Below are 109,281 nucleotides of genomic sequence, written 5' to 3'. Positions count from 1 at the left end.
GCAGGTGGGCCAGCCGCTCCGGCGCGTCGTCCGGCTGCGACGGGTCGAAGGGGCGGATCGCCACGAACGCGGTCAACGGCAGGTCCAGCGCCTCGAACGACACCCGCGCGGCGTACCCCTTGATCACCCCGCGCTGCTCCAGCCGGCGGACCCGCTGGTGCACGGCCGACACCGACAGCCCCACCCGCTCGGCGAGGTCGGTGTACGACAGCCGACCGTCACCGGTCAGCGCGGCGACGATGGCCCGGTCGATCTCCTCCACGCGCTGCAACCTACCGGAGCGCGGCCCGGTGCGCCGCACCCGGCCCGCGGGCCGGGACGGCCACACCGGCCGCGCCGGCCGCCTCCAGGCGGGCAGGGCCGGGACCGGCCACACCGGCCCCCTCAGGGCCGGCGGCCGGCCTCACGTCTCGGGCTCGGCGCGCCGCCGGTCGCCGTGATGCTCGACGAGGCGGGTCAGCAGGTCGACCAGTCTCCGCCGGTCGGCGGCGGGCAGCGGGGCGAGGAACTCCTCTTGGGCGTCGGCGACCAGCCGGTCGAGGTCGGTGAGCCGGCTGCGGCCCGCCGCCGTGATGCTGACGATGTTGCGTCGCCGGTCCGCCGGATCGGGGGCGCGCTCGAGCAGCCGCCGGTCGGCGAGTTCGTTGACGGTCGCCACCATGTCGCTGCGGTCGATGCCGGTGCGCCGGCCCAGCGCGGCCTGGCTGGCCGGCCCGAACTCCGCCAAGGCGGCGAGCAGCGCGTAGTGGTAGCGCCGGACGCCGGCCGCGGCGAGGGTGCGGTCCACGATCCGGTTGGCGCTCAGCGCGGCCTGGTTGGTCAGCCTGCTCGGCAGCGCCCGCAACCGCCGCGGCGTCCCCTCTGCGGTCTCCACGGCAGTCAATCTAGCAACTCGTTGGCCCCGCCCACGATCATCGACGCCGGCGGCCCGCTCACCCCCTGCCGAGCGCCCGGGAGATGACCAGCCGCTGGATCTGGTTGGTGCCCTCCACGATCTGCAGCACCTTCGCCTCCCGCATGTACCGCTCGACCGGGTGGTCGGCGACGTAGCCGGCGCCGCCGAGCACCTGCACCGCGTCGGTGGTCACCCGCATCGCCATGTCGGTGGCGAACAGCTTCGCCTTCGCCGCCTCGATCGAGTACGGCCGGCCGGCGTCGCGCAGCCGCGCGGCGGCCAGGGTCAGCGCGCGGGCCGCGGAGATCTGGGTGGCGTGGTCGGCGAGGTTGAAGCCGAGCCCCTGGAACTCGATGATCGCCCGGCCGAACTGCTGCCGCTGCCCGGCGTAGTCGACGGCGTAGTCGAGGGCGGCCTGGGCCAGGCCGACCGCGCAGGCGGCGATGCCGAGCCGGCCGGAGTCCAGCGCGGACATGGCGATCCGGAAACCGGCCCCGTCCCCGCCGATCAGCCGCTCGGCGGGCACCCGGGCGTCGTCGAAGGCGATCTGCGCGATCGGGGAGGCGCGCAGCCCCATGGTCCGCTCGGCGGCCTGCGGGACGATGCCGGGCGTGTTCCGGTCGGCGAGCAGGCAGGAGATGCCCTTCGGGCCGGGGCCGCCGGTACGGCAGAAGATGTTGTAGAAGTCGGCGACCCGGGCGTGCGTGATCCACGCCTTGGTGCCGGTCACCACGTAGTCCTCGCCGTCGCGAACCGCCTTCGTGGTCAGCGCCGCCGCGTCGGAGCCGCCCTGCGGCTCGGAGAGGCAGTACGCCCCGAGCAGCTCGCCGCCGATCATGTCGGGCAGCAGCTTGCGCTGCTCGTCGGTGCCGAACCGGGCGACCGGGTGGCAGGACAGGGTGTGCACGCTGACCGCCTCGGCGACGGCGAGCCAGCGGCTGGCGAGGATCTCCAGCACCTGCAGGTAGACCTCGTACGGCTGGGCGGCCCCGCCGTACTCCTCGGGGTAGGGCAGCCCGAGCAGGCCGGAGCGGCCCAGGGTGCGCAGCACCTCGCGGGGGAACTCGCCGCGCTCCTCGAAGTCGGCGGCCCGCGGGGCCAGCTCGCGGTCGGCGAGCTCGGTGGCGAGGTCCAGCAGGTCGCGGGCCTCGTCGGTGGGCAGGATCCGGTCGACGTTCATAGCGCGATGAGCTCCGTGGGGGTGGTGTTGAGCCGTTGCCCGCCGTCCGTCGTGCAGACGACGATGTCCTCGATCCGGGCGCCGTGCCGCCCGGCGAGATAGATCCCGGGTTCGACCGAGAAGGCCATGCCGGCCTCCAGGGGTCGGCGGTTGCCGGCCACCACGTACGGCTCCTCGTGGGTGTCGAGGCCGATGCCGTGGCCGGTGCGGTGCAGGAAGGCGTCGCCGTAGCCGGCGGCGGTGATCACCTGGCGGGCGGCCGCGTCGACCGCCTCGGCGGTGATCCCGGGCCGGACCGCGGCCACCGCCGCGCGCTGGGCCTCGTACAGCACCGCGTAGTAGTCGGTGAACTCGGCCGGCGCCGGCCGACCGGCGACATAGGTGCGGGTGCAGTCGGAGCGGTAGCCGGACGGCATGGTGCCGCCGATGTCGACGACGACCGGCTCCCCGGCCCGGATCGGCCGGTCGGAGGTGCCGTGGTGCGGGCTGGCGCCGTGGGGGCCCGCGGCGACGATGACGAAGTCCACGGTGACGTGGCCGGCCGCCCGGATCGCGGCGGCGACGTCGGCGGCCACCTGCGCCTCGGTGCGGCCCGGGCGTAGCCACCGCCCCATCGCGGCGTGCACGGCGTCGATCGCGGCGCCGGCCTCGGCCAGCGCGGCCACCTCGGCCGGGGACTTGCGCATCCGCAGCTCGCGCAGCACCTCGGAGGCGAGGCGCTGGGTGGCCTCGGGCAGCGCGGCGCGCAGCGCGAGGACCTGCGCGGCCCACATCCGGTCGGCGAGCCCGACCGCGGCCACCGGCCCGGGCAGCGCGGCCCGGACCAGCGGGTACGGGTCGGTGCCGTCGGCGTGGTCGACCAGGCGCACCGCCGCGACGCCCGGGGCGGCCTCGGCGGCCGGCCGCTCCAGGGTCGGCACGATCAGGGTGGGTTCGCCCTCGGCGGGGAGCACGAGGCAGGTCAGCCGCTCCCCCGCGTGGGCGTCGTAGCCGGTCAGGTAGCGCAGGTCGGAACCGGGGCTGAGCAGCAGCGCGTCCAGGCCCGCCGCGGCGGTGGCGCGCTGCGCGGCGGTCAGCCGCGCGGTCGGGTACAGCTCGTCGAGTCCCACCCCCAGAGCTTAACGGTCGTTTGGGTCGGTACGGGAGCCGGTAAGCCGACTGGCGCGACCTCGTGACGGCGCGGAGGGCCGGCCCTGCCGCTTCGGAACCCGCCAGGGCCCGCCGGCAGCCCGGCGCGACGGCCGGCCCCGCGCCCGAGCCCGGCGGGGTCGGCCGGCAGGCCGGCGCGACGGCCGCCCCCTGTGCCCAGCCCGCCGCCGCTAGGCTCGGCCTGACACGGTTCTGGCGGAGGGAGCGGAATGGACGGCACCGGGCGGATCGGCCGGTTGATGACCATGCGGGCCCAGCCCGGGCGCGGGAGCGAACTCGCCGACGCGCTGCTGCGGGTGGCCGAAGGGCTGCGCGGCTTTCCCGGCTGCGAGCTCTATCTGGTCAGCCAGGACCGGTCGGCGTCCGACACGGTGCGGGTGACCGAGGTGTGGGCCGACGAGGCCGCCGCACAGGCGGCGCTGGCCGCGCCCGCCGCCGACCCGACCGGCCCGAGCGTCGCCGACGTGCTGGCGATGCTGGCCGGGCCGCCCGAGCGGGTGGACGTCGTCCCCCTCGGCGGGGTCGGCGCGGCCGACACCGGGCGATGACGGCGGAGCCGCCCGAGCTGATCGTCCCCGACGCGCAGGCATGGCGGGACTGGCTCGCCGCCCACCACACCGATCCGGTCGGGGTCTGGCTGGTGCTGGCCAAGCGGGGCACCACCAGCCCCACCCGGCTCGGCTACGACGAGGCGCTCGACGAGGCACTCTGCCACGGCTGGATCGACGGCCAGGTCCGCCGCCGCGACGAGGCCACCTACCGGCAGCGGTTCACCCCGCGCCGCCCGCGCAGCCCCTGGTCGGCGCGGAACGTCGGCATCGTGGCGCGGCTGACCGCGCAGGACCGGATGCACCCGGCCGGCCTGGCCGAGGTGGAGCGGGCCCGGGCCGACGGTCGCTGGGACGCCGCGTACGCCGGGCAGGCCAGCTCAGAACCCCCGGCGGACCTGCTGGCCGCGCTGGCCGCCGAGCCCCGGGCCCAACGGATGTACGACCTGCTCACCTCCCGGAACCGCTTCGCGGTGATCTACCGGATCGACAGCGCCAAACGGGCCGACACCCGTCGCCGGCGGATCGCCGAGTTCGTCGCCATGCTGGCTCGCGGTGAAACCCCGTACCCGCAGCGGCGCACCCTGGACGGCGACGCCGGGGAGTCCTAGGCGACGGGCGACCGCGCCGGACGTGGCCGTGCCCGCGCCCGCCGCCGGCCACCGCGCACGGCAGGCCACCGGCTGCGGCGGGCCACCGGCCGCGGCGGGCCGCCGGCCGCGACGGGCCACGGCCGGCGGTCAGCAGCCGGTCAACCGGTCCGCCTCGGGCTTGCTCAGCCCGGACGCCTGGAGCAGCTCGTTCACCACGATGAAGAGCTGCGAGGCGACGATCAGGCCGGAGAAACCGAGCCCCCGGGCCCGGGCCCGGCGTGCCTCGTCGGCCGCGTGCAGCGCCCGGGTCCGGGCGATCGCCGGATCCCGGCCGGCCAGGAAGTCCCGGTGCAGCAGGCGCAGCGACTGCCCGAAGGTCTCGATCGCGGCCGGCAGCTCGGGCGGGACCGGTTCCCGGGTGTCGAGCAGCGCGACCGCCCGGCGGACCATGTTGCGGCTGTTGGTGAAGGCCAGCTCCAGGTGGCCGGCGGCGTGCTGGTAGCGGCGCAGCTGGGAGCGGCTGCGCCGCCGCCAGGGGGACAGCGACGCCACCTCCGCCGCCGCCGCGACGATCTCGGTGGTCTGTCTTCGCTCCGCCTCGGCGGCCCGGAGGCGTTCCAGCGCCGCGTCGGCCTGCCCGCCGTCGCCAGCGGCGAGGGCCTGCGCGGTGCGGGTCAGCTGGTCGGCGAAGAGGTCGAGGGTGGGGCCGGCCGCGCGGTGCACCACCCGCACCGGGTTCAGCGGCAGCAGCAGCAGCGCCACCACCACGGCCACCCCGCCGCCGACCAGCGCGTTCGCGGTACGCGGCACGGCGAGGTCCGGCGCGTTCGGCTCGACCGTGCCGAGCAGGACGGCCGTGCTGCCGGCCTGCACCATCACCGCCCCGCTGCCCCGGAACGCCACCGCCGCCGAGATGGCCAGCGCGACGACCAGCCCGGTCTGCACCGGCCCGTTGCCGATCACCTGGATGATCAGGTCACCGATGAGCACGCCGACGATCACCCCGGCGAGCAGCTCGGCGGTGCGGCGGACCCGGTTGCCGATGGCCGCGGCGATGGTGCCGACCGCGGCGGCGGGCGCGAACAGCGGCTGCGGGTTGTGCAGCAGGGTGTTGGCGACATACCAGGACAGCCCGGCCGCCACCCCGGCCTGGAGGGCCACGATGAAGTACCGGCGCAGCCGCTCGTACGCCTCCCGCAGCTGCCGCTCGGCGGCGGCCGCGGCACGGCTCACGGCACCACCGGGTGGTCCGGGCGGCACCGGCGCGGCGGCTCGGGCGCGGTCACGCCCACCTCTACCCACCCACCGGACGGGTAGTCCCGTCTCCGCCCGTCGGCCGCGGCCGGTGCCGGATCCGCGCCGGCACCGGCACCGGCGCCGGCACCGGCACCGGCCGGAGGGTCAGGCGGCGGCCTCGGCGCGCAGGTCGTCCTCGGACGCGCCGCGCCGCCAGTAGCCGGCGAAGGTGACCCGGCGGCGGTCCAGGCCGCGCTCGCCGACCAGGTGCCGGCGCGCGGCGCGCACCATGCCGGCCTCCCCGGCCAGCCAGGCGTACGGGGTGGCGCCGGGCAGCCGGGTGGCGCGCAGCGGGTCGGGCAGCAGCGTCCCGGCGGGGGCGGTGGTGCCGCGGACCAGCCAGGTCACCTCGGCGCGCGCCGCGGTGGGCAGCGGCTGGATGTCGCCGGGAGCGGGCACCTCGACGAGCGCGCGGACCGGGGTGCCGGCGGGCAGCCAGTCCAGGATGCCGCCGACCGCCGGCAGCGCCGTCTCGTCGGCGACCAGGAGCACCCCGTCGGTGCCGGCCGGCGGCTGGAAGCGGACGCTGCGCTCGTCCGGCACGGCCGGGCCGAGGATCAGCACCGGGTCGCCCGCGCCGGCCCGTCCGGCCCAGCGGGTGGCCGGGCCGGTGTCGCCGTGCCGGACGAAGTCGATGTCCAGCTCGCCGCGCTCGGGCCGCTGCGCCCGGATGGTGTACGAGCGCATCACCGCCCGCACCCGCGGGTCCAGGGCACGCCAGGCCCGGTGCCAGTCGTCCCCGGCCTCGACCGGCACGACCGGGGCGGCCTGCCCGGGGTGCGGCAGGAACAGCGAGACGCTCTGGTCCCGGCCGCCGCCGGCGAAGTCGACCAGGTCCTCGCCGCCGAAGGTGACCCGGACCAGCGACGCGCCGACCGGGCGGGCGGCGCGTACCCGGGCGGCGTAGAACCGGTACCGCAGCGCGACGGCCGTGCTCACGAGCTGACCTTCTTCGCCCCGCGGATGGCGGCGGCCAGGTTCTCCAGCAGCGGAACGGCGCCGGCGTACGAGAAGCGGGGCACCGCGTCCCACGGGGTGACCTGGTTGGCCTTGACCGCCGGCAGTTGCGCCCAGGTCGGCTTCGCGGCCAGGTCCTTGGGCTGCAGCGCGGTGGGGCGGTTGTCGAGCAGGATCAGGTCGGCCGGGAACTTGCCGGTGTTCTCCCAGCTCAGCGCCTCGAAGTAGTCCCCCTGCTCGAGCTTGGTGGGCAGCACCAGGTCGACGCCGAGTTCGGCGAAGTACATCAGGTCGGTGCTGACCTTCGGGTTGGAGACGTAGAACAGGTCGGGGCTGCCGGAGGCGGCCATCACCTTGATCCCGGGGTTGGCCTTGACGGCCGCCCGGACGGCGTCGGCGGCCGCGGTGAAGCGCGCCTTCGCGTCGGTGACCTTCTTGGCGGACAGGTCGGCGCCGAGCGAGCGGGCGAGTTCGGCGTACCGCTCGATCGGTCGGGTCATCGGCACCCGGGCGGTGGTGATGGCGACGCTCGGCGCGAGCGGCAGGATCTTGGTCTTGCTCTCGTCCGGCACGTACCAGAGCGCACCCGGGTCGTACATGTGGGTGACCAGCAGGTCGGGGCGCAGCCCGGCGTACTTCTCCAGGTTGAACTCGCCCCAGGCGTTGCCGAGGATCTCGACGCTCTCCACGTCGAGGTCGCCGGCCTGCGGCTCCTTGCCGCCGTCGGCCTTCCTGGTCTCGCCGAAGACGCCGACGATCTGCTTGTCCACCCCGAAGTCGACCAGCGCGGCGGCCACCCCGGTGAAGGCGACGATCCGCGACGGCCGGCTGGCGGCCTCGACCTTTTCCGGGCGGTCGTCGGTGAAGGACCAGGGGCCGCCGGTGGCGGCGGTGCCGGTGGCGGTGTCGCCGTCGCCACCGCAGCCGGCGAGCAGGGCGGCGAGGCCGGCGGCGCCGCCGGCGGCGAGCAGGCCACGGCGGGTGAGGCGGCGGCCGGACAGGGTCTCGGGCATGGTGTCGTCTTTCGGTACGGGTCGGATGACCATGGACAGCGGGCTTAGGTTAACCTAACCTAACTTTCTGTCAAGCCTGTTCACCGCCCCGGAGCCCACCCTGTCCGTCATCGCACCCACCCCACCCGCCGCCGTCGCCGGCCCGGCGTCCCGGCGTCGCCGCCGGCGCGGCGCCGGCCTGCTGCTGGGCCTGCTCCTGCTCGGCGCGGTCGCGGTGCTCAGCGTCGCCGTCGGCGCGAAACCGCTCAGCCTCACCGAGGTGTGGCAGGGCCTCACCGACCCGACCGCCGTCGACTACGCCGTGGTGCACCGGATGCGGCTGCCCCGCACCCTGCTCGGCCTCGCCGCCGGGGCCGCCCTCGGCGTGGCCGGCGCCGCCATGCAGGTGCTCACCCGCAATCCGCTGGCCGACCCGGGCCTGCTCGGCATCAACGCCGGCGCCTCCGCCGCGGTGGCCACCGCCACCGTCCTGTTCGGCGTCACCGCCCTGGACCACCAGGTGTGGTACGCGCTGCTCGGCTCCGCCCTGGTCACCGTCGCCGTGCAGGCCGTCGGCGGCGGGCGGCAGGCCACCCCGGCCCGGATGGCCCTCGCCGGCGCGGCGCTCAACGCCGCCCTCTACTCCTACGTCAGCGCCGTGATGCTGCTGGACAGCACCTCGCTGGAACGGCTGCGGTTCTGGACCGTCGGCTCGCTGGCCGGCGCGCGCACCGACACCGTGCCGGCCCTGCTCCCCTTCATCCTGGCCGGCCTGCTGCTCGCCCTGGCCACCGCCCGCCCGCTGGGCGCCCTCGCCCTCGGCGACGACCCGGCCCGGGCCCTCGGCGCCCGCCCCGGCCTGGTCCGGGCCGCGGTCGTCGCGGCGGTCACCCTGCTCTGCGGGGCGGCCACCGCCGCCTGCGGCCCGATCGTCTTCGTCGGGTTGCTCGCCCCGCACCTGGTACGCGCGTTCACCGGCCCGGACCCGCGCCGGCTGCTGCCCTGGTGCGCGATCTTCGCCCCGGTGCTGCTGCTCACCGCCGACGTGGCCGGGCGGCTGCTGGGCCGCCCGGGCGAACTCCAGGTCGGCCTGGTCACCGCGGTGCTCGGCGGGCCGCTCTTCCTGTACCTGGTGCGGCGCGGACGGGTGGCCCGCCCGTGATCGTGCTGCGCCTGCCCGGCGGGCTGTCGCTGCGCCTGCACCCCCGGGCGCTCGCCGTCGGCACCGCCGGCGCCCTGCTCGCCCTGGCCCTCGGCGTGCTCGCCGTCGGCGCCGGCGACCACCCGATCGCCCCGGGCGACGTGCTGCGGGTGCTGGCCGGCGGCGGCAGCCCGGCCGACCGGTTCATCGTCACCGAACTGCGGCTGCCCCGGCTGGTCACCGCCCTCGCCGCCGGCGCCGCGCTCGGCCTGGCCGGCGCGGTCTTCCAGTCGCTGACCCGCAACCCGCTGGGCAGCCCGGACGTGCTCGGGGTCACCTCCGGCGCGGCCACCGGCGCGCTGGTCGTGGTGGTGCTCGGCGGCAGCAGCGCCGCCCTGGCCGGCGCGGCGGCGGCCGGCGGCGTGGCCACCGGGGCGCTGCTGTACGCCCTGGCCGGGCGCTCCGGGGTGGGCGGTCACCGGCTGGTCCTGGTGGGCATCGGGGTGACCGCCATCCTCACCGGCGTCAACGGCTGGCTGCTCACCCGCGCCCCGCTGATGGACGCGGCGCGGGCCACCCTCTGGATCACCGGCAGCCTGGACGGCCGCGGCTGGGCCAACGCCCTGCCGGTGCTCGGCGCGCTGGCCGTGCTGGTGCCGGTCGTGCTGCTGGCCCGGGCACCGGCGCTGCGGCTGCTGGAGATGGGCGACGACAGCGCCGCGGCGCTGGGCGTGCCGGTCCGCCGGGTCCGCGCCGCCGCCCTCGGCGCCGCGGTGCTGCTGGTCTCGCTGGCCGCGGCGGCCGCCGGCCCGGTGTCGTTCCTCGCGCTGACCGCCCCGCACCTGGCCCGCCGGCTCACCCGCGCCCCGGGCCCCAACCTGCTGCCGGCGGCCGCGCTCGGCGCCGCGCTGCTGGTCGCCGCCGACCAGGTCGCCCAGCACGCGGTCGCCGGACACCAACTGCCCGTCGGTGTGGTCACCGGGGTGCTCGGCGGCGGCTACCTGGCCTGGCTGCTCGCCGGCGAACGCGGAGGCCGGCGATGACCGGCCCGGATCGGAAGGACATCCCCCGGATGGGACCGGACAGCCGGCTGGTCGGCACGGCGCTGACCCTCGCGTACGACCGGCGCATCGTCGCCGAGGACCTCACCGTGGCCGTGCCGGACGGCTCGTTCACCGTGATCATCGGCCCGAACGCGTGCGGCAAGTCGACGCTGCTGCGGGCGCTGGCCCGGCTGCTGCGGCCCACCCGCGGCACGGTGCTGCTCGACGGCGCCGACATCCACCGCCGGCCGGCCCGCCAGGTCGCCCGTACCCTCGGGCTCCTGCCCCAGTCGGCGGTCGCGCCGGACGGCCTCACCGTGGCCGAGCTGGTTGCCCGCGGCCGCTACCCGCACCAGGGCCTGCTGCGCCAGTGGTCCCGCGAGGACGAGCGGGTGGTCGCCGGGGCGATGGCCGACACCGGCGTCGCCGAGCTGGCCGACCGCCCGGTCGACGAACTCTCCGGCGGGCAACGGCAGCGGGTCTGGATCGCCATGGCGCTGGCCCAGCAGACCCCGCTGCTGCTGCTCGACGAGCCCACCACCTACCTGGACATCGCCCACCAGGTGGAGGTGCTGGACCTGTGCGCCCGGCTGCACGAGGAGCAGGGCCGCACCCTGGTCGCCGTGCTGCACGACCTGCACCAGGCGGCCCGCTACGCCACCCATCTGGTGGCGATGCGCGACGGGCGGGTGGTCGCCGCCGGCGATCCGCGCCGGATCGTCACCGCCGAGCTGGTGCGGGAGGTCTTCGGGCTGCCCTGCCGGGTCATCGAGGACCCGGAGACCGGCGCCCCGCTGGTGGTGCCGGCCGCCCGCCGGGCCACGCCCGCGGCCGGCTGAGGCCGGTCAGAACCGGGTACGGGGCAGCCAGCCCAGGAACCGCTCGCGGGCCTGGGCCAGCGACAGCGCCGGCAGGTCCTGCACCGCGGCGACCAGGCACGCGCCGAGGTAGACCGCCAGGCCGGCGCTCGCCCCGCCGAACTCCACCAGCAACTGGCTCTGCTTGGTCGGGCAGGGCCAGGCGGCGCCGCACCCGGTGCAGAACCATCCCGGCGGGGTGGGCAGGTGCTCGGGGGGACGGGGGGCCGTGTACCGGCGGGCGGCGGCGTTGCCCGCCGGCCGGCCGGTCGTCACCCGGCGCCCGTTGCGGGCCGGGCCGGCCGGGTGCAGCCGTCCTCGCACGGTGCCGAGCAGCGCGCCGACCCGGATCAACGCGTCCGCGCCCACCCGGTGCGGCAGCAACGCGCTGAGCAGGTGATGGCCGAGCGCGTCGAAGGCGTCCCGGCTGAGCTGGCTCTGCCGGCAGAGCAGCAGCAGTCGTTCGGGCACCGGTGCCACGTCGGCCACGAGTGCCTCGGCGAGCAGCTCGCGCAGGCACGACTCCCACGCCGGTGTTCGCTCCGCCACCCGGCCGCGCAGCCGGTCGTCCCGTGTCGCCCGCCGCACGGCCTCGCTCGCCGCCGCGCTCCCGATCTGCCGGGCGGTCCTGGTGTCCACCGCGGTCCCCCTCCCCACGCCGTCGACCCGTTGCCGTCCGGCGACCGGACTCGGCAACCCGTTCCCGCATGATTCACCGCGCCGCCGACGCGATCTAGTACCTGACACGCGGACCATTAGTCCAAATGCGAACCAACTCCGGAACTGGCTGTGTAATCAGTCAGTCACGAATACAATCCACGTCGACGCTATTCCCAGCAATGGGATTCGCTCGCCACCACCAACCGTCCCAGCGCCCTCAAGACACCGGCACCCGGAGGCGGAGTGAGGACCCTGGCACCGGCCACCCACCAGTTCGACAGCCGAGACCCCGACGACATCCACCAGCATCTCGCCACCACGTACGGCACCCGGCTACGCCTGCGCGCCCGCGACGGCGACTACCGGCTCACCCACCGGCGCACCGACCTCGGCCCGGTCCGCCTCGACGACCTCAGCCAGTCCACCGACCTGGCGGTGGGCATCGACGGCCTCGACACCCTGGTCGTCTGCGAACCGCTCACCGGCGAGGTCAACCGGACCTGCGACGGCGAGGCGGTCCGCTACCTGCCCGGCGACGTGCACGTGGTGACCCGGCCGCACCAGCCGTGCACAGTGGACTGGCAGCCCGGCCGGGTGGCCCTCTGCGTCCTCGACCTCGCCCTGCTCGCCGAGGTCAGCGGCGAGGACGGAACCGCCGACGCGCTGCGCACCGCCGGCCTCGGCGCGGTCCCGCCGGACCTGGCCCGGCACTGGCGGACCACCACCGCCTACGTCCGCCGGGCCCTGCTGTCCGAACCGGACGCCCTGGGCAGCCCGCTGGTGATCGGCGCCACCGCCCGGCTGCTGGCCGCCTCGGCACTGGCCCTCTGCGGCGCCATCCCGCCCTCGACCACCCGGCGGGACACCGCCGACGCCGGCGGCGCCACCCTCCGCCGCGCCATCGGCTACCTGGAGGAGCACGCCCACCTGGACGTCAGCGTCGCCCAGGTGGCCGCGGCGGCCCGGGTCTCACCGCGCGCCCTGCAACTGGCCTTCCGTCGGCACCTGGACACCACCCCGATGGCCTACCTGCGGGACATCCGGCTGCGGCGCGCCCACCGGGAGCTGCAGGTCGCCGACCCCGGCCGGGAGACCGTGGCCGGCATCGCCCTCCGCTGGGGCTTCCTCAGCCACAGCCGGTTCACCGCCCGCTACCGGGCCACCTTCGGCGTCGCCCCGCGCCGCACCCTCTACGGCTGACCGGGCCGGGCTAGCCCCGACCGAGCGCGAACTCGTGCCGGGTGTGCCAGGAGTCGGGTGCCGCCGTGCCGGAGATGAGCCGGACCGCCTCGACGGTGGCGCGGATCGGCAGCCGGCCGGCGACCGCCTCGGCGGCCTCGGCCAGGACCGGCTTCGGGGCGTCGTGGCCGATGGTCAGGTGCGGCACGACCTCGGCATGGGCGCCGCCATAGGGCGCCGCCTCCGGGAACCGCCGCCACACGGCCGCGGTGAGCTGACGAAACGCGTCGTCCGGGTCCGGCGCGAGCCAGACGACCGTGTCACCGAACCACTTCACCTCCGCGAAGGACACCGCGAACCGCGGGGTGGCCGCGCAGATCCGGCCCAGATCGGCGATCACCTCGTCGGTGATCCGATCCGGGGGCAGGAACGGGTAGAGCACGGTCACGTGCGCGGGCACTCCCCAGCCGGCCGCCGTGTCGAGGGCGGACCGGAAGCGGCCCACCGCCGGCTCGGCCTCGGGGACGGTGACGATCAGGGCGGTCTCGGTGGGTTCCATGGCCACAGCTTCCGATCATCGTCGGGGACCGTCCAGCGGGTTTCGTGACCGGCCACCCCACCCGTACGGCATCCTAGGAGGCTGGACCACCAGGGTGGAGCCGATTGGACGCGAATCAGACTCGTGGTCGGGCCGGGGCGACTAGCGTCGGAACGGTGGGCGATCAGCACGGGGTGATCGAGGCCCTCAAGACGGATCCGGCCCTCGCGGACCTGCGCGGCTCGCTGGAGCGGTACTACGGCGACCCGGCCCGCGACGCCGCGCTGGACGCCTTCTACGCCCCCCTCATCCGCCCCGGCGACCTGGTCTTCGACGTCGGCGCGCACGTCGGCGACCGGCTCGGCAGCTTCCGCCGGCTCGGCGCCCGGGTGGTGGCCGTCGAACCGCAGCCGCTCTGCGCCCGGGCGCTGCGCGCCCTCTACGGCGCCGACGCGGCGGTCACCGTGGTCGAGGCCGCCTGCGGGGCCCGCCCGGAGCGGCTCCGGCTGCACCTCAACTCCGCCAATCCCACGGTCTCCACGGCGTCGGCCCGGTTCGTCCGGGCCGCGGCCGCAGCGCCCGGCTGGGAGCGCGAGACCTGGGACGACCAGATCGAGGTCGCCGCCACCACGCTGGACGAGCTGATCACCGCGCACGGCGTGCCGGCCTTCGTGAAGATCGACGTGGAGGGCTTCGAGGACGCCGTGCTGGCCGGGCTGAGCCGCCCGCTGCCGGCGCTGTCGTTCGAGTTCACCACCATCGCCCGGGAGCTGGCCGGGCGGTGCCTGGACCGGCTCACCGCGCTCGGCTTCACCCGGTTCAACCTCGCCCTCGGTGACGAGATGCGGCTCGCCCTGCCGGGCTGGCGGCCGGCGCCCGAGGTGGCCGCACATCTGGCCGCCCTGCCGCACGAGGCGAACTCGGGCGACGTCTACTGCCGCACCGCGTCCCGGTGACCCCGTTCGGTCGCCGGGAGCGTCGTTCCAGGTCAGCGCCGCCGCCGACGGAGCCACCGTCCACAGGGGTCGCGAGGTCGATCATGGGCCTTTTTTAGCGTTTTGAATTTAGCCGTGTTTCGTTACCGGCTCGTTATTGACGTGACCGCACCCACTTGGGTTGACTGCGTGGAACCGGTTCCGCAACCGGTTACGAGAGCGCTCTCACTTGCCGCCCCTGCGACCCGGGAAGGTCACCGTGCCGATCACCATCGCCGATGTCGCCACCCGGGCGGGGGTGAGCAAGACGACCGTCTCGCGGGTGCTCAACGGCAAGGGCGAGGTGCACGTCCGCACCGCCGACCGGGTCCGGGCCGTGATCAGCGACCTCGGGTACGTGCCGAGCGCCCGCGCCGTCGGCCTGGCCCGGGGCCGCACCCGGGTGGTCGGCATGCTGGTGCCCGCGCTCACCTGGCCCTGGATGGGCGAGGTGCTGCAGGGCGCCGCCGACGTGGTCGAGTCCGAGGGGTACGGGCTGCTGCTGTTCACCTGCACCCACGGCGACGAGTCGATGCGCCGGTTCGCCTCCCAGGTCTCCGCGAAGTCCTTCGACGGGCTGCTGGTCGTCGAGCCGGAGGGCACCCTCGACTACATCACCGAGCTGCACGAACGCGGCCTGCCGGTGATCCTCATCGACGACCGCGGCCACCAGCCGGGCTTCCCCTCGGTGCGGACCACCAACACCGCCGGCGCCCGGGCCGCGGCGAACCACCTGCTGGCGCTGGGCCGGCGCCGGCCGCTCGTGGTGACCGGGCTGCGCCGCTTCGGCTGCACCCGGGAACGGCTGGCCGGCTTCGCGGAGGGCTACGCCGACGCCGGCCTGCCCATCGACCCCGACCTGGTCGTGGAGGGCGACTTCACCTTCGAGTGCGGCCGGGCGGCGGTGGAACGGCTGCTGGCCGGCGGCGTGCCGTTCGACGCCGTGTTCGCCCACAACGACCTCTCCGCCGCCGGCGCGCTCCAGGCGCTGCGCGACGCCGGCCGGCGCGTCCCCGACGACGTGGCCGTCGTCGGCTTCGACGACCTGCCGCTGGCCGGGCACACGCACCCGCCGTTGAGCTCGGTGCGCCAGCCGTTGCGGGAGATGGGAGCCGTCGCCGCCCGTACCCTCATCGCCCACCTCGCCGGCCGGCCGCTGCCCCACGCGCCGACCGTCATCCCCACCAGCTTCACCGTCCGCGCCTCGACCGGCATCACCTGACCCCACACCGATCGCTCCACCACCCACACCGGCGGGCAACACCGCCGCCGGTGGTAACACCGCACACCCTCCATCCACCACATCCCGCTCGAGGACACGCGGGACCACCGAGGGAGACCTCCATGAGAAGAAGGCAGTTCCTCGCCGTGGCGCTGGCCGGCGCCCTGGCCACCGGGGTCGTCGCCTGCGGCGACAGCCCGAACGCCACCAACAAGAAGAGCGGCCCGGCGGCCACGGTGCTCAACATCGGCATGCCGAACGGCCCGCAGGCGGAGAACAACAACCCGTTCCTCACCACCTCGGCCGCCGCCTCGCTGGGCTACCGCTGGCAGATCTTCGAGCCGCTGATGATGTGGAACCCGGTCAAGCCGGCCGAGCCGTTCAAGCCGTGGCTGGCCACCAAGGCCGAGTGGTCGGCCGACTACACCTCGGTGAAGGTCACCATCCGCGACAACGCCACCTGGTCCGACGGCCAGAAGCTCACCGCCGAGGACGTCGCGTTCACCTACAACCTGGTCAAGAAGTACCCCGCCCTCAACGACCAGGGCGTGCCCTACACCGACGCGACCGCCAGCGGCAACGAGGTCACCATCAAGATGGCCAGCCCGCAGTTCGTCAACCAGCAGAAGGTGCTGTGGCGGGTGCCGATCGTGCCCAAGCACATCTGGGAGAAGATCAGCGACCCGACCACCGACGCCGTCAAGGCGCCGGTCGGCAGCGGCCCGTACACGCTGAAGTCGTTCACCCCGGCCAGCATGACCCTGGCCGTGCGGGACAGCGGCTACTGGCAGGAGCTGCCGAAGGTCAAGGAGCTGCGCTACACCTCCTACACCGACAACAGCGCGCAGACCACGGCGCTGGCCAACGGCGAGTCGGAGTGGAGCTTCGTCTTCATCCCCAACTACCAGGCCGTCTTCGTCGCCAAGGACCAGCAGCACCACAAGGTCTGGGCGCCGGCCATCCTGGGCATCCACGGCCTCTACCTGAACACCACGAAGAAGCCGTTCGACGACCCGACCCTGCGGCGCGCCATGAACATGGTCATCGACCGCGAGGACATCTTCACCACCGCCGAGGCCGGCTACTTCCACCCGCTGGTCAAGAGCGTGACCGGCCTGCCCAGCCCGGCCGGTGACTCGTTCGTCGCGCCCGAGTTCAAGGGCCAGGAGCACAAGGTCGACGTGGACGGCGCCAAGGCGCTGCTCACCGGCGCCGGCTACAAGCTCGACGGCAACACCCTCAAGGACAAGACCGGCAAGGCCGTGACGATCAAGCTGACCGACCCGGCCGGCTGGTCCGACTACCAGACCAGCCTGGAGATCGTGAAGGACGGCCTGTCGAAGATCGGCATCGCCGCGACCGTCGACAAGGCCAACCAGGACGCCTGGTTCCGCAACGTCGAGCAGGGCAACTTCGAGGCGACCTTCCGGTGGACCGAGGGCGGCGCCACGCCGTACGACATCTACCGGACCATCATGGACGGCCGGCAGCTCAAGCCGATCGGCACCGCCTCCCCCGCCGGCAACTTCGGCCGCTTCAACAACAAGCAGGCGACCGACGCCCTCGTCGCGTACGCCAACGCCACCGACGACGCCGCGCGTACCGCCGCGATGAACACCCTGCAGAAGGTCTTCGTCGAGCAGATGCCGATGATCCCGGTCGGCGCGGACAACATCGGCGGCGCGTACAGCACGAAGAACTGGACCGGCTGGCCGGACGACGCGAACCCGTACGGCGCGATGCAGCCCACCCAGCCCAACGCGCTGGACGTGGTCCTGCACCTCAAGCCCGCCAACGGCTGACCAGTGACCGCCTCCCCGGCCGGCTCCGACCGGCCGGGGAGGCGCCTCCCGTTCGTGACACGGCAACCCCCAGACAGGAACTCGGCATGACGTTGAGCGAGAGCGCGGCGGCACCGGCCGGCGAGGTGGTGCTCGAGGCCGTCGGCCTGACCAAGCACTTCCCCGTCCGCAGACGGCTGCGTGACCTCTTGTCCCGGACGCCGGCGGTCGTCCACGCCGTCGACGACGTCTCGTTCGCGCTGCGGCGCGGCCAGGTGACGGCGCTGGTCGGGGAATCCGGCTCCGGCAAGTCCACGGTGGCCCGGCTGCTGGCCCAGATCTACCCGCGCACCGCCGGCGAGCTCCGCCTGCACGGCGCGCCGACCCGGGTGCGCGGCGGTCGCCGCTTCCGGGCGTACGTGCGGCAGGTCCAGTTGATCCTGCAGGACCCGTTCGCCTCGTTGAACCCGGTGCACACCGTCCGCTACCACCTCACCCGGTCGCTGCGGATCCACGGCAACGCCGGTCGCGGCGCCGAGGACCTGGAGAAGGCCCTCGCCGACCTGCTGGCCCGGGTCAGTCTCACCCCGGCCGAGCGCTACCTGGACGCCTTCCCGCACGAGCTCTCCGGTGGCCAGCGGCAGCGTGTCGCGATCGCCCGGGCGCTCGGCGCCGACCCCGAGGTGCTGCTCGCCGACGAGCCGGTCTCCATGCTCGACGTCTCGATCCGCCTCGGCGTGCTCAACCTGCTGCAGGATCTCAAGGACCGGCTCAACCTGGCGATCCTCTACATCACCCACGACATCGCCTCGGCCCGCTACTTCGCCGACGAGACGATCGTGATGTACGCCGGCCGGATGGTCGAGGGCGGCGACAGCGAGACCGTCACCCAGCACCCGGCCCACCCGTACACCCGGCTGCTCACCGAGTCGGCGCCGGATCCGGAGCGGCTCACCGGCGACAATGCCGGCGCCGACCGGGCCGCGCGGGCCGACCGCGGCCGGGGCGAGCCACCCAGCCTGATCACCCCGCCCGCCGGCTGCCGGTTCCACCCGCGCTGCCCGCACGCCATGCGGCGCTGCACCACCGACCTGCCGCCCCGGCTGACCATCGACGACCGGCCCGGGCACTGGGCGGCGTGCTGGCTCTACGACCCGGCCACCGTCGCCGCCGACGTCCCCGGCTCCGCCGCCCCCGACGCCGACCCGGCCGTGCCGCCGCCACCGGCGCTGGCCGATCGGGCCGACGACACCGCGCCCCTGGAGGAGGCACGATGAGGTTCCTCCTGCAGCGCACCGTCTTCTACCTGTTCACCGCCTGGGCGGCGATCACGCTCAACTTCTTCATCCCGCGGCTGGTCCCGGGCGACCCGGTGCAGTCCCTCATCACCCGCAACCAGGGCCGGATCAGCGCCGACGCCATCGAGTCCCTGCGGGTGCTGTTCGGGCTGGACCGCAACGACAGCATGTGGGAGCAGTACCTCGACTACTGGCGGCAGCTCCTGCACGGTGACCTCGGGCTGTCGTTCACCTTCTTCCCGGCGCCGGTGTCGACGGTGATCGGCGACAGCCTGCCGTGGACGGTCGGCCTGGTCGGCATCACCACCATCGTCAGCTTCCTGCTCGGCACCGCCCTCGGTGTCGGCGCCGGCTGGCGGCGCGGCTCGTGGATCGACGGGCTGCTGCCGGCCACCACGTTCCTCTCCTCGATCCCCTACTTCTGGCTGGGCCTGGTCGCCATCGCCGTGTTCGCCGGGCCGGGCAGCTTCTTCCCGTCCTCCGGCGGCTACGAGCCGGGCCTGGTGCCGGCGTTCGACCAGTACTTCATCCCGAGCGCGATCCAGCACAGCATCCTGCCCGCCGCCACCATCCTGGTCTCCTCGATGAGCGGCTGGATCCTGAGCATGCGCAACATGATGGTCACCGTCTCCTCCGAGGACTACATCACCGTCGCCCACGCCAAGGGCCTGTCGGAGCGCCGGGTGGCGCTCAGCTACGCGGCCCGCAACGCGCTGCTGCCGAACGTCTCGGGCTTCGCCCTGTCCCTCGGGTTCATCGTCGGCGGCACCCTGCTCGTGGAGATCGTCTTCTCCTACCCGGGCCTCGGCTACCAGCTCTTCCAGGCGGTCGGGTCCAAGGACTACCCGCTGATGCAGGGGATCTTCCTGATCATCACGATCTCGGTGCTGGTGGCGAACCTGCTCGCCGACGTGGCGTACCTGCTCCTCGACCCGCGGACCCGAAAGAGCTGAGCGATGACAATCTCCCCCTCGAGCATCGAGCAGGTCATCCCCGGCCAGGGGGCGATGGCCCAGCCCTCGGCCGCGCCGGGCCGGACGAGGCGTCGCCGGCTGCGGTTCGTGGCCAACGCCAAGGCCGCCACCGGGCTGGCCATCCTCGGCCTCTACTGCCTCTTCGCGGTCATCGGCCCCTGGGTGGCGCCGTACGACCCGGACGCGCGCAGCGCCGACGTGCTCCAGCCGCCGTCGGGGCGGCACTGGTTCGGCACCACCCACCTGGGGCAGGACATCTTCAGCCAGATCCTGGTCGGCACGCGCAGCGTCATGGTGGTCGGGCTGATCGCCGGCGTGCTGGCCACCGTCCTGTCCATCCTGATCGGCGTGACCGCCGGCTACCTCGGCGGGGTGACCGACGAGGGCCTGTCGGCCATGTCGAACGTCTTCCTGGTCATCCCGGCGCTGCCGCTGATCATCATCGTGACGTCGATTGTGGAGCAGGCCAGCGACACGCTGGTCGCGCTCATCATCGGGTTCACCTCGTGGGCGTGGGGCGCCCGGGTGCTGCGCGCCCAGACGCTGTCGCTGCGCCGCCGCGACTACGTCGAGGCGGCCCGGGCCACCGGCGAGCGGACCTGGCGGATCATCCTGTTCGAGATCCTGCCGAACCTCACCGCGATCATCGCCTCCGGCTTCGTCGGCACCGTCATCTTCGCGGTGATGTCGGAGATCACCCTGGCCTTCATCGGCATCTCGTCGATCTCCTCGTGGAACTGGGGCACCATCCTGTTCTGGGCGCAGGGCCAGCAGGCCCTGGCCCAGGGCGCCTGGTGGTGGTTCGTGCCGGCCGGGTTGGCCATCGCGGTGCTCGGCACCGCCCTCGCGCTGATCAACTTCGGCATCGACGAGTTCGTCAGCCCCCGGCTGCGCACCGGCGGCCGTACCCGGATCCGCACCGCCGACGGGCGCACCGTCCGGATGCGGGTCGGCTTCACCCCGGTCCTGGCCCCGAAGCCGGCCGTCCCGGCGCCCCGCGAGGCGGCGCCTCGGGTGGACGGCGCCCGGTGAGCGCGCGTACTGCGGCGGAGCGGAGCCCCGCCGTCCGGAACGAAGGAAGGTACCGATGACGGATCCGGTCCTGGAGATCCGCGGCCTCCGCGTCGACTACGGCCTCGGCGACCAGGCGGTACGGGCGGTCCGCGACGTCGACCTGACCCTGCACCGGGGCGAGGTGCTGGGGCTGGCCGGCGAGAGCGGCAGCGGCAAGTCGACCCTGGCGTACGGCCTGACCCGGCTGCTGCCGCCGCCCGGCGTGGTCAGCGGCGGCCAGGTGATCTATCACCCGGTCGACGGCCCCCCGGTCGACGTGCTGTCGCTCACCCCGGCGCAGCTGCGCCGGTTCCGCTGGGCGGAGACGTCCATCGTGTTCCAAGGGGCGATGAACTCGCTGAACCCGGTGCACAAGGTCGCCACCCAGCTGCTGGACGTGATCAGGGCGCACGAGCCGAAGAGCACGGCGGCCGCCCGGCTGGCCCGGGCCAAGGAGCTGCTGCGGCTGGTCGGCATCGCCACCGACCGGCTGGACAGCTACCCGCACCAGCTCTCCGGCGGCATGCGGCAACGCGTGATGATCGCCATGGCGCTGGCGTTGGAGCCGCAGGTCGTCATCATGGACGAGCCGACCACCGCGCTGGACGTGGTGATGCAGCGGCAGATCCTCGGGCAGCTCGCCGAGCTGCGCGAGCGGCTCGGCTTCGCGGTGCTGTTCATCACCCACGACCTGTCGCTGCTGGTCGAGTTCTCCGACCGGATCGCCATCATGTACGGCGGCCGGATCATCGAACAGGCGCCCGCCGGGCAGCTCTACCGGGACGCGCTGCACCCGTACACCGAGGGTCTGCTGCACAGCTTCCCGGCGCTGCACGGGCCGCGCCGCGAGCTGACCGGCATCCCGGGCTCGCCGCCGGACCTGCGCGCGATGCCGTCCGGGTGCGCGTTCCACCCGCGCTGCCCGAAGGCGTTCGAGCCGTGCGACGAGACGGTGCCGCCGCTCGGGCCGCCCGGCGACGGCCGGCCGGACCGGGCGGTCGCCTGCTGGCTGCATCCGGTCGCCACCCCCCGCTGACCACCACCACCTCACCGAACACCCGCGACCCGCGAGGAGAACCATGGACACCGACCTCACCCGACCCACCAGCACCGGGCAGGCCGACCCGATCGACACCCTGCCGCCGACCTTCCGGTGGGGGGTGGCGACCTCGTCGTACCAGATCGAGGGCGCGGTGGCCGAGGACGGCCGCACCCCGTCCATCTGGGACACCTTCTGCCGGGTGCCGGGTGCGGTGGTCAACGGCGACAACGGTGACGTGGCCTGCGACCACTACCACCGGATGCCGCAGGACGTCGCCCTCATCGCCGACCTGGGCCTGGACACCTACCGCTTCTCGGTGGCCTGGCCGCGGGTGCAGCCGGGTGGGCGGGGTCCCGCCAACCCGGCCGGCTTGGCCTTCTACGACCGGCTGGTGGACGAGCTGCTGGGCCGGGGCGTCGACCCGTGGGTCACGCTCTACCACTGGGACCTGCCGCAGGAGCTGGAGGACGCGGGCGGCTGGCCGAACCGGGACACCGCGTACCGCTTCGCCGACTACGCCGAGCTGGTCTTCGCCGCGCTCGGCGACCGGGTGAAGACCTGGACCACGCTGAACGAGCCATGGTGCTCGGCGATGCTCGGGTACGCGTACGGCCTGCACGCGCCCGGCCGGCGTGACCTCGGCGCCGGCATCGCCGCCGCGCACCACCTGCTGCTCGGGCACGGGCTGGCGGCGCAGCGGCTGCGCGCGGCGGCGACCGCCCCGATCGAGCTGGGGTTGACGCTGAACCTGACCACGGCCGACCCGGCGACCGACAGCGCGGCCGACCGGGACGCCGCCCGGGCCGCCGACGGGCTGGGCAACCGGCTCTACCTCGACCCGGTGTTGCGTGGCTCCTACCCGCAGGACGTGGTGGCCGACCTCGCCGCCGAGGGGGTGCGGATCCCGGTCGAGGAGGGCGACCTGGCGGTCATCTCGGCCCCGATCGACGTGCTCGGGGTGAACTACTACTTCGGCCAGATCCACTCCGGGGTGGACGAGCAGGGCCGGGAGCGGGACGACGACGGCCGGCCGGTGCGCCGGGTGGTCCGCCGGGACCTGCCGCGGACCGCGATGGACTGGGAGATCGTGCCGGAGTCCTTCACCGAGCTGCTGGTCCGGCTGCACCGGGACTACCCGGGCGTGCCGCTGGTGATCACCGAGAACGGCGCGGCGTTCGACGACCAGCCGGACGCCGACGGTTTCGTGGCCGACGACGACCGGGTGGGGTACCTGACCGAGCACCTGCGGGCGGTGGCCCGGGCCCGGCAGGCCGGCGCCGACGTACGCGGCTACTTCGCCTGGTCGCTGCTGGACAACTTCGAGTGGGCGTACGGCTACGACAAGCGGTTCGGCATCGTCCGGGTCGACTACGACACGCAGCGGCGCACCCTCAAGCGCAGCGCGCACTGGTACCGCGACACGGTGCGGCGGGTGCGCGGGGAGCGCTGATCCGCCGCCGCGCGCGGCCGCCCGGGGCGTGACCCGGGCGGCCGCGCCGGCCTGCCCTCGGGAGCCTCCCGAGGGCTTTTTTCATGCCTTGACATAAGCAGGTGGGGACGGTTTTCTCAGTGAAGAACATCGATCGAAGGGAGCACCGGTGTCCCCCACCACCGAGGACCACCCCGGATCGGCGCCACCCCGCCACCCGGCCCGGCCGACCGCACGCCGCGCCGGCCCCGTCGCCCTGGCGCTCTGCCTCGCCGCCGGCGCCGCCGCCCTCGCCCCGCCCTCGGCCGCCCGGGCCGCCGGGGAGACCGTCAACGTCTGGCTCACCACCACCTCCGACGCCGGCGGCCGCACCGTCACCCGCGGCCTGCAACCGCAGAGCCCGCTGAGCTTCGCGCCGTCCAGCGCCGCCGCCACGCACACCCTCACCGTCGACGAGAACACCCGCTACCAGCAGTTCGAGGGCGCCGGCGCGTCTATCACCGACACCACCGCCCACCTGCTGCGCGGCGGACCGGTCAGCGCCGCCACCCAGGACGAGGTGATGCGCAAGCTGTTCAGCCCCACCGACGGCATCGGGCTGTCCTTCCTCCGCAACCCGATCGGCGCGTCCGACCTGTCCCGGCCCGGCAACGTCTCGCTGGACGACACCTGCTGCGACCTCACCGACTTCGGCGCCAACGGCTACGACACCGACGTCGAGCTGCTCACCGCGCAGGCCCGGCAGCTCAACCCCGGGCTGCGGGTGATGGTGGTGCCGTGGAGCGCGCCCGGCTGGATGAAGGACAACGGCCGGATGGACCAGATGGGTTGGCTGAAGTACGAGTACTACGCCAGCTACGCGCAGTACTTCGTCAAGACCATCCAGGCGTACGCGGCGCGCGGGGTGAAGGTCGACTACCTGTCGGTGCAGAACGAGCCGAACTGCTGCCAGGCCGGCAACCCCACCGCCATGGACTACCCCGGGATGAGCTGGAACTCCTCCGGCCTGGTCGAGCTGACCAAGAACTTCGTCTACCCGGCGTTCCGCGCCGCCGGCATCACCACCAAGGTGCTGGTGCACGACTGGAACTACGGCGACTACGCCGCCATCGGCCAGGGGCTGCTCGCCGACGCCGCCGTCCGTACCGACCCGCTCTTCGGCGGCATCGCCTGGCACGGCTACTGGGGCGACCCGGCCGTCGGCAGCCAGGTCCACGACCAGTACCCGGCCGTGCCGCAGTTCAGCACCGAGCACTCCGGTGGCACCTGGATCGGCAACCAGCACAACGAGGACATGACCGACATCGTGACCTACGCCCGGAACTGGAGCCGGAGCGTGGTGAAGTGGAGCCTGGCGGTCAACCAGTTCATGGGCCCGCACAACGGCGGCTGCGGCACCTGCACCGGCCTGATCACCGTGCAGGAGGGCGGCGCCCGCGCCGGCCAGGTCGACTACACCGTCGAGTACTACACCACCGGGCACCTGACCAGGTTCGTCCGGCCCGGGGCGTACCGGATCGCCTCCACCGCCAACGGCACGGTGCAGAACGTGGCGTACCGCAACCCGGACGGATCCAAGGCGCTGCTCGCGCACAACGGCGGCAGCGCCGCGCAGTCGGTGCGGGTGCTCTGGGGCGGCCAGTCGTTCACCTACTCGCTGCCGGCCCGCACCACCGCGACCTTCACCTGGTCCGGCACCCAGTCCGGCGGCGGCTCGCCGACCGGACCGACCGGCCTCGTCACCGGCATCGGCGGCAAGTGCCTGGACGTCACCGACAACGCCACCGCCGACGGCACGCCGGCGCAGATCTGGACCTGCTTCGGCGGCGCCAACCAGCAGTGGACCCGGGCCACCGACGGCACGCTGCGGGCGCTGGGCAAGTGCCTCGACGTCTCCGGCGGCGGCACCGCCGACGGGACGCGGGTGCAGCTGTGGACCTGCAACGGCACCGCCGCCCAGCAGTGGACCTGGACGGCCGGCCGGGACCTGGTCAACCCCCAGGCGAACCGGTGCCTCGACGTCACCGGCAACACCTCCACCGACGGCGCGAAGACGCAGATCTGGACCTGCACCGGCGGCGCCAACCAGAAGTGGACGCTGCCGTCCTGAACCCGGCCGGGCCGGCGGCGCCGACCGCCGGCCCGGCCACCCCGGCCGGCCCGCCCTCCCGGCGCTCAGCGTGGGCTGGCGCCAGGCTGCGGCGGCCGGCCGGCTCGGCGCTCGCCAGCCCTCGGGCTCGGGCAGCAAACCCGCGCAGCGCTCGGGCAGCAAGCCGGCTCAGCGCTCGGCCAGCAGGCCGGCGCAGCGCTCGGGCAGCAGGCAGCCTCAGCGCTCGCGGGCCAGAGGGCCGGCGGCCCGCTGGCCGACGGGCCGGCGGGCCGGCCGCACCACCGCCGGGGTGAGCCGCGCGGCCGGCTCGCGCGGCACGCCGCCGTCGCGCAGCAGCCGGGCCATCGGCAGGGTGGCCGCGCCCATCGCGACCGCGTCCGGTCCGAGCCGGCACAGCTCGATCGAGGTCTGGGCGTACGGCTGGCGCAACGCGTGCCGCCCGGTGGCCGCGCGGATCTGCGTCAGGTAGCGCTCGCCCAGGGCCAGCCCGGCCCAGCCGCCGAGCACCACCCGCTCCGGGTTGAAGAGGTTGACCAGGTTCGCCACCCCGGCGCCGAGGTAGCCGACGGTCTCGTCGAGCACCCGGGCGGCCGTGCGGCTGCCGGAGCGGAACAGTCCGGCGAAGGCGGTCTCCTCGTCGCCGCCGGGCGCCGGGCGGCCCCGGTTGGCCTGGCGGAACCGGTCCAGCACCCCCTCCGCCCCGACGTACGCCTCCAGGCAGCCCTGGTTGCCGCAGCGGCAGCGGCGGCCGCCGTACACCAGGGTGGTGTGCCCCCACTCGCCGGCGCTGCTGTGCGCGCCCCGGTAGCCGACGCCGTCGGCGACCACGCAGGCGCCCACGCCGGAGCCGACCAGGGCGATCACCGCGTGCCGGACGCCCCGGCCGGCGCCGAACCACATCTCGGCCTGGCCGAGGGTCTTCGCGCCGTTGTCGATGTGCACGGGGATGTCGGTGCCGGCGCGCAGCATCGCGCCGAGCGGCACCCCCTCCCAGCCGAGGGTCTGTGCGTGCACCACCGCGTCGGCGGTCCGCTCGACCGTGCCGGCGACGGCGACGCCAAAGCCGAGCACCGCGGCCGGCGCGACGCCGGCCTGCTCGATGACCGCGTCGAGGCCGCGCAGCAGGTGCCGCGCCACGTCCTGCGGGTCGGGCTCGGCGGCGGCGATCGGGTACTCGGCCTTGGCCAGCGCGGTCATCGCCAGGTCGAAGAGCTCGACCTGGACCCGGGTCTCACCGACGTCGGCGCCGACCAGGTAGCCGTAGGCGGGGGCGACCCGCAGCAGCACCCGGGGACGGCCGCCGTCGGACTCGACCGAGCCGGCCTCCTCGACCAGCCCTTCGGTGATCATCTCGCCGACCAGGTTGCTCACGCTGGCCAGGCTCAGCGCCGTGCTCTGCCCCAGCTCGTGGCGGCTGAGCGGCCCGTCCAGCCAGATCCGGGTCAGCAGCACCGACCGGTTGGCCCGACGCATGTCCCGCACGGTGGTGCGCCTGGCGTCCATCTCCGCCCACCCTTCCCCTGTCACCACCCGCGCGGCTCACCCGGGATGCGTCATCCCAGATTAATGCCGTGAACAAAGGGTCGAAGAAGCTGGTCGGCGGGGTCGGCCGCGGGTCACACATTTACATTTAACAAAGTTAACTGATAGCCTCCGGCGCATCGACGAGGAGGTATGTCATGCGACTTCGACGCGGGATGACCGCACTGCTCGGCGGCGCCGCGCTGCTCGCCGCCACCGCCGCCCTGCCCGCCGCCGCCGGCAGCGCGGCGACCGCCGGCACGACCGCCCTGGTCTCCTGCACCGGCGTGCCGGCCTGGGCCGAGGGGGTGACCTGGACCGCCGGCAGCAAGGCCAGCTACGCCGGCCGGCTCTACCAGGCGCTGGTGACGCACACCCCACCGGCGGGCGCCGGCTGGACCCCGCCGGCCACCCCGGCGCTCTGGACCGACCTCGGGGCCTGCGGCGCCGGCACCCCGTCGCCGAGCCCCACCACGAAGCCGCCGTCACCGACCCCGACGCCCACGCCGACGTCCTCCCCGTCCCCCACCGCGACGCCCACACCCACGCCGACCGGCACCCCGCCCCCGGGCGGGAGCACCTGCGCGCTCCGGTCCCGGCCCACCGGCAAGGTGCTGCAGGGCTACTGGGAGAACTGGGACGGCGCGGCCAACGGCGTACACCCGGGGATGGGCTGGATCCCGATCACCGACAGCCGGATCCGGACCCACGGCTACAACGTGGTCACCGCCGCCTTCCCGGTGATCCGCGCCGACGGCACCGTGCTGTGGGAGGACGGCATGGACGCCGGCGTCCGGGTGCCCACCCCGACCGAGGTGTGCCAGGCCAAGGCCGCCGGGCTGACCGTCCTGCTGTCGATCGGCGGCGCGACCGCCGGCATCGACCTCGGCTCCAGCGCGGTCGCCGACCGGTTCGTCGCCACCGTGGTGCCCATCCTCAAGCGGTACAACTTCGACGGCATCGACATCGACATCGAGACCGGGCTCACCGGCAGCGGCAACATCAACCAGCTCTCCACCTCCCAGGCCAACCTGGTGCGGATCATCGACGGGGTGCTGGCCCAGATGCCCGCCGGCTTCGGGCTCACCATGGCCCCGGAGACCGCGTACGTCACCGGCGGCAGCGTCACCTACGGCTCGATCTGGGGCGCCTACCTGCCGATCATCAAGCGGTACGCCGACAACGGCCGGCTCTGGTGGCTGAACATGCAGTACTACAACGGCAGCATGTACGGCTGCGCCGGCGACTCCTACCCGGCCGGCACCGTGCAGGGCTTCGTGGCGCAGACCAGCTGCCTCAACGCCGGCCTGATCGTGCAGGGCGTCACCATCCGCGTCCCGTACGACAAGCAGGTCCCCGGCCTGCCCGCGCAGAGCGGCGCCGGTGGCGGGTACATGGGCCCCGCGCTGGTCGCGCAGGCGTGGAACACCTACCAGGGCGGCCTCAAGGGGCTGATGACCTGGTCGGTCAACTGGGACGGGTCCAAGGGCTGGACCTTCGGCGACAACGTGCGGTCCCTGCAGGGCCGGTGACGGCCGGGCGGGGCTCCGCAGGCGCGCGGAGCCCCGCCTCCCCGGCCCGCGCCCGGTGGCGACCGCGCGGGTGCGGCCCCGACCCGGGCACCGGGCGCGACCGGTCCGCGCTACCGTCGTCGGCGGAACCGATGTCCGGGTGGGAGAGGGACGCGATGTCGAGACCTGCGGCCGTGAGCCGGACCGCGGTGCTGGTGTGCCAGGGCCGCGCCGCCGCCGACGGACGGATCGCGCCGGGCCGCTTCGCCGACCCGACCGCCATGGTCCTGCTGCGGCCCGCCGAGCGCGAGGCCGTCGAGTGGGTACGCGACGGCGCGGTGCCCGACACGTGGCGGCACCGGGTCGACTACGAGACGGTACGGGCCACCACGGAGCTGATGGCGCCGCGGACCATCGCCATCGACGACGCCGTCCGCGCCCACCCGTGCCCGCAACTGGTGATCCTGGGCGCCGGGCTGGACGGCCGGGCGTGGCGGATGCCGGAGCTGGCCGGGGTCACGGTCTTCGAGGTCGACCAGCCGGCGACCCAGCAGGACAAGCGGGACCGGGCCGCCGGGCTCTCCGGCACCCCGCCCACGTTCGTCCCGGTGGACTTCGGCCGCGACCGGCTGCCCGAGGCGCTGGCGGCCCACGGGCACCGCACCCACCTGCCCACCACCTGGATCTGGGAGGGCGTGGTGCCCTACCTGACCCGGGCCGAGGTGGCCGCCACCGTGGCCGGGCTCGCCGCCGGCTCGGCAACCGGCAGCCGCCTGATCGTCAACTACCAGAGCCCGTCCCGCTCCGCGCGCGCGGGCCGCGTCCTGGCCCGGCTGCTGACCGCCTCCACCGGCCGGCGCAGCGTCTGGGCCAACGAGCCGTGGCGCTCGACCTGGACCCCCGCCGCGCTGGCCGCCCTGCTCGCCCGGCACGGCTACCGGGTCACCGAGGACGAGAGCCTGCTCGACACCGCGCGTCGGCTGGACCTGCCGGTCGCGCACGCCAGGTCGCTGGGGCACAGCCGGGTGCTGGTGGCCGACCGCGACTGACCGGATGCGGTGGCCGGGCGCACCGCAGCGCGGCCGTAGGGTTCTGGCTGTGACCGCTCAGCGAATGCCCGCCGCCGAGGTGCCGGTCTCGGTCGAACTGGTGCGCCGGCTGCTCCAACAGCAGCACCCCGATCTGGCGGACCTGCCGGTCGAGGTCCTGGCCAACGGCTGGGACAACCTCGTCTGCCGGCTTGGCGAGGAGTTCCTCGTCCGGTTGCCGCGGCGCACCGTGGCCGCCGCACTCGTCGCGCACGAGCAGCGGTGGCTGCCGGAGTTGGCCGGCCGGCTGCCGTTGCCGGTGCCGGCCCCGGTACGGGTCGGGTGCCCGACGACCCAGTTCCCGTGGTCCTGGAGTGTCGTGCCGTTCTTTCCCGGCCGGATCGCGGCGCGGTCGGAGCCCGACGACCTCCGCTCGGCCGCGGCGACACTCGGCGGTTTTCTCCGCGCGCTGCACGCCCCGGCCCCTCCGGCGGCGCCCGTGAACCCGTCTCGGGGGATCCCGCTGGCCGGACGCGCCGAGGGAGTCCGGACCGCGCTGGCGCACCTCGAGCCGGCCGACCGCGCGGTCGCGCGGCGGATCTGGGCGGCTGCCGCCGCCGCACCCGCCTGGGACGGTCCGCCGCTGTGGCTGCACGGGGACCTGCACCCGGCCAACATCCTGGTCGACCGCGGCCGGATCAGCGCCGTGATCGACTTCGGTGACCTCACCTCCGGCGACCCCGCCACCGACCTGTCGGTGGCCTGGATGCTGTTTCCGGCGGAACAGCGGGCCGCCTTTCGGCACGCGTATGGCGGCGCGGACGACGCGACCTGGGAACGGGCCCGGGGATGGGCGCTCGTGCTGTCCCTGGTCTTCCTGACCCACTCGGCGGACAACCCGCTGATGCGCGGCATCGGCGAGCGGACCTTCCGTGCGGTGCTGACCTGACAGCTGAGCAGTGCCGTGGCGGACCCGGCTCGCGCGTCACCGCGCGTCGCCGCGACCCCGGGAACGCCTGCGCTGGCTGGGCGTGCGCTCGGCCGCGTCGCGGCGGCTAGCGGTCCGGCGTGGCGTCCAACCGGACGCAGCAGGCGCCGGGCCGGGGCGCGAGCCGGGGCAGCAGGTCGGTGCGGCCGGCGCCGTCGACCAGCCCGCCGAGGAAGGCGTGGTTGAGCCCGCAGACCAGCGCGGTCTGCCGGGCCGCCAGGGCGTGGAACGGGCAGTTGCGCAGCAGCACCTGGTCGCCGAGCGACTCCGGTTCGAAGCCGAGGCCGCCGAGCACGCCCACCAGGTCCTCGTCGGCCTCGCGGATGCGTACGCCGAGGTCCCGGCCGCGCCGCCGGGCGTGCCGCCGCGCCGCCTCGGGGGCGTCGTGCGGGTCCTCGGCGACCGCGTCGGCGAGGATCTCGGCGATCAGCTCGTAGCGCCGCTCGGGGACGGTGATGGCCAGCCCGTCGCCGGCCGCCTCGTAGACCTTCGGCGTGCGGCCCCGCCCCCGGGGCTGGTCGGCCGGCGTCTCGTAGTGGGCCCGCAGCAGTCCCGACTCGACGAGCTTGTCGAGGTGGAACGCGGTGAGGTTGCGGGACATCCCGTGCGCCGCGGCCGCCTCCTCGCGGGTGACCGGATGGTCGGCCCGGCACACGTAGTCGTAGAGCGCCCGTCGGGACCGGTCGACGAGCGCGGCCATCGCGCTCCAGCGCTCTCCGCCGCTCACGCCACGAGGTTATCACCAACGATGGCTATTGAAATTCCGGACGCGCTGGGGCAGCATGACCGCTATCACCAATGAGCGTTGGTGAAAATCCCCTGGGGGTTCCCCGTGCGACCCATGGATCAGGCCAAGCACCCGGTGACCACACTGGCCGGCCGCTACGGCCACCCGCTGCATCCCGCGCTGGTCGCGGTGCCGATCGGCGCCTGGGTGGCCAGCTTCGCCTTCGACCTCGCCACCCGCTTCGTACCCGGGTCACCGGACCTCGCCGACGGCGCGCGGTGGCTCATCGGCCTCGGCGTCGTCGGTGCGCTCGCCGCCGCGCTGGTCGGCTTCCTCGACCTGTTCGCCATCCCCACCGGCACCCGCGCCTTCCGCACCGCGCTCGCGCACATGGCGATCAACCTCGCGGTCACCGGCGGGTACGCGGTCAACTTCGCGCTCCGGGACGCCGGCCCGCCCGGCGCGGGACCGCTGGCGCTCTCCGCGGTCGGCCTCGCCGGGCTCGCCGTCGGCGGGTACCTCGGCGGCGAGCTGGCCTACCGCTACGGCGTCCGGGTCGCCGACGAGCGCACCCAGGCGCACGGCTACCACCACGCAGACAAGGAGAACGACTGATGGGCATCGCCGCACTCGTCACCTGGCTGATCACGGCCGCCGGTGGCTTCGTCATGCTCGGCACCTGGATCAGCCGGGGCGGCCACCGACCGGACAGCGGCAGCCGCCTGGCGCCGGGCCTGGTGTTCGGTCACTTCGCGCTGGCCGCGATCGGGCTGGTGCTGTGGATCGTCCACCTGGTCCTCGACGACCGCGTGCTCGCCTGGGTCGCGTTCGCCGCGCTGCTGCCGGTGGCCCTGCTCGGGTTCACCATGCTGGCCCGCTGGATCCCCGCCCGCCGGTCCGGCACCGCCGAATCCCGCTTCCCCGTCCCGGTGGTCGTCGGCCACGGCCTGTTCGCCGTCGCCACGCTGGTGCTGACCGCGCTCGCGGCCCTCGGCGTGGGCGGTCGCTGAGGTGACCGTCACCGCGCTGCGGGTGCAGCACCAGCGTCCCCGCCCCGACCCGGCCGCCGCCGAACGGGCCGCGGCGCAGTTCCTCGCCGCCCTCGGGGTGGACCTCTCCGCCGACGGGCTCGCCGACACCCCGGGCCGGATGGCCCGCGCCTACGCCGAACTGCTCACCCCGCGCGAGTTCCAGCTCACCACCTTCGCCAACGACGAGGGCTACGACGAGCTGGTGCTGGCCCGGGCCATCCCGATCCGGTCGGTCTGCGAACACCACCTGCTGCCGTTCGTCGGCGTCGCGCACGTGGGCTACCTGCCCGGCGCCCGCATCCTCGGACTGTCCAAACTGGCCCGGGTGGTCGAGCTGTTCGCCCACGGCCCCCAGGTCCAGGAGCGCCTCACCAAGCAGATCGCCGACTGGCTGACCGCGAACCTGCGCCCGCGCGGCGTCGGCGTGGTCATCGAGGCCGAACACCTGTGCATGACCCTGCGCGGCGTGCAGGCCGTCGGCAGCAGCACCATCACCTCCACCCTGCTCGGCACCCTGCGCGACGACCACCGCTCCCGCGCCGAGTTCTTCACCCTCACCGGCGTCGGCCCCCGCTGACCGGCGTACCGCCAGAAAGGAGCTGGACCGATGTCGACAACCGACCGGTTCGTCATCGTGGGCGCCGGGCTCGCCGGTGCGCGGGCCGCCCAGACGCTGCGGGAGGAGGGCTTCGCCGGCGGCGTCGTCGTGCTCGGCGACGAACCCGAGCGGCCGTACGAGCGGCCACCGCTGTCCAAGGGGCTGCTGACCGGCGCGGCCGAACCCGACAGCGTGTTCGTGCACGACGCCGGGTGGTACGCCGCGCACGACGTCGACCTGCGCACCGCCACCCGGGCGGTCGCCGTCGACCGCGCCGCCCGGACCGTCCGGCTCGCCGACGGCGAGCAGCTGCGCTACGACAAGCTGCTGCTGGCCACCGGCGCCACAGCCCGTGACCTCGCGGCGCCCGGCGTGCACCTGGCCGGGGTGCTGCGGCTGCGTACCCTCGCCGACAGCCGCCGGATCGGCGCCGCGCTGGTCGACGGCGCGCGCGTGGTGATCGTCGGCGCGGGGTGGATCGGCCTGGAGGTGGCCGCCGCCGCCCGGCGACGCGGCGCCACCGTCGACGTCGTCGAGACGGCCGCGCTGCCGTTGCGCCGGGTGCTCGGCGACGAGATCGCCCGGGTCTTCGCCGACCTGCACCGGGACCACGGCGTCACCTTCCACTTCGGCGCGGAGGTGCACGAGATCCACGGCACCGATCGGGTCTGCTCGGTCCGGCTGGCCGACGGCACCGAGTTGCCGGCCGACGCCGTGGTGGTCGCCGTGGGCGTGCGGCCGAACACCGAGCTGGCGACCGCGGCCGGCCTCGCCGTCGAGAACGGCATCCACGTCGACGCGTCCCTGCGCACCGCCGACCCGGACGTGCACGCCGCCGGTGACGTGGCCAACGCCTACCATCCGGTGCTGCGCCGGCGGCTGCGCGTCGAGCACTGGGCCAACGCGCTGCACGGCGGCCCCGCCGCGGCCCGGGCCATGCTCGGCCAGCCGGTCAGCTACGACGACCTGCCCTACTTCTACACCGACCAGTACGAGCTGGGCATGGAGTACATCGGGCACGCCCCGCCCGGGGCGGCCGACCGGGTGGTCGTCCGGGGCGACCTCGCCAAGCGCGAGTTCATCGCGTTCTGGACCGCCGGCGGGCGGGTGCTCGCCGGGATGAACGTCAACGTGTGGGACGTCGTCCCGGCGATCCGGCGGCTCGTCACGGCGGCCCACCCGGTCGACCTCGACCGGCTGGCCGACCCGGACGTGCCCCTCGCCGACCTGCTGCCGCCGGACCCGCCCGCCGCACGGCAGGCCGGGTAGCCGGCGTCACCGCCGCGCGGACCGGCCCGTGCCGGCCGACTCCGCCGGGCGGACCGGCCGGCGCTCACGGGTGCCGGCCGGCTCCGCCGGGCGGGAGGGCCGGCGCGGTGGCGGCGGGCCGGCGCGCCGTCCTCGCCCGGGTGCGCCGGGGGCGAGGTCGTCAGCCGGTGGGCTCCCGTTGCTGGCGCGGCCGGGCCGGTGCGTCCTCCCGGTCGATCCGCAACTCCCGCTCGAGCGCGGCGATGACGGCGCGCAGGTCGTCCAGCCGCTGGGTGAGCGCGATCCGGTCCAACTCGTCGGGCAGCCCGTCGCCGTCCTCGTCGTAGTCCGGGGCCAGCCGCTCGGTCATCTCCAACCGGCGAGCCTCCTCCATGGAGTTGACGATGACCGCGATCAGGATGTTGAGCAGCAGGTTCACGGTGATCAGGACGAAGCTGACGTAGTAGACCAGGGTCCACGGCGACACCGCCATGCCCTGCTCGAGCAGATCCGGCAGGGTCTCCAGCGACAGCAGCACGAACAGGGTCAGCAGCGAGCGGCCGATGTCGCCGTACTGCTCCGGGTAGCGCTGCCCGAAGATCAGCCAGCCGGCCATGCCGTACATGTAGAGGGTCACCGCGGCCAGCGCCAGGAAACCCGCGACCCCGGGCAGGCTGCGCCACAGCGCCGCCACGATGGTGCGCAGCCCGGGTGAGAAGCGCACCAGGCGCAGCACCCGGGCGACCCGCAGGAAGCGCAGCACCCCCGAGTCGCCGTGCAGGCCCGGAATGAAGATGGTGGCGGTGACCAGGAAGTCGAAGACGTTCCAGCCGTGCCGGAAGAAGTCCTGTGGCCGGCGGCCGTAGGCCAGCACCCGGATCGCGATCTCGACGACGAAGACGAGCCGGAAGAACCATTCGAACCACCGCAGGGCCGGGTGCGCCGCCCCGAGGTCCCGGTAGGTCTCGAAGCCGAGCACCGCCCCGTTCAGCATGATCACCACGACGATCACCACGTCGAAGGCGCGCGAGTCGGCGATCAGCGCGCAGCGGTCCGCCAGCTTCGACCGCGGCGCGGTCGGCGCGCCCCGTTGCACCGGCACGGTGGGCCCGGTCACCGCCCCGACCCGCCCGCGCTTACGGCGGGACCGTCGGACGGGGCGGGTACGCGGTGCCGGGCAAGCATGCCGACAAGCCTAGAGGTGCCGCCGGTACGGGTTCGTGCCCGGCGACCCCGCGGTGGCGGCCCGGCGGCGACCGCCGGCCGGCGTCAGGCCACGGCTTCGATGATGCGCAGATCGCGCTCGGCGCCGTCGCCGAGCGCCCGCAGCGCCTCCTGGTAGGCCGCGCTTGCGTAGGCGGCGAGCGCGGCGTCGACGCTGGGGAACTCGATCAGCGTCGTCCGCTCCACCAGGCCGGCCTCGAACGCCTGCGACGGCAGGCCGCGCGCCAGGAACGTGCCGCCGGCCGCGCGCAGCGCCGGCCCCGCCAGCTCCGCGTACGCGGCGACCTTCGCCTCGTCGCTGATGGACCGGTACGTGGTGATCCAGTAGGCCTTCGGCACCGTCGCCGTCTCCCTCGTCCTGGGCGGTCCCCCTGTTGGGATGCCTCAGGAAGGGTAACGGTCACCGGAGCGCGTGGACTGCCGGTAGACGCCCGGGGCCCGGCCGGTGACCCGCTTGACGGCGACGCTCAGCGCCGACCACCGGGCCGGCCAGCCAGCCCAGGGCACCCCTCCCGGTGGACGGTCGACCAAGAATGCCGGACGTCGAACTACCGGCGGTCCAGGGTCACGCTCCGTAGCGTACGGGTCATGACACCCAGCGCCCGCCTCACCACACCGTTCCACGCCCGTACCTCCGCCGCCGAGATCCTGACCGGCGTCGACCTCGCCGGGCGCCGCATGATCGTCACCGGGGGCGCCTCCGGCATCGGCCGGGAGACCGTCCGGGCCCTGGCCGGAGCCGGCGCCGAGGTCACCGTGGCCACCCGCGACCCCGCCCACGCCGCGGACCTGGTGGCCGAGTTCGCCGGCCCCGGCCCGGGCAGCGTCCGGGGGGCCGCCCTCGACCTGGCCGACCTGGCCTCCGTCGACGCCTTCGTCGCCGACTGGCCGGGCCCGCTGCACACCCTGGTCGCCAACGCCGGGATCATGGCACTGCCCGAGCGGCGGCTCACCGACGCCGGCTGGGAACTGCAACTGGCGACGAACTACCTCGGCCACTTCGCGCTCGCCCGCGGCCTGCACGACAACCTGCGCGCCGCCGGCTCGGCCCGGGTGGTCGTGGTCAGCTCCGGGGCGCACCTGCGCGAGGCGTTCGACTTCGACGACCCGCAGTTCGCGCGGCAGCCCTACGACCCGTGGGCGGCGTACGGCCGGTCCAAGACCGCCGGCGTCCTACTCGCGGTGGGCATCGCCCGGCACTGGGCCGGTGACGGGATCACCGCCAACGCGCTCAACCCGGGCTACATCACCACGAACCTGCAACGGCACATGGACGCGGCGACGCTGCGCGCGTTCGGGGCGATGGACGAGGCCGGCAACCGGGTCGAACCGCCCTACTACAAAACTCCCGCCCAGGGCGCGGCGACCTCGGTGCTGCTCGCCGCCTCGCCGCTGCTGGACGGGGTCACCGGCCGGTACTTCGACGACAACCAGGAGGCCGAGGTGGTGGCGGGTGGACCGGAGGCGACCGGCGGGGTGGCCGCCCACGCCGTCGACCCGGCCGCCGCCGACCGGCTCTGGGCGTACGCGGAGCAGGCCCTGACCTCCCGCTGAGCGGGCCGCGCAGGCCGGTGCCGCCGGCGCAAGGGCCCAACGGCCCGCTCGGCTGTGCTGATCTTCACTGGCCGTCGCGGGGCCGGATGAACCACCATGAAAGGTGCGGGCGGGCCACGGCGGCGCGGGCCGGAAGGGGTGGAGCGCGATGACGGGACGGCCGGTGACCAGTGCGACCGAGGTCCGTCCCGACCCCGGCCCCGGCACGCCCGGCCCCGGCCCCGGCACGCCCGGCGAAGGGGTCGGCCTCAGCTCGGCGGAGGCGGCGGCCCGGCTGACCGCCGACGGCCCGAACAGCACGGCCACCCCGCAGCGCCGGCACCTGGCCACCCGGATCCTGCGCCAGCTCACCGACCCGCTGGTCGCGCTGCTGCTGGCCGCCGCCGTGGTGACCACGGTGCTGCGGGACTACCCGGACACCGCGGTGATCCTGCTGGTGGTGCTGGTCAACACCGTGATCGGCGTGGTGCAGGAGGTGCGGGCGGACCGGGCGATCGCCGCGCTGGACCGGCTCGCCGCGCCGACCGCCCGGGTGGTCCGCGACGGCCGGGACCTCGTCCTGCCCGCCGCCGCTCTGGTCCGCGGCGACCTGGTCCGCGTCGAGGCCGGTGACGTGGTCCCCGCCGACCTGCTGCTCACCGAGGCCGCCCGGCTGCACCTCGACGAGTCGGCGCTGACCGGCGAGTCGGTGCCGGTCGCCCGGGACGCCGGCGACGAGGTCAGCGCCGGCACGGTGGTCACCACCGGCCGGGCCACCGGCACCGTGGCGCGCACCGGCGCGGCCAGCGCGCTGGGCCGGATCACCGCGCTGGTCTCCGCCACCCGGCCGGCCGCCACCCCGCTGCAACGCCGGCTGGCCGCCCTCGGCCGGGTCCTCGGCCTGGCCGCGGTGGTGCTCTCCGCCCTGGTGTTCGTCATCGGCGTGGTCGGCGGCCGGCCGGTGGTGGACATGGCGGTCACCGCGGTCAGTCTGGTGGTGGCGGCGGTGCCCGAGTCGCTGCCGGCCGTGGTCACCCTCGCGCTGGCCCTCGGCGCCCGGCGGATGGCCGGGGCGCGGGCCATTCCCCGACGGCTGCACGCCGTGGAGACGCTCGGCTCGGTCACGGTGATCGCCTCCGACAAGACCGGGACGCTCACCGAGGGCCGGATGGCGGTCCAGCACGCGATCACCCGGGACGGGACCCGGTACGGGGTCACCGGCCACGGATACCAGCCGGAGGGCGCGGTGCAGCGGCACGGCCAGCCGGTGACCGTGCCGGAGGAACTGCGCCGGCTGGCACGGGCCGGGCTGCTCTGCAACGACGCCACGCTGTCCCCGCCCACCGGCGAACGGCCGGACTGGGCCGCCGTCGGCGACCCGCTCGAAGCGGCGCTGGTGGCGTTCGCCGCCCGCTGCGGCCTGGACCCGGAGCAGACCCGCGCCGCCTGGCCGCGGGTCGCCGAGCACCCGTTCGACCAGGACCTGCGCCGGATGACCACCGTGCACCGGGCGGACGACGGCCGGTACCTGGTGGCCTGCAAGGGCGCGCCGGAGAACGTGCTGCGCGCGCCGCTGGTCGACGCCACCGACGCGGAGATCGCCGAGCTGATCGCCGCCGCGCGCCGGCTGGCCGGCGAGGGCCTCCGGGTGCTCGCGGTCGCCTCCGCCGTGCGGGACGCCCCGCCGGCCGACCCGGCCCGGCCGACCGGGCTGCACCCGGTCGGGCTGGTGGCGATCGCCGACCCGCTGCGCGCCGGCGCCACCGACGTGGCCGGCAGCTTCGACGCGGCCGGCGTACGCCTGGTGCTGATCACCGGCGACCACCCGGCCACCGCCACCGCGATCGGCGGCCAACTGGGCCTCTGGCACGAGGGCGAGCCGTTGGCCTGCGGCGACGACGGCGACCTGGCACGGGCCCACCCACGCACCCGGGTGTACGCGCGGACCCAGCCGGAGCAGAAGCTCGACATCATCGCGGGGTTGCAGTCCCAGGGGCACGTGGTGGCGATGACCGGCGACGGCGTCAACGACGCACCGGCGCTGCGCCGCGCCGACATCGGGGTGGCCATGGGCGGCGGCAGTGAGGTGGCCCGGCAGGCCGCCGACCTGGTGCTGGTCGACGACGACCTGGCCACCGTGGCGACCGCGATCGGTGAGGGCCGCCGGATCTACGCCAACATCCGGCGCTTCCTGCGCTACGCCCTCTCCGGCGGCGTCGCGGAGATCGCGGTGATGCTGCTCGGCCCGCTGTTCGGGCTGGCCGTGCCGCTGCTGCCGGCGCAGATCCTCTGGGTCAACCTGCTCACCCACGGGGTGCCGGGGGTGGCGCTGGGCGCGGAGCCGGCGGAGCCGGGCCTCCTGCGCCGGGCGCCCCGGTCCCCGCAGGAGTCGGTGCTCGGCGCCGGGCTCGGCCGCGACGTGCTGCTCACCGGTGGGCTGATCGCGGCGGTGGTGCTCGGCGCGGGAGCGCTCGCCGCCCGGTGGGACCGCCCCTGGCAGTCGGTGGTCTTCGTGGTGCTCGGCCTGGCCCAGCTCGGCGTCGCGCTGGCGGTACGGGCGCCCCGCACGCCCGGCTCGGCGGACCGCAACCTCGCCCTGCCGGCCGCGGTGGCGCTCTCGGCGCTGCTGCAACTGGCCGGCGTGCTGCTGCCGCCGCTGCGCGGCCTGCTCGGCACCGAGCCGCTGGGCGCGGCGGAGTTGCTGGCCTGTGCCGTGGTGAGCACGCTGCCCGGCCTGGTGCTGTGGCTGACCCGGGCCGGGCGCGGTCGGGTCACGACGGACGGGCCGGGCGCGACCGCGCCGGGCACCGATGACAGGGCGGCCGGGCCGGCCCCGGTCGGCGCGGACCGCAACGGAAGTGAGTCACGATGACCAGCGACAACGGCAACCCGGTGGTGGTGGGGGTCGACGGTTCGGCGATCGCGTTGGAGGCGGTCCGCGCCGCCGCCCGGGAGGCGGTGCTGCGGCGGCGACCGCTGCGGATCGTGCACGCGTTCATCTGGCCGCTGATGAACGTGCCGCTCGGCCCCGACCCGAGCGGCCCGGCCACCGGTGGCCTGCGCCACCAGGCCGAGCGGTACGTCGCCGAGGCGGTGGCCGAGGCCGCGGCGGTGGCTCCGGACCTGCCGGTCACCGGCGCGGTGGTCGACGGCGCGGCCGTCCGGGTGCTGCTCGACGAGGCCTGCCAGGGCGCGCTGCTGGTGCTCGGCAACCGAGGGCTCGGCGGCTTCGCCGGCCTGCTGATCGGCTCGGTGACCGTGCAGGTGTCCACCCGCGCCCAGTGCCCGGTGCTGGTCGTCCGCGGCGAGCCGCGCGCCGCCGGCCCGGTGGTGGTCGGGGTGGACGGCTCCGAGTCCGCCGCCGCGGCGCTCGGGTGGGCGGTCGAGGCGGCGGCCCGGCGCGGCGCCCCGCTGGTCGCGGTGCACGCCTGGCTCTACCCGACGCCGGTCACCCCGGGCGACGTGCTGCCGCTCGGCCACGACCTGGACGCGCTGGCGGCGGACGGGCAGCGGCTGCTGGCCGAATCCGTCGAAGGACCCGCCGCGCGCCACCCCGAGGTGCCGGTGCAGCAGCGGCTGGTCCGCGGCTCCCCCGCCGGGGCCCTGGTCGAGGCGTCCCGGACGGCCCAGCTCGTGGTCGTCGGCGCCCGCGGCCGGGGGCCCCTCGCCGGGCTGCTGCTCGGTTCGGTCAGCCACGCCGTGCTGCACCACGCGCACTGCCCGGTGGCGGTCGTGCCGCAGTCCGGACCCGACGCGCGGCCCTGAGCCGCGCCGTGGCGGCACCCCCGCCGGGGGCGTGTGAGCGGGCGCGGAACGGGTAGACCGCCGCGCCGTGCGCGCCCCACCGGGCTTCGCGGTACCGGTGCCACCACCACGCGGGGGATCGATGTCGGACGCGCCAGCGCAGCCGGACCCGGCGACGGAGATCGTCGAGCTGCGGGTGCACGGGGTCTCCGGCGCCGGCGCGGAGCAGGTGCTGGACCGGCCGCACGTGCGGCAGGTCGCCGGGGACCGCAGCGGCGGCTTCTACCGCCCCCGGCCCGGCTACCCGGACACCCGGGGCGCGGGCGGGGTGATCCTGGAGGCGTACCGGTGGCGGGACCTGCCGTCGGGCACGGCGGTACGCACCCTGTCGCTGGTGTTCCTGCTGCCGTTCATGCTCTGCAACATGGCGATCTGGATGCGCCCGGCCAGCGGGACCGCGTCCACCGCCGTGGTGAAGGGCCTGTGCCGGGTGCTCGCGCTGACCCTCACGGCGCTGTACGTGCTCACCGTGGCGGAGGTGGCGCTGGACCTGGTCGCCTGGCGGTGCATGGGCACGCCCCGGTGCGTGGCCGGCCGGAGCTGGGTGTCCTGGCTGGGCGGCCGGCCGGTGGGGGTGCGACTGGCGCTGATGTCGCTGGTGCCGGTCGCGGCGGTCGCGCTGGTCTGGCGGCTGGGCACCCGGCCGGGCTGGACGTTCGCGGAGTTCCGCGGCACGTTGACCACCTCCGGCGAGCACCAGCTCACCGCGGTCGGCCAGTGGGACGCCGCGCCGATCGTGGCCCGGCTGCGCGCGGTGCACGTGGCCGCCGCCCTGGCCACCCTGGACGCGGTGCTGCTGGCCGCCCGGATCGCCGGCCCGGCGGCGGTGCCCTGGGCGCTGCCGCTGGCCGGGCTCACCGGACTGCTCCTGGCCGCCTGCGTCGGGCTGGTCTGCGCGTACCCGCTGATGGACCGGACCGAGCCGAGCCGGCTCCTGGACCGGAGCGTACGCGGCCTGCGGGCGGCGGCGCTGGCGCTCACCGGGGTGGTGCTGGTCGCGGTGGCCGTCGAGCCGGCGCCCTGGCCGGCCGCGACCGGTCTGCCCGCGTACCCGACGATCCTGGGTCTGCTCTTCCTGAGCCAGACGGTCCTGCTCGTGGTGCTCGCCGGGGCGGTGTGGTGGGCCCGGGGGCGGGCGCCCGGCGGCAGCCGGTTGCGGGCGCTCGGCGCCCCGGTCATGGGCGCGGTCGCCACCGGGCTCGCGGTCGCGTTCTCCGGCGAGGCGGTCTACCGGGTGGCGGACCTGCTGGACCGGGGCGCGCAGGCCGCCGAGCGGCTGTCCAGCAGCCCCCCGCTGGCCTTCAAGTGGGCGATCTTCGGGTTCTTCCTGGCGGTGGCGGTGGCCGCGGTGGCCGCCGCGGTGGTGGCGGTGGCGTCCGGGCCGGCCCGCCGGCGCGCCGCGCGGGAGATCGTCGCCCGCGACTTCCCCGCCGCGCCGCCCGAGTCGGACCTGCGCCGGCAGCAGGTGCGCCGGATGATCGCCCGGGCCCGGTTCACCGAGTGGCTGACGCCGCTCGCCCTCATCTACGCGGCGCTGGCCGGGGTCGGCATGGCCACCAGCACCCTCGGCATGGTCCGGGAGTATCCCAGCGACCTGATCGAGCGCTGGACCCCGATCCCCGGCGACCTGGTCAACTTCAGCCTGCTCCTCGGCAGTTACGTCATCGCCGCCGTGGTCCTCGGCCTGATCATCGGCGGTCTCTTCGCGTACCGGACGCCGGAGTTCCGCCGCTTCGTCGGCGTGCTGTGGGACGTGGGCACCTTCTGGCCGCGCGCCGCGCACCCGTTCGCGCCGCCCTGCTACGCGGAGCGGGCCGTGCCGGAACTCAGCCGCCGGATCAGCTACCTGACCGGGCAGGGCCACGGGGTGCTGCTGACCGGGCACAGCCACGGCTCGATGCTGCTCGCCGCGGCCGTCCTGCAACTACCGCCGGCGGCCGCCGACCGGGTGGCCCTGCTGACCTACGGCGCTCCGATCCGCCGGCTGTACGCGCGCTGGTTCCCCGCGTACGTGCACGACGAGGTGCTCGGCGAGCTGGGGCGGCGGGTCGGCTGGCGCTGGCTCAACCTGTGGCGGGACACCGACGCGATCGGCGGCTGGGTCTTCTCGCCGCACCGGCCGGGCGAGCCGGCCACGGTGACCGGGCCGGCGGCGACGGTGGACCGGCGGCTGCGGGACCCGACCGGGGTGGTGGTGCCGCCCAGCGACACGGTGCCGCCGCCGATCGTCGGGCACTGGCCCAGCGAGTACGACCCCCGCTTCGCCGCCGCCGTCCGCGACCTGGCCGGCCGCCTGCGGGACCGCCCGGCCGCACCGCGCTGAACCGCCCGGCGGTCGGCGCGGCGCTGCGCCGGCCCGGCGGGCGGGTCAGATCTGGTGCCGGTCGTCGGCCGGCAGGCCGGGTGAGGCGGGCGGTTCGGCGGACTGGCCGGGCGGGTCGAGCTGCGCGACGTGGGTCGGGTCCAGCACCCGGGAGAGGAAGGATCGGGTGCGCTCGTGCCGGGGCGCGCCGAGCACCTCGCGCGGCGGCCCCTGCTCGACCACCACGCCGCCGTCCATGAACACCACCCGGTCGGCGACGTCGCGGGCGAACGCCATCTCGTGGGTCACCACCATCATGGTCATGCCCTCCTCGGCGAGCTGGCGCATGACGGTGAGGACGTCACCGACCAGTTCCGGGTCGAGCGCGGAGGTCGGCTCGTCGAAGAGCATCAGCTTCGGGTCCATGGACAGCGACCGGGCGATCGCCGCCCGCTGCTGCTGGCCGCCGGAGAGCTGCGCCGGGTACGCGCCCGCCTTGTCGGTGAGGCCGACCCGCGCCAGGTTGGCCCGGGCGACCCGTTCGGCCTCGGCCCGGCCGCGGCGCAGCACCCGGCGCTGGGCGATGGTGAGGTTGGCCAGCACGGTCAGGTGCGGGAAGAGGTTGAACGACTGGAAGACCATGCCGATGCCGCGCCGGACCGCGTCGATCTCGACGTCCGGGTCGGTCATCTCGGTCCCGTCGACCCAGATCTTGCCGGCGGTCGGCTCCTCGAGGAGGTTGACGCAGCGCAGCAGGGTCGACTTGCCGGAGCCGGAGGGCCCGATCACGCAGACCACCTCGCCGTGGCCGACCTCGAAGTCGATGCCCTTGAGCACCTCGAGTGGACCGAAGGACTTGTGCAGGTCGCGGATCTCGACGGCGGGCCGGGACGGGGAAGTCGTCATCAGGTCACCGAGCCTTGGCGTAGCGGAGTTCGAGGCGTCGTACCACCTGGGACAGGGGCAGAGTGATGATCAGGTAGGTGAGGCCGGCCACCAGCAGCGGGGTGGCGTTCACCCGGTCGTTCAGGGTGTCCCGGCCGAACTTGGTGACCTCGATGGTCTGCGCCGTGACGCCGAGCACGTAGGCCAGCGACGAGTCCTTGGTGAGCAGGATGAGCTCGTTGGTCAGCGGCGGGATCACGATCCGGAACGCCTGCGGGATGACGATGGTCCGCATCGCGGTGAAGTGCGACATGCCCAGGGTGCGGGCCGCCTCCATCTGTCCCTTCGGCACGGCCTGGATGCCGGCCCGGATGGTCTCGGCCATGTAGGCCGCGGCGGTCAGGCCGAGACCGATCGAGATGGACCCGAACACCCCGCCGGGGATCTCCCGCTCCGGGAAGGCGATCGGGATGCCGTAGCCGACCAGGAAGAGCACCAGCAGCGCGGGCAGGCCCCGGAACAGTTCGATGTACGCGGTGGCGACCCAGCGGTACGGCGCCACCCGGGACAGCCGCATGAGCGCCAGGATGGTGCCGAAGACCAGGCCGAAGGCGAACGCGCCCAGGGTGTAGAGGATGGTGTTGCGCAGCGCGACGGTGATCACCGTCGGGAACATCGACTCGATGATGTCGACGCGGAAGAAGGCCTCCCGCAGCCGGCCCCAGTCCGCGGCGAGGAGCACCACGGCGATGACCGCGACGAAGGCCAGGTACTGGAGCCAGAGGGACAGCCGTTCTCGCTGGCGACGGCGCAGCTTCACGGTTCGACGCTCCTTGACTGTGCGGGGTTGACGGCGCGGAGGGCGCGCCCGTCGGGGCGCGCCCTCCGGAAACCGATCAGGCGTTCGGCTTCTTGCCGATCCACTTGCCGTAGATCGTGTCGTACGTGCCGTCCTGCTTGGCCTTGGCCAGCGCGTCGTTGATCTTCTTGAGCAGCTCCGGGTTGCCGTCCTTCTTCACCGAGAAGCCGTACTGCTCGCCGGTGTCGAACTCGGCCGCGACCTCGAAGCCGCCCTGGTGCTCCTTGATGTACTCGGTCCAGACCGGCAGGTCGTTGATGGCCGCCTCGATCTGGCCGTTGGCGAGGGCCTGCTGCTCGGCGGCGAGGTCCTCGAACTCGACGAGCTGCAGGCCCTTCTCGTCGGCGTACTTCTTGGCGTAGTCGCGGCCGGTGGTCGCGGCCTGGACGCCGAGCTTCTTGCCCTTGAGGTCGTCCAGCGACTTGTACGGCTTGCCGGTCTTGACCAGCAGCGCTTGGGTGGCGTCGAAGTACGGGGCGGAGAAGTCCATGACCTTCTTCCGCTCCTCGGTGATGGTCATGCCGGCCGCGGCCGCGTCGCACTTGCCGGCGTTGAGGTCCTGGCCGGACTTGATGCCCTCGAACGGGGTGTCGATGATCGTCTGCTCGACGCCCAGGTCCTTGGCGACCAGGTCCATGAGGTCGACGTCGAAGCCGATCACCTTGCCGGCGGCGTCCTTGGACTGGAACGGCGCGTACGGCAGGTGGGTGCAGACGGTGAGCTTGCCCTTCTCGACGAGCTTGACCCCGTCGGCCTGGACCTCGCCCTGCTCCTTCTTGGCGCATCCCGCGCTCACCGCGAGGGCGGCGATCGCCACGACGAGGCCAGTCCTGCGGACTGCGCTACGGACCTTCACGGCAGTGTCCCTCCGTTTGACCCCGGCGAACGCGCAGCCAGGGCTGGTGCAAATGACGGCGTTGCCGGGGGACGCTACCCGATCGGCGGGGCCGCTCCAAGATCAGGAGTAAGGACCGCAGCCAAGCTGTGACCGATTCCCCGCGCGGAACCCGGCAGGCGGCGCCGAACGGGACGTGGGCCCGCCTTGCCAGCAAGCTATGAACGGTGGTTCACTTCTTGCGTGCCGTACCGCAGCACCGAGCGGGTCAAGGCCCGGCTGAGCGCCTCCCGCGAGCGGCTCATCACCGCCGCGCTCGAGATCATGGCCGGGCACGGCTACGCCGGCTGCTCGGTCGCCGCCGTCGCCGAGCGGGCCGGGGTCGCCACCGGCAGCGTCTACCGCCACTTCCCCACCAAGGCCGAGCTGTTCGCCGAGGTGTTCCGCACCGCGTCCGGGCGCGAGGTGGCCGCCGTGGCCCGCGCCGCCGCGCCACTGGGCAGCGCCGCCGCCCAGGTCGCCGCCGTGGCCGAGACGTTCTGCGGTCGCGCGCTGCGCGCACCCCGCCTGGCGTACGCCCTGCTGGCCGAGCCGGTCGACCCAGCGGTCGACGCCGAGCGGCTGGTCTTCCGCCGCGCGTACGCCGACCTGATCGCCGGCTACGTCGCGGCCGGAGTGGCCCGCGGCGAGCTGCCCCCGCAGGACCCGGAGCTGACCGCGACCGCCCTGGTCGGCGCCCTGGCCGAGGCCATGGTCGGCCCCCTCGCCGCCGGGGTCGCCGGCCCCGACACCATCCCCGACCTGGTCACCTTCATCCACCGCGCGCTGGGAGTAACGCCGTGACGACACACGAGGTCCGCAACCAGGTTCCCCCGCTGGTCGGCTACGACGCGGCCGACGACCCGGCGCTGCTCAGCGGGCTGGATCGCGAGGGCGCCGGCTGGGCCGCCGGCGAGCTGCACGAGCTGGGCCGGCTCGGCGGCGGCGAGGAGGCGATCGAGCAGGGGCGGCTGGCCAACGAGCACCCGCCGGTGCTGCGTACCCACGACCGCTACGGCCACCGCATCGACGAGGTCGAGTTCCACCCGGCCTGGCACGAGCTGATGCGTACCGCGGTCGGGCACGGCCTGCACGCGGCGCCCTGGGCCGACGACCGGCCCGGCGCGCACGTGGCCCGCGCGGCCAAGTTCTACGTCTGGCGTCCCGACGCCGGGCACGGCTGCCCGATCTCGATGACCTACGCGGCCGTGCCCGCGCTGCGGCACGCCCCGGACCTGGCCGCCCGGTACGAACCGCTGCTGACCGCCACGACGTACGACTTCGGGCTGCGCGCGCCGCTGGGCAAGCGGGGCCTGCTGGCCGGCATGTCGATGACGGAGAAGCAGGGCGGCTCGGACGTCCGCGCCAACAGCACCACCGCGCACCCCGAGCCGGACGGCAGCTACCGGCTGGTCGGGCACAAGTGGTTCACCTCGGCGCCGATGTGCGACGTCTTCCTGACCCTGGCCCAGGCGCCGGGCGGGCTCACCTGCTTCCTCGTCCCGCGGGTGCTGCCCGACGGCGCCCGCAACCCGATGCGGCTGATGCGGCTGAAGGACAAGCTCGGCAACCGGTCCAACGCCTCCGCCGAGGTCGAGTACGAGCACGCGGTCGCCTGGCGGGTCGGGGACGAGGGCCGGGGCGTGCGCACCATCATCGACATGGTCAACCTGACCCGGCTGGACTGCGTGATCGGCGCGGCGGCCGGGATGCGGCAGGGCGTGATCACCGCCGTCCACCACGCCACCCACCGGCAGGCCTTCGGCCGCTACCTGGCCGACCAGCCGCTGATGCGCAACGTCCTGGCCGACCTCGCGGTCGAGTCCGAGGCCGCCACCGTGCTGATGATGCGGCTCGCCGGCGCCACCGACCGGTCGGCGCGCGGGGACGCCGGGGAGACCGCGTTCAAGCGGCTCGCCCTCGCCGTCGGCAAGTACTGGGTCTGCAAGCGCTGGCCGGGGCACGCCGCCGAGGCCCTCGAATGCCTGGGCGGCAACGGCTACGTCGAGGAGTCGGGCCTGCCCCGGCTGTTCCGCGAGTCACCGCTCAACTCGATCTGGGAGGGCTCCGGCAACGTGGCGGCACTGGACGTGCTGCGCGCCCTGGCCCGGGAGCCCGAGGTGATGGCGGCGTTCGAGACCGAGGTGAGCGCCGCGGAGGGCGCCGACCGGCGACTCGACGCCGCGCTGCGCCAGTTGCGGGCCGAGCTGGCCGACCACGCCGACCTCGAACTGCGCGCCCGCCGGGTCGTCGAGCGGCTCGCCCTGGTCCTGCAGGGCGCCCTGCTGGTCCGGTACGGGCACCCGGCCGTCGCCGACGCCTTCTGCGCCTCGCGACTCGGCGGCGACCACGGCCAGGCCTTCGGCACCCTGCCGGCCGCCGTGGACTTCGCCGCGATCATCGCCCGGGCCACGCCCAAGCTCGGCTGAGCCCGCCCGCCGACGGCCGCCCTCCCCCGCGGAGGGCGGCCGTCGCTGCCTATAGCTGTCCTAGTACTAGATCTGATAAAGTACTAGTCATGTTTGAGGGAAGCGAGAGCGACGCCGCCCTGCTCGGTGACGCCTTCGCCGCCGACCTGCTCCGCGGCCACACCGACACGATCGTGTTGGGGATCCTGCGCCGCGGCGACAGCTACGGGTTCGAGATCTTCAAGACGGTCCGCGAGGCGACCGGCGGGGCGTACGAGATCAAGGAAGCGACGCTGTACGCGAGCTACCGGCGCCTGGCCAAGGACGGGCTCGTCGAGGCCTACTGGGGTGACGAGACCCAGGGCGGCCGGCGGAAGTACTACCGGATCACCGACGCCGGCCACGCCGTCTACCGGCGCAGCGTCGCGGCCTGGGTGGTCACCCGCGACCTCATCGACTCGCTGCTCGACCTCGGCGATCAACCCACGTCCCGGCAACGGACCACCGGAAAGGCATCGTCATGACCACCTCGGACGGCACCACCCGCAGCCCGGCGACCGACCTCCACCGCCTCCTCGACCAGGCCTTCGCGGACGTCGAGATGACCCCCGAGGTCCAGGACCTGAAGGAGGAGATCCGGGCGAACCTGGTGGCCCGGGTGGCCGACCTCGAACGGGCCGGCCTCTCCCCCGCCGCCGCCGTGCAGCGCGCGACGGCCGAGTTGGGCGACGTCCGGTCGCTGATCGACGAGATGGCGTCGGCGCCCGACTCGCCGGCCTCCGCGTGGGCCCGGCTCCGGGTCCGGCCCAAGCCCGGCTTCCTGGTCCGCACCGTCGTCCTCGCCGCCGTCGCGGTCGCCGCGCTCGCCGTGCTCGTGCTCGCCGCGCTCGACGTCGCGGTGCCCGACCCGGCGCGGCTCGCCGCGATCGCCGCCGTCGCGCTGCCCGCCGGCCTGATCGTGGCCGACGCGCTGCGGCAGGAGACCACCATGAGCTACCCGATGCCCGGCCGCCGCGCCGCCGGCTACGGGGCCGCCACGACGGTCGCCCTCGCCGGCGCCGGCGCCGCCTGGCGCTACCTGACCGGGGCGGAGCTGCCCTGGCTGATCGGCGGCGTGCTCGCCGTCGTGGCCGCGGCCGTCGCGTTCACCTACCTCGGCGCCACCCAGACCAACCGGCACAAGCCGTGGGTACGCCACCACCAGGCCGCCCACCAGGACGTGGGCGACCGCTTCACGACCGACCCGGCCGCCGCCGCCCGGTTCGGCATCTACACCCTCACCCTCTGGCTGGTCGCCATCGCGGCGTTCGTGGTGCTGGGCTTCACCGTCGGTTGGGCCTGGTCGTGGCTGGCCCTGGTCGGCGGCTTCGCGGCGATGATGCTCGTGCTGGCCCGGATGCTCTTCCCGCCCCGGGACTGATCGGCCCGCCGGAGCCGGGGCTCAGGCCGCGACGGCCCGGCCCATCTCGGCGAGGATCCCGGTGCCCTGGCCGACCTCGATCAGATAGCCGTCCGGGTCCCGCAGGTAGCAGCGGATCTCGACGCCGTGGTCCTTCGGCTCGGTCAGGAACTGCCCACCCCGGGACCGCCACTGCTCGTACACCGCCCGGACGTCGGCGACCCGGATGTTCAACGCGCTGCTCAGCGTCGTCGAGTCCGCCGGCGCCTGGGCCCGGACGTCCGGCTTGTCGTCGGTCGGACCGCCCTCGGTGTTGAGCACCAGGTAGCTGTTGTGCAGGCGCAGGATCGCCGGCTGGCGCTCCCGCACCACGGTGGCGCCCAGCACCCGCCGGTAGAACTCCCGGGACCGGTCCACGTCCCGCACGATCAGCAGATGCGTGAGCACCAGCCCCGCCTCGGGCTGGAAGTAGTCCGGTGCCTCGCTCGCCATCCCGCCTCCCCGGTCCGGCCGGGTGCCTACCCGCTCCGGCCGGCGGCACACCCCCCGCCCGGTCCGGCCGGCCGGCCGGGTGCCGCGGCTCCGCCCCGGATTGGCCCGCATGGCCGGTGCCGGGCCGGGTACGCCACGGCCGGGATCACGGGCCGGGAGCGGAGGTGGGACGTGGGGCGCTACGACGACGAGGTGACCGGGCCGGCCGCGCCGCCGGCCGACCGGGACGTACCGCTGGACCGAGGGCCGTGATGCGGCGCACCGTCAGCGTGCCACCGGAGATCACCGGCGGCGAGGCCGTCGGGCTGGCCGACGCGGTGTGGGACAACGCGCGGCGCGACCCGGACGCGGTGCAGTTCCGCCGCCCGGACCCGGACGCCCGGGCCTGGCCGCACCCCTCCGCCGACCCGTCCGTGGTGACCTGCGGGCAGTTCCGCGACGACGTGCTCGCGGTGGCGCGCGGGCTGCTCGCCGCGGGCGTGGAGCCGGGGACGCGGGTGGCGTTGATGAGCCGCACCCGCTACGAGTGGACCCTGGTCGACTACGCGCTCTGGGCGGTCGGCGCGGTGACCGTTCCGGTGTACGACACGTCCAGCGCCGAGCAGTTGGCCTGGATCCTCGCCGACTCGGGCGCGGTGGGGTGCGTGGTGGAGACGGCCGACCACGCGGCGCTGCTTGCCGGCGTGCGCGACCGGTTGCCGGAGCTGCGCGAGGTGTGGCGGATCGACTCCGGTGACCTGGTCCGGCTGGCGGAGCGGGGCCGGGCCGTCGACGACGGGGCCGTGGAACGCCGGCGGGCCGCGGTGTCGGGCGCGGACCCGGCGACGATCGTCTACACCAGCGGGACCACCGGGCGGCCGAAGGGCTGCGTGCTGACGCACCGGAACATCCACCTGGACGTGGCCAACGCGGTCGCCGCGCTGCCCGAGCTGTTCAACCAGGCGGCGTCGACGGTCCTCTTCCTGCCGCTGGCGCACGCGTTCGCCCGGATGGTCCAGGTGGGGATGGTGCGGACCCGGGCGACGATGGTGCACAGCCCGAACCCGCGCGGCGTGCTCCAGCAGCTGCGCCGGTACCGGCCGACGTTCGTCCTCGCGGTGCCGCGGGTGTTCGAGAAGGCGTACACCGGGGCGCGGCAGCGGGCCGCCGACCGGCATCTGGGGTGGCTGTTCGCCGCCGCGGACCGGGTGGCGGCGCGGTACAGCCGGTCGCTCGACACGCCGTCCGGGCCCGGAACCGGCCTCCGGCTGCTGCGGGGCCTGATGGACCTGCTGGTCTACCGGAAGCTGCGGGCGGGGTTCGGCGGACGCTGCCGGATCGCCGTCGTCGGTGGGGCGCCCCTCGGTGAGCGGCTCGGGCACTTCTTCCGGGGCGCCGGCCTCACCGCCCTCGAAGGCTACGGACTGACGGAGACCTCCCCGGCGCTGGCGGCGAACCGGCCCTCGGCCATGCGGATCGGCACCGTCGGCCGGCCGCTGCCCGGTGTGCAGATGGCCATCGCCGACGACGGGGAGATCCTGGTCCGCGGCGACGTCGTCTTCCAGGGCTATTGGAACAACCCGGCCGCGACCAGCGAGACGTTCACCGCCGACGGCTGGTTCCGCACCGGCGACGTGGGCAGCCTCGACGACGACGGCTATCTGCGGATCACCGGACGCACCAAGGAGATCCTGGTGACCGCGGAGGGCAAGAACATCGCCCCCGCCCCGATCGAGGACCAGGTCCGCGCGCACCCGCTGGTCAGCCAGTCCATGCTGACCGGCAACGGCCGGCCGTACGTGGGCGCGCTGGTCACCATCGACCCGCAGGCGTTGACCCGGTGGGGCGACGCGCACGGCCGCCCGCACGCGTCGGTGGCGGAGTTGCGCGAGGACCCCGCCCTGCGCGGCGAGGTCCAACGCGCGATCGACCAGGCCAACCGGTCCGTCTCGCACGCCGAGGCGATCAAGGCCTTCCGGATCCTGCCCGACGACTTCACCGAGGCCAACGGTGAACTCACCCCGACGTTGAAGGTCAGACGCGAGACGGTGCAGCAGCAGCGCGCCGCGGACATCGCAGCCCTCTACGGCGGCCGCTGACGCACTCCCCCACGTCGCCGGAGCATGGCCGGCCGCGGGCCTACGCGATCGCGTGCGCGCAGCGCATCGGCTCGTCGGATGCGGCTCGGCCGTGGGTGCGTCGCAGGTGCGCCTCGCCCCAGACCCGGACGCCTTCCACCACGGGCAGCACCGTGCTGCCGTACGCGGTGAGCCGGTAGATGATCGGCGCCGGGACGGGTCCGGTCACGATGCGCTCGACGAGCCCGTCAGCCTCGAGTTCGCGTAGCTGCTCGGCCAGCACCTTCGGCGTGATCGGCGCGACCAGACGGCGCAGGCCGGCGAAGTGGCACTCGCCGTGGGCCAGCCAGTACACGAGGGTCAGCTTCCACTTCCCACCGATCGCGGCGAACGCGGCGGCCATCGGGCAGCCGGGTAGCGGATTGGGGCGCGCCGGCGAGGGGTTACCCGCAGGTGCCTTCTTGTCCATGGGCGTGCTCCGCTCAGATAGTCGGATCATGAACCTCCACGCCAAGAACACCATGCCGTACCGCCGGGTCCTGATCCCGTGCCTGTCGCTTCTCATGCTGGCCGCGACGGCGGCGTCGGGCGGCGCGGCGGCGGCTCCCCTCCGGGCTTCGGCGGCTGTCGAGGACGGGCAACGTGACTTCGACTGGGAGATCGGTACCTGGCATACCACGGTGCGGGTGCTCGCCGATCCGCTCTCCGGATCCGCGGATGAATGGCTCCATTTCGAGGGTACGAGCGTCGTGCGTCGGCTGCTGGACCGGCGCGCGAATGTCGTCGAACTGACGGTCTCGGGGCCGGACGGACGAATCGAGGGCCTGAATCTGCGGCTCTATGAACCCCAGGCGGGGCGCTGGAGCCTGACCTTCGTGAACCTCCGCGACGGACTGCTCACCCCGTCCGTGTCCGGCCGGTTCCACGACGGTGTGGGCGAGTTCTACGGCGACGACCAGCTCGGGGGACGCGCGATCAAGGTGCGCTTCCTCATCTTCCGGCAGGGTCCGGACCGGGCGAGATTCGAACAGGCCTTCTCGGACGACGGCGGGGTGACGTGGGAGACGAACTGGATCGCCGTGGACACCCCGATCGACACCGGCAGCTGAGCTTTCTCCGTTGACGTCGGTGGCTCCGAGTGCCCGGGGCGCCGGTCACACCCCCCCGGTGCTCGCGGCGGCCAGCACGTCCCGCAGCGGGGTCGGGGCGCGGCCGGTCAGCTCGGCCACCGCGCCGGAGGTCGCCGCCCAGCGGCCCTGCCGGACGGAGTCGAACATGCTGGCGTACGCGTAGGTCCACCACGGCTGCTCGCCGTGCCGCAGCAGCGCGCCGGCGAACTCGGCCGGCGTGGCGTCGGCGTACCGGTATCCGGCCGCCGCGACGACCGCCTCGACGGGAAGGCTCTCCGGCCCGGTCACGTCGTGGTGGCCGTTGGTGGGTTCGCGGAGCGCCAGGGCGGCCAGGCAGCCCGCCACGTCGTCCCGGGCGACGAGGGCGACCCGGCCGGCCCCGGCCGGGAGCGCCACCGTCCCGCCGTGGCTCGCGCCGACCTGCCGGATCAGGCCGACGAAGAACTCGGTGAACAGGCCGGCGCGGGCGATCGAGTACGGCAGGCCGGAGGCGCGCAGCAGCCGCTCGGTGTGCCCGTTGGTGTGCGCGTAGCAGAACGGCGAGTCCACGTCCGCGTCCACGCCGCTGAGTAGCACCACGTGCCGGACGCCGGACGCTTCCGCCGCGGCCAGCACGTGCTGGTGGTGGACGATCACCCGGGCGGCCTCGCCGTCGCTGGAGACGAACACCAGGGTGTCGACCCCGGTCAGCGCGGCCCGCAGCGCGGCCGGGTCGTCGTACGGGGCGGTGCGGCTCGACAGCGCGACGACGTCGTGCGGCCCGTCGGCGGCCAGCAGCCGCGCCACCTGTCCGCCGACCCGGCCGGTGCCGCCGGTGACCGCGATCCTCAGGCCGCCCACGTGAACCCGTCCGGGTCGGTGAAGGGGCCGGCGTCGCTGCCGATGACGAGCCGGTGCGAGCCGGTGCCGTCCGGGGAGACGCCGGCGTCCTTGGCGGCGGCGCGCCGCCCGTAGAGCGCCAGCTTGACCGACGAGGCCGGGGTGGCGAACTCGACGTACTTGCTGCCGAAGCTCTTCGCCACGGCCAGCCCGCGCTCGACGTAGAACTGCCGGCTCGCCTTCACGTCCGCCACGCCGAGCAGCAGCACGATGTCGTCGATCTGCCGGGTGGCGGGGCCGGTGTCCTTCTTCGCCGACGTGGCGACCTTCCAGATCGTCCCGTCCGGGGCCTGCACGACGCCGCCGTACCCCCAGAAGCTCTTCTTGACCCGCTTCAGCTCGGTGGCCCCGCCGCTCAGCGCGGCGCCGACGAGGGTGTCGACGGTGCTGGGCTGGGACACCACGAGGGAGAGCACGAAGCCGCGGAAGCCGGACGTGGGCGCCTGCGTGGCGCGTACCCGCACGTGGTCGGCCAGGCCGAGGTCGGTGTAGAAGGCGGTGGCGCCGGCGGGGTCGGTGACGTCGAGGGTGAGGGACTTGATGGAGGTCATGGCGATCACGCTAGGCGCGGCCGTACCGCCGGTGCTTCTCGATTCCTGACCGGTCCGGCCGGCCGGTCGGCGGCACCGGTCGGGGGGCGCGGGCGGCGCCGGTGGGTCCGCGAGCCGCCGGCCAGGCTATTCCGCCATCCGGGCCGACACGGCGATGACCAGCACGAGGGGTGCGAGCAACAGCACCGGCGACCAGGCGGGCAGCTGCCGGGCCAGCAGCGAGCCGATGACCGCGCCGGTGATCAGGGCCAGCAGGACGTGGGCCTTGGGCCGCAGGTGGTGCCACGGGCGGCGGGCGGCCACCCCGGCGATCAGGCTGGTGAGCGTGCCGGTCAGGTACGTGGAGGACAGGCCCGGCACGCCGAAGCGCTGGATGGCGCTGCTCTGCACGCCCAGCGCCGCCGCCGACAGCATCAGCAGCCCGAGGTCGACCGGCGGCGACCGGTGCGGCAGGGTGACCACCCAGACGACGAGGAAGACGACGAACACCAGCAGTTCCAGGACCAGGGTGTGGGTGACCCGGCGGGGCCAGACCGGGTCGTCCGGCTGCGCCGGGCCGGCCAGGCGGGCGCCCGCCAGGACCCCGGTGATGAAGCTGAGGATGGCGCAGCCGGAGGTGAGGGCGAGGTCGGCGTCGCCGCGGCCCGCGGAGAGCCCGAGCAGGACCATGTTGCCCGTCATGACGCTGGAGAAGGCCCCGCCGAGGGCCAGGAAGCCGATGGCGTCGGCGCTCCCGGTCAGGAAGGTGAGCACGACGACGAGGGCCTGCCGGCGGCGGGCGAGGTCCGGGCTCCCCGGCGCCGCGGCGCGCGGGCGGCTGACGGATGGCGCTGTTTTCGGCACGGTCGGCTGTCCTCCGCAAATTGTTCTTCGTATACGCTCTGCCTGGACGGTTCATGGAGAGGTGGTCAGGTTGGCTGATGACCTGCGAGGCAAGCTCGGCGCTCAGCACCTGCCGCTACGCGACCAGGTCCTCGCCGCCCTGCGGACCGCCATCATCGACGGCCACTACCTGCCCGGCGAACGGCTGACCGAGGATCGGCTCGCGGAGGACTTCGCGGTCTCCCGCAACCCGGTCCGGGAGGCGTTGCGCGTCGCCGAGGCGGAGGGTTTCGTGGTGATCCTGCCCCGCCGCGGCGCGGTGGTCGCCTCCCCGAGCACCGCGACCGTCGCGGACATGTTCGCCGTCCGCCAGCGCCTGGAGTCGCTGGCCGCCCGGCTGGCGGCCGAGCGGGCCACGGCGGCGGACGTGGCCGCCCTGCGGGGCCTGCTGGAGCAGGGCCGCGCGGCGACGCAGCGGCAGGACCTGGCCCGGGTCGCCGAGCTGAACAGCGCCCTGCACCTGCGGATCCTCGAGATCAGCGGCAACCCGTGGCTGTTGTCGATCGCCAAGGCGCTCTACCTCCATGTGCAGTGGGTCTTCCGGCTGGGCGCCGCGGAACGGGCACCGCACTCGTGGGCCGAGCACATCCAACTGGTCGACGCCATCGAGTCCGGTGACGGTGACCGGGCCGAGCGGGCCGCGCAGGCCCACCTCGACGCCGCCTCCGCCGCCGCGTTCGAGAACGCCGAGGCCGGATACGGGGCCCGCTGAGGGGTCAGCGGCCGCAGGCGTAGCCCTGCATGCCCCGCGGATTCGCGCCGGCCGCCAGCACGCCGGTGCCCGGGTCGCGGGTCACCGCGCAGAGGCGGCCCAGGGTCCACGCGCCGGACAGCCGCACCTCGTGCCCCCGGGCGCGCAGCGCCGCCAGCACCTCCTCGTCCAGCCGGTCCTCCGCCACGAGTACGCCGGGTTCGATGTCGCGCGGATAGAACGAGCCCGGCAGGCTGATGGTGTGCCACATCGGCGCGTCGATGGCCTCCTGCAGGCCCTGGCCGCCGACCAGGTGGCGCAGCAGGAACAGCAGCTGCCACTGGTCCTGCTGGTCCCCACCGGGCGTGCCGAAGGCCAGGACGGGCTTCCCGTCGCGGTGCACCATGGTCGGGCTCAGCGTGGTACGCGGCCGGCGTCCCGGCGCCAGCGACGAGGCCAGCCCCTCCTCCAACCAGAACATCTGCAGCCGGCTGCCGAGGGGGAAGCCGAGGTCGGGGATGGTGGGCGAGCTCTGCAGCCAGCCGCCGCTCGGGGTCGCGGAGATCATGTTGCCCCACCGGTCGACCACGTCGACGTGACAGGTGTCGCCCCGGGTCACCCCGTCCGACTGCACCGTCGGCTCGCCCGTCGTGGGGTCCGCCGGGTCGACCCGGCCGTCGCCGCCGCGCCGCACGTGCGCCGGGAGGCGCGGCTCGGCGCCCTCGGGGCGGCCCGGTCGCAACCGCGCCGACGCGCGTTCCCCGACGAGGCCGGCGCGCTCCCGCGCGTACTCGCCGGAGAGCAGCGCCTTCGCGGGCGCGGGCCCGTCGCCGTACCAGGCCTCCCGATCGGCGAAGGCGAGCTTGAGGGCTTCGGCCTGGGCGTGGATCCCGGCCGCGGTGGACGGGTCGTACACCGCGGGGTCGTCGAGCGCGTCGAGGATCGCCAGGGTCTGCAACAGCACCGGGCCCTGCCCCCAGAAGCCGGTCTTCGCCACCGTGCAGCCGTGCCAGTCCAGGGTGGCCGGCTCCTCCCAGCTAGCCCGGAACGCGGCCAGGTCCGCGCCGGTGACCAGGCCGGCGTGCGGGCGTCCGCTGGAGTCCTGGAAGGGCTGCCGGCTGAACCGGTCGATCGCCTCGGCGACGAACCCCTCGGCCCAGGCGCGGCGCGCGGCCTCGATCTGCGCCTCCCGGTCCGCGCCCGCCGCCCCGCCGGCGTCGACCAGTCGTTGCAGGGTCTGCGCGTACGCCCGGTTGGTGAACAGCTCCCCCGCCGCCGGCGGCCGGCCGCCGCGGAGCCAGAGCTGGGCGGAGGTCGGCCAGTGTTCGGCGAAGAGCGACCGCACGGCGGCCACGGTGTCGCCGACCCGGCCGACCAGCGGGTGGCCCGCGCCGGCGTAGCCGATCGCCGGCTCCAGCACCTCCTCCAGGGAGCAGGTGCCGTGGTCGCGCAGCAGCAGCAGCCAGGCGTCCACGGCGCCGGGGACGGCCGCGGCGAGCGGGCCGGAGCCGGGGATGAGGTCCATCCCGAGGGAGCGGAAGTGCGCGATGGTGGCGCCGGCGGGCGCCGGCCCCTGCCCGCAGAGCACCTTCGGGGTCGGGTCCTGCGCGGTGGCCACGATGGCCGGCACCTCGCCGCCGGGCCCGTTCAGGTGTGGTTCGACGACGTGCAGGACGAACCCGGCGGTGACCGCGGCGTCGAAGGCGTTCCCACCGCGCTCGAGGATCCCCATCGCGGACTGGCTGGCCAGCCAGTGCGTCGAGGACACCATCCCGAAGGTTCCCTGCAGGGTCGGCCTGGTGGTGAACGTCATGACAACACCTCACTCTGGTCGGCGGCCCGGACGTCGGGCCGGGTGCCGTCGGGCTGGACCAGGTGGCAGGCGGCCATCCCGCCGCCGAACGCCACCTGGGCGGGCACCTCGGTGGCACACCGGTCGAAGGCCAGCGGGCACCGGGTACGGAAGCGGCAGCCCGACGGCGGGTCCAGCGCGGACGGCAGGTCGTCGCCGAGCAGCACCGGTTGCCGCTGCCGCTGGCGCACCGGGTCGGCCACCGGCGCGGCCGCCAGCAGCGCCTGGGTGTACGGGTGGGCCGGGCGGGTGAAGATCCGCTCGCGCGGGCCCTGCTCCACCAGTTGGCCGAGGTACATGACGGCGATGTCGTCGGCCAGGTACTCGACCGCGGACAGGTCGTGGGTGATGAAGAGGCAGGCGAACCCGATGTCGCGTTGCAGGTCGGCGAGGAGGTTGAGCACGGAGGCCTGCACCGACACGTCGAGCGCGCTGGTCGGCTCGTCGGCGATGAGCAGCTTCGGCTCGGAGATCAGCGCGCGGGCGATGCTGACCCGCTGGCGTTGCCCGCCGGAGAGTTCGTGCGGATACCGGCGGGCGACCTCGGCCCGCAGCCCCACCCGGCCGAGTTCCTCGGTGACCCGGGCCGCCCGGTCGCGGCGGGTGATCCGCTTACCGGAGAGCCGCAGCGGCTCGGCGACGATCTCGCCGACCAGCATCCGCGGGTCCAGCGAGCCGGCGGGGTCCTGGAAGACGATCGACACGTCGTTGCGGTGCCGGCGCAGCTGCCGCCGGGTCAGCCCGGTGACGTCGGTGCCGGCGATGCGGACCGCGCCGGCGGTGGGCTTCTCCAGCCGTACCACGCAGCGGCCCACGGTCGACTTGCCGGAGCCGCTCTCCCCCACCAGCGCGGTGACCCGGCCCTTGGGGATGGTGAGGGACACCCCGTCCACGGCCCGTACCGGCCCGAAGTGCATCACCAGGTCCTCAAGTTCGAGGGCGTTCGGTTGCGGCGTCATCCGGTCGCCTCCTGGGGCTGCGTCCGCGGCGCCGGGCACGGATGCCAGCAGGCCGCGAGGTGGTCGGTCACCGCGGTGCCGACCGCGTCGAGCGGGGGCGCGGCCTGCCGGCACCGCTCGTCGGCGGCGGGGCAGCGATCCGCGAAGGTGCAGGCGTCGGGCTGGGCGGACAGCACCGGCACCAGGCCGGGGATCTCCTGCAGCCGCTCGGTGCCGGCGTGCTTGCCCGGCGTCGGCGAGGCCGCCAGCAGCCCGGCGGTGTACCGGTGCCGGGGCTGGGCGAACAGGTCGACGACCGGTGCCCGTTCCACCACCCGCCCGGCGTACATGACGACGACCCGGTCGGCGATGTCGGCAATCACGCCGAGGTCGTGGGTGATCACCAGGATGGTGGTGCCGAGCCGGTCCCGCAGGTCCCGCAGCACCTGCAGGATGCCGGCCTGGACCGTGACGTCCAGGGCGGTGGTGGGTTCGTCGGCGACCAGCACCTTCGGGCCGCAGGCCACCGCCATCGCGATCATCACGCGCTGGCGCATGCCGCCGGAGAGCTGGTGCGGGTAGTTGTCGACGCGGGTCGCGGCGGACGGGATGCCGACGAGCGACAGCAGCTCGACGGCGCGGGCCCGGGCCGCCTTTTTGGACATCCGCTCGTGGACCTGCAGCACCTCCCCGATCTGCCGGCCCACGGTGAGCACCGGGTTCAGCGAGGTCATCGGCTCCTGGAAGATGTACGCGATCTCCTTGCCGCGCACCCGGCGCAGCACCGACTCCCGGGCGCCGACCAGCTCGGCGCCCTCCAGCCGGACGGAGCCGGTGACCCGCGCGCTGTCCGGCAGCAGGCCGGCGATGCTCATCGCCGTGACGCTCTTGCCGCAGCCGGACTCGCCCACCATCCCGACGATCTCGCCGGAGGCGAGGTCCAGGCTGACCCGGTCCACCGCCGAGATCGTCCCGCTCTCGGTGCGGAACGAGACCGACAGGTCGCGTACCGCCAGGACGGGCGAACCGACCGCGGCGGCGGAGGCGGCCGCCCGTTCGACCGTGGTCATCGCCGGTCTCCCTTCGGGTCGAGGGCGTCCCGAAGGGCGTCGCCGAAGACGTTGAACGCCAGCGCCAGGCCCATGATGACGACGCCGGGCAGGACCGCGGCCCAGGGCGCCCGGGCGGCGAACTGCTGGGCGGTGGCCAGCATGGTGCCCAGGCTGGGCGCGGGGGGCTGGATGCCGAGGCCGAGGAAGGACAGCACCGCCTCGCCCAGGATCGCGGCCGGGATCGCCACGGTGGCCTGCACCAGGATCACCGACGTCGCGTTCGGCAGGATGTGCCGGGCGAGCACCCACAGGTCGCTGGCCCCGTCCACCACGGCCGCGGCGACGAAGTCGAGCGACTTGAGCCGCAGGGTGTCCGAGCGGACCACCCGGATCACGCCGGGGATCTGGGCGATCCCGACGGCCACGGCCGCGTTGGTGAGGCTGGCGCCGCGGATGGCCGCCAACCCCACCGCCATGATCAGGAACGGGAAGGCGAGCAGCAGGTCGGTGAAGCGCGAGATCACCGCATCCCAGGACCGGAAGTAGCCGGCGGCCAGGCCGAGCGGCACCCCGATGACCAGGGAGGTGGCCACCGCCAGGAGCGCCACCTGCAGCGAGGCGCGTGCGCCCAGCATGATCCGGGACAGTACGTCCCGGCCCAGGTCGTCGGTGCCCAGCAAGTGCCCGGGGGTGCCCGGCGGGGAGAACGTGTGGGCGAAATCGGTCTGCTGGACCTCGTGCGGCGCGATCCACGGCGAGAGCAGGGCGACGACGGCCGCGAGCGCGAGCACCACGAAGCTCACCACGGCGAGCGGGTTGCGGCGCAGTCGCCGCAGGACCCGGGCCCGCCGGCTGATGCCGGCGGGAGCCGCGTCCGCCATCGGTACGCTGAGGACGGTCATGCCGGCTCCCCCGTCACCCGGATGCGCGGATCGATGACCGAGTACAGCAGGTCCACCAGGAAATTGATCACGATGTACGCGGTGGCGGTGAGCAGGACGACCGCCTGGATCACCGGGTAGTCCCGCTGGAACACCGCGTCGATGGTCATCTTGCCGAAGCCGGGCAGCCCGAAGATCTGCTCGGTGACGACGGCGCCGGAGATCAGGCCACCGAGTTGCAGGCCGACGATCGTCACCACCACGATGAGGCTGTTGCGCAGGGCGTGCCGGGTGATGACGGCCCGGGGCCGCAGACCCTTCGCCTTCGCCGTCCGGACGTGGTCGGAGGAGAGCGCCTCCAGCATCGCCGACCGGGTCTGCCGCATGATGATGGCGGCGAGGCCGGTGCCGAGAATGACGGCCGGCAGGACGATGTGGTGCAGGTTGTCCACCGGGTCCTGGAGCAGGGGCACGAAGCCGGAGGCCGGGAAGAGCCCGGCCGCCACGGAGAGGTAGAGGATCGCCAGCAGTCCGAGCCAGAAGTGCGGCACCGACAGGCCGATCAGGGCCAGCCCGTTGGCCAGCCACTCGGCGGGACGCCCGCGGCGGACCGCCGCGAGCACCCCGGCCCCGACGCCGAGCGCGGCGGCGAGGACGATCGCCAGCAGGGACAGTTCGACGGTGACGGGCAGGGCGGTGCCGAGCATCGAGGAGACCGGTATCCCGGTCCGGATCGACACCCCGAAGTCGCCCTGCACGACGCGCGCCACGTACTGCCCGAACTGGATCGGCAGCGGCTGGTCGAGCCCGTAGTGGTGCCGGATGGCCTCCAGCGCCTCCGGGGACCGGTCCTCGCCGGCGAGGGCGAGGGCCGGGTCCCCGGGCAGCGCCCGCACCCCGAGGAACACCACGACCGTCGACAGCAGCAGCGTCAACGCCGAGTGCCAGGCACGGGTGAGCAGATAGCGAGCCACGACATGACCTACTTGGTGAACCCGGCGAAGGCCGCCCGGATCACGCCGTCGGGGAAGACCTGCAAGCCTTGGATCTTCTGCGAGACGGCGGTCAGGTTCCGCTGCCGGTAGAGGTAGATCAGCGCGTCGTCCTGCTGGAGGATCGCCACCGCCTGCCCGTAGAGCTTCTTGCGCTCCTCGATGTCGTTGGACTGCCGGGCCTGGGTGAGCGCGGTGTCGAGCTGCGGGTTGCTGTAGCCGGAGACGTTCTGGCTGCCGCCGGTGCCGACGAAGTTGGTGATGTTGGCGTCCGGGTCGATCCGCCCGCTCCAGCCCAGTTGCAGCAGCTCGAAGTTGCCGCGGTCCTGCTCGTCGAGGAGCGAGGAGTACTCCACCGGGTTGATCTTCAGGTCGAACCCGCCGTCCTTGACCATGGCCTGCAACGCCTGCGCGAGGCGCAGCGAGTCGGGCGTGTTCGAGATGAGCATCGCCACCGGGTACGGCGTCTGCACGCCGGCCTCGGACAGCAACTGCTTGGCCTTGGCGGGATCGTGCGGAACGCACGTCTGCGCCTGCTCGGACGAGAACGGGCTGGCCGGCGAGATCGGTGAGCAGGCGGGGGCGAAGAGTCCGTTGAAGACGGCCTGGACCAGTGCCTTGCGGTCGAGGGCGTACTCGAAGGCCTGCCGGACCTTGGCGTTCTGCGCGATCGGCCGGTTGATCGGCTTCGGCGCGGTGCCGACGCCGTCGACGTTGCCGATGTTGAAGGTGAGCCCCTGGTAGCCCAGCGACTGGGACTGGAGCACGGTGAGCGAGGAGTCGCCGCGCAACGCGGCGTAGTCCTGGGTGGAGATGCTGTCGGCGACCTGCGCGTCGCCGGAGCGCAGGTTGGCCGCCCGGATGCTCGCGTCGCTGAGGATGTGCCAGGAGATGGCGTCGAAGTTGACCTTGCTGGCGTCGTAGAAGTTCGGGTCGCGGACCACGTCGATGGAGTTCTGCGGCACCCGCTTGGCGAACTTGAACGGGCCGACGCAGACCGGCGCGTTGGCGAAGTTGTCGCCGAGGCTCTGCAGCGCCTTCGGGCTCATGATCATGCCGGCCCGGTCCGCCAGCGCCCCGACCAGCGGCGCGAACGGCTGCTTCAGGTGGATCACGACGGTGTTGGCGTCGGGCGCGTCGACGGTCTCGATGGGACCGAGTTCGCTCTTGCGCGCGGAGCGGGCGTTGGTCAGGTGCCGTTGCAGGGTGGCCTTGACCGCGGCGGAGTCGAACGGGGTCCCGTCCGCGAACCGCGCGCCCTGGCGCAGCGGGATGGTGACCGTCCTGCCGTCACTGCTGGTGCTCGGCAGGGCGGTGGCCAGTTGCGGTACGACCTGGGCCTGCTCGTTGACGTCGTAGAGCTTCTGGCAGATGGCCTGGAAGACGTAGCGCGAGTAGAGGCTGCGCGACAGCGTCGGGTCCAGCGCGTCGGGCTCCGCGGAGAGGGCGATCACCAGCTTGCCGCCCTTCTTCACGGCGGCCGGGTCGGCCGGCGTACCGAAGTTGTCCTGTCCTGCCGCCTGGTCCTCACCGGACTTGGCGCCGCCCTCGTCGTTCGACACCGGCGAGCACGCTACGACGGTGCAGGCGACGGCGAGCGCCGCCACAGCTGCCCGTAATGGGGAGAGCCTTCGCAGGCTCGGGTCACTGAGGTTCGTCATTGGGAGCTCCTCGAGTGGGCGATTCGGGGAGCGTATGTTGTATACGAACTGCTCCGCAAGACCTCCGGTCTGCACCAGGACGAGCCACCAGCGACCGACCACCCGGGCCAGGCGCCGCGCGGCGGGCAGGTTCGCGACGGCCCGGTCGAGGAAGGCGCGGACCTCGCCGGGGTCACGGCCCGGTGTCCGAACCCGACCGGCCGGCAACGGCGCTCGCGCACCTGTCAGGCGTCGAAATGTGGATTGCGTCGGCCCCAACACCGTCGCTACCGTGACGCCAGGTCATGAGTGCCAGCGCGAAGCCCCGGCTTGCTGGCCGGCAACCCTCCTACGCGGGTGGGGTGCTCCGGGTGAGGACCCGGCCCGGCACAGGGTGTGCCCGGCAAGTCGCGGACGGAGCACTCCCCTGCCATTCCCCACGAGACTGACCGCGCCGCTGCTCGACGGTGAACGTGTCCGGCTGGAGCCACTGGAGCACCGGCACGCCGCGGACCTGGCCAGAGCAGCCGAGGAGAACCGGACCTCGTACCGCTTCACCTGGGTACCCACCGCGGGCGAGGTGAGCGACTACATCGATGCGCAGCTGGCCCGGGCCGCCGCCGGGAGTTTGCTGCCGTACGCGCAGGTGGCCAAGGCGTCCGGACGCGCCGTCGGGGCGACCGCCTACTGGGATCCGCGGCTGTGGCCGGACCGCGACGAGTTGTGCGCGGTCGAGGTCGGTTTCACCTGGCTGGCCGCTTCGGCCCAGGGCAGCGGGCTGAACACCGAGGCCAAGTTCCTGCTGTTCGCCCACGCGTTCGAGCAGTGGCGGGTGGCCCGCGTCGACCTCAAGACCGACGCGCGCAACGCGCGCTCCCGCGCGGCGATCGAGGGGGTGGGAGCGCAGTTCGAGGGCGTACTGCGCTGCTGGTCGCGGTCCTGGGCGCCGGGTGAGGAGGGCCTGCTCCGGGACTCCGCGATGTACTCCATCCTCGCCTCGGAATGGCCGGCCTGCCGGACCCGCCTACGGGCCCGGCTCGCCGAAGGCCGGTGACCTCGGCCGGTCCGCCGAACGCGCCAACACGCCGGCGCTTCCGCGCACGCCTCGACGAGGTCCCGGATCCTCGTGACGCTCCGGTCCCGTCCCGTCCCGGCAAGAGGTCGCACGGCGAGACCTGACGGCCTACCGGCGTGCCGTCACGTCGACGGGACGCGCCTGGTCACCGGTCGCCAGGCCAGCGCGGCCGAGGCGGGCCCGGGCGCGGGCCGTACGAATGGCGGCGGTCAGGGTCGCGATGTCGTAGGCGCCGTGGTGGCGGCGGCCGTTGATGAAGAAGGTCGGGGTGCCGGACACTGCGCTGTGGTCGGCCGAGTCGATGTCGCGGTCGATGCGAGCGGCGTGGGCGTGGCTCGTGAGCTCGTCGTGGAAGCGCTTCTGATCCAGGCCGAGGTCGGCGGCGTATCCGAGCAGATCGGTGAGGTTCAGCTTGTCCTGGTGGTCGAGCAGCAGGTCGTGCATCTGCCAGAACTTGCCCTGGGCGGCCGCCGCTTCGGCGGCCTCCGCGGCGAGCTGGGCGTGCGGGTGCACGTCCGGCAGCGGCAGGTGGCGCCACACGAAACGCAGGTCGGCGTGGCCCAGCAGCTGCCGGACGGCCGGCTCGGCCCTCCCGCAGTACGGGCACTGGAAGTCGCCGTACTGCACCAGCGTCACCGACGCGTCGGCCGGGCCGCGGACGTGGTCCCGCTGCTCGTCAACGTCGGGGATGAGGTCGGTCAGCTCCGTCATGTCGCCGAACAGCGCCCGGACGCGCGTGTCCTTGGGCAACATGTGGGTGACCCGGAACGCGGTCCAGGTCAGCACCGAGGACACGATCGCGGCGCTGAGCACCCCGACCTTGACCTCGGCCAGGTGGTCGCCGGTGAAGGCCAGGCCGGCGATCAGCAGCGACACGGTGAAGCTGACGCCGGCGATCGTGCCGCTTCCGAGCACGCCCGCCCAGCCCACGGCCGGACGGATGCGACCGCCTGAGACCCAGGTGAGCCCGGCCGAGGTGCCGATCACGGCGAGCGGCTTGCCGACGACATACGCGAGCAGTACGCCCCAGGTCAGAGGTGAGGTGAACGCCTGGGCCAGGAACGGACCGTCGATGCTGATGCCGGCGTTGGCCAGGCCGAACAGCGGCACGATGAGGTAGCTGGACCAGGGATGGTAGATGCGCTGAAGGCGGTCGTTGGGCGACAGCGTGTTCGCGAGGCCGATCGACGCCGTCCGCGCGAGCGTGGGCGTCGGCTGCTCACGGAACGACCGGAACAGTCCGCTGACCTGCTCGAGCTCGGCGCGGCCCGGAGAGTAGGCGAACGCGGTCAGCCCGATGGCCAGTCCGGCCACCACCGGGTCGACTCCGCTGACCAGAAGCGCGCCCCACATCACGACGGCGACCGGCGCGTACGCCGCGCCGCGTCTCACGCCGGCCGCGCGGAGGGCCAGCATGACCGCGAACGCCGCGACGGCCACCACGATGGGCGTCATTCTGATGTCGTCGCTGTAGACGAGGGCGATGACGATGAGTGCGATCAGGTCGTCGACCACGAACACGGTGAGCAGAAAGATCCGGATCTGGTCGGGCACGCCGCGACCGAGCAGTGCCAGCAGGCCCAACGCCAGAGCGGTGTCGGTCGACATGGCCACGCCCCAGCCATGCGCGCCCGGCCCACCGTGGTTGATCGCCAGGAAGACCAGCACCGGGATCAGCATGCCGATCACGCCGGCCACGGCGGGCAGCACGAATCGTCGCCGGTCGCGGAGGTCACCCAGGTCGAACTCGCGCCGCGTCTCGAGGCCGACGACCAGGAAGAACAGCGTCATCAAGCCGCTGTTGATCCAGGTGTGCAGGTCGCGGGAGAGTTCGAGGTGCCCGAGGCGTAGGGACAGTGGGGTGCGCCACAGGGCTTCGTAGGAGTTGAGGTCGATGTTGGCCCAGAGCAGTGCGGCGACGATGGCGGTCACGAGCACGCCGGCGCTGCCGGACTCGGTCCGCAGAAAGGCTCGCAGCGGGGGCGCCAGATTGCGCTTCCAGATCGTCCGGCCGCTCATCCTGGTCTCGGTCACACGTCACCTTCCGGCGCGCTGGCCGGGCCTGGATAGCTGATCAAGCCGGGCCGACGAACTCGGTCCGTACGCTCCAGGCGAACTGGATCAGCAGGGTCACCGGGGACTTCTCGGCGATCTCATGCATCACCTTCAGGTCGTCGGGGTCAGGGTCCTCGCTCAGGGTGATCGTGCGCTTGAGGTACCGCTCCGCGCCTTCCCGCACGGGCTCGTGGTATTCGATCTCGACGGTGATGTCACCGGCAGTGTCGTACTTGTAGTCGACGTACTGCCGCAGCGTCTGGGCCGTGCACGACGCGAGCGCCATCAACAGGTACTCCGTCGGCGTCGGGCCGTCGCCGAGTGCGCCGTTGTGCGGTTCATCGGCGACGAACGTGAAGCCGTGGCTGGTCATGTCCGTGCGCCGGCGCTCGGTGGCCGGAAGGACAGCTCGGGCGGATGCGATGACACGATCCTGATCGGTTTCCATCAGCCGCGCCTTCCTGTAGATCCTGGTGGTGAGGGGTCCGGGTACGCGAATCCAGCAGCGGCCGAGCCGCCGGCTGAGCGGGGCTGCGGCCGGGCGTGCCACCCCGCGACCGGGTACCTGCGCAGGCTAGCCTCTCCCGGACCGAATAGTCCACTTGATCACTGATAGTCGGAGCCGCTCAGCCCTCGACACCCGTCACCGGGAGGGTATCAAGCTGCGCTTGGGGGCGATCTCGACCCAGAAGTTCCGAGCTGATCGCGATCGACTCCGGGCCCGGAACTGGACTCACAGGTCCGGCGAGGCGGGTGTGCCGGTGCTGTTCGACGGGTCTCTCGGCCGCGATGATCTCCCGCGACGCCTCCCGGACCAGCCCGGCCGCCGACTGATCGCCGCCCGCGGCGTGCGATCGGGGCGGGCGCGTCCTCGCCGGTGCGCGCATCTCGACGATCATGCGGCGGCGCCTCGTCAGCGTGGCCGGACGGGGCGGGGTCGGGTCCGCCCAGGGCAGGTGATCCGGCATGCTGTGCCCATGAGTGGTCCGGTCATCGCCGCCGGGCGCCGCCACTCGGTGGGGCTGCGCGCCGACGGCACCGTGGTCGCGGCCGGCGCCGGCACCTCGGGTGAGTGCCGGGTCGGGGACTGGGCGCAGGTGGTCGCCGTGGCGGCGGGAAACGTGCACACGGCGCCGAACACCGGGCGTTCGCACAGCGTCGGCCTGCGCGCGGACGGCCGCGTGCTGGCGACGGGCTGGAACGGTGACGGGCAGTGTGACGTCGCGTCCTGGCGGGACATAACAGTGGTCGCCGCGGGCTGGCGCCGCACCCTGGGGCTGGCGGGTGACGGCACCGTGCTGGCCGTGGGACGGCGGCACGAGGGCGCGTGTGACGTGAGCCGGTGGCGGGAGGTGGTCGGGTTGGCCTGCGGCGACTGGCATTCGGTGGGCGTCCGGGCCGACGGGACCGCCGTCGCCGTGGGGAACAATCGGCGCGGGCAGTGCGCGGTCAACACCTGGCGGGACGTTGCCGCCGTGGCCGCCGGCTACCTGCACACGGTCGGTCTCGGCGCCGACGGGCGGGTGTCCGCCGTCGGGGACGATTCGACGGGCGCCTGCGACGTCGACGGCTGGCGGGACGTGGTGGCGGTCGCGGCCGGGAGCTACCACACCGTGGGCGTCACCGCGACCGGCCGGGTCCTGGCCGTCGGCGGCAACGACGCCGGGCAGTGCGACGTCGCGGGCTGGCGCGACATCGTCGCGGTGGCGGCCGGATCCACCCACACGCTTGGATTACGCGCGGACGGGACGGTTGTCGCCGCCGGCGACAACGCCCACGGCCAGTGCGACGTCGCCGACTGGCACGGGATCCGGTCGCCCCACTGACGACCGTCCGCCGCTATTCGATGAGCACCTTCACCGAGTCGGCCAGCCCGTCGTTGCGGTTGATGCCGACGAAGAATTCGCTCCCCACGTGGGTGACGTCCTCGATCTCGTCGGTCAGGTTGTTGCCCGGCACGCCGATGTCGCTCTCCACATCGCCGCCGGACCAGTTGTACTGGTAGATCCAGTTCCAGCCGGTGGCCGGCGTCGAGGTGTTGATGGACTTGGTGTTCCAGATGTAGTTCTCGGAGCAGTCGATGCCCTGGTCGGAACGGTTGTCGTGACTGGTCAGGTTGCTCTTCACCAGCGTCCAGCCGCTGGTGAGCGCGCCGGCGCCGGGATGGGTCCACAGGCTGCCCAGCCGTCGGGCGGCGTACTTGCCGGCCCCGCCGGCGGCCGTCGCGCTGTAGCAGAAGCCGCTGATGTTGCCGATCGGCAGCCGCACCTCGCTGGCGGCGCCGATGGATCCGTCGGCGGCCAGGCGCACGATCGTGACCTTGTCGCTCAGATACGCCGACTGGCTGCCCTGGGTGGCGATCAGCGCCGGGCCCTGGCCCAGGTAGTTCGCGTTGTAGGCCAGGTCGTTACCGTGGCCGAGGGTGGGGATGGAGGTCGGTGCCCCGGCGCAGACCCAGCTGGCGCCGTCCCAGGTGGAGCCGTCGCGCAGCCACCGGGACAGCACCGGCTCCGCGCCGGCCGCCTTGGTGAAGACGATGTAGAGCTGCCCGCCCGGACCGGCCACCATGCCCTGCATGACGGTGCGGCCCGCCTTGCACGCGCTGCTGTTCGGGATGTTCAGCCGCTCCGCGCCGGTCCGGTCGGTGGCGGCGGAGGCGGACGCCGCCGGGGCGATGGCGACGCCCACGGCGAGCACGAGCACGGACGCGACGCTTGACAACTTCTTCACTGGGCGCTTCTCCTCCAGCGGTAAGGGGAGAGCAGCGTATCAGTCAATGGGAGCTTGTCTATTTGTGTCGTCAACGTCCCGAAGCGCCACCCTCGCCCCGCCCGCTCGGTCCGGCGTGCTGTCGCGCCTGATCAGGTCGACCGAAAACCGCTGCCGGTAACCGGCTGCCGGGGTGCCGTTCAGGAGCAGGCGGGCGGCCGCTGCCGCCATGTCCTCGACCGGCAGCCGCATGGTGGTCAACTGGGGGTTGGCGCACACCGCGGCGATGCTGTCGTCGAAGCCGATGATGCTCACATCGTCGGGGATACGACGACCGGTGGCGGTGATCGCCTGCACGGCTCCGGCCGCCATCAGATCGTTCGCGACCAGCATGGCGTCGATCTCCGGATCCTGGTCGAGGAGCCGCCGTGCGGCCTGGTAGCCGCCGTCGCGATGGAAGTCACCGTCCACGCTCACGTCCACCAGGCCGAGCTGGCGCACGGCCCGGCGGAAACCGGTACGCCGGTCGCTGGCGCAGGGGTTGACTGCGGGGCCGTGGATGGCGGCGATCCGTCGACGGCCCAGCCGGTGCAGTTCGTTGACGGCGGCGATCGCACCGTCGATGTTGTCGGCCTCCATCGCGGGCACCAGCGCGGCGGTGGGCACCATCGACACGATCCGACGGCACCGCCGGTAGAACCGCGTCGCCAGGTCTGGCGTGGTGTCGGCAAGAACCGCCCCGAGCGTAGCGTTCGCGGCGATGGTCTCGATCGCTTCGGCAGCCCGCTCCCGGTCGATCGTGTGCAGCCGCAGTTGCGCGTTGACGCCTTCGAGCACCGGCATGAGGCCGGCCACGACCCGGCTGAAGTATGGATCGGTGCCCAGCCAGCCGATCGGACGGCCACAGGTCACCGCGACAACGTCGACGGCACGCTGACGACCCGAGGCCAGCGCACGGGCCACCTCGTTGGGCCGGTATCCCAGCTCGGCCACGGCCGCGTGGACGCGCGCCCGCACCAGGTCGGACGCGCCCGGCGCACCGTTGATCACGCGGGACGCCGACGCGCGGGACACCCCTGCCGCACGTGCGACGTCCTCGATGGTCGGCTTGACCTTGTTCATCGCAGCCCCCGCTCTCCGGCACGTGCGCTTGGGTGCCGAGATGCTGAACGATAGGCCAGAGAGCGCTCTCAGGTGAAGCGCTCCCACGCGGATGAGTGGGTGGGGCACGAGACGTCAGCGGCGTAGCCGGCGGCGCACGGACCGTCGTGGCCGGTGCGGAGCAGGCAGCGCCGGCCGCCGGGCATCATGGCGTCGCAGAAGACCCAGTGGCGTACGTTCTGGTCGTCCTCTGCGGAGACGGTGGTACCGCCCGGTTCGGTGCGGGGCAGCACGAGCAGCCAACGGCCGACCACCCGGGCCAGGCGCTGCGCGGCGGGCAGGTCGGCGGCAACGATCGGCAGGTGGATGACGTACCGCTGGCTCACCGCTGGTGTCCCCGGGCGTCGCGGGCGCGGGCCTGGTCGGACTGCCAGCGGCGCAGCGCGTCCTTGATGACAGCGGTCTCCCGGCGGCTGGCGGCCAGCGCGGCGTGGGCGGCGGCCAGGTCGCCGGCCACCCGGTCGAGGAAGGCATAGACCTCGCCGGGGTCGAGGCCCCGGCGCCCGAGCCCGACCGGCGGGAAGCGGCGCTCGCGCACCTGCCACGGCAGCAGACTGGGGTACGCCCCGGAGCGGTAGGTCGCTCCGCTCCCCCGGGCCGGTCGCTGGTTGCGGACCATCATGCCGCTGGCCTTCCTCTCCGTCGGATGTGGATGGGTGGGGCCGCCCGCCCTCCCCGCACGCGCGGACCCACCCGGCCCTGCCACCGCAGCTCATCAGCGGTACGGCAGCACGGCTCCTGTAGTCAGCTTGTGACACTGAGCGCCCTCCATGCAACGTTCCACTACGGATTTTTTGCTCAGTGCATTGACTTTCTTTACAGCAACGTGTAGAGGTTGCAGGGCGACGTTACGCAGTGTTGCAGGACGGAATCAGGGAGTGTTCGGGTGGCCGAGGACATCGGATCGACCGTGCCGCGCCGGCAACTCGGCCGGCTGCTGCGCCAGTACCGCACCGAGGCCGGCGTGACGCTCGACGCCGCCGCCGAGGCCCTGGAATACAGCCGACAGAAGATCTGGCGCATCGAGTGCGGCCTGGGCGCGGTCCGGGTGCTCGACGTCAAGGCCATGTGCGAGCTGTACGGGGTCTCGGCGGAGCTGACCGAGGTGATGAAGGGGCTGGCCACCGAGACCAAGTCGAAGGGCTGGTGGCACGCGTACGGGGACGCGGTGCCGAGCTGGTTCGAGCTGTACGTCGGCCTGGAATCCGCCGCCGCCCACCTGCGGGAGTACGGCGACAACCTGGTCCCGGGACTGCTCCAGACCCGAGCCTACGCACTCGGCCTCTACCAGCCGGGCAGCCGGCTGAGCGTTGAAGAACGCGAGCGCGCAGTCGAGGTGCGCCTCCAGCGACAAACACTCCTGAGCCGTAGGCTGCCGCAGCCTCCACAGCTGGACACTGTGCTGTCCGAGGCCGTGCTCCGGAGGACGGTCCGCGGGCCAGGGGTCATGACCGGGCAGCTCACCCGTCTGCTCGACGTCTCCGAGCTACCGAACGTCTCGCTGCGCGTCGTGCCGTTCTCCGCCGGGCCACACCCAGGGTCGGTCGCCGGCTCTTTCGTCATCCTCGACTTCCCCGCCACCAAGGGAGGTCGAGCCCCCGAGCCGTCCGTCGTCTACAGCGAATCCCTCACCGGGGCGCTTTACCTCGACAAGCTGGACGAGCTTCGCGCCTATGAGAACGCGTGGGCGGGCCTGGATGTGTTGGCGTTGAGTGAGGCAGAATCGAGGGACATGATCAAGAGGGTCATCGGGGAGATGCGGCATGACTGACCTGACCGGCGCCGCTTGGCGCAAGAGCACCCGCAGCGGCGACAACGGCGGCAACTGCGTCGAGGTCGCCAGTAACCTCCCCGGCGTCGTCGCCGTTCGCGACTCCAAGGACCGGGTTGGGCCTGTGCTCACCTTCCCCGCTGCCGCCTGGGCCGCGTTCACGGTTGCGGCGGGTACCGGCCACCTCGCCGGTCGTCCGCTCGCCTGAGGTCGGCCACGCCCCGCTTCGGTCGTTTCGGCTCGCCGCTGACCCCGCTCTTGTAGGTTGGCGGGGAGCGCCAGGCTGACCGCGCCTCCGCTCCCCCGGTGCGGCGTGCCAGAGGAGGCAGACGCGGTGACGTCCAGCCCGCTACCCCGGATCCTGCGCGGGCGCGGCGAGCCCGAATATCCGACGTTCCTGGAGCTCTTCTTCGACCTGGTCTACATCTTCATGCTCTCCCGGCTCTCGGTGGGGCTGGCCGAGGACCTCACCCTCCGAGGCGCGGCCCAGACCGCCGTCCTGCTGATGGCCGCCTGGTGGGTCTGGGTGTTGACCGCGTGGCTCACCGACCTGTTCAACCCCCGGCTGTCGATCATCCAGGCCACCGTCCTGGCGGTCATGTTCGGCACCCTGCTGATGGCGATCGCGGTGCCGCACGCCTTCGGCGACTACGGCTGGCTTCTCGTCGGGGCGTACTTCGCCATCCATCTCGTCCGGGACGCCGTCCTCATCCCCGGTACCCGGGTGAACCGCCTGATCCAGGCCCGGAGCATCCGGGTCTTCTTCTGGTTCGGCGTCACGGCGGTGCCGTGGGTGGCCGGGGTGTTCGTGCACGGAACGGCCCGGCTTGTGCTCTGGGCGATCGCGGTGGTGGTCGACCTCGGGTCGGCCCGGATCGGCTGGCCGACGCCGAGGCTCGGCCGCACCGAACTGGCCAGCCAGATCTTCACCGGCAGCCACCTGTCCGAGCGGCACCGGGAAATCTTCCTGATCTCCCTCGGCGAGCTGATCCTGAGCGCCGGCCTGGGGCTGGCCGGCAGCGGCTTCCAGGCCGGCCGGGTGGCCGCGAGCGCCGTCGGGTTCGCCAGCGCGGTGGTGCTTTTCCAGCTCTACTTTCACCGCGTGCGGCAGTTCCTTTCACCACCCGCCGTCACGTTGGTGGAGCGGGTTCGGCCCGGCACCTCCACCTCGTACAGCCATTTGGTGATGGTGGCCGGGGTGCTGGTGGTGTCGACCAGCGTCTCGCTGGTCGTCGACCGGCCCTTCGATGCGGCACCGGCCGCCTGGATCGCCGCCATCCTCGGCGGGCCGGCCCTGTTCCTGCTCGGGAGTTTGCTGTTCGACGCCGTGCTGACCGGACGGGTCCTCTGGTCCCGGGCACTGGGGATCGTGGTGCTGTGCGCCATCGCGCCCGTGATGGCGCTGCTTCCGCCCCTGGCCATCCTGATCGTGGCGAATCTGGTCCTGCTGCTCATCCTGGTCTGGGAGACACTGCCCGCACACGCGCGGCCGGCCCGGGTCACCGTGCCGACCGGCTGAGGGTCACCGGAGCGCCGGTGGCATCGGCGTACGGGCGTACAGGTGGGTGCTGACCAGGTTCGCCGCGGCGATCAGGGCCAGGATGCTCATGGCGAGCAGCGCGACCACGACCGGGGGCAGCAGGCCCGCGGCCGGTGTCACCCCGGCCAGCAGGACCAGCCCGGCCAGCCGGGACCGGGAGATCCGACCGAACACCGTGTAGTCCAGCACGCCGCGACCGACCAGGAACATCGCCGGTCCGCCCAGGGTGACGGCAGCCCAGGCGGGCGGGGTCTCGCCCAGGGGACGCATCACGACGAGGTGGCTGGTGACCGCCATGCCGGCGATGCCGGCCACCATGATCAGGTGGGTGACCGCGGCGGACTGGGTGAGCAGCGCCGGGTTCGTCGATCGCGCGATGGCGTCGGTCAGCAACTCGCCGGCGCGGTAGATGTAGATTCGCCAGGCCAGCACCACGATCGTGAACATCACCACCAGCGCCCAGGCCCGGTCGATCGTGTACGCGCTCAGGCTGAAGGTCGTCCCGGTCACGAAGAGGGCCGCACCGAGCGCGACGATGACGAACTGCCGGTACCGCTCGGCCACCCGCTCGCCGACCAACTGCCACTCCTGCGGCTGCGACCGCCCCAGCCTCGGCGCCGGCCAGCCGAGCGAGGCGGCGACGTACTCCACGGCGATCGTCACCGCCCAGATCATCAGGCGGGCGGGGCCGGCGGTCAGCCCGCCACCGATCCAGCCGACCGCGGCGATGGTGTACCAGAATACGATTCGGCCGCTGCGACGCGGCTCGGCCGCATCCCGCATGAGCAGGAGATAGTAGATGCTCGACCCGAGGTGCACGGCCAGGTAGGTGCCCGCGAAGAGCAGGCCCCGCCCGTCGTACGCGTCGGGCGCCGCGGCGGCCAGCAGCAGGCTGGCGGCCGCCACCCCGATGAACTGCACCTGGACCGTGGGACGCGCCAGGTCCAGGGTGTCGGCGGCCCACGTGGTCAGCGCCCAGACCAGGGTGAACGCGAGCAGCAGGACCAGCACCTCCGCGACTCCGGTCCAGCTCAGATTGGCGGCGAGCGTCTTGACCAGGGAAACCAGCGCGAAGACGTAGACCAGGTCGAAGAAGAGTTCCAGGAACGCCGGCCGCCCCGGGTCCTGCCGGCCCGGGGGCGCCGCACCGTCGTCGCCTTCCGCTAGCATCGGCCTCCTCCGGGACCGCCGCACCGTCCTCGCCAGACGACATTACGGGCACCGGTACGGCGACAGCCGCAGATCTCCCTCATGCCCCGCTATAGCGGGACCTTCCCCATCGCGAAGCGGAATCGCCGGTCCGGCGAAGGCCGGGCCGCTGGAACCGGTCCGCTCGGAGCGGTCGGGTGAGGCATGCCCGGGTGTCCGCGCGTGCAAGACTCCCCCGATGGAGGACCTGACGGCTCGGGTGCGGGCCTTCGCCGAGGACCGGGACTGGCAGCAGTTCCACACGCCGAAGAACCTCGCCATGGCGCTGGCCGGCGAGGTCGGCGAACTGCTGGCCGAGCTGCAGTGGCTCACGCCCGAGCAGGCGGCAGCGGTGATGGACGACCCCGAGAGGGGCGCACGGATCCGGGCCGAGATCGGCGACGTCATGATCTATCTGACCCGGCTCGCGGACGTCCTCGGCATCGACCTCGTGGAGTCAGCCGTCACCAAGTTGGCGGAGGTGGCCATCCGCTACCCGGTCGAACAGGCCAGAGGCTCCGCTACCAAGCGGTGACGGGGCGTGCGACCAGTTGATCTCTTCGCTACAGTCCAGCCGTACAAGCGCGTAACGACGGGCTTCCGGCCATGGCCGGACACGCCCCCCATGCGCACGATCATTTCGTGCTGCCCGGGGGCAAGTGTTGTCAGCGTTCCGCACCTCCGCCGATGGTCTGCTCCGCTACGCCACCGGCGGCACACTCTCTGATCGCATCGCCGAGCAGATCGGCCACAACGTGAGCGCCGCCGAACGCCGGTCGTGGGAGCGCAGTCTCACCGTGCTCGGCCAGGATCTGGCCGACGCCGGCCTGGGCCAGGTGGAGGTACTGGTCGAGTACCAGCTGCCGCTGACCAGCAAGCGAATCGACGTGGTGCTCGCCGGCGTGCATCCGAAAACCAGCGACGACTCCTACGTGGTGGTCGAGCTGAAGCAGTGGTCGCAGGCCGAGTCCTACGAAGGGTCCGACCGGCTGGTGCTGGTCGAACACGCTCGGGGCCCGCGCCTGCATCCCGGTGTGCAGGTCGGAGACTATTGCGAGTACCTGACCGACTTTCTCGGCGTGCTCACCCACCGCCGCAGCCCCATCGTCGGTGCCGCCTACCTGCACAACGCCGTCGACCGGGACGTGAACGACCTCTTCGTCCGGCGGCCAACCGAGCAGAGCCGGATCTTCACCAAGCAGCGCCGCGGCCAGTTCCTCGACTACCTGCGGACCCACCTGGCTCCCGCTCCGGGGACGGCCGTCGCGGACCGCTTCCTCACCAGCTCCGTCCGACCGAGCAAACACCTGCTGTCGTACGCCGCGGTCGAACTCAAGGAGCGGGCCCACTTCACGTTGCTCGACGAGCAGCGCCTGGCGTACGAGTTGGTGTTGCATGCCGTCGAGCGGGCGCGCGCCGCGGACCGCAAGTCGGTCGTGGTGGTCTCCGGCGGTCCCGGTAGCGGCAAGAGCGTCATCGCCCTGTCGGTGCTCGGGGAACTGGCCCGGCAGCAGCGCGCCGTCATGCACGCCACCGGCTCGCGCTCATTCACCCAGACCCTCCGCCGGTACGCAGGCAAGGGCTCGACCCGCCTGAAGAACCTGTTCGGCTACTTCAACAGCTTCATGACCGCCGAACGGAACGGCCTTGACGTGCTGATCTGCGACGAAGCACACCGCATCCGGGAAACATCGGTCAACCGCTTCACGCCCAAGGCGAAGCGCGAACGCGCCCGATCGCAGATCGACGAGCTGATCGCCGCCGCTCGGGTACCGGTCTTCCTTCTCGACGAGCATCAGGTCGTCAAGCCGGGCGAGCTGGGCAGCGTCGACGTCATCTCCGCGTACGCGAAGCAGCTCGACCTCGCGGTGGAGGTGGTGTCGCTGCACGACCAGTTCCGCTGCGGCGGCAGCGAGGCGTACGAGCAATGGGTCCTCGACCTGCTCGGCCTCGACGGCGGCGCACCGTCGGTCTGGCCCGGTGACGGCCGGTTCGACCTTCGCCTTGCCGAATCGCCGGAAGAGATGGAGGCGTTCCTGGCCGGGAAGCAGCGCGCCGGCGAGACGGCGCGCATGTCGGCGGGCTACTGCTGGCCATGGAGCGATCCGCGCCCGGACGACTCGCTGGTTCCCGACGTGCGGATCGGCAACTGGACCCGACCGTGGAACGTCAAGAGCGACCGCAGTGTCGGAGAGGCGCCGGGCAGCGCCTTCTGGGCGACCGACCCGAACGGGTTCGGCCAGGTCGGCTGCGTCTACACCGCACAGGGCTTCGAGTACGAGTGGTCGGGCGTCATCATCGGTCCGGACCTGGTCGCCCGCGAGGGCCGGCTCGTCACGTGCCGCGCGGAGTCGAAGGACCCGGCCTTCCGCAGCCGCAGAGTCCTCACGGACGACGAGGCCGACCGGCTGATTCGCAACACCTACAAGGTGCTGATGACCCGGGGCATGCGCGGCACCATGCTCTACTGCACCGACCCGGAAACGCGTGACTACCTGGCCACACTGATCCAGGTGCGCCGCCCGGTCGAGACGAGGTATGACGCCGCCGTCCCCGGAGCGACCGGCCCTGGCTGAGCAGGTCGGCCGACTGCTCACCGGGCTGCCCGCGCACCGGCGGTGACATCGGGACATCGCCCACGAGCCGGGCCCGCTCAGGATCGCGGAGTGGGGGCGTCCCGGATGGCGAGGGCGGCCTGCACGAGCGCGGCGTGGGTCAACGTCTGGGGATAGTTGCCCCGGTACGCCCCGGTCGCCGGGTCCACCTCCTCCGGGTAGAGGCCGAGTGGGCCGACGTAGCCGAGCAGGGCCTCGAACAGCTCGACGGCCTCGGCGCGGTGCCCGGTGCGGGCGAGGGCCTGCACGAGCCAGAACGAGCAGGGCAGGAACGCGCCCTCGGTGCCGGGGAAGCCGTCGCTGCCGGGCGGGTAGCGGTAGAGCAGCGGGCCGCCGGCCGACAGCCGTTCGCGGACGGCGTCGACGGTGCCGCGCACCCGGGGCGAGTCGGCGTCGTCCAGGTCGAGCAGCGGCAGGACGAGCAGGGCCGCGTCCAGGTGCGGGGAGCCGTAGCTGCGGACGTAGCAGCCGGCCGTGGCGTCGAAGCCGCGGCTGCGTACCTCGGCGGCGATGGCGTCGCGGGCCGTTTGCCAGCGGCGGCGCTGGCGGTCCGGCAACGGGTGGGTGTCGGCGATGCGCAGCGCGCGGTCCAGGGCGAGCCAGCCCATGAGCTTGGAGTGGACGTGCTGGGCCGGTTCGCGGACCTCCCAGATGCCGGCGTCGGGCTCGGGCCAGCAGCGGGCGACCGTGTCGGCGAAGCCGCGCACCGCCCGCCACGTCTCCCGGTCGAGGCGGTGTCCGGACTGCGCGAACGCCCACGCGGCGTCGACCACCCAGCCGTAGCCGTCGAGCTGGTGCTGGTTGGCCGCGCCGTTGCCGACGCGCACCGGGACGCTGCCGAGGTAGCCGGGCCACCCGGGCAGGTCCCGTTCCGCCGGCACCGGGCGGCCGTGCAGGGTGAGCAGCGCCGGTAGCCGGGGGCGTTGCAACCGGCTGGCGTGCAGCAGCCAGGCGAGGAAGCCGTGGGCCTCGCGGGACTTGCCGACGGCGAGGAAGGCGCTGACGCCGATGCTGGCGTCGCGGGGCCAGACGTAGCGGTAGTCCCAGTTCCGGATCCCACCGGGATCCTCGGGCAGTGACGTAGTGGGTGCGGCCACCGGCGCCTGGCAGGGCGAGTAGGTCAGCAGCCGGATGGTCAGCAGGCTCCGTACGACGTGCTCGCGGAACGGCAGCGACCGGTCGATTTCGGCGGTCCAGTCCCGCCAGCGGTGCTCGTCGCCGAGCAGCAGCTCCCAGGCGGCGTCCGGCGGGACGTGGATCAACGGTTCGCCGTGCGCCACGGACAGCACGAGGGTGACCGGCCGGCCGGGCCGGACCGTGGTCACGGTGACCCGGCCGGGCTCGACGGCGAGCGCGGGGGCGGAGTTCAGCGCGACGGCGACCGCGCCCCAGGCGCAGACCAGACCCGTCCGGCGGTGCAGCACCCGGGGCCGGGCGTGCCGTACGCCGAGGCGGGGGTCGAACTCCACGGCGACGTCGACCGCTGCCTGTTCGGCGGAGAGCCGGCGCACCAGCAGGGTCGTCGGCAGCAGGCGGCCGCTGGCCTCGGTCACCATGCCCTCGGCGAGGGTGAGCCGGCCGCCGCCGACCGCCCAGGTGGTCTCCAGGGTGGCGGTGTGTTCGCGGTAGCGGCGTGCGACGACCGTGGCGGGCCCGGCCGGGCCGACCCGGAACGTGCCCGCGTCCGGGCCGCCGACCAGCCGGCCGAAGATCGGCTCACCGTCGAAGCGCGGCACGCACAGCCAGTCGATCCCGCCGTCGGCGGCGACCAGGGCGGCCGTGCGGGTGTCCCCCAGCAGCCCGTAGTCGCGCAGGGGCGCGGGGGGTCGCCGGGACGCCGGGCCGGATTCAACGGTCATCGAGGATGCTCCGGGACATGTCGCGACCGCGGCTCAGCCGGGCCGCAGGAGCAGCCCGAGGACGATGCCGTAGACGGCGTGGACGGCGACCGCCACCGTGGGGGTCTGCACGCCGTAGTTGAGGCCGAGCAGGCCGGGCGGTTCCAGCACGGCGGTGCGGCCCAGGCCCGCCCGCTGGGAGGCCATCCGCGGGTGGACCCCCGGCAGCAGCGGCAGCAGCACGGTCAGCGCGATCCCGACGTGCAGCAGCCCGAGCAGCCCGCCGATCCACCAGGCGGCCCGGTGCAGCAGGGCGAACGTGGCCGCGTACCCGAGGGCGAAGCCCTGGCCGGCGGCGAGGTGCAGGAAGAATCCGACGACCCGGGCCCGGTCGGGATCCTCTACGAAGATCGTCCCGAGGACCAGGGGGAAGTCGAGGCGGGTGAGGCCGGCCAGCTGCGCGCTGATCAACGCCGCGGTGAGCGCGGCGGTGGCGACCAGCCCGAACAGGCCCCATCCGGCCCAGTCCATCTCAGGGACGGTCCACGTGGTGCGTGTCCGCCGGCGGCACGGCGGGGGTTCGCTCTGTCATGGCCCATCCTCGACGGGAACGTGAAGGCCGTACGGATCCGACCGAGGCGCGCCGGCACGGCCACCCCGGCCCCACCATAAGCCACCCGCCCCGGGCCACCGGGCCGCTTGCCCAGGTACGACCGGCCGGAACCCGCAGTCGGGTGGGGCCGGCTCCGTCCGGAGCCGGCCCCACCCAGGCGGGAGATGCGGTCAGCTGACCGACTTGTTGTAGCTGTCGATCGCGCCCTTGACGCTCGCCGCGGCGTCCTTCATGGCCTGGTCGGCGGGCTTGCTGCCGACGATGGCGGCCTCCAGGCCGTCCTCGGACGCCTTGCGGGCCTGCGGCATCACGCCGAGCAGGCAGCCGGCCGAGGCGACCGACGGCGGCAGCGCGTGCAGCTGGTCCACGGCGGTCTTGAACTGCGGGTACTGCGCCACCCAGTCCTTGTCGATCTGCTCGTCCAGGGCCTTGGCGTTGACCGGCACGTACCCGGTGCCGGTGTGCCACTTGGCCTGCTGCTGCGGGCTCGAGGCGAACTTCACGAACTCCCAGGCGGCCCGCTTCTCCTTGTCGCTGTGCCCGACCCCGTCGATCCACAGCGACGCGCCGCCGATGATCGGCCCGCCGGTGGCCGAGCTGCTCGCCTTCGGGTACGGCGCGGTCAGCACGGTGAACTTGCCCTTGGCCGCGTCGATGTAGCCGCGCATGGCGCCGGTGGACTCCAGGTGCATCGCCACCGTGCCGGCCTTGAAGGCGGCCTGGGCGTCGTCGGTCTTGCGGCCGGTGTTCGCCGCGTAGCCGCCCTTCACCAGGTCCGCCCACCACTGCGCGACGCGTACGCCGGTCTCCTGGTCGAACTGCACCTTGGTGGCCAGGCCCTTGCGGCCGTTGCCGTTGTCGCAGTACTCCTTGCCGTCGGTGGCGATCAACTGCTCGATCAGCCAGCCGTAGATGGCGGCGCCGAAGCCGTACCGGACGGTCTTGCCGCCGGCGTCCTTGACGGTCAGCTTCTTCGCCATCTCCCCGATCTCGTCGAGGTTCTTCGGCGGCTTCATCGGGTCGAGGCCGGCCTTCTCGAACGCCTCCTTGTTCAGGTACAGCAGCGGCGTGGAGGTGTTGAACGGCATCGACTGGAGCTTGCCGTCGATCGAGTAGTAGTTGGCGATGTTCGGTTCGATGTCGCCCGCGTTGAACTTGTCCTTGTCGATGAACTTGTACATCGGCACGGTCTGCTTGGAGTCGACCATGAACCGCGAGCCGATGTCGTAGATCTGCACCAGCGCGGGGGTGTTCTTCTGCTGCACCGAGGCCTTGTACTTGGCGATCGTCTCGTCGTAGTTGCCCTGGTAGACGGGCTTGACCTCGACCTTGCCACCGCTCTGGGCGTTGAAGTCGGCGACCAGCTTGTCGATCGCCGCGGCGTTGGCGCCCTTCATGCCGTGCCAGAACTCGATGGTGGTCTTGTCGGTGGCCTTCTCGAGCACCTCCGCGCCCGGCGCCTCCAGCGCGTCCTTGCCGGAGTCGGTGCCGGACCCGGAACCACCGCACGCGGTCAGCGCGGCGGCGGCGACCAGGGCGACGAAGGCGCTCATGCTCCGGCGGAGCCTAGGTTGTCTCACGGTTTCTCCTCTTTGAGAATTAACGCAGCGCGCCGGCGGTGAGGCCGCGGACGATGTAGCGCTGGCCGAAGAGCACGACGGCCAGGGTGGGCAGCAGGGACAGCGCGACGCCGGCGAGGACGAGGCCCGGCTGGGCCACCTCGGAGTCGTTGAGCTGCGAGATGCCGATCTGCAGCGTCTGGAACTTGGAGTCGCGGATCAGGATCAGCGGCCAGAAGTACTGGTTCCACGCGGACAGGAAGACGTAGACCCCGACCGCCGCGATCGACGGCTTGGACAGCGGCACGATGACCCGCCACAGCAGGCGCCAGTGACCGCAGCCGTCGATCACCGCGGCGTCGCGCAGCTCGGTGGGGAACTGCAGGAAGGCCTGACGCAGCAGGAAGGTGCCGAACGCCGAGGCCAGGAAGGGCAGGACCAGACCGAGGTAGGTCAGCCCGCCCCGGGCCAGGCCCCAGCCGGAGATGGCCAGGTAGTTGGGGATGATGATGGCTTCCCAGGGCACCATGAGAGTGGCCAGGAACAACCCGAACGTCGCCGCCTTCGCCGGCATGCGCAGGAACGCGAACGCGTACGCGGCCAGGATGCTGGTGACGACCTGCGCCAGCGTGATGACCCCGGCCTGGACGGCGGAGTTGACGTAGAAGCGGCCGAGCGGCACGGAGCGGAAGACGTCGCCGAGGTTCTGCCAGTGCAGTTCGTGCGGCACCAGCGCGGGCGGGTAGGTGGCCAGGTCACCGGGGCCCATCACGGCGCCGACGAAGCCGTAGTAGATGGGGAACAGGACGGGGATCGCGGCCAGACCCAGCACGACGTAGACGGCGATCTGCCCGAGGCTGAGTTTCTTCATCGATAGTGGACCCGCCGCTCGAGGATGCCGAACTGGACGGCCGTGCAGCCGAGCATGACGACCAGCAGCACCACGGCCTGCGCGCTGGCTGATCCGAAGTCGGAGGACCCGAAGGCGAACGCCTTCTCGTAGATCGAGTAGACCAGGGTCGTGGTGGCCTGGTCCGGGCCGCCCTTGGTCAGGATGTGGATCTGCCCGAAGCTCTGCAACGCGTGGATGGTGGAGACCACGATGAGGAAGAACAGCTGCGGCGAGAGCAGCGGGATGGTGATCCGGGAGGCCAGCCGCCAGCCGGTCGCGCCGTCCAGCCGGGCCGCCTCGACCACCTCGGGCGAGATCGCCGCGACGCCGGCGGAGAGCACCAGGACGTTGTAGCCGAAGTTCATCCACACCGTCGCGGCGGCCACCGCGGGCAGCGCGATCGACGGGTCGGTGAGCCAGTTGACCCGGTCGATCCCGAAGGAGCCGAGCAGGCCGTTGGCCACGCCGATCGCCGGGTTGTAGATGATCGCGAAGATGACCGAGGCGGTCGCCACGGAGAAGGCGAACGGCAGCGCGAACGCGGTGCGCAGCACGCGTACGCCGCGGATCCGGGCCTCCAGCAGCAGCACCACGACCAGCGCGCCCAGCACGGCCGGCAGCACGGAGAAGAGGGTGAACAGGCCCGTGGTGACCAGCACCCGGCCGAACTCGGCGGAGAGCATCTCCCGGTAGTGCTCGGCGCCGACGTAGACCGACGGGGCGCCGAACAGGTCGTTGCCGTGCACGGACAGGTAGAGCGTGCGGCCCAGCGGCCAGAAGACGAAGAGCCCGAAGACGACCACGGACGGCAGCAGCAGCAGCCAGCCGAGGCCGGTCTCAATGCGGCGTGACGGTTCGCGCCGGACGGTGGGGCGGACGGAATCGGCGGTGGGGGTGCGGTCGTCAGGTGGGGCATTGACGACGGTCGGAGGGGGTGGCACGGCAGCACAGTACCGAAAGAAATCCTCCCGCGCAGGATCCGGACCTGGAAGTTCTTTCCACCGACGGCGGCGCGTCGCCGGGGCGACCGCCGGCGTTCGTCGTCGGCCGCCGGCGGCCCCGTGACCGCCGGCGGGCGCGACCTGGTCTCAGAAGCCGACGGCCTCGCGCAGCAGCAGCACGACGGCGCGTCCGGGATGCGGTTCGGCGTTGAGCACGAGCAGCCGGTTGACGGCGCTCGGCTGCCCGTACGCCACCTGGGCCCGGGCGCTCTCCAGCGGGAGGGCGTGTTCCTCGACGCGGCGCAGCGCGGTGGCCAGGTCCGGCACCACCTTCTGCGCCCCGACGATCCAGATGGCACGGCCGGCGCCGCCGGCGTAGGCCGGCAGTTGGCTTCCGCTGGCCGAGGCGGCCACCAGCGAGCCGGTTTCGGTGACCGCGTTGACGCTGCCCACGACGACGTCGGGACCCGCGGCCAGCCGCCGGATGTCGTCGGCCGCGGTGGCGCGGTCCAGGGCGAGCAGGCGTGGCTTCACGGCCTCGTACCGCCCGCCGTCGTTGATGTCCTGGTCGATGCCGGACCGGCGGAGGGTCTCGCTGGCTGCGGTGAAGACGCTGGCGCCCGCGGGGATCAGGTCCCGGACGCGGGCACGCGCGGCGGCGACGTCGTCGAGGATCTCGACGGTGAAGCCGTGCGCGGCCAGCGCGGCGGCGGCCGACTCGAGGCGCTGCGCGGAGGCCGGTTCGGTGAAGGGCGTGGTCGGAGCCGAGGTGGTCATGGTTCCTCCTGGGTCGAACGGGTGGGTGGCGGTTCGCGGGGTCAGCTGGTGGCGGTTCCTTCGGGGGCGGTCTCCCCCGGGCGGGGCGCCGAGCCGGCCAGCGGGGTGGTGTCGAGGTACCGGACCTCGTAGACCCGCTCGGTGAACCGCCAACCGTCTGGGGTGCGCCGGTAGCGGTCGTGGTAGATGGCGAAGTTCTGCCCCTGGCGGCCGTCGAGGGTGCGGGCCAGCTCGTGCATGTAGGTGCGGCCGGTGGCCGTGTCGCCGTCGAGTTGGATGACGCCGGGGTGGCTGTTCTGCACGAAGAAGTCCCACTGCGCCTGCAGCCGCTCGCCACCGACGCGGATCTCCTCCCGGCCGACCAGCTCGGCGGGGATGTTGGGCATGCGCAGCACACCGTCCGGGGTGAACAGCGAGGCGAGGCGGGCGCGGTCGCGCATCATCGCCGCGTCGGTGAACTCGCCGCGCAGCGCCTCGATCTCGACGCGGTCGGCGATGGCCCGGAAGTCGTTCATCGGTTTCTCCCTTGCATCGGGTGTTCCTCGAGTCGTCCGACGACGCAGCTCCCCGGGGTGTCAGGCGACGTGCCCGCCCTCACACTTCGGTGCGCTGTCTCGTCGGACCCGTGAGGATCAACGCGAGCAAGGGAGCCGACGGCGCGATGACCACCCGACCCGAGCCGAAACGGAGCCGGCCCGATCCGCACCTGGGCGCGATCGTGCGCGAGCGGCGGCAGCTGATCAATCTCGCGTACCGGCTGCTCGGCTCGCTGGCCGAGGCGGAGGACGCGGTCCAGGAGACCTACACCCGCTGGTACGCGCTGTCCGAGGCGCAGCGCGCGACCATCGCCTCCCCCGGTGCCTGGCTCAGCACGGTCGCGAGCCGGGTCTGCCTGGACGTGCTGGGCTCGGCGCGGGCCCGGCGCGAGCGGTACGTGGGCCAGTGGCTCCCGGAGCCGCTGCCCGAGCCGGCCGAGTGGAGCCGCGGCGGTACCGCGGACCCGGCCGACCGGGTCACCCTGGACGAGTCGGTCAGCATGGCCTTCCTGGTGGTGCTGGAGGCGATGACCCCGGCCGAGCGCGTCGCGTTCGTCCTGCACGACGTCTTCCGCTACTCCTTCGCCGAGGTGGCCGAGGTCGTCGGGCGCACCCCGGCGGCGTGCCGCCAGCTGGCCTCCTCGGCCCGCCGTCGCCTGCGCGGCGGGCCGCCGGACGCCGCTTTCCCGCCGGCCCGGCAGGCCGCCGTCGTCCGGGACTTCAAGCGCGCCTGGGAGGCCGGGGACATCGGCGCGCTCATCGGCCTGCTCGACCCCGACGCCACGGCGACCGGCGACGGTGGCGGCCTGGTCACCGCCGCGCCACGCCCGGTCGTGGGCGGCGAACAGATCGCGCGTTTCTTCGCCGGTCTGGGTGTCCGGACGGCCGAGGTGACGCTGCTGGAACGCACCGTCAACGGCCAGCCCGGCCTGGTCGCGCAGCGGGACGGGGTCACCGTGGCGGTGTACGCGTTCCACGTCGTGGGCGAGCGGATCACGCGCATCTGGGCGGTCCTCAATCCCGAGAAGATCCGACCGTGGCTCGGGTGAGCGCCGGGCGACGTGCCGACCCGCCGGGGCCGCGCGGTGCGGGGCGCGGCGAGGGCGAGCCGGCCCGGCGGCCCGCGGGCCGCCGGGCGGTGCGGCGGCGGCTCACTCCTGCTTGTCGAGGAAGGCGAGCGTGACCGCGGCGAACAGCGGCGAGTCGGCGATGTCGTAGTGGGTCAGGCCGGGCAGGATGGCCAGGGCGTGGCCGCCCTTCGGCCGGTTCTCCCCCATCCAGCCGCCGTCGCGCAGGCCCCCGTCGAGCAGCTTGAACACCTCGACGTAGTGGCTCGGCGGGGCCATGTCCGCGTCGGCGGCCATGATCAGCGTCGGCACCTGCAGGCCGCGGACCTGCTCGGTGTAGTCGTAGTCCTTCGCCATCGCCGCGCCGATCTTGTCCAGCAGCCGCGGGAAGTCCTCCGGGCGCGGGGCCACCCGCTGGTAGAGCTCGTACATCGGGGTGTCCTTCATGAATTCGGCGGCGGCCGCGTTCACCTGGCCCTGCTGCTGGAGCAGCTCGGCGTGGATCGCGTCGCGGCGCACGTGCGCCGACGCCGCGACCAGGCGGCCGACCAGGTGCGGGTACCGGATCCCGACCTGCAGCGCGACGCCGCCGCCGAGGGAGAAGCCGACCACGTCCGGCTTCTGCAGTCCGAGGTGTTCGATGAGCGCGGCGACGTCGCCGGCCATCAGGGTGACGTCGAGCGGCCGGTCGATGTCGGCGGTGCGGCCGTGGCCCTGCAGGTCGATCAGGATGACCTGGTGGTGGTCGGCGAACGCGGGCAGCACCGGCGTGAACATCTCCCCCGCGGCGAGCCCGCCGTGCAGCAGGATCAGCGGCCGGCCGGTGCCGTGGGTCTCGTAGTAGAGGCGGATGCCGTTGACGTCGGCGTACTGCCCGGTGCCGGCGGGTCGCTCGGTGGTGGTCATGGTGGGTTCCTCCGGTCGTCTGGTAGGTACGGACGCCGGTGCTGACCAGCCGGACGCCGGGAACTCATCGGTGCCGGCCGGGTGAGTTTCGTGACCCCCCGATCGGGCGGGGGGTCGACTAGATTGGTGCCGTGGCTGACGTGGCGACCAGCGAATCCGTGGCATCGCAGCTCGAGACGTACCGGTCTGAGCTGACCGGTTACTGCTACCGCATGCTCGGCTCGGTCTTCGAGGCCGAGGACGCCGTGCAGGAGACCTTCATCCGGGCCTGGCGCGGCTTCGACCGGTTCGAGGGGCGGGCCGCGCTGCGGTCCTGGCTCTACCGGATCGCGACCAACGTCTGCCTGACCATGCTCGGCAGCGCCCAGCGGCGGATCCTGCCGATGGATCTCGGCCCCGCCGGCTCCGGCCGCGCCACCGACCCGGGCGAGCCGCGCCCCGAGGAGATCTGGGTCGGCCCGGCACCCGACGGCCGGATCCTGCCGGAGCGCAGCGACCCCGCCGAGGTGATCGCCGCCCGTGAGTCGGTCCGGCTGGCGTTCGTCGCCGCGCTGCAGCACCTGCCGGCGCGGCAGCGGGCCGTGCTGATCCTGCGCGAGGTGCTGGCCTGGTCGGCCCAGGAGGTCGCCGAACTGCTCGACACCTCGGTGGCGAGCGTCAACAGCGCCCTGCAACGGGCCCGCGCCACCCTCGCGACCGCCGACACCGGCGCGGACGTGTACCAGCCGATGGACGACGAGCAGCAGGCGCTGCTCGCCCGCTACGTGCGGGCCTTCGAGGCGTACGACCTGGCGGCGCTGACCACGCTGCTGCACGAGGACGTGACCCTGTCCATGCCGCCGGTGCCGCTGTGGCTGCGCGGCGCCGACGACATCCTGGCCTGGATGACCGGCACCGGCAGTGGCTGCCGGGGGTCCCGCCTGGTGCCGGTGGCGGCCAACGGCATGCCGGCGTTCGCGCAGTACCGGCCCAGCGCGACCGGCGTCGGGCACGAGCCGTGGGGGCTGACCGTGCTGCGGCTGTCAGGCGGGCGGATCGCCGAGATCACCAACTTCCTGGACACCGACCGGCTCTTCCCGCTGTTCGGGCTGCCGGCCCGGCTCGGCTAACACCTCGGCCAGCCCGAGCAGGGCCAGCAGCCGCAGCAGCGGCGGGCCGGCGTCCGGCACGACGAACCGCCAGCCGTGCCGGCGGGCGGTCAACCGGAGCCGGGCCAGCGCCTCGACGGTCACCAGGTCGGGCGACGCCACGGCGGCCACCTCGCACGCGACGGTCCCGGGCGGGCGCCCGCGCAGCAGGTCGGCCAGGTCGGCGCAGAGGACGGGGATGTCGGCGCGGGCCACCGCCGCGCCGACCGTGAAGGAGATCCCGGCAGCCGCCACACCGATAGGACCGGCCGGGCGGGCGGAACTCATCGCCGCCGGCACCGATGAGTCCGCCGAGGGCCGCGGGTCTGACCGGCATGAGCATCCGAGAGACGCTGCGTACCAGCGGACCCATCTTCCTGCCCGGCGACGACGGCTACGACGCGTACCGCCGGCCCCTCGACCCGGCCCTCGACCCGCACCCCGCCGTGGTGGTCCGGGCCGCCGACGCCACCGACGTACGCCAGGCGGTGCTGGCCGCGCGCCGGCACGACCTGCCGTTCGCCGTCCAGGCCACCGGCCACGGCACCCACCGCGCGCACGACGGCGCGCTGCTGCTGCACACCGGCGCGATGGCCGCGGTCCTGGTCGACCCGGTCCGGCGGGTCGCCCGGGTCGGCCCGGGCGCCCGGTGGGGCGACGTGCTGCGGGCGGCCGCGCCGTTCGGGCTGGCCGGGCTCTCCGGCTCCGCGCCCGACGTGGGCGTGGTCGGCTACACGCTCGGCGGCGGGCTGGGCTGGCTGTCCCGCCGGCACGGCCTGGCCGCCGACAGCGTGCTGCGCGCCCGGGTGGTCACCGCCGACGGCCGGCTGGTGACCGCCGACGCCGACCGCAATCCCGACCTGTTCTGGGCGCTGCGCGGCGGCGGTGGCTCGTACGGCGTGGTCACCGCCCTGGACATCCGCCTGCACCCGGTCTCGACGGTGTACGCCGGCGCGGTCGCCTTCGGCCGGGAACGGGCCGCCGAGACCCTCACCTACTACCGGCGGTGGATCGAGCGGGTGCCGGACGAGCTCAGCACGGCGGTGCTGCTGACCCGCGACGGTTCGCTCGTGGTCAAGGCCATGTACGCAGGTGACCCGGAGCGCGGCCGGGCGCTGCTGGCGCCGCTGTGGCGGGTCGCCGGGCCCGCAGTGGCCGACGGCATGCGGGTCGTCGACTACCCGGACGCGGCCATGGGCGGCGTCTCTCCCCGCACCTTCGACCAGGTCCGCTCCCTCGACGACGACCTGGTCGCCGCCCTGGTGGCCGAGCCGGACGTCACGGTCGAGATCCGGCACTGGGGTGGGCGCATCGCGCGCGACCGCGGGGCCGCCGCGCACCGGGACGCGCCGCTGTCGGTCATCCTCGACACGGTGCCGTCGCCGCGCACCGCGGCCGCGCTGGACCGGTGCGGCCTGGGCAGCGCGTTCCTCAACTTCCTGTCCGATCCGGCCCGGACCGCCGCGGCGTTCACCGCGGCGAACTGGGCGGAGCTGCGCCGGGTCAAGGCGGTCCACGACCCGGACAACGTCTTCGGCGCCGGCCTCGCCGTGCCGCCCGCCGCCGTGGCGGCGTCCGCCTAGTCGCCGGCGGGTAGGTGGGGACGCGGCGGGCGACCGAGCGCCACGGCGCCCGGAAGTGGCGGATGATGGCGGGACGCCGCCGGCCGCGGCGAGGCGCGGCGGCCGGTGCGGGGTGACCTGCGGCCACCGGGCACCCGGGCCGGCTTGCCCGGATCGGTGATCGGACCAGCCGGGCCGCAAGGACCAGCGGTACGACCGGAGGGACGCGATGCGGATTGTGATCGTGACAGCGGGTTCGCGGGGCGACGTCGCGCCGTTCACCGGCCTGGGCCAGCGGCTCCAGCAGGCCGGCCATCAGGTGGCGCTCGCCGCGCATGACCGGTTCGCCGATCTCGTGCGCGATGCCGGGCTGGAGTACCGGGCCCTCCCCGGCGATCCGGTCGAGCTCGTCCGCGCCCGTACCGCGGCACCGTCCCCGGAGGCCGCCGGCGCGGTCTTCGCCGCTTTCCTCGACGAGCTGGGCGAGGGTGTGCTGACCGCTGCGGCCGCCGGCGCCGATCTGCTGCTCACCGCGTTCGGCCCGGCCCCGCTGAGCCGGCTCGTCGCCGCCGGCCTCGGCATCCCGAGCCTCGGCGCCTATCTCGCGCCGGGGGTGCCCACCCGGGAGTTCCCGCCACCCGGCTGGCCCGACGCCGGCAACCTGTCCCCCGCTGACAACCTCGCCGCCGGCCGCGAGGTGCTCGCCCGGACCGGCGCCCTCTACGCGGACGTGCTGCGGCGGCTGCGTACCCGGCTCGAGCTGCCCGGCACCGTCGCGGCGGACCCGCCGGATGACTGGCCGATCTGCCACGGCTTCAGCCCGGCGGTGGTCCCCCGGCCCGCGGACTGGCCGGCGAACGTGCACGTGACCGGCTACTGGTGGCCGGCCACCGCGCCGGAATGGCAACCGCCGAATGTGCTGGTCGACTTCCTCCGGGCCGGTCCTCCGCCGGTGTTCGTCGGGTTCGGCAGCATGACTCCGGGCCACGAACGGCTCCAGGACGCCGTCGCGGTCGCGGTGAAGCGGACCGGCGTGCGGGCCGTCGTGCAGTCCGGCTGGGCCGACCTCACACCCGTCGGTGGCGACATCCTGCAGGTCGGTGACCTGCCGCACGACTGGTTGTTCCCCCGGACGGCCGCCGTGGTCCACCACGCCGGAGCGGGCACCACCGGGGCGGGGCTGCGCGCGGGCGTGCCGGCGGTCCCGGTGCCCGTCCTGGTCGACCAACCGTTCTGGGCGGCCCGGCTGCACCGCCTCGGCGTAGCGCCGCGCCCGGTGCCGATCCACGAGCTGACCGCCGACACCCTGACCGACGCGCTGCGCTCCTGCCTTGACCGGCCGGCCTATCGGGACCGCGCCACGGCACTCGCCCAGCGGGTCCGGGCCGACGACGGGCCCGCCGCGGTGCTCTCGCTGATCGCGCGACTCGCCGGCGAGCGGCCGCCGGCGTCGGCGTGACCGGCGAACGACCTGGGCCCGCCGGGGCAGCCGCTCCTCCCTGAGCTCTTCTTTCAACCAAGTGGTTGCGGAGCAGCACCGCCGGGGCGTACGCTATTTTCAACCATCAGGTTGAAAGGGGGGACGATGACCACGGACGTGCTGTCCCGCGTCTTCGCCGCCCTCGCGGATCCGACCCGGCGCGACATGGTCGCCCGGCTCTCCGAGGGCGACGCGACCGTCAGCCAGCTGGCCGCGCCGTACGGGATCTCCCTGCAGGCCGTCTACAAACACCTGCGGGTGCTCGAGGACGCCGGGCTGGTCAGCCGACCGCGCGGACCGCAGCCCCGGCAGGTACGCCTCGAGGTCGAGGCCCTGGACCTGATGGACACCTGGATCGAGCGCCACCGGGACCGCGTCGAGCAGCGCTACCGCCGCCTCGACGCCGTCCTGGCCGAGATGAAGGGACAAGAGCATGGACAAGACCACGGAGACCGTGATCGAGGCGGACCCGAAGCTGCCGGTCATCCGGATGACTCGTGACTTCGCGGCAACACCCGAGCAGCTGTTCCGGGCCCACACCGATCCCGCGTTGTTCGCCCGCTGGGTCGGCCCGGACGCGGTGACCACCCGGATCGAGCACTGGGACGCGTCCACCGGCGGCAGCTGGCGGTACGTCTCGGTGCACGACGGCGCCGAGTTCGCGTTCCACGGCTCGTTCCACGAGGTGCGGCCGGACCGGATCGTGCAGACGTTCACCTTCGACGGTGAGCCGGACGGCGTCGCGCTGGAGACCCTGTGGTTCGAGGACCTGGGCGACGGCCGGACCCGGCTGCACGCCCAGTCGCTGGTCGACAGCTTCGACAGCCGCGACGCGTGGCTGCGCAGCGGCATGGAGGTCGGTGTCGACGAGGGCTACGCGAAGCTGGACAGGATGCTCGCCGATGGCACTGTCTGAGCAGCCGGCCGAGCGGCACCGGCAGGTGGCCGGGCTGTTCACCGACCGGGTCCGGGGCACCTCCGGGTGGGACGTGCCGGCCCCGGTCGCCGGCTGGACCGCCCGGGACGTGGTGCGTCACCTCGTCGAATGGTGTCCCGGGTTCGTCGCCGCCGGCGCCGGCGTCACGCTGCCGCAGGGGCCGTCGGTGGACGACGACCCGCTCGCCGCGTGGCAGGTGCACCGCGACGGGGTGCAGACGGTGCTGGACGACCCGGCGACGGCGGGCCGGGAATTCACCAACCCGCACCTGGGCAGCCTGCCGCTGGCGGTCGCGATCGACCGGTTCTACACCACCGACGTGTTCATGCACACCTGGGACCTGGCCCGGGCCACCGGCCAGGACGACCGGCTGGACGCCGACTTCTGCGCCGAACTGCTCGGTGGCATGACGCAGATGGAGGAGGTCATCCGCTCCTCCGGCCAGTTCGGCAGCCGGGTCGAGGTGCCCGACGGCGCGGACGCCCAGACCAGACTGCTCGGCTTCATCGGCCGGGACCCGTCCTGGTCGCCGGGGCTCGTCGGTGAGCGATGAGTTCGGGCGGCGGATCGGGTCTACCCTGACATGACTCGCATCATCGCGGACATCTCGATGTCTCTCGACGGCTTCGTCACGGGGCCCGACCCGGGTCCGGCCAACGGTCTGGGCACCGGCGGCGAGGCCCTGCACACCTGGGCGTTCTCCGACGACCCGGACGACCGCCGGGTCCTGCGTGAGGGGACCGCCCGCTCGGGCGCCGTCGTCCTCGGCCGCCACCTCTTCGACGTGGTCGACGGGCCGGCAGGCTGGGACGACACCTCCGGCTACGGCGCCGGTGAGGTCGCCAGGCCGGCGTTCGTCGTGGTGACCAGCTCACCGCCGGAATCGGTGCGGACAACCGACCTCGACTGGACGTTCGTCACCACCGGTCTGGCCGACGCCGTCACCGCCGCGCGCGAGCGAGCCGAGGCGGCATCGGCGCAGAGCGGCCGGGACCTCGACGTCATCCTCATGGGCGGCGGCGCCACGATCGCCTCGGCGCTCGACGCCGGGCTGGTCGACGCGCTGACGCTGCACCTCGCGCCGGTCGTGCTGGGCGCCGGGACACCGCTGTTCACCGGCGCGGCGCCGCGCACGCTGGTGCAGCGCAGCGTGGTCCCGACATCGACCGCGACCCACCTGACCTACGACATCGCCCGGTGATCCGATGACCACGATCAACGCCAACGGGACCGTGCTGGGCATCGAGTCGTTCGGTGCCCGGGACGCGCCACTCGTCCTGCTCGCCGGCGGCACGACGATGCTCTCCTGGCCCGACGCGCTCTGTGCCCGCCTCGCCGCCGGTGGACGTCGGGTGGTGCGCTACGACCTGCGCGACAGCGGGGAGTCGACCACGACCGATCCGGAGGCGCCCGCGTACACCCTGCGCAGCCTCGCCGCCGACGCGGCGGCCCTCGTCGACGCGCTCGGCGGGGGCCCCGCGCACCTCGCCGGCATCGGCGTCGGCGGGATGGTCGCCCAGGTGGCCGTGCTCGACCATCCGGGCGCCTTCTCGGCGCTCACCCTGGCCAGCACCCGCGCGGTCGCCCCCGGCCCGCCCGACGACGACCTCCCCGACCATGACCGGGCGACGATGGGCCGGCTGTTCGCGCGTCCGATGCCCGACTGGACCGACCGCGAGGCGGTGGCGGAGTTCGCCGCCGCCGGCGCGGAGATCCTCGGCGACGACCCCGTCGCCGCGCGCGCCGTCGCCGCGCGCGTCTGGGACCGTACCCCCGGCACCACGCCATCGGTGCAGCTGGCCAACCAGCTGGGCCTGGTCTTCTCCCGGCTCGACTGCACACCGCGCTGGCGTGAGCGCCTGCCCGGGATCGCGGTCCCCACGCTCGTCGTGCACGGCCGCCGGAACCGCTTCTTCCCCGTCGGCAACGGCGAGGCGATCGCGCGGGAGATCCGCGGGGCGCGGCTGCTCGTGCTGGAGGAGGCGGCCACCGCGATCCCCGATGCGGCCGTCGGCGAGGTCGCCGAGGCGATGCTCGCCCTCGGATAGCGGGCCTCGTCAGCCCAGCTTGGCGGTGCTGGCCCGGATGACCACCTCGCCGCCGAGGCGCACGACGCGCCGCCGCCGGCCGGTGTTCTCGGTGAGCGCCATCCGCATCGCCTGCTCGCCGAGCTGCTGCAGCGGCAGGGCGACCGTGGTCAGCGGCGGGGTGAGGTCGCGGACGATGGGGATGTCGTCGAAGCCGGCGACGGAGACGTCGTCGGGCACGGTCAGCCCGTGGTCGCGCAGGGCGGCGCAGGCGCCGATGGCCATCACGTCGGTCAGCGCGAACACGCAGGTGGCGGTGAGCCCTCGCGTGAGCAGCTCGGTCATGGCCTGGTAGCCGCCGTCGCGGGTGAACGGCGCCGCCACGACGTTCGCCGCCGGCAGCGGCACGCCGGCCCGGGTGAGTTCGTCACGGAAGCCGCCGAGCCGGTCGGTGACGGTGGTCAGGGCGGGCGGCCCGGCCAGCACGGCGAAGCGGCGGTGGCCGAGGTCGAGCAGCGCGCGGGCCATCGCGGCGGCCCCGGCCCGGTTCTCCGGCAGGACGCTGTCCACCTTGAGGCTGCGGTGCCGGCTGACCGCGGCGACCCGGCCGCCGCCGTCCAGGTAGGGCCGCAGCTCCGCCTCCAGGGCCCGCTCCCAGCGGGGGTCCTCGAAGCCGGAGCCGGTGAGCAGGATGGCCGGGGCGCGTTCGGCGCGCAGCATCGACACGTACGCGATCTCCCGCTCCGGGTCGCGGAAGGTGCTGGCCAGCATGACCAGCAGGTCGTTGTCGCCGGCCACCCGCATGACGCCACCGGCGATCGCGGAGAAGTACGGGTCGGTGACGTCGTGGCAGATCACGCCGACGGTGCGGTGCGCGGCGCCGGCCAGCGCCCGGGCGTGCGCGTTCGGGGTGTAGGCCAGCTTCTCGGCGGCAGCGAGGACCCGGTCGCGCAGCTGCGGGGTGACCCGCGTGCCGTTGAGCGCCCGGGAGGCCGTGGCCAGCGAGACGTCCGCGGCCCGCGCCACGTCTTCCAGCGTCACGTGGGGCCGTGGCTGCATGGCTGTCCCCCTGTGGAACGTCTTGACCGGACGAATTCGCCGTGGTTACCGTAACACCCCTGAAAGCGCTTTCTGATAGCGCTTTCAGGGGTGCCGCCGGGTTCACCGGGGCCGACCGGGGAGGGACGGACACGTGGAGCGCACGTCAATCGGGATCATCCTCAACGGGGTGACCGGCCGGATGGGCTACCGGCAGCACCTCGTCCGGTCCCTGCTCGCCATCCGCGAGCAGGGCGGGCTGCCCGCCCGCGACGGCAGCCGGATCTGGCCGGAGCTGACCCTGGTGGGGCGCAACGAGGCCAAGCTCGCCGAGATCGCCGCCCGGCACGGGCTGACCTCGTACACGACCGACCTGGACGCCGCGCTCGCCGACGACTCCCACCAGATCTACTTCGACGCCCAGGTCACCGCGCAGCGGGAGAAGGCCATCCGGGCCGCCATCGAGGCCGGCCGGCACGTCTACACCGAGAAGCCGCTCGCCGAAGGGCTCGCCGGCTCGCTGGAGCTGGCGCGGCTCGCCGCCGCCCGGGGCGTCAAGAACGGCGTCGTACAGGACAAGCTCTTCCTGCCCGGCCTGCGCAAGCTCAAGCGGCTGGTCGACGGCGGCTTCTTCGGCCGCATCCTGTCGGTACGCGGCGAGTTCGGCTACTGGGTGTTCGAGGGTGACTGGCAGGACGCCCAGCGGCCGAGCTGGAACTACCGGACCGAGGACGGCGGCGGCATCACCGTCGACATGTTCCCGCACTGGCACTACGTGCTGGAGCAGATCTTCGCCCCGGTCACCGCGGTGACCGCGCACATCGCCACGCACATCCCCGACCGGGTCGACGAGGCCGGGCGGACCTACCGGGCCACCGCCGACGACGCCGCGTACGGCATCTTCGAACTCGCCGGGGGCATCATCGCCCAGATCAACTCCTCCTGGGCGGTCCGGGTGTACCGGAACGAGCTGGTCGAGTTCCAGGTCGACGGCACGCACGGCAGCGCGGTGGCCGGGCTGCGCGAGTGCCGCATCCAGCACCGGGGCGCCACCCCGATGCCGGTGTGGAACCCGGACCTGCCGGCCGGCGAGGACTTCCGCGGCCAGTGGCAGACCGTGCCGGACAACGAGGACTTCGACAACGGGTTCAAGGTCCAGTGGGAGGCGTTCCTGCGGCACGTCGTCGACGGCGAGCCGTTCCCGTGGGACTTCCTGGCCGGCGCGCGCGGCGTCCAGCTCGCCGAGGCCGGACTCCGCTCGGCCCGCGAGGGGCGGCGCGTCGAGATCGAGGAGATCACCCGGTGACCGCCCGGATCAGGCTCCCCGGCCCGGACGGCGGCACCACGACGCTGACGCTGCGCGAACCGGCCGGCTGGCGGCGGCCGACCGCCCCACCGGCCGCCCGGATCGCGTACGCGGCGGCGCACGTGGTCGCCGACCCGTACGCCGACAACGCGCCCGGCTGCCCGGCGCGCCTGGACTGGGACGCGACGCTGGCCGTGCGGCGCGACCTCTGGTCGTGGGGCCTCGGCGTGGCCGAGGCGATGGACACCGCGCAGCGCGGCATGGGGCTGGACTGGGCGGCCACCCGCGAGCTGATCCGGCGCAGCGCCGCCGAGGCCGCCGCCTGCGGCGGGCGCATCGTCGCCGGTGCGGGCACCGACCAGCTCCCCGGCGTGCCCGGCACGCTCGACGAGGTGGTCGCCGCGTACGCCGAGCAGGTCACGTTCGTGCGGGAGTGCGGCGCCACGCCGGTGCTGATGGCCAGCCGGCACCTCGCCGCGCTCGCCGCCGGGCCCGCGGACTACCTGCGCGTCTACGAGCGGGTGCTGCGCGCGGCCGGCGCGCCGGTGGTGCTGCACTGGCTCGGCGACATGTTCGACCCGGCGCTGTCCGGCTACTGGGGCTCGACCGACCTGGACCAGGCCACCGCCACCTTCGCCGCGCTGGTGCACGCCCACGCCGACCTGGTCGACGGCGTGAAGGTGTCCCTGCTCGACGCCGGCCGGGAGGTACGGCTGCGGGAGCTGCTGCCGCCGACGGTGAAGGTCTACACCGGCGACGACTACCACTATCCGGAGCTGATCGAGGGCGACGGGAAACGGTTCAGTCACGCCCTGCTCGGCGCGTTCGCGGCGATCGCCCCGGCCGCGTCGGCCGCGCTGGCGCGCCTCGACGCGGACGACCCGGCCGGGTTCCGGGCGGTCCTCGACCCGACGGTGCCGCTGTCCCGGCACCTGTTCGCCCCGCCCACGCCGTACTACAAGGCCGGCGTCGCGTTCCTGTCCTGGCTGAACGGGCGGCAGCCCGGCTTCACCATGGTCGGCGGCCTGCACGGCGGGCGCGGCGTCCCGCACCTGGTCGAGGCGTTCCGGCTGGCCGACGCCGCCGGGCTGCTGCTCGACCCGGAGCTGGCGGCGCGGCGGATGCGCGCGTACCTGGACGTCGCGGGCGTGCCCGGATGACCGCCGACCCGCAGCTGGCGCGGCTGTCGCTCAACCAGCGCACCACGCGACGCTGGTCGGTGGCCGAGGCGGTCGGCGGCTGCGTGCGCGCCGGCATCCCGGCGATCGGGCTGTGGCGCGAGCCGGTGGCCGAGATCGGCGTGGCGGCGGCCGCGCGGCTCGTCGCCGACGCCGCGCTGCGGGTGTCGTCGCTGTGCCGGGGCGGGTTCCTCACCGCCGCCGACGACGCCGGCCGGGCCGAGGCGCTGGCGGACAACCGGCGGGCGATCGACGAGGCCGCCACGCTCGGCGCCGCCTGCCTGGTGCTGGTCGTCGGCGGCCTGCCGCCCGGCTCCCGCGACCTGGCCGGCGCGCGGCGGCGGGTCGCGGACGCGCTGGCCGAGCTGGCGCCGTACGCGGCCGAACGCGGGGTACGGCTCGCGCTGGAGCCGCTGCACCCGATGTACTGCGCCGACCGGGCGGTGCTGTCCACGCTCGGGCAGGCCCTGGACCTGGCCGAGGCGTTCCCGGTGGACCAGGTCGGCGTCGTGGTGGACACCTTCCATGTCTGGTGGGACCCGGACGTGTGGCGGCAGATCGCCCGGGCCGGCGACCGGATCGCCAGCTTCCAGGTCTGCGACTTCCTCACCCCGCTGCCGGCCGACGTGCTGCTCGGCCGGGGCATGATGGGCGACGGGCACATCGACTTCCCGCCGCTGCGCCGCGCGGTGGAGGCCGCCGGCTACACCGGGGACGTCGAGGTGGAGATCTTCAACGCCGAGGTGTGGGCCACCGACCCGGACCGGGTGCTCGCCACCATGACCGCGCGGTACGTGGATCGGGTGCTGACCGACTGACCCAGCGTCACGAGTCCGGCCTGTCGGATAAATCAGGTGGCCGCTCCCCCAAGTCCCCGGGCAGGATCGAGATCATGCCATCCCCGCACCTCACCACCCCGATCACCGCCGACCTGCTGCGCGGCGCGCTCGACCTGGAACAGACCGCGCAGGGGGTGCTGCCGCACCGGCTGCCCGCGCGGGCCCGGGCGCAGAACACCGACCCGCAGCTGATGATGGCGGAGGCGATGCCCTCGGGCGTGCGGCTGGTGTTCCGCACCCGCGCCACCGTCGTGGAGTTGGACGTGCTGCCCACGAAGATGGTCTACCGGGGCACCGGGCCACGTCCCGACGGCCGCTACGACCTGGTGGTCGACGGGCGCCTCGCCGGTCAGGCCACCGCCGGTGGCGGCAAGGTGCTCACCATCGACCTGACCGCCGGAACGTCCGGCGTCGAGGCGGGTCCGGTCGGCACGGTGCGCTTCACCGACCTGCCCGCCACCGACAAGGAGGTGGCGATCTGGCTGCCGCACCGGGAGATCACCGAACTGGTGGCGCTGCGCACCGACGCGCCGGTCGAGCCGGCCGACGCGGGTGGCCGCCGGGTGTGGCTGCACCACGGCAGCTCGATCAGCCACGGCTCGGACGCGGAGAGCCCCACCGGCACCTGGCCGGCGGTGGCCGCCACGCTCGCCGGCGTGGAGCTGGTCAACCTCGGGTTCAGCGGCAGCGCGCTGCTCGACCCGTTCACCGCCCGGGCCATCCGCGACACCCCGGCCGACCTGATCAGCATCAAGATCGGCATCAACCTGGTGAACAGCGACCTCATGCGGCTGCGCGCGTTCGGCCCGGTCGTGCACGGCTTCCTGGACACCGTCCGGGAGGGCCACCCGCACACCCCGCTGCTGGTCGTGTCGTCGATCCTGTGCCCGATCCAGGAGGACACGCCCGGTCCCGGAGCGGTGGACTTCGTCGACGGGAAGGTGCGGTTCCGGGCCACCGGCGACCCGGCCGAGGTGGCCGCCGGGCGGCTCACGCTGCGGGTCATCCGCGCCGAACTGGCCCGGATCGTGGCGTCCCGGGCCGGCGCGGACCCCGACCTGCACTACCTCGACGGGCTGGAGCTGTACGGCGAGGCCGACTACGCCGAGCTGCCGCTCCCCGACGAGCTGCATCCCGACCCGGCCGCCGACCGCCGCATCGGCGAACGGTTCGCGGCGCTGGCGTTCGGGCCGAAGGGGCCGTTCGCCGCGCCGGCATGACGGGCACCCCCGCACGGTGCGGCGTGACCCAGGTCACGCCGCGCCGTGATCCGTCGTCGGCGCCGTGACCGACCAACGGAGCACCGGTCAGCCGTCACCGGGCCGGTCGTGGGCAAGCTCACCGGGGCGGCGACCCGGGGTTCGCGTCCCGCCCGCGCGGACTTAGGCTGGGACTGAACGGTCCAGACCAGAGCGGTCGCGACCAGGGAGGTAATCGCCATGAGCCAGACCGACTCCGTCGACGAATGGAACGTGGCCGAGGACGACGGCGTCCTGGACGCCTCGGACACCCTCGACGATCAGCGGGTCGGCGACCCGCTGGACGTCGGGATCGTCGCCCCGGACCACTGGACGGCGGCGAACCGGTTCGGCACCACCCCGGCCGAGGAGCGCGCCGGCGAGTCGCTCGCGCAGCTGCTCGCCGAGGAGGAACCGGACATCGACCCGTACGCCGAGGTGGCCGACGACGACGAGGACGAGCTGACCCGCCGCGGGTACGAGCGGGAGCCGCGGACCGGCCGGCTGGTCGCCCCGGACGCGGGCCTCGAGGGGGACGAGGAAGCGGACGCGGTCGCCTGGGACGTCGGGATCGACGCGGGCGCGGCCAGCGCCGAGGAGGCCGCCGTGCACCTGGTCGACGACCCGAACGGCCCCGGGGACGGCCCGCTGCGGTGAGGCCGCGGGCCGCCCGGGCCAGCGGTCATCCGCCCGCCATCGCGCCGAGGATGATGAACGGCTCCTTGCCGGCGCTGACCTCCTCGGGCAGCGGCGCGTCCGGTGGCTCGTTGGACAGGTCCTCCTCGCAGGCGTAGAAGCGGACGAAGGGGCGGCGCTGGCCGCTGCGCCGGTCCCGGATGGTGCCGAGCAGCATCGGGTACCGCTCCTCGATGGTGTCCAGCACCCGGCGCTGGGTGACCGGGCCGGCCAGGTCGAGGCGTACCTCGCCGGTGACGTGGGCGAGGTTTCGCAGGTGGGCCGGGAGGACCACCCGGATCACGGCAGCACCTGGACTTCCACGGAGAGCACCGCCGGCAGGTCCCGCACGATCGGCGCCCAGCTGTCGCCGCCGTCGGCCGAGTGGTAGACCTGGCCGCCGGTGGTGCCGAAGTAGACGCCGCACGGGTCGAGGGTGTCGACCGCCATGGCGTCCCGCAGCACGTTGACGTAGCAGTTGGCCTGCGGCAAGCCGTTGGTCAGCGGCTCCCACTCCCCGCCGCCGGTGCGGCTGCGGTAGACCCGCAGCTTGCCCTCCGGCGGGAAGTGCTCGGAGTCGCTCTTGATCGGCACCACGTAGACCGTCTCGGGCTCGTGCGCGTGCACCGCGATCGGGAACCCGAAGTCCGACGGCAGGTCGCCGCTGACCTCGCGCCAGTTCGCGCCGGCGTCGTCGCTGCGCATGACGTCCCAGTGCTTCTGCATGAACAGGGTGTCCGGCCGGGACGGGTGCTGGGCGAGGCGGTGCACGCAGTGGCCGACCTCGGAGTCCTGGTCGGGAATCTCGCCCGAGCGCAGGCCCTTGTTGATCGGCAGCCAGCTGGCGCCGCCGTCGTCGCTGCGGAACGCGCCCGCCGCCGAGATGGCGACATAGATCCGGTCCCGGTTCGCCGGATCCAGGATGATCGTGTGCAGGCACATGCCGCCGGCGCCCGGCTGCCAGGCCGGCCCGGTCGGGTGGGTACGCAGGGCGGTCAGCTCGGTCCACTTCTGGCCGCCGTCCCTGGTGACGTAGAGGGCGGCGTCCTCGGCCCCCGCGTACACGGTGTCGGGGTCGTCGCGGGACGGCTCCAGGTGCCAGATGCGCTTGAACTCCCAGGGCCGGGGGGTGCCGTCGTACCAGAGGTGCTCGCCGACCTCACCGGTGTAGGCGAAGTCGTTGCCGACCGTGGCCCAGCTCCGCCCACCGTCGTCGGAACGCTGGATGAGCTGGCCGAACCACCCGCCGGACTGGGACGCGTAGAGCCGGTCCGGGTCGGCCGGCGACCCGGTGAGGTGGTAGATCTCCCAGCCGCCGAAGTGCGGCCCGTCCACCGTCCAGTCGGCGCGCGCGCCGTCCGACGTCAACGTGAACGCGCCCTTGCGTGTGCCGACCAGCACCCGTACGCCGCTCATGCCCTCATCCTTCCGTTGGACGTTCCACTCGGTAGACGGTCCTCCGTGCCGAAAATCATCGGTACCGGTCAGTCGTACCTCGCGGCTACGACAATCAGCGGGGAGAGTGTCGGAGGGCCGGGGTAGCCTCCCGGGCGTGACTGGCCCTGGAGACGTCCCACCCGGGATCATCGACCGGCTCCGTCCCGTCTGCCTCGCCCTGCCAGAGGTCTACGAGGAGCCGGCGTGGGTGGGCACGCGTTGGCGGATCCGCAAGCGCACCTTCGCCCACGTGCTCACGGTCGACCCCAGGCACCAGGTCGCGTACGCCCGCGCCGCCGCGACCGACGAGCCGGTCTGCGTCATGACGTTCCGATCGCCCGGCGACGAGATCGCCGGGCTGCTCGCCGCCGGCCACCCCTTCTTCAAGGCGGACTGGGGCGTCGACGTGGTCGGCATGGTGCTCGACGAGGCGGTGGACTGGGACGAGGTCGCGGAGCTGCTCGCCGAGAGCTACTGCGTCCTGGCGCCCAGGAAGTTGGCCGCGCTGGTCGATCGACCGCCGACGCCCGGGTGACCCGACCTGCGCCATACTGGCCTGGCCGGCGGAGATCGAGGAGAGCCGAGCCATGCGGGCAACCACGGTCGTCAACCTGAAGGGCCACCGGGACGATCCGGCGTACGCCGACGTGGTCTACGTCGGGCGGGCCATGCACCGCGGCGGCTGGCGCCTCCCGCAGTCGCCGCTGTCCTGCCCGTACCGCCCGGGCCCGGACGGCAGCCGTGAAGAGGTGGTCGAGAAGTACCGGGCGTACCTGCTCGGCCGGCCCGACCTGCTCGCCCTCCTGCCCGACCTGCGCGGACGCCGGCTCGGCTGCTGGTGCGTGCCGGAGCGCTGCCACGCCGAGGTGATCGCGGAGCTGGCCGACTCGCCGGGGATGTCGGGATGATTCCCAGCCTCCTGCTGGTCGGCCTCGTGCTCGGGCGCTGGTGGTGGCTGCCGCTGCTGCTCGCCGCGGTCGGGTGGCCGGCGCTGCTCGTCGCCACCGGGGCGATGACCGTGGCGCCCGGCCTGGTGGGGGCGGCCGGGCTGGCGGTGCTGAACGCCGCCGTCGGCGTGGCGGTCCATCAGGCGGTCCGCCGCGCCCTGACGCACCGCTGACCCGCCCGCGCCACCACCCCGCGCCGCGACCGAACCGCCGATCGGGCTGATCGCCGAGCGGCGTCAGCCCAGCTTCTTGCGCAGGGTCTCGAACGCCAGGTCCGGCCGCAGCGGCACGCCGAACCGCTCGTCGCCGTACGGGAACGGGCTCAGCTCGCCGGTACGCAGGTAGCCGCGCCGCTCGTACCAGGCGATCAGGTCCTCCCGCTGGACGATCACCGTCATCCGCAGCTCGCCGGCGTGCCACTGCTCGCGGGCGTACCGTTCGGCCTCGGCCAGCAACTCGCGGCCCAGCCCGCCGCCCTGCCGCCCGGGCGAGACCGCGAACATCCCGAAGTACGCGTGGTCGTCGTGGCGCTCCAACTGGCAGCAGGCGACGATCCCGGTGCCGTCCTCGGCGACCAGCACGGTGCCGTCGGGTCGGGTCACCGCCTCGGCCACCATGGCCGCGTCGGTGCGCTGCCCGCCGAGCAGGTCCGCCTCGTGGGTCCAGCCGGCGCGGCTCCGCTGCCCCCGGTACGCCGACTCGACCAGGCCGACGAGGGCGTCCACGTCGTCGGGGCCGGCGGTGCGGATGCGGGGGGCGGGACTGGTCATGGTGCGTCTCCAGGGTCGCGGCGGCTCGCCGGATCAGCGTACGCAGGCCGGCCGGTCCGGCGCCGGCCGGTCGGCAGGTGACGCCGGCCGGTCCGGCGCCGGCCGGTCGGCAGGTGACGCCGGCCGGGCAGGTGGCGCCGGGCCGTCGGGGGACGGCCCGGCGCGCCGGTCAGCGCCGCTTCTGCTGGCAGGGGACGCAGAAGCGGGCGTGCGGCAGCACCTCCAGCCGCTCGGGCGGGATCGGCGTCGCGCATCCGGCGCAGATGCCGTATTCGCCCTCGGCCATCCGGCGCAGCGCGTCACCGATCTGCGTCACGCTCTGCCGGGCGGCGGCGATCAGCGCGTCGCGGGTGTGCGCCTCGCCGGGGTCGCCGGTGTCCGCGGTGAGTTCGGTCAGGCGCGTGGTCTGCGCCTCGAACTCGCTGGTGAGGGTGGCCCGCAGCCGGGTGAGCCACTGGTCGTCGACGGTGCCGGGCAGGTTCGTGCTCATGATTGCCTCCGGAAAAAGAAAAAGGGCCGAAGCCGGTTGGCTTCGCCCTGGTGGCCGTGCGCGGGATGTAGGGATCCGGCGGGAGGGCCACGGTCGGAGGGAATCGGGCTCGGCAGGCCGGCCACCGCAACGGTGGCCGGTCGGGGCCGGTGGGCAGCCGCCGGCGCCGCCGTGGGAACGGCGGTGCGGAGCGACTGACCGGACATGGGGCCAACCATAGGCGGAGCCGACCCGGGAACCAAGCGGTTAGCCGGGCCGGGCGAGCCGGCGGGGGTCCGGTCAGCCGGCCACCAGGCGGGTCAGCCGGCCACCAGGCGGGTCAGCCGGCCAGCCAGGCGCGGATCTGCGCGCCGTGCTCGTCCAGCCCGGGCGGGGGCAGGTCGTGCCGGGGCGGCGTCGCCGAGAAGCCGATCGGGTGACGCACCGTCGGTATCCCGCCCACCTCCACCACCGGGTCCAACCCCAGCTCGCGGGCCAGTGCCACCCCACCGTCCAGGCCGTTGATCGGGGAGCACGGCACCCCGGCCGCCCGCAGCTCGCGGAACCACTCGTCGGTGCCCCGCCGGGCGAGCCGGTCCACCAGCAGCGGGCGCAGCGCCGCCCGGTTGGCCGTCCGGTCCTGGTTGCGCCGGAACCGCGGGTCGTCGGCCAGCTCCGGCCGGCCGAGAACCCGACAGAGGGTACGGAACTGCCCGTCGTTGCCGGCGATCACCACCAGCTCGCCGTCGGCGGTGGGCAGCGGCTCGTACGGGAAGATGCTCGGGTGGGCGTTGCCGGTCCGGGCCGGCACGACCCCGGCGGCGACGTGCGCGCTGGCGTGGTTGACCAGGCCGGACAGCGCCGACGAGAGCAGGTTCACCTCGACGTGCTGGCCGAGGCCGGTGCGCTCGCGGTGCCGCAGGGCGGCGAGGATGCCGACCGCCGCGTGCAGGCCGGCGATCACGTCGAGGACGGCGACCCCGGCCTTGTAGGGCGGCCCGTCCGGCTCGCCGGTCAGGCTCATCAGCCCCGACGCCGCCTGCGCCATCAGGTCGTACCCGGGCAGGTGGGCGCCGGCCGCCGCGCCGAACCCGCTGATCGAGGCGTAGACCAGGCCGGGATTGGCGGCGGCGACGCTGGGCTGGTCGAGGCCGAAGCGCCGCAGCGCGCCGGGACGGAAGTTCTGGATCATGACATCGGCCCGTTCGGCGAGCCGCCGGGCCAGCCGCAGGTCGTCAGCGTCGGTGAGGTCGAGGACCACCGAGCGCTTGTTGCGGTTGACACCGAGGTAGTAGGTGGCGACGCCGTCGCGGACCGGCGGCGCCCAGCTGCGCGTGTCGTCGCCGCCCGGCCCCTCCACCTTGATCACGTCCGCGCCGAGGTCGGCCAGGAGCATGGTCGCGTACGGGCCGGCGAGGACCCGGGAGAAGTCCGCCACGAGCAGTCCGCGCAGCGGCCCCGTCGAGCCCTCGGCCATCGCCACTCCCCTCCCCGGTCGCGGGCCCACGATGGCACACTCGGCAACCGGCGGGAAGGACCCGGCGGGGACCCGGTCGGGGCCGGCCGGGAACCGTGGGGGCGGCCCGGACGACTACCCCTACATGGGGTGTGAGCAGTGGCGGGAGATCCTGTCGGCGGAGCTGGACGGCGAGGCGTCCCGGTCGGAGTGCGTGGCCGCCGAGGCGCACCTGGCGGGCTGCGCCGGCTGCCGGGCGTGGTTCGACGCCGCGGCGGCGGTGACCCGGCGGGCACGGACCCGGGTGGCGCCGCCGGTGCCCGACCTCGTCGACGCGGTGCTCGCCGCCGTGCCGCCGGCCTCGGCCCGGTCCGGGTGGCGGGACCGGGTGGGGCTCGGGCTGCGCGGCCTGCTCGGGCTGCTGGGCGCCGTGCAACTGGTGCTCGGCCTGACCCAGATCGGCCGGGACGCGGTCATCGGCCACGGACCCGGTCAGCACCTGTGGCACGAGTCCGCCGCCTGGAACGTGGCCGTCGGGGCCGGCTTCCTGGTCGTCGCGCTGCGCCGCTCCGCCCCGACCGGGCTGCTGCCGATGCTCAGCGCCTTCGTCGCCACCCTGGTGCTGCTCTCGGTGAACGACCTGATCATCGGGCAGGTGGCGGTGGCGCGGCTGGTCAGCCACGGCTTCCTGCTCGCGGGATGGGCGGTGATGGTGCTGCTGTCCCGGCCCGGCTGGCGCCCGGGCGGTACGCCGCCGCAGCGCACCCGCTCGTCCGGATCCCGCTGGTCGCTCCGGCTGGAGGAGCAGCCGGAGCCGGCGCCGCTGCGGCTGGTGCCGCCCGGGCCGCACTCCGCGCAGGCCCGCCACCGCCGGGCGGCCTGACCCCGCCTCCGGCGGCCGGCCCGGACGAGCGCCGGGCGGCGCGCCCAGCGAGGGCCGGACGGGTCAGGAGGTCGGCGGGGTGAGCAGGTAGTCCTCGGCGTCCGGGTCCCAGCGCAGGTCGACCGCGCCGCTGGTCGCGGCGGCCTTGCCGAACTGCAGGAAGCTGCGGTAGCCCAGCCGCCGCTCGCTGAAGTCGGGCCGGGCCCGGCGGAGCTGGTTCTTCAGGCCGGAGAGCGCCACCGCCCCGTCCCCGGCGGCGAGCTCGGTCACCACCGTGCGGAGCAGCTCGAACGCGGCCTCCTGCTCGCCGCGCTCGGGCAGCGACACCTCGGGGTCGCCGCTGGCCGGCCCCTCCCCGAGCTCGACCACGTTGTGCCCGGCGAGGTGGCGCAGCAGCTCGCCGAAGGTGCGGAAGCCGTAGTCGGACTCGCTGAAGGTCGGGTCCTTGCGCAGCAGGGTCCGCTTCAACGCCGACGCGGTCACCTGACCGCCGGAGCTGCCCTGCAGGCCGGCCACCGTCTGGGCCACCAGCACGGCGAGGCTGTCGACGTCGCGGGGCGGTTCCTCCTCGACCGCCGGCCCCGGCTCGGGCTCGGGCTGCGGCTCCACCGGCTGCTGCGGCTCGGGGCCGGCCGGGCGGGTGGTCGGGCGGGTGCGCCGGCCGCCCGACGGCGGGATGTCCACGCCCTCCAGCCGGTCGTAGTAGAGGAACTCGTCGCAGGCCGGTGGCAGCAGGGCCGAGGTGGACTTCTCCACGCCGACGCCGATCACCCGCTTGTTGAGTTCCCGCAGCTTGTGCACCAGCGGGGTGAAGTCGCTGTCCCCGGTGCAGATCACGAAGGTGGAGAGGTAGTCGCGTTCGAAGGCCAGCTCGATGGCGTCCACCGCCATCTTGATGTCGGCGGCGTTCTTGCGCGACGCCCCCATCCGCTGCGGGATCTCGATCAGCTCGACGTGGGAGCGGGTGAGCATCCGCCGGTCCTCGTCGAAGTACGACCAGTCCGCGTACGCCCGGCGCACGATCACCCGGCCGCGCTCGGCCAGCGCGTCGGCGATCGGGCGGAAGTTGAAGGGCCGGCCACCATGGTGGTCGCGTACGCCCAGCGCCAGGTTCTCGTAGTCGAGGAACAGCGCGATCCGGTCTTCTTGATCCACGCCGCCCAGCCTACGCGGCGCGGGGCCGCACCGGTTCACGCCTCGACGGCCACCGCGACCGGGCCGACCCGGAGCAGTCCGTCGGTCAGCGGCTCACAGCGGACTCCGCCGTGGCCCCGCAGCGCCTTCCACGCCCCCGGCCCGACCGCGACATCCATCCAGGCACACGGGCGCGCCGGACGGTGCACCCGCAGCCGGACCGGACCCTGCCCGCTGTCCAGCACGAGCACCCGGCCCACCAGCTCGTCCACGGCCACCCCGCTGGTGAGCACGTTGCGCCGCACCTGGGTGAGGTCGGCCCCGGCGGGCAGGTGCTCCTGGCCGATCAGGGTCACGCTCGCCTGCCGGTGGGCCGGCCGGCCGAAGTACCGGTCGCCGACGATGCCGAGACCCGCCCGGATCCGGATCTCCTCGACCAGCTCACCGGGCGGTGCCGGCGCCGGACCGTCCGCCGGGCGACCCACATAGCGGTGCACCGGCGAGGCGAGCAGCTGGACGATCCGTGACATGCGCCGATTCTAGGAGCGGCGAAACCCGGGTGCGGGTGCGACCGGCTCCCCGGCCCGGCTGGGTAGCCTGGTGCCATGATCTTCATCGCCGCCAAGTTCCGCGTCCGGCCCGAGCACGCCGACCGGTGGCCGCAGATCGCCGCCGACTTCACCGCGGCCACCCGGGCCGAGCCGGGCTGCCTGTGGTTCGACTGGTCCCGCAGCCTCGACGACCCGACCGAGTACGTGCTGGTGGAGGCGTTCCGGGACGACGAGGCCGGTGCCGCGCACGTGCAGTCGGCGCACTTCCGGGAGGCGCGGCGCACCCTCCCGCCGCACCTGGCCGAGACGCCGCGGATCGTGAACGTCACGGTGCCGCAGCAGGACTGGTCGCGGCTCGGCGAGATGGCGGTGCCGGAGGAGAGCTGACGGTCAGCCGGCGGCGTACACCAGGTCCATCGTGTCGGTGCGGCCCGACCAGCGCAGGACGAGGCGCCAGCAGCCGGCCCGCGGCAGGTCGACGATGGACGGGCCGGGACCGCCCGCGACCTTCCGGACCACCGTGGTGTCGGTGCCGGCCAGCGTGGCGGTGATCTCCAGGTCGGCCGGCGCGGCGCCGGCGTCCGGCGTGGGGCCCGGGCGGGCCACCCAGAGGATCTTGTTGCTCGACCCCTCGTCCCGGTCGGCGGTCAGCGGGTGCCCGAACAGGGCCGCCACGATGTCACCCCGGTCGCCCAGCACGTGCGCGATCAGGGCGTCGCCGCTGAACCCGGCCCGCGCCCACTCGGGCAGCGGCGCCACCACGACCCGGTCGGCGCACCGGGTCGGGGGCGCCGCCCCGCTGCCGCCGGTCGGACCGGCCTCCGGCGCCGCCGCCTCGCTGCCGCCGGTCGGACCGGCTTCCGGCGCCGCCGGCGGGCCGGCGGCGGTGCAGCCCGCCAGCAGCAGCACCGACGCCACGCACAGCCTGCCCCGAGCACCCATCACGCGCCTCCGTTCCCGGCGCGGGTTCGCGCCCCTGCCAACAGGACACCGCCCATCCCGTCCGGGTTCCCGCCCGGGACCTAACCGAGCGACTCGGCGATGGTGACCGCCTCCTGCGGGGCGAGGTCCCCCTCCAGCCGGTAGCTGGCCCCGTCCCGCTCCCAGATCAGGGTCTTCGCGGCCAGCCGGGCGGTCTCCACCCGGACCTCGCCGGCGCGGTCCACGTAGGCCACCGGGTGCGGGCCGGCGACCCACACGGCGAAGCCGCCGGCCACCTGGGTCCACTCCACGCCCGGCCCGCTGGCCTGCTTCTGGAAGACCACGTCGAGCCGGCCGTCGAAGGTGTCCAGGCGCAGCGCGCCGCTCCGGTAGAGCAGGGTGGCCACCCGGTAGCGGCCCCCGGCGTCGGGGTCGGCGACGAGCACCCGGTCGGGCGGGCCGAGCGCCGCCGGCACGCGGATCGGGAACCGTACCAGCCGCCGCGCCTCGTCGAGCGCGACGGCCCGCTGTGACGGCAGCGGGGCCGGCGTGCCGCTGGGCGACACCGGCACCGGTGCCGTGCCGATGGCGATGCCGGAGAAGCGCAGCAGGCCGGTCACCGCGTCGGCGACCGCGGCCCGCGCCGGTGGCAGCGCGCCGACCAGCAGGGCGGCGACCGCCGCGGCCAGCCACCGGCGCCAGCGGCGGCGCCGGGTCACCGGCTCGGCCAGCCGGGCCCGGACCCGGGCGGCCAGCTCCGGCGGCTCGGGCGTCTCCAGCCAGGCGGCCAGCTCGCGCAGTTCGCGATCGAGGTCAGCCATGCCGCACCACCTCGTGGTCGAGCAGGCCGCGCAGTTTCACCAGCGCCCGGGACGTCCGCGACTTCACCGTGCCCCGTGGCCAGCCCAGCATGGTCACCGTCTCGTCCTCGCTGAGGTCGAGGAAGAAGCGGCAGACGATCACCTCACGGTCCTTCACCGGCAGCCGGCGCAGGGCCCGGACCAGCGCCTCGCGCCGCTCCGCGGCCAGCACCGCGCCGACCGCGCCGTCCTCGCCGGCCACCGGTTCCGGGTACGCGGCCGCGGCCCGCAGCGCCAGCCCGTCCCGGCGGTTGCGGGAGCGGTGCAGGTTGCGGGTCTCGTTGGCCACGATGGCGAGCAGCCAGGACCGGAACG

Annotated in this window: 114 protein-coding genes and 1 riboswitch (2 of these 115 running past the window's edge); of the genes, 59 read left to right on the top strand and 55 right to left on the bottom strand. The window is 73.9% G+C overall.

Annotated elements, in window-relative coordinates:
• The 4 genes from ACIBPB_RS12700 to ACIBPB_RS12685 all read right to left on the bottom strand — a co-directional run.
• Window positions 1-262, bottom strand: the 5' portion of a protein-coding gene (locus tag ACIBPB_RS12700) for an Lrp/AsnC family transcriptional regulator (protein WP_396839725.1). 245 nt of this gene lie to the left of the window's left edge; 262 of the gene's 507 nt are visible here — the first part of the coding sequence; the start codon lies at window positions 260-262; the stop codon falls past the left edge of the window.
• Window positions 263-403: 141 nt separating this feature from the next.
• Window positions 404-874: a MarR family winged helix-turn-helix transcriptional regulator gene (locus tag ACIBPB_RS12695; RefSeq protein WP_396839724.1), complete on the bottom strand. Its 471-nt coding sequence runs from the start codon at window positions 872-874 to the stop codon at window positions 404-406.
• Between the two features lie 58 nt (window positions 875-932).
• Window positions 933-2,075, bottom strand: coding sequence for an acyl-CoA dehydrogenase family protein (locus tag ACIBPB_RS12690; RefSeq protein ID WP_396839723.1), 1,143 nt, complete (start codon window positions 2,073-2,075; stop codon window positions 933-935).
• Entirely contained in the window at window positions 2,072-3,190 is a 1,119-nt protein-coding gene (locus ACIBPB_RS12685) for a M24 family metallopeptidase (RefSeq protein ID WP_396840094.1), read from the bottom strand. The genes ACIBPB_RS12690 and ACIBPB_RS12685 overlap by 4 nt, the downstream gene beginning before the upstream one ends.
• Window positions 3,191-3,433: 243 nt before the next feature.
• Between ACIBPB_RS12685 and ACIBPB_RS12680 the strand changes: the two genes are divergently transcribed.
• Together ACIBPB_RS12680 and ACIBPB_RS12675 are read left to right on the top strand one after the other, a co-directional pair.
• Complete coding sequence (locus tag ACIBPB_RS12680; RefSeq protein ID WP_396839722.1) at window positions 3,434-3,772, top strand: antibiotic biosynthesis monooxygenase family protein; 339 nt, start codon at window positions 3,434-3,436, stop codon at window positions 3,770-3,772.
• The gene (locus tag ACIBPB_RS12675) at window positions 3,769-4,383 is read left to right on the top strand and encodes a YdeI family protein (RefSeq protein WP_396839721.1); all 615 of its coding nucleotides are present in this window, start codon (window positions 3,769-3,771) and stop codon (window positions 4,381-4,383) included. Before ACIBPB_RS12680 ends, ACIBPB_RS12675 begins: the two co-directional genes overlap by 4 nt.
• Window positions 4,384-4,512: 129 nt before the next feature.
• Here ACIBPB_RS12675 and ACIBPB_RS12670 read toward each other — a convergent pair whose 3' ends face one another.
• The 3 genes from ACIBPB_RS12670 to ACIBPB_RS12660 form a co-directional block, all read right to left on the bottom strand.
• Window positions 4,513-5,598 (bottom strand): aromatic acid exporter family protein, encoded by a 1,086-nt coding sequence (locus ACIBPB_RS12670; protein WP_396839719.1) that lies wholly within the window; start codon window positions 5,596-5,598, stop codon window positions 4,513-4,515.
• 168 nt (window positions 5,599-5,766) lie between these two features.
• A complete protein-coding gene (locus ACIBPB_RS12665; protein WP_396839718.1) occupies window positions 5,767-6,600 on the bottom strand; it encodes a siderophore-interacting protein in 834 nt (277 codons plus the stop codon).
• The gene (locus ACIBPB_RS12660) at window positions 6,597-7,631 is read right to left on the bottom strand and encodes an ABC transporter substrate-binding protein (protein ID WP_396839717.1); all 1,035 of its coding nucleotides are present in this window, start codon (window positions 7,629-7,631) and stop codon (window positions 6,597-6,599) included. The genes ACIBPB_RS12665 and ACIBPB_RS12660 overlap by 4 nt, the downstream gene beginning before the upstream one ends.
• Before the next feature lie 67 nt (window positions 7,632-7,698).
• Here ACIBPB_RS12660 and ACIBPB_RS12655 point away from each other — a divergent pair, with 67 nt between their 5' ends.
• Genes ACIBPB_RS12655 through ACIBPB_RS12645 form a run of 3 tightly spaced genes read left to right on the top strand, consistent with a single transcriptional unit; the run spans window position 7,699 to window position 10,633 of the window.
• Complete coding sequence (locus tag ACIBPB_RS12655) at window positions 7,699-8,772, top strand: FecCD family ABC transporter permease (protein ID WP_396840093.1); 1,074 nt, start codon at window positions 7,699-7,701, stop codon at window positions 8,770-8,772.
• Complete coding sequence (locus ACIBPB_RS12650; protein WP_396839716.1) at window positions 8,769-9,794, top strand: FecCD family ABC transporter permease; 1,026 nt, start codon at window positions 8,769-8,771, stop codon at window positions 9,792-9,794. The genes ACIBPB_RS12655 and ACIBPB_RS12650 overlap by 4 nt, the downstream gene beginning before the upstream one ends.
• A 29-nt stretch (window positions 9,795-9,823) precedes the next feature.
• Window positions 9,824-10,633 carry an ABC transporter ATP-binding protein gene (locus tag ACIBPB_RS12645; RefSeq protein ID WP_396840092.1) on the top strand — a complete coding sequence of 270 codons (810 nt, stop codon included), beginning with the start codon at window positions 9,824-9,826 and terminating at the stop codon, window positions 10,631-10,633.
• 6 nt (window positions 10,634-10,639) lie between these two features.
• On the opposite strand, the gene ACIBPB_RS12640 is transcribed toward ACIBPB_RS12645, so the two are convergent.
• Window positions 10,640-11,290 carry a hypothetical protein gene (locus tag ACIBPB_RS12640; RefSeq protein WP_396839715.1) on the bottom strand — a complete coding sequence of 217 codons (651 nt, stop codon included), beginning with the start codon at window positions 11,288-11,290 and terminating at the stop codon, window positions 10,640-10,642.
• Window positions 11,291-11,554: 264 nt separating this feature from the next.
• Between ACIBPB_RS12640 and ACIBPB_RS12635 the strand changes: the two genes are divergently transcribed.
• The gene (locus tag ACIBPB_RS12635) at window positions 11,555-12,511 is read left to right on the top strand and encodes an AraC family transcriptional regulator (protein WP_396839714.1); all 957 of its coding nucleotides are present in this window, start codon (window positions 11,555-11,557) and stop codon (window positions 12,509-12,511) included.
• 10 nt (window positions 12,512-12,521) lie between these two features.
• Here ACIBPB_RS12635 and ACIBPB_RS12630 read toward each other — a convergent pair whose 3' ends face one another.
• On the bottom strand, window positions 12,522-13,049 hold the full coding sequence (locus tag ACIBPB_RS12630) for a 2'-5' RNA ligase family protein (RefSeq protein WP_396839713.1): 528 nt from the start codon (window positions 13,047-13,049) through the stop codon (window positions 12,522-12,524).
• 155 nt (window positions 13,050-13,204) lie between these two features.
• Between ACIBPB_RS12630 and ACIBPB_RS12625 the strand changes: the two genes are divergently transcribed.
• From ACIBPB_RS12625 to ACIBPB_RS12585, 9 genes are all read left to right on the top strand, one after another.
• Window positions 13,205-13,984: an FkbM family methyltransferase gene (locus ACIBPB_RS12625; protein ID WP_396839712.1), complete on the top strand. Its 780-nt coding sequence runs from the start codon at window positions 13,205-13,207 to the stop codon at window positions 13,982-13,984.
• A 238-nt stretch (window positions 13,985-14,222) separates the two neighbouring features.
• Window positions 14,223-15,224 carry a LacI family DNA-binding transcriptional regulator gene (locus tag ACIBPB_RS12620; protein WP_396839711.1) on the top strand — a complete coding sequence of 334 codons (1,002 nt, stop codon included), beginning with the start codon at window positions 14,223-14,225 and terminating at the stop codon, window positions 15,222-15,224.
• Between the two features lie 122 nt (window positions 15,225-15,346).
• Complete coding sequence (locus ACIBPB_RS12615) at window positions 15,347-17,026, top strand: ABC transporter substrate-binding protein (RefSeq protein ID WP_357328566.1); 1,680 nt, start codon at window positions 15,347-15,349, stop codon at window positions 17,024-17,026.
• Window positions 17,027-17,112: 86 nt separating this feature from the next.
• A complete protein-coding gene (locus ACIBPB_RS12610) occupies window positions 17,113-18,282 on the top strand; it encodes an ABC transporter ATP-binding protein (protein ID WP_396839710.1) in 1,170 nt (389 codons plus the stop codon).
• Complete coding sequence (locus tag ACIBPB_RS12605) at window positions 18,279-19,256, top strand: ABC transporter permease (RefSeq protein WP_396839709.1); 978 nt, start codon at window positions 18,279-18,281, stop codon at window positions 19,254-19,256. The genes ACIBPB_RS12610 and ACIBPB_RS12605 overlap by 4 nt, the downstream gene beginning before the upstream one ends.
• A 3-nt stretch (window positions 19,257-19,259) precedes the next feature.
• Complete coding sequence (locus ACIBPB_RS12600; RefSeq protein WP_396839708.1) at window positions 19,260-20,309, top strand: ABC transporter permease; 1,050 nt, start codon at window positions 19,260-19,262, stop codon at window positions 20,307-20,309.
• A gap of 55 nt (window positions 20,310-20,364) precedes the next feature.
• Window positions 20,365-21,366 carry an ABC transporter ATP-binding protein gene (locus ACIBPB_RS12595; protein WP_357328578.1) on the top strand — a complete coding sequence of 334 codons (1,002 nt, stop codon included), beginning with the start codon at window positions 20,365-20,367 and terminating at the stop codon, window positions 21,364-21,366.
• 43 nt (window positions 21,367-21,409) lie between these two features.
• Complete coding sequence (locus tag ACIBPB_RS12590; RefSeq protein WP_396839707.1) at window positions 21,410-22,822, top strand: GH1 family beta-glucosidase; 1,413 nt, start codon at window positions 21,410-21,412, stop codon at window positions 22,820-22,822.
• 148 nt (window positions 22,823-22,970) lie between these two features.
• On the top strand, window positions 22,971-24,911 hold the full coding sequence (locus ACIBPB_RS12585) for a ricin-type beta-trefoil lectin domain protein (RefSeq protein ID WP_396839706.1): 1,941 nt from the start codon (window positions 22,971-22,973) through the stop codon (window positions 24,909-24,911).
• A 216-nt stretch (window positions 24,912-25,127) separates the two neighbouring features.
• Here ACIBPB_RS12585 and ACIBPB_RS12580 read toward each other — a convergent pair whose 3' ends face one another.
• Window positions 25,128-26,414, bottom strand: a complete 1,287-nt coding sequence (locus ACIBPB_RS12580; RefSeq protein WP_396839705.1) for an ROK family protein — start codon at window positions 26,412-26,414, stop codon at window positions 25,128-25,130.
• Between the two features lie 176 nt (window positions 26,415-26,590).
• Here ACIBPB_RS12580 and ACIBPB_RS12575 point away from each other — a divergent pair, with 176 nt between their 5' ends.
• The 3 genes from ACIBPB_RS12575 (at window position 26,591) to ACIBPB_RS12565 (ending at window position 29,920) form a co-directional block, all read left to right on the top strand.
• A complete protein-coding gene (locus ACIBPB_RS12575) occupies window positions 26,591-27,964 on the top strand; it encodes a glycosyl hydrolase family 18 protein (protein ID WP_396839704.1) in 1,374 nt (457 codons plus the stop codon).
• Between the two features lie 155 nt (window positions 27,965-28,119).
• On the top strand, window positions 28,120-28,992 hold the full coding sequence (locus ACIBPB_RS12570; RefSeq protein ID WP_396839702.1) for a class I SAM-dependent methyltransferase: 873 nt from the start codon (window positions 28,120-28,122) through the stop codon (window positions 28,990-28,992).
• A 49-nt stretch (window positions 28,993-29,041) separates the two neighbouring features.
• Window positions 29,042-29,920, top strand: coding sequence for an aminoglycoside phosphotransferase family protein (locus ACIBPB_RS12565; protein ID WP_396839701.1), 879 nt, complete (start codon window positions 29,042-29,044; stop codon window positions 29,918-29,920).
• Window positions 29,921-30,026: 106 nt separating this feature from the next.
• Here the strand turns inward: ACIBPB_RS12565 and ACIBPB_RS12560 are convergent, their stop codons facing one another.
• Window positions 30,027-30,686, bottom strand: a complete 660-nt coding sequence (locus ACIBPB_RS12560) for a helix-turn-helix transcriptional regulator (protein ID WP_396839699.1) — start codon at window positions 30,684-30,686, stop codon at window positions 30,027-30,029.
• A gap of 114 nt (window positions 30,687-30,800) precedes the next feature.
• Between ACIBPB_RS12560 and ACIBPB_RS12555 the strand changes: the two genes are divergently transcribed.
• From ACIBPB_RS12555 to ACIBPB_RS12540, 4 genes are read left to right on the top strand one after another with little or no spacing between them, the layout of a single operon-like run.
• Window positions 30,801-31,301 (top strand): DUF2231 domain-containing protein, encoded by a 501-nt coding sequence (locus tag ACIBPB_RS12555; RefSeq protein ID WP_396839698.1) that lies wholly within the window; start codon window positions 30,801-30,803, stop codon window positions 31,299-31,301.
• The gene (locus tag ACIBPB_RS12550; RefSeq protein WP_357321218.1) at window positions 31,301-31,696 is read left to right on the top strand and encodes a hypothetical protein; all 396 of its coding nucleotides are present in this window, start codon (window positions 31,301-31,303) and stop codon (window positions 31,694-31,696) included. Before ACIBPB_RS12555 ends, ACIBPB_RS12550 begins: the two co-directional genes overlap by 1 nt.
• Window position 31,697: 1 nt before the next feature.
• Window positions 31,698-32,294 (top strand): GTP cyclohydrolase I FolE, encoded by a 597-nt coding sequence (folE, locus tag ACIBPB_RS12545; RefSeq protein WP_396839697.1) that lies wholly within the window; start codon window positions 31,698-31,700, stop codon window positions 32,292-32,294.
• Between the two features lie 30 nt (window positions 32,295-32,324).
• Window positions 32,325-33,584, top strand: coding sequence for an NAD(P)/FAD-dependent oxidoreductase (locus ACIBPB_RS12540; RefSeq protein ID WP_396839696.1), 1,260 nt, complete (start codon window positions 32,325-32,327; stop codon window positions 33,582-33,584).
• Between the two features lie 160 nt (window positions 33,585-33,744).
• On the opposite strand, the gene ACIBPB_RS12535 is transcribed toward ACIBPB_RS12540, so the two are convergent.
• Together ACIBPB_RS12535 and ACIBPB_RS12530 are read right to left on the bottom strand one after the other, a co-directional pair.
• The gene (locus tag ACIBPB_RS12535) at window positions 33,745-34,680 is read right to left on the bottom strand and encodes an ion transporter (protein WP_396839694.1); all 936 of its coding nucleotides are present in this window, start codon (window positions 34,678-34,680) and stop codon (window positions 33,745-33,747) included.
• Window positions 34,681-34,832: 152 nt separating this feature from the next.
• Window positions 34,833-35,126 carry a DUF1330 domain-containing protein gene (locus ACIBPB_RS12530; protein WP_396839693.1) on the bottom strand — a complete coding sequence of 98 codons (294 nt, stop codon included), beginning with the start codon at window positions 35,124-35,126 and terminating at the stop codon, window positions 34,833-34,835.
• Between the two features lie 249 nt (window positions 35,127-35,375).
• Between ACIBPB_RS12530 and ACIBPB_RS12525 the strand changes: the two genes are divergently transcribed.
• The 4 genes from ACIBPB_RS12525 to ACIBPB_RS12510 all read left to right on the top strand — a co-directional run bounded on the left by ACIBPB_RS12525 (window position 35,376) and on the right by ACIBPB_RS12510 (window position 42,447).
• Window positions 35,376-36,341, top strand: a complete 966-nt coding sequence (locus tag ACIBPB_RS12525; RefSeq protein ID WP_396839692.1) for an SDR family NAD(P)-dependent oxidoreductase — start codon at window positions 35,376-35,378, stop codon at window positions 36,339-36,341.
• Between the two features lie 148 nt (window positions 36,342-36,489).
• Window positions 36,490-39,192, top strand: a complete 2,703-nt coding sequence (locus tag ACIBPB_RS12520; protein ID WP_396839691.1) for a cation-translocating P-type ATPase — start codon at window positions 36,490-36,492, stop codon at window positions 39,190-39,192.
• Window positions 39,189-40,085 carry a universal stress protein gene (locus ACIBPB_RS12515; protein WP_396839690.1) on the top strand — a complete coding sequence of 299 codons (897 nt, stop codon included), beginning with the start codon at window positions 39,189-39,191 and terminating at the stop codon, window positions 40,083-40,085. Before ACIBPB_RS12520 ends, ACIBPB_RS12515 begins: the two co-directional genes overlap by 4 nt.
• 121 nt (window positions 40,086-40,206) lie before the next feature.
• Window positions 40,207-42,447: a hypothetical protein gene (locus ACIBPB_RS12510; RefSeq protein ID WP_396839688.1), complete on the top strand. Its 2,241-nt coding sequence runs from the start codon at window positions 40,207-40,209 to the stop codon at window positions 42,445-42,447.
• Between the two features lie 45 nt (window positions 42,448-42,492).
• Here the strand turns inward: ACIBPB_RS12510 and ACIBPB_RS12505 are convergent, their stop codons facing one another.
• The 3 genes from ACIBPB_RS12505 to ACIBPB_RS12495 form a co-directional block, all read right to left on the bottom strand.
• A complete protein-coding gene (locus ACIBPB_RS12505) occupies window positions 42,493-43,332 on the bottom strand; it encodes an amino acid ABC transporter ATP-binding protein (RefSeq protein WP_357321246.1) in 840 nt (279 codons plus the stop codon).
• Window positions 43,333-43,336: 4 nt separating this feature from the next.
• Window positions 43,337-44,131 carry an amino acid ABC transporter permease gene (locus ACIBPB_RS12500; RefSeq protein ID WP_357321248.1) on the bottom strand — a complete coding sequence of 265 codons (795 nt, stop codon included), beginning with the start codon at window positions 44,129-44,131 and terminating at the stop codon, window positions 43,337-43,339.
• Window positions 44,132-44,207: 76 nt separating this feature from the next.
• A complete protein-coding gene (locus ACIBPB_RS12495; RefSeq protein ID WP_396839687.1) occupies window positions 44,208-44,987 on the bottom strand; it encodes a basic amino acid ABC transporter substrate-binding protein in 780 nt (259 codons plus the stop codon).
• Window positions 44,988-45,248: 261 nt separating this feature from the next.
• Here ACIBPB_RS12495 and ACIBPB_RS12490 point away from each other — a divergent pair, with 261 nt between their 5' ends.
• From ACIBPB_RS12490 to ACIBPB_RS12475, 4 genes are all read left to right on the top strand, one after another.
• A complete protein-coding gene (locus ACIBPB_RS12490; RefSeq protein ID WP_396839686.1) occupies window positions 45,249-45,848 on the top strand; it encodes a TetR/AcrR family transcriptional regulator in 600 nt (199 codons plus the stop codon).
• A complete protein-coding gene (locus ACIBPB_RS12485) occupies window positions 45,845-47,473 on the top strand; it encodes an isovaleryl-CoA dehydrogenase (RefSeq protein ID WP_396839685.1) in 1,629 nt (542 codons plus the stop codon). Before ACIBPB_RS12490 ends, ACIBPB_RS12485 begins: the two co-directional genes overlap by 4 nt.
• 89 nt (window positions 47,474-47,562) lie before the next feature.
• Window positions 47,563-47,976: a PadR family transcriptional regulator gene (locus tag ACIBPB_RS12480; protein ID WP_396839684.1), complete on the top strand. Its 414-nt coding sequence runs from the start codon at window positions 47,563-47,565 to the stop codon at window positions 47,974-47,976.
• The gene (locus tag ACIBPB_RS12475) at window positions 47,973-48,872 is read left to right on the top strand and encodes a permease prefix domain 1-containing protein (RefSeq protein ID WP_396839683.1); all 900 of its coding nucleotides are present in this window, start codon (window positions 47,973-47,975) and stop codon (window positions 48,870-48,872) included. The genes ACIBPB_RS12480 and ACIBPB_RS12475 overlap by 4 nt, the downstream gene beginning before the upstream one ends.
• Window positions 48,873-48,893: 21 nt before the next feature.
• Here the strand turns inward: ACIBPB_RS12475 and ACIBPB_RS12470 are convergent, their stop codons facing one another.
• A complete protein-coding gene (locus ACIBPB_RS12470) occupies window positions 48,894-49,343 on the bottom strand; it encodes a VOC family protein (protein WP_396839682.1) in 450 nt (149 codons plus the stop codon).
• 251 nt (window positions 49,344-49,594) lie between these two features.
• Here ACIBPB_RS12470 and ACIBPB_RS12465 point away from each other — a divergent pair, with 251 nt between their 5' ends.
• The gene (locus ACIBPB_RS12465) at window positions 49,595-51,421 is read left to right on the top strand and encodes an AMP-dependent synthetase/ligase (protein ID WP_396839681.1); all 1,827 of its coding nucleotides are present in this window, start codon (window positions 49,595-49,597) and stop codon (window positions 51,419-51,421) included.
• 40 nt (window positions 51,422-51,461) lie between these two features.
• Here ACIBPB_RS12465 and ACIBPB_RS12460 read toward each other — a convergent pair whose 3' ends face one another.
• Window positions 51,462-51,803, bottom strand: coding sequence for a winged helix-turn-helix transcriptional regulator (locus ACIBPB_RS12460; RefSeq protein ID WP_396839680.1), 342 nt, complete (start codon window positions 51,801-51,803; stop codon window positions 51,462-51,464).
• A gap of 94 nt (window positions 51,804-51,897) precedes the next feature.
• Between ACIBPB_RS12460 and ACIBPB_RS12455 the strand changes: the two genes are divergently transcribed.
• A complete protein-coding gene (locus ACIBPB_RS12455; RefSeq protein ID WP_396839679.1) occupies window positions 51,898-52,509 on the top strand; it encodes a hypothetical protein in 612 nt (203 codons plus the stop codon).
• 45 nt (window positions 52,510-52,554) lie between these two features.
• On the opposite strand, the gene ACIBPB_RS12450 is transcribed toward ACIBPB_RS12455, so the two are convergent.
• From ACIBPB_RS12450 to ACIBPB_RS12440, 3 genes are all read right to left on the bottom strand, one after another.
• Entirely contained in the window at window positions 52,555-53,370 is an 816-nt protein-coding gene (locus ACIBPB_RS12450) for an NAD(P)H-binding protein (RefSeq protein ID WP_396839678.1), read from the bottom strand.
• Window positions 53,358-53,960, bottom strand: a complete 603-nt coding sequence (locus ACIBPB_RS12445; protein ID WP_396839677.1) for a glyoxalase — start codon at window positions 53,958-53,960, stop codon at window positions 53,358-53,360. Before ACIBPB_RS12445 ends, ACIBPB_RS12450 begins: the two co-directional genes overlap by 13 nt.
• Before the next feature lie 126 nt (window positions 53,961-54,086).
• A complete protein-coding gene (locus ACIBPB_RS12440) occupies window positions 54,087-54,803 on the bottom strand; it encodes a YoaK family protein (RefSeq protein WP_396839676.1) in 717 nt (238 codons plus the stop codon).
• A gap of 70 nt (window positions 54,804-54,873) precedes the next feature.
• On the opposite strand from ACIBPB_RS12440, the gene ACIBPB_RS12435 reads away from it, so the two are divergent.
• Window positions 54,874-55,554: a GntR family transcriptional regulator gene (locus ACIBPB_RS12435; protein WP_357321287.1), complete on the top strand. Its 681-nt coding sequence runs from the start codon at window positions 54,874-54,876 to the stop codon at window positions 55,552-55,554.
• Window positions 55,555-55,558: 4 nt separating this feature from the next.
• Here ACIBPB_RS12435 and ACIBPB_RS12430 read toward each other — a convergent pair whose 3' ends face one another.
• Genes ACIBPB_RS12430 through ACIBPB_RS12405 form a run of 6 tightly spaced genes read right to left on the bottom strand, consistent with a single transcriptional unit; the run spans window position 55,559 to window position 62,810 of the window.
• A complete protein-coding gene (locus tag ACIBPB_RS12430) occupies window positions 55,559-57,346 on the bottom strand; it encodes a gamma-glutamyltransferase family protein (protein WP_396839675.1) in 1,788 nt (595 codons plus the stop codon).
• The gene (locus ACIBPB_RS12425) at window positions 57,343-58,344 is read right to left on the bottom strand and encodes an ABC transporter ATP-binding protein (protein ID WP_396839674.1); all 1,002 of its coding nucleotides are present in this window, start codon (window positions 58,342-58,344) and stop codon (window positions 57,343-57,345) included. The genes ACIBPB_RS12430 and ACIBPB_RS12425 overlap by 4 nt, the downstream gene beginning before the upstream one ends.
• Entirely contained in the window at window positions 58,341-59,393 is a 1,053-nt protein-coding gene (locus tag ACIBPB_RS12420; RefSeq protein ID WP_396839673.1) for an ABC transporter ATP-binding protein, read from the bottom strand. Before ACIBPB_RS12420 ends, ACIBPB_RS12425 begins: the two co-directional genes overlap by 4 nt.
• Window positions 59,390-60,277 carry an ABC transporter permease gene (locus tag ACIBPB_RS12415; RefSeq protein WP_396839671.1) on the bottom strand — a complete coding sequence of 296 codons (888 nt, stop codon included), beginning with the start codon at window positions 60,275-60,277 and terminating at the stop codon, window positions 59,390-59,392. Before ACIBPB_RS12415 ends, ACIBPB_RS12420 begins: the two co-directional genes overlap by 4 nt.
• Window positions 60,274-61,230 carry an ABC transporter permease gene (locus ACIBPB_RS12410; RefSeq protein ID WP_357321302.1) on the bottom strand — a complete coding sequence of 319 codons (957 nt, stop codon included), beginning with the start codon at window positions 61,228-61,230 and terminating at the stop codon, window positions 60,274-60,276. Before ACIBPB_RS12410 ends, ACIBPB_RS12415 begins: the two co-directional genes overlap by 4 nt.
• Before the next feature lie 8 nt (window positions 61,231-61,238).
• On the bottom strand, window positions 61,239-62,810 hold the full coding sequence (locus tag ACIBPB_RS12405) for an ABC transporter substrate-binding protein (protein WP_396839670.1): 1,572 nt from the start codon (window positions 62,808-62,810) through the stop codon (window positions 61,239-61,241).
• Between the two features lie 379 nt (window positions 62,811-63,189).
• Window positions 63,190-63,304: riboswitch (SAM riboswitch) on the top strand.
• On the opposite strand from ACIBPB_RS12405, the gene ACIBPB_RS12400 reads away from it, so the two are divergent.
• Window positions 63,283-63,942, top strand: coding sequence for a GNAT family N-acetyltransferase (locus tag ACIBPB_RS12400; protein ID WP_396839669.1), 660 nt, complete (start codon window positions 63,283-63,285; stop codon window positions 63,940-63,942). Its footprint overlaps the riboswitch before it by 22 nt.
• 129 nt (window positions 63,943-64,071) lie before the next feature.
• Here the strand turns inward: ACIBPB_RS12400 and nhaA are convergent, their stop codons facing one another.
• From nhaA to ACIBPB_RS12385, 3 genes are all read right to left on the bottom strand, one after another.
• On the bottom strand, window positions 64,072-65,997 hold the full coding sequence (nhaA, locus tag ACIBPB_RS12395) for a Na+/H+ antiporter NhaA (protein ID WP_396839668.1): 1,926 nt from the start codon (window positions 65,995-65,997) through the stop codon (window positions 64,072-64,074).
• Window positions 65,998-66,037: 40 nt separating this feature from the next.
• Window positions 66,038-66,466, bottom strand: coding sequence for an OsmC family protein (locus ACIBPB_RS12390; protein ID WP_357321314.1), 429 nt, complete (start codon window positions 66,464-66,466; stop codon window positions 66,038-66,040).
• A 178-nt stretch (window positions 66,467-66,644) separates the two neighbouring features.
• Window positions 66,645-66,917 (bottom strand): hypothetical protein, encoded by a 273-nt coding sequence (locus tag ACIBPB_RS12385; RefSeq protein ID WP_396839666.1) that lies wholly within the window; start codon window positions 66,915-66,917, stop codon window positions 66,645-66,647.
• Window positions 66,918-66,995: 78 nt separating this feature from the next.
• Here ACIBPB_RS12385 and ACIBPB_RS12380 point away from each other — a divergent pair, with 78 nt between their 5' ends.
• On the top strand, window positions 66,996-67,844 hold the full coding sequence (locus ACIBPB_RS12380) for an RCC1 domain-containing protein (protein WP_396839665.1): 849 nt from the start codon (window positions 66,996-66,998) through the stop codon (window positions 67,842-67,844).
• 13 nt (window positions 67,845-67,857) lie between these two features.
• Here ACIBPB_RS12380 and ACIBPB_RS12375 read toward each other — a convergent pair whose 3' ends face one another.
• The 4 genes from ACIBPB_RS12375 to ACIBPB_RS12360 form a co-directional block, all read right to left on the bottom strand.
• Entirely contained in the window at window positions 67,858-68,748 is an 891-nt protein-coding gene (locus ACIBPB_RS12375; protein ID WP_396839664.1) for a hypothetical protein, read from the bottom strand.
• Between the two features lie 39 nt (window positions 68,749-68,787).
• Window positions 68,788-69,849 (bottom strand): LacI family DNA-binding transcriptional regulator, encoded by a 1,062-nt coding sequence (locus tag ACIBPB_RS12370; RefSeq protein WP_396839663.1) that lies wholly within the window; start codon window positions 69,847-69,849, stop codon window positions 68,788-68,790.
• Between the two features lie 68 nt (window positions 69,850-69,917).
• Window positions 69,918-70,214, bottom strand: coding sequence for a hypothetical protein (locus ACIBPB_RS12365; protein ID WP_396839662.1), 297 nt, complete (start codon window positions 70,212-70,214; stop codon window positions 69,918-69,920).
• On the bottom strand, window positions 70,211-70,510 hold the full coding sequence (locus tag ACIBPB_RS12360) for a DivIVA domain-containing protein (RefSeq protein ID WP_396839661.1): 300 nt from the start codon (window positions 70,508-70,510) through the stop codon (window positions 70,211-70,213). The genes ACIBPB_RS12365 and ACIBPB_RS12360 overlap by 4 nt, the downstream gene beginning before the upstream one ends.
• Before the next feature lie 264 nt (window positions 70,511-70,774).
• Here ACIBPB_RS12360 and ACIBPB_RS12355 point away from each other — a divergent pair, with 264 nt between their 5' ends.
• From ACIBPB_RS12355 to ACIBPB_RS12345, 3 genes are all read left to right on the top strand, one after another.
• Window positions 70,775-71,659: a helix-turn-helix domain-containing protein gene (locus ACIBPB_RS12355; protein WP_396839660.1), complete on the top strand. Its 885-nt coding sequence runs from the start codon at window positions 70,775-70,777 to the stop codon at window positions 71,657-71,659.
• A complete protein-coding gene (locus ACIBPB_RS12350) occupies window positions 71,652-71,867 on the top strand; it encodes a DUF397 domain-containing protein (RefSeq protein ID WP_396839659.1) in 216 nt (71 codons plus the stop codon). The genes ACIBPB_RS12355 and ACIBPB_RS12350 overlap by 8 nt, the downstream gene beginning before the upstream one ends.
• Before the next feature lie 126 nt (window positions 71,868-71,993).
• Window positions 71,994-73,178: a low temperature requirement protein A gene (locus ACIBPB_RS12345; protein ID WP_396839658.1), complete on the top strand. Its 1,185-nt coding sequence runs from the start codon at window positions 71,994-71,996 to the stop codon at window positions 73,176-73,178.
• 3 nt (window positions 73,179-73,181) lie between these two features.
• Here ACIBPB_RS12345 and ACIBPB_RS12340 read toward each other — a convergent pair whose 3' ends face one another.
• Window positions 73,182-74,369, bottom strand: a complete 1,188-nt coding sequence (locus ACIBPB_RS12340; RefSeq protein ID WP_396839656.1) for a low temperature requirement protein A — start codon at window positions 74,367-74,369, stop codon at window positions 73,182-73,184.
• A 217-nt stretch (window positions 74,370-74,586) separates the two neighbouring features.
• Here ACIBPB_RS12340 and ACIBPB_RS12335 point away from each other — a divergent pair, with 217 nt between their 5' ends.
• Together ACIBPB_RS12335 and ACIBPB_RS12330 are read left to right on the top strand one after the other, a co-directional pair.
• Window positions 74,587-74,922 (top strand): nucleotide pyrophosphohydrolase, encoded by a 336-nt coding sequence (locus ACIBPB_RS12335; RefSeq protein ID WP_396839655.1) that lies wholly within the window; start codon window positions 74,587-74,589, stop codon window positions 74,920-74,922.
• Window positions 74,923-75,046: 124 nt separating this feature from the next.
• On the top strand, window positions 75,047-76,963 hold the full coding sequence (locus ACIBPB_RS12330) for a DNA/RNA helicase domain-containing protein (RefSeq protein WP_396839654.1): 1,917 nt from the start codon (window positions 75,047-75,049) through the stop codon (window positions 76,961-76,963).
• A 77-nt stretch (window positions 76,964-77,040) separates the two neighbouring features.
• On the opposite strand, the gene ACIBPB_RS12325 is transcribed toward ACIBPB_RS12330, so the two are convergent.
• The 7 genes from ACIBPB_RS12325 to ACIBPB_RS12295 all read right to left on the bottom strand — a co-directional run bounded on the left by ACIBPB_RS12325 (window position 77,041) and on the right by ACIBPB_RS12295 (window position 84,137).
• On the bottom strand, window positions 77,041-78,861 hold the full coding sequence (locus ACIBPB_RS12325) for a glycoside hydrolase family 15 protein (RefSeq protein ID WP_396839653.1): 1,821 nt from the start codon (window positions 78,859-78,861) through the stop codon (window positions 77,041-77,043).
• A 33-nt stretch (window positions 78,862-78,894) separates the two neighbouring features.
• Window positions 78,895-79,371, bottom strand: a complete 477-nt coding sequence (locus ACIBPB_RS12320) for a hypothetical protein (RefSeq protein WP_396839652.1) — start codon at window positions 79,369-79,371, stop codon at window positions 78,895-78,897.
• A 252-nt stretch (window positions 79,372-79,623) separates the two neighbouring features.
• Window positions 79,624-81,006: an ABC transporter substrate-binding protein gene (locus tag ACIBPB_RS12315; RefSeq protein WP_396839651.1), complete on the bottom strand. Its 1,383-nt coding sequence runs from the start codon at window positions 81,004-81,006 to the stop codon at window positions 79,624-79,626.
• Between the two features lie 46 nt (window positions 81,007-81,052).
• On the bottom strand, window positions 81,053-81,883 hold the full coding sequence (locus tag ACIBPB_RS12310) for a carbohydrate ABC transporter permease (protein WP_396839650.1): 831 nt from the start codon (window positions 81,881-81,883) through the stop codon (window positions 81,053-81,055).
• Window positions 81,880-82,845 (bottom strand): carbohydrate ABC transporter permease, encoded by a 966-nt coding sequence (locus ACIBPB_RS12305; protein WP_396839649.1) that lies wholly within the window; start codon window positions 82,843-82,845, stop codon window positions 81,880-81,882. The genes ACIBPB_RS12310 and ACIBPB_RS12305 overlap by 4 nt, the downstream gene beginning before the upstream one ends.
• Window positions 82,846-82,992: 147 nt before the next feature.
• The gene (locus ACIBPB_RS12300; RefSeq protein WP_396839648.1) at window positions 82,993-83,622 is read right to left on the bottom strand and encodes an LUD domain-containing protein; all 630 of its coding nucleotides are present in this window, start codon (window positions 83,620-83,622) and stop codon (window positions 82,993-82,995) included.
• Between the two features lie 41 nt (window positions 83,623-83,663).
• Window positions 83,664-84,137 (bottom strand): nuclear transport factor 2 family protein, encoded by a 474-nt coding sequence (locus tag ACIBPB_RS12295; RefSeq protein WP_396839647.1) that lies wholly within the window; start codon window positions 84,135-84,137, stop codon window positions 83,664-83,666.
• A 146-nt stretch (window positions 84,138-84,283) separates the two neighbouring features.
• Between ACIBPB_RS12295 and sigJ the strand changes: the two genes are divergently transcribed.
• Entirely contained in the window at window positions 84,284-85,207 is a 924-nt protein-coding gene (sigJ, locus tag ACIBPB_RS12290) for an RNA polymerase sigma factor SigJ (protein ID WP_396839646.1), read from the top strand.
• Window positions 85,208-85,309: 102 nt separating this feature from the next.
• Here sigJ and ACIBPB_RS12285 read toward each other — a convergent pair whose 3' ends face one another.
• Window positions 85,310-86,131: an alpha/beta fold hydrolase gene (locus ACIBPB_RS12285; RefSeq protein WP_396839645.1), complete on the bottom strand. Its 822-nt coding sequence runs from the start codon at window positions 86,129-86,131 to the stop codon at window positions 85,310-85,312.
• 131 nt (window positions 86,132-86,262) lie between these two features.
• Between ACIBPB_RS12285 and ACIBPB_RS12280 the strand changes: the two genes are divergently transcribed.
• Window positions 86,263-87,240 carry a sigma-70 family RNA polymerase sigma factor gene (locus tag ACIBPB_RS12280; RefSeq protein WP_396839644.1) on the top strand — a complete coding sequence of 326 codons (978 nt, stop codon included), beginning with the start codon at window positions 86,263-86,265 and terminating at the stop codon, window positions 87,238-87,240.
• Here ACIBPB_RS12280 and ACIBPB_RS12275 read toward each other — a convergent pair.
• Window positions 87,154-87,513 (bottom strand): STAS domain-containing protein, encoded by a 360-nt coding sequence (locus ACIBPB_RS12275; protein ID WP_396839643.1) that lies wholly within the window; start codon window positions 87,511-87,513, stop codon window positions 87,154-87,156. The genes ACIBPB_RS12280 and ACIBPB_RS12275 overlap by 87 nt on opposite strands.
• Before the next feature lie 80 nt (window positions 87,514-87,593).
• On the opposite strand from ACIBPB_RS12275, the gene ACIBPB_RS12270 reads away from it, so the two are divergent.
• The 7 genes from ACIBPB_RS12270 (at window position 87,594) to ACIBPB_RS12240 (ending at window position 93,285) form a co-directional block, all read left to right on the top strand.
• Window positions 87,594-88,841, top strand: a complete 1,248-nt coding sequence (locus ACIBPB_RS12270) for an FAD-binding oxidoreductase (protein WP_396839642.1) — start codon at window positions 87,594-87,596, stop codon at window positions 88,839-88,841.
• Window positions 88,842-89,049: 208 nt separating this feature from the next.
• Entirely contained in the window at window positions 89,050-90,279 is a 1,230-nt protein-coding gene (locus ACIBPB_RS12265) for a glycosyltransferase (protein ID WP_396839641.1), read from the top strand.
• Window positions 90,280-90,405: 126 nt separating this feature from the next.
• Window positions 90,406-90,801, top strand: coding sequence for an ArsR/SmtB family transcription factor (locus ACIBPB_RS12260; RefSeq protein WP_396839640.1), 396 nt, complete (start codon window positions 90,406-90,408; stop codon window positions 90,799-90,801).
• The gene (locus ACIBPB_RS12255) at window positions 90,734-91,216 is read left to right on the top strand and encodes an SRPBCC family protein (protein WP_396839639.1); all 483 of its coding nucleotides are present in this window, start codon (window positions 90,734-90,736) and stop codon (window positions 91,214-91,216) included. Before ACIBPB_RS12260 ends, ACIBPB_RS12255 begins: the two co-directional genes overlap by 68 nt.
• Window positions 91,203-91,790 (top strand): TIGR03086 family metal-binding protein, encoded by a 588-nt coding sequence (locus tag ACIBPB_RS12250; protein WP_396839638.1) that lies wholly within the window; start codon window positions 91,203-91,205, stop codon window positions 91,788-91,790. Before ACIBPB_RS12255 ends, ACIBPB_RS12250 begins: the two co-directional genes overlap by 14 nt.
• A 30-nt stretch (window positions 91,791-91,820) precedes the next feature.
• Window positions 91,821-92,438, top strand: coding sequence for a dihydrofolate reductase family protein (locus tag ACIBPB_RS12245; protein ID WP_396839637.1), 618 nt, complete (start codon window positions 91,821-91,823; stop codon window positions 92,436-92,438).
• A 4-nt stretch (window positions 92,439-92,442) separates the two neighbouring features.
• Entirely contained in the window at window positions 92,443-93,285 is an 843-nt protein-coding gene (locus ACIBPB_RS12240; RefSeq protein ID WP_396839636.1) for an alpha/beta fold hydrolase, read from the top strand.
• Window positions 93,286-93,294: 9 nt separating this feature from the next.
• Here the strand turns inward: ACIBPB_RS12240 and ACIBPB_RS12235 are convergent, their stop codons facing one another.
• Window positions 93,295-94,323, bottom strand: a complete 1,029-nt coding sequence (locus tag ACIBPB_RS12235) for a LacI family DNA-binding transcriptional regulator (protein WP_396839635.1) — start codon at window positions 94,321-94,323, stop codon at window positions 93,295-93,297.
• A 133-nt stretch (window positions 94,324-94,456) separates the two neighbouring features.
• On the opposite strand from ACIBPB_RS12235, the gene ACIBPB_RS12230 reads away from it, so the two are divergent.
• From ACIBPB_RS12230 to ACIBPB_RS12210, 5 genes are all read left to right on the top strand, one after another.
• Window positions 94,457-95,608 (top strand): Gfo/Idh/MocA family protein, encoded by a 1,152-nt coding sequence (locus ACIBPB_RS12230; RefSeq protein ID WP_396839634.1) that lies wholly within the window; start codon window positions 94,457-94,459, stop codon window positions 95,606-95,608.
• Window positions 95,605-96,768 (top strand): dihydrodipicolinate synthase family protein, encoded by a 1,164-nt coding sequence (locus ACIBPB_RS12225; RefSeq protein ID WP_396839633.1) that lies wholly within the window; start codon window positions 95,605-95,607, stop codon window positions 96,766-96,768. The genes ACIBPB_RS12230 and ACIBPB_RS12225 overlap by 4 nt, the downstream gene beginning before the upstream one ends.
• Window positions 96,765-97,604 carry a sugar phosphate isomerase/epimerase family protein gene (locus ACIBPB_RS12220; RefSeq protein ID WP_396839632.1) on the top strand — a complete coding sequence of 280 codons (840 nt, stop codon included), beginning with the start codon at window positions 96,765-96,767 and terminating at the stop codon, window positions 97,602-97,604. Before ACIBPB_RS12225 ends, ACIBPB_RS12220 begins: the two co-directional genes overlap by 4 nt.
• Window positions 97,605-97,678: 74 nt before the next feature.
• Window positions 97,679-98,845: an SGNH/GDSL hydrolase family protein gene (locus tag ACIBPB_RS12215; protein WP_396839631.1), complete on the top strand. Its 1,167-nt coding sequence runs from the start codon at window positions 97,679-97,681 to the stop codon at window positions 98,843-98,845.
• A 219-nt stretch (window positions 98,846-99,064) separates the two neighbouring features.
• Complete coding sequence (locus ACIBPB_RS12210) at window positions 99,065-99,520, top strand: DUF5709 domain-containing protein (protein WP_396839630.1); 456 nt, start codon at window positions 99,065-99,067, stop codon at window positions 99,518-99,520.
• A gap of 25 nt (window positions 99,521-99,545) precedes the next feature.
• Here the strand turns inward: ACIBPB_RS12210 and ACIBPB_RS12205 are convergent, their stop codons facing one another.
• Window positions 99,546-99,842 (bottom strand): MoaD/ThiS family protein, encoded by a 297-nt coding sequence (locus ACIBPB_RS12205; protein WP_357321511.1) that lies wholly within the window; start codon window positions 99,840-99,842, stop codon window positions 99,546-99,548.
• Window positions 99,839-100,954 carry a WD40/YVTN/BNR-like repeat-containing protein gene (locus ACIBPB_RS12200; RefSeq protein WP_396839629.1) on the bottom strand — a complete coding sequence of 372 codons (1,116 nt, stop codon included), beginning with the start codon at window positions 100,952-100,954 and terminating at the stop codon, window positions 99,839-99,841. The genes ACIBPB_RS12205 and ACIBPB_RS12200 overlap by 4 nt, the downstream gene beginning before the upstream one ends.
• 136 nt (window positions 100,955-101,090) lie before the next feature.
• Here ACIBPB_RS12200 and ACIBPB_RS12195 point away from each other — a divergent pair, with 136 nt between their 5' ends.
• The 3 genes from ACIBPB_RS12195 to ACIBPB_RS12185 are packed head-to-tail and all read left to right on the top strand — an operon-like array spanning window position 101,091 to window position 102,095.
• Window positions 101,091-101,510 (top strand): MmcQ/YjbR family DNA-binding protein, encoded by a 420-nt coding sequence (locus ACIBPB_RS12195; RefSeq protein WP_396839628.1) that lies wholly within the window; start codon window positions 101,091-101,093, stop codon window positions 101,508-101,510.
• Window positions 101,511-101,562: 52 nt separating this feature from the next.
• Complete coding sequence (locus ACIBPB_RS12190; RefSeq protein ID WP_396839627.1) at window positions 101,563-101,883, top strand: DUF4326 domain-containing protein; 321 nt, start codon at window positions 101,563-101,565, stop codon at window positions 101,881-101,883.
• Window positions 101,880-102,095, top strand: coding sequence for a hypothetical protein (locus ACIBPB_RS12185; protein WP_357321523.1), 216 nt, complete (start codon window positions 101,880-101,882; stop codon window positions 102,093-102,095). Before ACIBPB_RS12190 ends, ACIBPB_RS12185 begins: the two co-directional genes overlap by 4 nt.
• A 63-nt stretch (window positions 102,096-102,158) precedes the next feature.
• Here ACIBPB_RS12185 and ACIBPB_RS12180 read toward each other — a convergent pair whose 3' ends face one another.
• The 3 genes from ACIBPB_RS12180 to ACIBPB_RS12170 all read right to left on the bottom strand — a co-directional run bounded on the left by ACIBPB_RS12180 (window position 102,159) and on the right by ACIBPB_RS12170 (window position 104,638).
• A complete protein-coding gene (locus ACIBPB_RS12180; RefSeq protein ID WP_357321526.1) occupies window positions 102,159-102,692 on the bottom strand; it encodes a GNAT family N-acetyltransferase in 534 nt (177 codons plus the stop codon).
• A 169-nt stretch (window positions 102,693-102,861) separates the two neighbouring features.
• Window positions 102,862-103,182 carry a TraR/DksA family transcriptional regulator gene (locus ACIBPB_RS12175; protein WP_396839626.1) on the bottom strand — a complete coding sequence of 107 codons (321 nt, stop codon included), beginning with the start codon at window positions 103,180-103,182 and terminating at the stop codon, window positions 102,862-102,864.
• A 319-nt stretch (window positions 103,183-103,501) separates the two neighbouring features.
• A complete protein-coding gene (locus ACIBPB_RS12170) occupies window positions 103,502-104,638 on the bottom strand; it encodes a CaiB/BaiF CoA transferase family protein (RefSeq protein WP_396839625.1) in 1,137 nt (378 codons plus the stop codon).
• Window positions 104,639-104,762: 124 nt separating this feature from the next.
• Here ACIBPB_RS12170 and ACIBPB_RS12165 point away from each other — a divergent pair, with 124 nt between their 5' ends.
• Window positions 104,763-105,500: a zf-HC2 domain-containing protein gene (locus ACIBPB_RS12165; protein ID WP_396839623.1), complete on the top strand. Its 738-nt coding sequence runs from the start codon at window positions 104,763-104,765 to the stop codon at window positions 105,498-105,500.
• Between the two features lie 63 nt (window positions 105,501-105,563).
• On the opposite strand, the gene ACIBPB_RS12160 is transcribed toward ACIBPB_RS12165, so the two are convergent.
• The gene (locus tag ACIBPB_RS12160; protein WP_396839622.1) at window positions 105,564-106,655 is read right to left on the bottom strand and encodes an NYN domain-containing protein; all 1,092 of its coding nucleotides are present in this window, start codon (window positions 106,653-106,655) and stop codon (window positions 105,564-105,566) included.
• Between the two features lie 35 nt (window positions 106,656-106,690).
• Entirely contained in the window at window positions 106,691-107,164 is a 474-nt protein-coding gene (locus ACIBPB_RS12155; RefSeq protein WP_396839621.1) for a molybdenum cofactor biosysynthesis protein, read from the bottom strand.
• Between the two features lie 75 nt (window positions 107,165-107,239).
• On the opposite strand from ACIBPB_RS12155, the gene ACIBPB_RS12150 reads away from it, so the two are divergent.
• Window positions 107,240-107,572: a putative quinol monooxygenase gene (locus ACIBPB_RS12150; RefSeq protein ID WP_396839620.1), complete on the top strand. Its 333-nt coding sequence runs from the start codon at window positions 107,240-107,242 to the stop codon at window positions 107,570-107,572.
• A gap of 3 nt (window positions 107,573-107,575) precedes the next feature.
• On the opposite strand, the gene ACIBPB_RS12145 is transcribed toward ACIBPB_RS12150, so the two are convergent.
• The 3 genes from ACIBPB_RS12145 to ACIBPB_RS12135 all read right to left on the bottom strand — a co-directional run.
• Complete coding sequence (locus ACIBPB_RS12145) at window positions 107,576-108,127, bottom strand: hypothetical protein (protein WP_396839619.1); 552 nt, start codon at window positions 108,125-108,127, stop codon at window positions 107,576-107,578.
• An 80-nt stretch (window positions 108,128-108,207) separates the two neighbouring features.
• Window positions 108,208-108,927 (bottom strand): hypothetical protein, encoded by a 720-nt coding sequence (locus ACIBPB_RS12140; protein WP_396839618.1) that lies wholly within the window; start codon window positions 108,925-108,927, stop codon window positions 108,208-108,210.
• A protein-coding gene (locus ACIBPB_RS12135; protein ID WP_396839617.1) for an RNA polymerase sigma factor crosses the window boundary here: on the bottom strand, window positions 108,920-109,281 show its 3' portion. 220 nt of this gene lie beyond the right edge of the window; the window shows 362 of its 582 coding nt (coding positions 221-582); the start codon falls outside the window, past its right edge — the gene reads right to left on this strand; the stop codon is at window positions 108,920-108,922. Before ACIBPB_RS12135 ends, ACIBPB_RS12140 begins: the two co-directional genes overlap by 8 nt.

The organism is Micromonospora sp. NPDC049836 (assembly GCF_044465125.1).
Taxonomy (GTDB): Bacteria; Actinomycetota; Actinomycetes; order Mycobacteriales; family Micromonosporaceae; genus Micromonospora.
This window is presented reverse-complemented; position numbering and strand designations above follow the sequence as displayed.

Bases quoted from the DNA above. Each gene is read 5' to 3' on its own strand.
- ACIBPB_RS12690 (WP_396839723.1), bottom strand. From the start codon at position 2,075: ATGAACGTCGACCGGATCCTGCCCACCGACGAGGCCCGCGACCTGCTG.
- ACIBPB_RS12680 (WP_396839722.1), top strand. From the start codon at position 3,434: ATGGACGGCACCGGGCGGATCGGCCGGTTGATGACCATGCGGGCCCAG.
- ACIBPB_RS12675 (WP_396839721.1), top strand. From the start codon at position 3,769: ATGACGGCGGAGCCGCCCGAGCTGATCGTCCCCGACGCGCAGGCATGG.
- ACIBPB_RS12660 (WP_396839717.1), bottom strand. From the start codon at position 7,631: ATGCCCGAGACCCTGTCCGGCCGCCGCCTCACCCGCCGTGGCCTGCTC.
- ACIBPB_RS12645 (WP_396840092.1), top strand. From the start codon at position 9,824: ATGGGACCGGACAGCCGGCTGGTCGGCACGGCGCTGACCCTCGCGTAC.
- ACIBPB_RS12630 (WP_396839713.1), bottom strand. From the start codon at position 13,049: ATGGAACCCACCGAGACCGCCCTGATCGTCACCGTCCCCGAGGCCGAG.
- ACIBPB_RS12615 (WP_357328566.1), top strand. From the start codon at position 15,347: ATGAGAAGAAGGCAGTTCCTCGCCGTGGCGCTGGCCGGCGCCCTGGCC.
- ACIBPB_RS12610 (WP_396839710.1), top strand. From the start codon at position 17,113: ATGACGTTGAGCGAGAGCGCGGCGGCACCGGCCGGCGAGGTGGTGCTC.
- ACIBPB_RS12605 (WP_396839709.1), top strand. From the start codon at position 18,279: ATGAGGTTCCTCCTGCAGCGCACCGTCTTCTACCTGTTCACCGCCTGG.
- ACIBPB_RS12600 (WP_396839708.1), top strand. From the start codon at position 19,260: ATGACAATCTCCCCCTCGAGCATCGAGCAGGTCATCCCCGGCCAGGGG.
- ACIBPB_RS12595 (WP_357328578.1), top strand. From the start codon at position 20,365: ATGACGGATCCGGTCCTGGAGATCCGCGGCCTCCGCGTCGACTACGGC.
- ACIBPB_RS12590 (WP_396839707.1), top strand. From the start codon at position 21,410: ATGGACACCGACCTCACCCGACCCACCAGCACCGGGCAGGCCGACCCG.
- ACIBPB_RS12580 (WP_396839705.1), bottom strand. From the start codon at position 26,414: ATGGACGCCAGGCGCACCACCGTGCGGGACATGCGTCGGGCCAACCGG.
- ACIBPB_RS12575 (WP_396839704.1), top strand. From the start codon at position 26,591: ATGCGACTTCGACGCGGGATGACCGCACTGCTCGGCGGCGCCGCGCTG.
- ACIBPB_RS12570 (WP_396839702.1), top strand. From the start codon at position 28,120: ATGTCGAGACCTGCGGCCGTGAGCCGGACCGCGGTGCTGGTGTGCCAG.
- ACIBPB_RS12555 (WP_396839698.1), top strand. From the start codon at position 30,801: ATGGATCAGGCCAAGCACCCGGTGACCACACTGGCCGGCCGCTACGGC.
- ACIBPB_RS12550 (WP_357321218.1), top strand. From the start codon at position 31,301: ATGGGCATCGCCGCACTCGTCACCTGGCTGATCACGGCCGCCGGTGGC.
- ACIBPB_RS12540 (WP_396839696.1), top strand. From the start codon at position 32,325: ATGTCGACAACCGACCGGTTCGTCATCGTGGGCGCCGGGCTCGCCGGT.
- ACIBPB_RS12525 (WP_396839692.1), top strand. From the start codon at position 35,376: ATGACACCCAGCGCCCGCCTCACCACACCGTTCCACGCCCGTACCTCC.
- ACIBPB_RS12520 (WP_396839691.1), top strand. From the start codon at position 36,490: ATGACGGGACGGCCGGTGACCAGTGCGACCGAGGTCCGTCCCGACCCC.
- ACIBPB_RS12515 (WP_396839690.1), top strand. From the start codon at position 39,189: ATGACCAGCGACAACGGCAACCCGGTGGTGGTGGGGGTCGACGGTTCG.
- ACIBPB_RS12510 (WP_396839688.1), top strand. From the start codon at position 40,207: ATGTCGGACGCGCCAGCGCAGCCGGACCCGGCGACGGAGATCGTCGAG.
- ACIBPB_RS12505 (WP_357321246.1), bottom strand. From the start codon at position 43,332: ATGACGACTTCCCCGTCCCGGCCCGCCGTCGAGATCCGCGACCTGCAC.
- ACIBPB_RS12480 (WP_396839684.1), top strand. From the start codon at position 47,563: ATGTTTGAGGGAAGCGAGAGCGACGCCGCCCTGCTCGGTGACGCCTTC.
- ACIBPB_RS12475 (WP_396839683.1), top strand. From the start codon at position 47,973: ATGACCACCTCGGACGGCACCACCCGCAGCCCGGCGACCGACCTCCAC.
- ACIBPB_RS12470 (WP_396839682.1), bottom strand. From the start codon at position 49,343: ATGGCGAGCGAGGCACCGGACTACTTCCAGCCCGAGGCGGGGCTGGTG.
- ACIBPB_RS12465 (WP_396839681.1), top strand. From the start codon at position 49,595: ATGCGGCGCACCGTCAGCGTGCCACCGGAGATCACCGGCGGCGAGGCC.
- ACIBPB_RS12460 (WP_396839680.1), bottom strand. From the start codon at position 51,803: ATGGCCGCCGCGTTCGCCGCGATCGGTGGGAAGTGGAAGCTGACCCTC.
- ACIBPB_RS12455 (WP_396839679.1), top strand. From the start codon at position 51,898: ATGAACCTCCACGCCAAGAACACCATGCCGTACCGCCGGGTCCTGATC.
- ACIBPB_RS12445 (WP_396839677.1), bottom strand. From the start codon at position 53,960: ATGACCTCCATCAAGTCCCTCACCCTCGACGTCACCGACCCCGCCGGC.
- ACIBPB_RS12430 (WP_396839675.1), bottom strand. From the start codon at position 57,346: ATGACGTTCACCACCAGGCCGACCCTGCAGGGAACCTTCGGGATGGTG.
- ACIBPB_RS12425 (WP_396839674.1), bottom strand. From the start codon at position 58,344: ATGACGCCGCAACCGAACGCCCTCGAACTTGAGGACCTGGTGATGCAC.
- ACIBPB_RS12420 (WP_396839673.1), bottom strand. From the start codon at position 59,393: ATGACCACGGTCGAACGGGCGGCCGCCTCCGCCGCCGCGGTCGGTTCG.
- ACIBPB_RS12415 (WP_396839671.1), bottom strand. From the start codon at position 60,277: ATGACCGTCCTCAGCGTACCGATGGCGGACGCGGCTCCCGCCGGCATC.
- ACIBPB_RS12390 (WP_357321314.1), bottom strand. From the start codon at position 66,466: ATGGAAACCGATCAGGATCGTGTCATCGCATCCGCCCGAGCTGTCCTT.
- ACIBPB_RS12385 (WP_396839666.1), bottom strand. From the start codon at position 66,917: ATGATCGTCGAGATGCGCGCACCGGCGAGGACGCGCCCGCCCCGATCG.
- ACIBPB_RS12380 (WP_396839665.1), top strand. From the start codon at position 66,996: ATGAGTGGTCCGGTCATCGCCGCCGGGCGCCGCCACTCGGTGGGGCTG.
- ACIBPB_RS12370 (WP_396839663.1), bottom strand. From the start codon at position 69,849: ATGAACAAGGTCAAGCCGACCATCGAGGACGTCGCACGTGCGGCAGGG.
- ACIBPB_RS12360 (WP_396839661.1), bottom strand. From the start codon at position 70,510: ATGATGGTCCGCAACCAGCGACCGGCCCGGGGGAGCGGAGCGACCTAC.
- ACIBPB_RS12350 (WP_396839659.1), top strand. From the start codon at position 71,652: ATGACTGACCTGACCGGCGCCGCTTGGCGCAAGAGCACCCGCAGCGGC.
- ACIBPB_RS12340 (WP_396839656.1), bottom strand. From the start codon at position 74,369: ATGCTAGCGGAAGGCGACGACGGTGCGGCGCCCCCGGGCCGGCAGGAC.
- ACIBPB_RS12335 (WP_396839655.1), top strand. From the start codon at position 74,587: ATGGAGGACCTGACGGCTCGGGTGCGGGCCTTCGCCGAGGACCGGGAC.
- ACIBPB_RS12325 (WP_396839653.1), bottom strand. From the start codon at position 78,861: ATGACCGTTGAATCCGGCCCGGCGTCCCGGCGACCCCCCGCGCCCCTG.
- ACIBPB_RS12320 (WP_396839652.1), bottom strand. From the start codon at position 79,371: ATGGACTGGGCCGGATGGGGCCTGTTCGGGCTGGTCGCCACCGCCGCG.
- ACIBPB_RS12315 (WP_396839651.1), bottom strand. From the start codon at position 81,006: ATGAGCGCCTTCGTCGCCCTGGTCGCCGCCGCCGCGCTGACCGCGTGC.
- ACIBPB_RS12310 (WP_396839650.1), bottom strand. From the start codon at position 81,883: ATGAAGAAACTCAGCCTCGGGCAGATCGCCGTCTACGTCGTGCTGGGT.
- ACIBPB_RS12300 (WP_396839648.1), bottom strand. From the start codon at position 83,622: ATGACCACCTCGGCTCCGACCACGCCCTTCACCGAACCGGCCTCCGCG.
- ACIBPB_RS12295 (WP_396839647.1), bottom strand. From the start codon at position 84,137: ATGAACGACTTCCGGGCCATCGCCGACCGCGTCGAGATCGAGGCGCTG.
- sigJ (WP_396839646.1), top strand. From the start codon at position 84,284: ATGACCACCCGACCCGAGCCGAAACGGAGCCGGCCCGATCCGCACCTG.
- ACIBPB_RS12285 (WP_396839645.1), bottom strand. From the start codon at position 86,131: ATGACCACCACCGAGCGACCCGCCGGCACCGGGCAGTACGCCGACGTC.
- ACIBPB_RS12270 (WP_396839642.1), top strand. From the start codon at position 87,594: ATGAGCATCCGAGAGACGCTGCGTACCAGCGGACCCATCTTCCTGCCC.
- ACIBPB_RS12265 (WP_396839641.1), top strand. From the start codon at position 89,050: ATGCGGATTGTGATCGTGACAGCGGGTTCGCGGGGCGACGTCGCGCCG.
- ACIBPB_RS12260 (WP_396839640.1), top strand. From the start codon at position 90,406: ATGACCACGGACGTGCTGTCCCGCGTCTTCGCCGCCCTCGCGGATCCG.
- ACIBPB_RS12255 (WP_396839639.1), top strand. From the start codon at position 90,734: ATGGACAAGACCACGGAGACCGTGATCGAGGCGGACCCGAAGCTGCCG.
- ACIBPB_RS12250 (WP_396839638.1), top strand. From the start codon at position 91,203: ATGGCACTGTCTGAGCAGCCGGCCGAGCGGCACCGGCAGGTGGCCGGG.
- ACIBPB_RS12245 (WP_396839637.1), top strand. From the start codon at position 91,821: ATGACTCGCATCATCGCGGACATCTCGATGTCTCTCGACGGCTTCGTC.
- ACIBPB_RS12240 (WP_396839636.1), top strand. From the start codon at position 92,443: ATGACCACGATCAACGCCAACGGGACCGTGCTGGGCATCGAGTCGTTC.
- ACIBPB_RS12235 (WP_396839635.1), bottom strand. From the start codon at position 94,323: ATGCAGCCACGGCCCCACGTGACGCTGGAAGACGTGGCGCGGGCCGCG.
- ACIBPB_RS12220 (WP_396839632.1), top strand. From the start codon at position 96,765: ATGACCGCCGACCCGCAGCTGGCGCGGCTGTCGCTCAACCAGCGCACC.
- ACIBPB_RS12215 (WP_396839631.1), top strand. From the start codon at position 97,679: ATGCCATCCCCGCACCTCACCACCCCGATCACCGCCGACCTGCTGCGC.
- ACIBPB_RS12210 (WP_396839630.1), top strand. From the start codon at position 99,065: ATGAGCCAGACCGACTCCGTCGACGAATGGAACGTGGCCGAGGACGAC.
- ACIBPB_RS12200 (WP_396839629.1), bottom strand. From the start codon at position 100,954: ATGAGCGGCGTACGGGTGCTGGTCGGCACACGCAAGGGCGCGTTCACG.
- ACIBPB_RS12190 (WP_396839627.1), top strand. From the start codon at position 101,563: ATGCGGGCAACCACGGTCGTCAACCTGAAGGGCCACCGGGACGATCCG.
- ACIBPB_RS12185 (WP_357321523.1), top strand. From the start codon at position 101,880: ATGATTCCCAGCCTCCTGCTGGTCGGCCTCGTGCTCGGGCGCTGGTGG.
- ACIBPB_RS12180 (WP_357321526.1), bottom strand. From the start codon at position 102,692: ATGACCAGTCCCGCCCCCCGCATCCGCACCGCCGGCCCCGACGACGTG.
- ACIBPB_RS12175 (WP_396839626.1), bottom strand. From the start codon at position 103,182: ATGAGCACGAACCTGCCCGGCACCGTCGACGACCAGTGGCTCACCCGG.
- ACIBPB_RS12170 (WP_396839625.1), bottom strand. From the start codon at position 104,638: ATGGCCGAGGGCTCGACGGGGCCGCTGCGCGGACTGCTCGTGGCGGAC.
- ACIBPB_RS12165 (WP_396839623.1), top strand. From the start codon at position 104,763: ATGGGGTGTGAGCAGTGGCGGGAGATCCTGTCGGCGGAGCTGGACGGC.
- ACIBPB_RS12155 (WP_396839621.1), bottom strand. From the start codon at position 107,164: ATGTCACGGATCGTCCAGCTGCTCGCCTCGCCGGTGCACCGCTATGTG.
- ACIBPB_RS12150 (WP_396839620.1), top strand. From the start codon at position 107,240: ATGATCTTCATCGCCGCCAAGTTCCGCGTCCGGCCCGAGCACGCCGAC.
- ACIBPB_RS12145 (WP_396839619.1), bottom strand. From the start codon at position 108,127: ATGGGTGCTCGGGGCAGGCTGTGCGTGGCGTCGGTGCTGCTGCTGGCG.
- ACIBPB_RS12140 (WP_396839618.1), bottom strand. From the start codon at position 108,927: ATGGCTGACCTCGATCGCGAACTGCGCGAGCTGGCCGCCTGGCTGGAG.